Below are 112647 nucleotides of genomic sequence, written 5' to 3'. Positions count from 1 at the left end.
CGTTTCTTTCAGCCGGCGCCGACCGCGCCGTGCGGCTCAGCGATGCCCTGCGGCCCACCCTGCCCGTCGCCGAGGCCGCGGCGCGGATCGATGCCTGGGTTACGCCGCCGACCTACACCGGCCAGCCGCCGATCTTCCTCACCGGCGATGCGGCCCGCGCCCCCAATGAGGGCAGCGCTATCCGCGTACCGTTCGGATCGGTCGTAACCGTGCGCATCTCGGACGACGCAGATCTCTCGGTCACCGCCGAAAACGCGACGGGCGGTTCGGTGCCGTTCGAAGCGGCTGCGCCGCTGGCGACCAAGGACGGCACCGCCGCCATGACGCTGGGCGAGCACCGCGTCGTTCTCCGATCCGATAGCAAGGTCGCGGTGAACCGCCGAGGCGGACCGCTGCTCGCCTGGAATTTCGCGGTCACGCCCGACCAGCCACCGAAAATCGAGTTGACGCGCGAGCCCGGCGCGACGCTGTCAGGCGCCCTGCAGCTTTCCTATACCGTCAGCGATGATTATGGCGTCCTCTCCGCCAAGGCCGTCATCGCGAAGGCGGAAGGTCCGGGGAATGACGCGGCGCGTCCGCTCGTGGCACCGCCGGAACTGCCGCTGAACCTGCCGCGCCTCCGCATGCGCGAGGGAACCGGCGAGACCATCCGCGATCTCTCCGCCCATCCCTGGGCCGGCGCCAAGGTTCGCATGAGCCTGGAAGCGACCGACGAGGCCGGCCAGACCGGCAGCAGCGCGCCGGTCGATTTCACCCTGCCCGTCCGCCAGTTCACCAACCCGCTCGCCAAGGCCGTCGTCGAACAGCGCCGCAATCTGGCCCTCGACGCCAATCGGGCCGGCTATGTCGCGACCGCCCTCGACGCGATCACGATGGATCCCTCCAAATTCGACAGCGACGGCGTCTATCTCTCGCTGCGCGCCGCCTATCACCGCATCACCGGAGCACGTGACGACGATGATTTGCGCTCCGTCGTCGATTTCCTCTGGGAGATCGCGCTCGGCATCGAAGACGGCGATCTGTCGCTGGCCGCGCAGGATCTCCGCGCCGCGCAGGAGGCGCTGAAGCAGGCGATCGAGAACGGCGCTTCCGACGCAGAACTCGACAAGGCGATGAAGGATCTTCGCGCCGCGATGGACAAATATCTGCAGGCGCTGGCCGAGAATGCGCAGAAGAACCCGTCGGCGAGCCCCCAGCCGATGGACAAGAATGCGCGGGTGATGAGCCAGCAGGACCTCGAAAAGATGCTGGACCAGATCGAGAATCTCGCCAAGACCGGCTCGCGCGAGGCGGCACAGCAGATGCTGAGCGAGTTGCAGCAGATGATGGAGAACATGGAGGCCGGCCGCCAGCAGGCCCAGCAAGGCGATGGCGGCGAGATGAGCCAGGCGCTGGACAAGCTCGGCCAGATGATCCGCCGCCAGCAGCAGCTCATGGACCAGACCTTCAAGATGGACCCCGACACCGATGGCAGCGGACCGCCTCCGCCCGAAATGACCCCCGAGGAGCGCCAGAAGCAGATGGACGCGCTGCGGCAAGGCCAGCAGGACCTCTCGAAGATGCTGGAAGATCTGCAGAAGCAGATGCAGGGCCAGGGCATGCAGCCGGACGGCAAGCTCGGCCAGGCGGGACGCGCCATGGGCGAGGCGACGGACCAGCTCGGCCGGGGACAGCCCGGCCAGGCGGTCGGCCCGCAAGGCCAGGCCCTGCAGGCGCTGCGCGACGGCGCCAAGGGCCTTGCCGAGCGCATGGCCCGCCAAGGCAGCACCGGAACACGGCAGGGCGGCACCATGCCCGGACAGGATCCGCTCGGCCGCCAGCAGGTCGGCCGCGGCAACGACCTCGGCTCAAGCGTGAAGGTGCCGGACGCGATCGATACCCAGCGCGCCCGCGAGATTCTCGACGCGATCCGCCGCCGGCTGGGCGATGCCGCCCGGCCGCTGATCGAACGCGACTATCTCGAAAGGCTGCTGCAGCGCTATTGAGCGAAGGCCGCGGCGGGCGAAGCCGGCTCGCAGGCGGCGATCGCCGCGCGGAGAGCCACCTGGACCGCGTGGCGGATCTCGGCCAAGGAGAACGGCTTCTGGACCACGTCATGGACGATGCGATCGAGCCCCTCGGCCCGCTCGCGCTGATCGGCGTAGCCGGTCATGAGCAGAATGGTGAGATCGGGGAATTCCGGCGCCGCCTCCTTGGCGAGCGCGATGCCATCCATCATCGGCATGCGGATATCGGAAAGCAGCAGGTCGAACGCGCCCTCCTCCCGGCGGAGCGTCTCCAGCGCATCGGCGCCGTCCTCTGCCGTGACGATACGGTGGCCGTCGAGCGTCAGCGCCCGCGCCACGAAGCTGCGGACCGAATCGTCGTCTTCCGTGACCAGAATTCGCGCCATTACCGATCTTCCCCCGAAAACCCTTGAAAACTCAGTCCTCGACCACGCCAACAAAGGGCAGTTCGCGGAAAGCGTGAGCCGCATCCATGCCATAGCCGACGACAAACAGATCCGGGCAGACGAAGCCGACATGATCGGCCTCCATCTCGATCGCGCGCTTGCCCGGCTTTTCAAGCAGCACGGCGACACCGACGCGGCGTGCGCCGCGCTCGACCATCAGCTGGCGCGCAAAGGCGAGCGTGCGCCCCGATTCGAGAATGTCGTCGATCAGCAGCACGTCACGCCCGGCGACGTCACTTTCGATATCCTTGACGACGCGGACCTGGCCGCTCGACGCCGATCCCGCGCCATAGCTGGAAAGAGAGATGAACTCGACCTCTGGCTCCAGCCCCGAATCGTGCAGCGCGCGGATGAGATCCGCGGCAAAGACGAAGCTGCCCTTCAGGATCGAGATGACAAGTAGGTTCTCATAGCCGCTGGCGGCGATCTCCGCCGAGAGTTCGCGATTGCGGGCGTCGATATCGGCGATGTCATAAAGGACGCGAATGTTCCGGCCGCGGACTACGGGCATCAGGATTTCCCTTCGGCCGCGCCTTCGAAGCGCAGCTTGACTGTCTTGGCCGAATCCGGTGGATCGGCCAGTCTCGACCGGAACGACGCGGTCTCGCCGGCAGCTAGCGGGCGGTGGTCGATCGGCGCCGACCACCCCCCGACCTCGCGGCCGCGATCGTCGTACAGCGTGAAGGCAAGCGCCGGAAGGCCCCGATTGCCGCCGGCCTGGGCAAGGATCTCGCCCGTCACCACCAGCCCCGGCGCGCCGGAGACATTGTCGCGCATCGTCGCGACGTTACGGAATTCGAGCCCGCGCAGATTGACCGGCAGGCCAAGGCGCGTATAGAGGCTTGCCAGTCCCGGCGCCGCGGCGACGATCGGCGTTCGCAGGACGACGAAGCCCAGGACCAGGAGGACGAGCAGGACCAGCGAGGCCGAATCGCGCCAGTCGCGTCTGCCAATCCCTGCCCCGCGCGCTGGAACCGCTCCCGCCAAGACTGCCGAACCTCCCCGATCGACGCCAGGCGCCGGAAAACAACGATATCAAACCGATTCGCGATCCGTGGGAAGGCACAGTGTCGGCGGCGCCGCGTCTTTGCCTTGATCGGATGACATTTCCAAGTCATGAACCATCGGGGATTGGAAAGTCGTTAACGCTGCTCCGGACATGTTGCCACGAGCCTACCGTCGACGACGGCTCATGACAGCGTCTGGCGGCACAGGGGCGGAACGGGGAATCTCTATTGATCCGCTTTGAGAATGTCGGCCTTCGCTACGGAATGGGTGCCGAGATCCTGCGCGATCTGTCGTTTCAGATCGCGCCGAAATCGTTCCAGTTCCTGACCGGCCCCTCGGGCGCCGGCAAGTCGACGTTGCTCAAGCTGCTCTTCCTGTCGCTGAAGCCGACTCGCGGCCTCGTCACCGTCTTCGACCGTGACGTCGGGACGATCCGCAAGACCGAGCTGCCTGCGCTCCGCCGGCGCATTGGCGTGGTGTTCCAGGATTTCCGCCTGCTCGACCATCTGACCACCTTCGAAAACGTCGCCATGCCGCTGCGCGTGCTTGGCCGCGAGGAGATAAGCTACCGCGCCGACGTCATCGAACTCCTGAAATGGGTCGGGCTCGGCGACCGCGTCCACGCCCTGCCACCCATTCTCTCCGGCGGCGAAAAGCAGCGCGCCGCGATCGCCCGTGCCCTCATCGGCCAGCCCGAAATCCTGCTTGCCGACGAGCCCACGGGCAATGTCGATCCCCCGCTCGCCAAGCGGCTGCTGCGCCTCTTCGTCGAATTGAACCGGCTCGGAACCTCGGTCGTGATCGCGACCCATGATATCGGGCTCATGAACCAGTTCGATGCGCGCCGCATGGTGCTGCATGAAGGGCGGCTTTCGATCTATGAGTGATCCCCGCCAAACGCGCCTCGATCCCTTCCCTCTCAAGGACCGCAGCGGCTTGTTCGGCCGCCTGCTGAAGCGCGGCCGGCGCGGCGCCGCCTCGCAAGTGGCGGGTCCGATCGTCCCGGCCGGATCGATCGCCGGCCGCTCGCTGACCATCGTCGTCGCGATCATGAGCTTCCTCGCCTGCCTGACGCTCGGTGCGGTGACGCTGGTGCGCGATGCCTCGCTCGACTGGCAGTCCGACATCACGCGCGAAATCACCATTCAGGTCCGCCCGGTCGAAGGCGTCGATACGGCGGGGGAGGCCCAGAAGGCGATCGATATCGCTACCGCCGCGCCGGGCGTCGCCTCGGCCCGGGCGCTCGCCGATTGGGAAAACGCCAAGCTGCTGGAACCCTGGCTCGGCAGCGGCCTCGACATGAGCGACCTGCCGATCCCGCATCTGATCGTCGTCGAACTCTCCGATCCGGAGGCCGTCAATCTGCCGGCGCTGTCGGCGCGCCTGTCGCAGGAGGTGAAGGGGGCGAGCCTCGATGACCACAGGACCTGGACCGACCGACTGAAGGCGATGGCGAATGCAACCGTCATCATCGGCTTCTCGATCCTGGCGCTGGTCTTCGTCGCGACCGTGCTGTCGGTCGTGTTCGCGACGCGCGGCGCCATGTCCTCCAATCGCGACATCGTCTCGGTGCTGTACTATGTCGGCGCGGAGGCCGGCTTCATCGCGCGCGAATTCCAGCGCCACTTCCTGCTCCTCGGCCTGAAGGGAGGCCTGCTGGGCGCGGCTTCCGCCTGCGTGCTCTTCGCGGTGCTTTCCTTCTTCATCGGCCGCTCGATCGCGACGCCGGAGGGCGACCAAGTCTCCGCTCTCTTCGGCCGTTTCGCCATTGGGCCGACCGGTTATCTTGGCGCCTTGTTCATTGCCGTGCTGATCGCGCTGATGACGGCCGTGACGTCACGCCTCACCGTCTACCGGCATCTCGCCTCGATCGAATAAGCCGGCTGATAGAGGCGAGGGGCGGCCCTCGCGCGCCATCTTGCCAAGTCCCCGCCCCAATCTGCTACCATCTTGGTGCGATGACCGATGCGATTCCGTCCGAACTTCACGGATCCCGGCCCGTTCACGGAGCGGGACGGGCGGGGATTTTGCGCCGACGCGGAACCCGGCGACGGTCGCCGCTCCGCCGTATCATCTCCGGGCTTCTGCTCATCCTGGTGCTGGCCGCGATTGGCATCGGCATCGATTTCGTCCGCTTCGTCGATCAGGTCGGCGATAGCTACCACCCGCTGGCGCCCAAGGCCGAAGGCATCGTCGCCTTGACCGGCGGCGCCGCGCGGATCGACGGCGCCCTGGCACTGCTCGCCGAAAACCGGGCCGAGCGACTGCTGATCTCCGGCGTCAATCCATCGGTCGGGCGGCGCGAGATCGCCTCGGCACTGGAGACGAAATTGGCCGGCGCGCTCGATCCGCGCGTCGATCTCGGCCATCTGGCTCGCGACACGATCGGCAATGCCGACGAGGCGAAGATCTGGGCCGAGGACCATAATTTCCGCTCGCTGATCGTCGTGACGTCCGACTACCACATGCCGCGCAGCATGGTCGAACTGGCGAGCGCCATGCCGAAGATTGAACTGATCCCTTATGCGGTTTCCAACCCCCAGCTCGAAATGGACCACTGGTGGCGGCATGCGGCGTCGGTCAGGCTTCTCTTGGCGGAGTACCTGAAGTATACGCTCGCAAGGGCGCGGCTTGTCTTCGAGTCGCCACGGGGGCTGCTCGGTTCCGGGCCGTCGGAAACGGCGAGCGCCACCGCGGCGACATCCGAGGTTCTGCGCTGACGCCGATCCATCGACGCCTCCGCAGAGCCCGGCCATGCTGATCTTCCGCTCGATCCTGTTCCAGATCGCATTTTACGCCATCATGGCGGCGATCATCCTCGTCACGCTGCCCTTCTATTTCTTTCTCCCGCACCGGGCCGCGATCGCGGTGGTGAAGTTCTGGACCGCGTCGACCATGTGGGCGCTCGGCGTCCTCGCCGGCACGCATATCGAAGTGCGCGGCCTCGACAAGCTGCCGAAGGGCGGCGCGCTTTTGGCGCCGAAGCACCAATCCGCCTTCGAGACGATGGCGCTGTTTCCGATGCTGAACGACCCGACCTTCGTCATGAAGCGGCAGCTCATGCTGATCCCGCTTTTCGGCTGGTACACCTGGAAGGCCGGGATGATCGCGGTCGACCGTGCCGGCGGATCGAAGGCATTGCGGAAGCTCGCGGCCGATTCCAAGGTGGCGATCGCCGCCGGCCAGCAGATCATCCTCTTTCCCGAAGGCACGCGGCGCCCTGTCGGCGCCGAGCCGGACTACAAATTCGGCATCATCCATCTCTATCGTGAGCTGAAAGTGCCGGTTTATCCGATCGCGCTCAATGCCGGGCTCTATTGGCCGCGGCGCAGCTTCCTGCGCTATCCCGGCACGATCATCATCGAGGTGCTCGATCCGATTCCGCCAGGGCTCGATTCCAAAACCTTCCTCGCCCGCCTCATCGGCACGATCGAACCGGCGAGCGACCGATTGCTGCAGGAAGCGACGGCCAAAGCCGACCATCCCCCGCTGCCGCCGGAGGCCGCGACACGCCTCGCAGCCCTCAAGACGGGCTGACGGCGTCCTCTTCCAGCTCGCGGGCGAGCCAGGCGAGCAGCGGATCGCGCACACCTGCTTGCTCGAGATGGCGCGTCGTCGCGAGGACATAGTCGCGATTGTGCCCGGAAAGGCCCTCGGAATCGCGGACATGGGCGAGAACCGCCTCGGGTTCGAGCCGGCCCGCATATTGCGCATGGGCGCGGTCGACGACATAGGCGAGCGCCGTGACCGCTCTCGCGCTTCCATCCTCCAAGCGAACCGGCCGCCGAACCTCGCGATAGACATGCGTGACGAGTTCACGCTCGCGCAGATAATCGATCGTCGAAGCGGCGTCCGACGCCTCGACGCGAAAGGCGACGCCGCGGCAGGACCCGCCTTGGTCCAGCCCTAATACGAGGCCAGGCTTCTGCGGCGTCCCGCGATGAACGAAGGAATAAACGCAGAGCGCGCGGTGCTCGCCGAAAAGGCGTGCAGGCTGCGCCTCGGCAAAGGAAAAGCCAGGCCGCCACATCAGCGAGCCATAGCCAAAGACCCATAAATCGGACATTGAGTGTCGTCCCGCGGCAGGCGAGGATTGCCTAGCAGCCCGATCGGCCGAGTTCAACGGAGCCCCGCATCCATGACAGCCCCGGCGGCACCCGCGCCCCGCAAAAAGACCAAGCGGCGGTTCCAGATCCTGATCGGCATCGTCATCGCCATCGTGGTGCTATGGACCGGCGGCTGGTTCGCGGCCCGCCACTATGTCGCCGGCAAGATCGCCGCGATCGAAGCCCGCGCCGCCGACGAGGGCGCGACTCTATCCTGCGGCGACCAATCGCTCTCCGGCTTCCCCTTCCGGCTCGGCATCACCTGCACGCCGGTCGCCGCTAGTTGCCCCGCCGAGGATCTCTCCGTCGATCTGGCGGGCATCGAGGCGATGGGCCTCCTCTATAATCCCGGCCACGCCCTTTTCGCCGCCAAGGGGCCCTTGGCGCTGAAGGCGCGCCACGGCAATCAGGTCACCGCCAACTGGACTTCGCTCGAATCGAGCGTGCGGATCGGCTTTTCGGGACTGAAACGCTATTCGCTGGTCGCCGACGGTCTCGACGCCGCGCTGGACGCACCGTCGCGCGTTGCCGGCACGGTGACGCTGAAGGCGGACCACGCCGAACTGCATCTCGTTCCCGATCCCGACACGGCCGGAATGATCGACCTTTTCACAACCGTCCAGAACGGTCTCGCCAGCGTGCCCGGCCGACCGGAATTGCCGCCGGTTACCTCCAACGTCGCCATCGGCCTGCCGGAATCCGTCCTGAAGCAGCGCGACAACCCCGTCGCCGCCTGGATCGCTTCGGGCCAGCCGATCCGGATTTACCGAGCCGAGATCGATGTCGCCGGGCTTTCGACGGCGCTGGCAGGCGATGCCACCATCGATGGGAACGGCATGCTCTCGGGCGATTTCACGGTACGCCTCTCGGCGCTGGACCGCCTGCCAGACCTCGTCGAGCGCTTCCACCCCGGCAGCCGCGAGCGGTTGACACGGCTGATCGGGCCGGTCTCGGCTTTCCTGCGGCCTGTGAATGCCGACGGCAAGGATTGGCGCGAGGCGCGCATCACCGTCAGAGCGGGACGCGCGACGCTCGGCTTCATCCCGCTTGGCCAGATTCCGTCGCTGCTGCGCGGGCAGCCCGTTGCCTTGCCGGGAGCGCCTGCACCGTCTTCGGACCAGGTAGCAGAGGTTCCGGCGCCCGCGATCCAGCCGGCCACTCCTGCCGCGGAAGCCGCGCCGCCGGCGGCAGACACGTCACCCGCGCCGGCGCCGTCCGGCCCATCGGCCAACAAGGCAGCGCTGGATGCGGTCCAGGAAATCGCCGCCGCCGTTCCGCGCGTGAAGCGTTGCGCGGTCAACTGACGAAGGCCGCTCCACCCTACCCGCGGAACGGCACCAGCGGCAGGCCCTTGACGCCGACATCGAGAGCGAAGAGGCCGCCGGCGAGCGGCTGGTCCTTCAATGCCTCCGCCGAGCGTCGCAAGGTCGCCGTGGTCACATAGAGGATGTCGAGATTGGGGCCGCCGAACTCGCAGCAGGTCGGCAGATCGGTCGGCAGTTCGATCGTTCGCATCAGCTTGCCGGCCGGATCGAAGCGCATCACCTTGCCCTTGAACGGCACGGTCAGCCAGTAGCAGCCCTCCGCGTCCACGGTCGAGCCGTCGACGATACCGTCCATGAAGGAGAGGTCGACATAGGGACGGCGGTTCTCGGCCTCGCCCGAGACGGCATCGAAATCGAACGCCCAGACCACCGGCCCGTGGCTGTCCGTATAATACATCGTCCGGCTGTCCGGGCTCCAGGCGAGCCCGTTGGAACAGCCAACGCCGTCGACGACCTTGTGGCAGGTGAGATCGAGATCGAGCCGGTACAGCGCGCCGACCTTGCGCACCGGCTTGCCCGGCGCCTCGAACATCGAACCCGACCAGAAGCGGCCTTGCCGGTCGGTCTTGCCATCATTGAAGCGGGTGTCCGGCTCGTTCGCCTCCGGATCGACGATCGCCTCCAGCTTGCCGGTCGCCGTATCGAGAAAATGGAAGCCATTGACGTCGGAGATGACGAGGCCGCCGATCTCGCGGACGGCGAGGCAGCCCGGATATTCCGGCAGAGTGATCGTCTCGTCGGTGCTAGTCTCCGGATCGTAGCAATGGACGGTCTTGCCATAGATGTCGATCCACCACAGCACTTCGTCATCCGGGTCCCAATAGGTGCTCTCGCCGAGCAGCGCCTTGGCGTCGACCACGCATTCGATGTCGGTCATGGAAATATCCTCAGGAAGCCTGCCGCGCGCGGCGGCGCGGGAAAAGATCGGTGATCGCCTCGCTCGCCAGCGCCACGGTGACGAGGATGACGACGCCATAGACGATGAGCAGCGCGCCATTGGAGAGGTTCAACGCCGGCAGCAGGCCCGTCAAGACAGTGAGCACCATCGCCCCAGCGATCGTGCCGACATAATGGCCGCTGCCGCCGAGGATGGACGCGCCGCCGATGGCGACCGCCGCGATCGAGGTGAAGAGATAGGGATCGCCCATGCCGAGATAGGCCTGGCCCGTATAGCCGGTGAGCAGCATGCCGGCGAGCGCCGCGGTGAAGCCGGACAGCGCATAGGCGGCGACACCGGTGCGCAACGTCGGTACGCCGGAAAATTCGGCGACCGTGGCGCTCGATCCAACCGCGTAGAGATGACGCCCGAACGCGGTCTTGGACAGCAACACGGTCGCGACGATGGCGAGCACGATCCAGAGAATGACGATCATCGGGAACCCGCCGACCCTGCCGACGGCCAGGAACTGGATCATCGGCGGGGCCGAGGCCGGCGGTGCGCCGCCCGTATAGACGAGGATGCCGCCCTGCAGGATGACGTTGACCGCGAGCGTCATGATGATCGGCGGAACGCCGAACAGGGCGACGCCGAGGCCGTTGACGACGCCGACCAGCGCCCCGGCGAGGAGCAACAGCGGCACGATCCAGACGAGGGGTGCGTCCTGGCCATGAGCGACCAGCGTCATCAGCACGGCCGCGCAGTTGAGCACCCATGGCACCGAGAGGTCGATGCCGCCGCCGATGACGACGAAGGTCTGCCCGAGCGCGACGATGCCGATGAAGGCGGCGAGCACCACGAGGCTGCGCAAATGGATCGGCGACAGGAAGCCCGGCGCGACCACGCTCGTCAGCATGAGCAGCACGATCAGGCCGAGATAGGCGAAGAGGATCGAGCGGTGGCGGCGCAGATTCATGAGAGGTTCCGCCTCGATGATTTCTCGGCCAGCGAACTCGCCAGTACGGCAACGAGCAGGATCACGCCCGACGCGATCGGCTGCCAATAGCTGGAAATCGACAGGACGAAGACGAGATTGCCGATGATGGTCAGGATGAAGGCGCCGACGATCGTCCCGACCAGGCCGCCGCGGCCGCCGAACAGGCTGATGCCGCCGATCACCGCGGCCGCCACCGAGGGCAGGATGTAGTCCTTGCCGATCGTCGGCGAGCCGGCGCCTGTCTGCGTCGTCAGATAGAGGGCGGCCAGCGCCGCGAAGGCGCCGGAGAGCGCATAGGTCGCGACATTGATGCCGAGCGGCGAGACGCCCGAGAGGAAGGCGGAGCGCTCATTGGAGCCGGTGGCGCGGATGGTGATCCCGGTCCGGGTGCGCCTGAACCAGACCCAGAAGAGAATCAGCGCGACAAGCAGCCAGACCGAGCTGGAAAGGCCCAGGAAGGACGAGGAGCCGAACGCCATCCAGGCCGAAGGCAAGCTGCCGCCATCGGTCGGCAGGATGAGAAGCGCGGCGCCAGACAGGATCGACCAGGTGGCGAGGGTCACCAGGAAGGGCTGCAGGCGGAGCACGGTGATGAGCACGCCATTGACGAGGCCGACCAGCGCGCCGATCGCGACGATCGCAAGGCTCCAGACGAGCACCGAGAGGCCGCTGTCGCCGAACCGGGTCGCAGCGATCACGGTGCCGAGGCTGATCATGCCGCCGATCGACAGATCGATGCCGCCGCGCAGCAGCACGATGGTCTGGCCGGTGGCAGCCAGCATCAGCGTCATCGCCGCGGCAGTGTCGAGATTGAGCTCGTCGAGCGTGAATACGCCCTCGCGCAGCGATCCATAGACGGCCAGCAGCGCCAGCAGCATCAGGCAGGGAATGAGCAGCGAGGCATGGCCGAGCAGGCGGGCCTTCCATTCGCCGGCCGGGTCGGTCCTTGAAGGAGCGCGCTCGCCGGGTTCGCTGGCGGTCATCGTCATGCGGCCCTCTCGATCATCGTGGCCCGCAGGATCTGGCGCTCGGAATTGTCCTCGCCTTCGAGGATGGCCGCGAGCCGACCATAGCGCAGCACCGCGACGCGGTCGGCGACATGAACGAGTTCGGCCAGGTCGCTTGAATAGAACAGGATCGCATAGCCCTTCGCCGCCAGGTCGCGCATCAGCGCGAAAATCTCGCCCTTGGTGCCGACATCGATGCCGCGCGTCGGGTCATAGAGCAGCAGGATGCGCGCCTCCGTCAGCAGCATCTTGCCGAAGATCACCTTCTGCTGATTGCCGCCGGAGAGCGTTCCCGCCGCCTGCTCGGGCGTTCCGGCCTTGATGCGAAGCTGCGCGATCATCTCGTCGACGAGTTTGGCCTCGCGCTTCGGATCGGTGAGGCCGAAGCGGGTGAAGCGCGAGATGACGGAAAGCGTCAGATTCTCGCGCACGCTCTTCGCCAGCAGCAGGCCATGATTGCGCCGATCCTCGGGGACGAGGGCGAGGCCGTCGCGGCCGGATAGGGCATCGCGCGGGTTCTTGATCGTTCGCGGCTTGCCCCAGACCTCCAGCGATCCCGAAGCCTTGGCAGCGCCGAACAGCGCCTGGAACAATTCGCGCTGGCCATGGCCCTGCAATCCGGCGACGCCGAGTACCTCGCCCTCGCGAAGGTCGAGATCGAGATCGGCGAGGCGGTTCTGGACGGTGAGACCACGGATCTGGAGGGCAACGCGGCCGGTCGATGTATCCCGCCGCTCCGGATAGAGCCGGTCCATCTGCCGGCCGAGCATGTCGGCGATGATCGTGTCGTCATCGACGGCGGCGGTATCATAGGCCGCCACCGTCGCGCCGTTGCGGAAAACGGTGATGCGGTCGGCGATCTTCCGAACCTCGCCGAGGCGATGGGAAATATAGATGACCAGCTTGCCGGCGCTGGCGAGGCCCTGCGCAAGATCGAGCAGCCATTCCGTCTCGCGGGGCGCCAGGGCCGAGGTCGCCTCATCGAGGATCAGCACGCGTGGATCGCGCGACAACGCCTTGGCGATCTCCACCACCTGCCGCTCGGCCAATGTCAGGCGGCGCAGTTCCTGATCCGGCCGGATCGAAGGAAAGCGATAGCGATCGAAAAGCTCGGCCGTCGCCTCGCGCATCGCGGCGGCACGGGCCGTGCGCAGCGGCGTCAGGGGCTCGCGGCGGAACCAGACATTCTCGGCGACGGTCAGGTCGGGGATCAGCGACAATTCCTGAAAGACGGCCGAGATGCCGGCCTTCTGTGCCTCTTCGGGATTGCGCACGCCGAAGGGCTGCCCGCCCAGATGGATCGAGCCGCCATCCGGCCGGACCGCCCCGGCGAGGATCTGGATGAAGGTGCTCTTGCCCGCGCCGTTCTCGCCGAGCAGCGCATGGACTTCGCCGGCGCGGGCGCGAAGCGTCGCATCGGCGAGCGCGACGATGCCGCCATAGCGTTTCGATACGGAAACGGCCTCGAGAAAATCGTTCATCGGCACCGCGGCTGTCATGGATCATGAGAAAGGAGCGGGACGAGAGTCGTCCCGCTCAGGTGCCGGCGGCCCCCAGGCCCGCCGGCTTTTCCCTCCGCCGTTCAGCCGGCGGCCTCTTCAGCCGTGATCTCGACCCAGTCGGGCGTGATCGGCAGCGTCAGTCCCGGCGGGCGATCCGGCCAGGCATTCTTGCCGATCTCGATCTTCTGGATCGTGGCGGTCGGGTAGAGTTCCGACTTCCAATCCCCGCCATTGGTGGCGAGGAAATCGCCATTCACGAGGATGTGCCGATCCGCCGGCTTCGGCTTGCCGTCGAGAATATCGACGGCGAGCTTGATCGCCTCGGACGAGAGAAAGGCCGGGTTGGAGCCGAGGATACAGGCGGCGCCTTCCGTCTGGGCGCAGGTCGTCGCAGCGACATTATAGGAGAATGCCGTGACGGGAACGACCTTGCGGCCAGCGTCCTGCAGCGCCTTGATGGCGCCGGAGCCATAACCCTGCGTCAGGATGCCATCGACTTCGGGATGGGCGGCGAGCAGGCTGGCGACGCCCGCCTGCTCCGGTCCCAGCGCGTATTCGCCGTTGTAATTGCCGATGACCTCGATATCCGGATATTTCTTCAAGACGTCGAGATAGCCCTTCTCGAGCTGGGCCGAGATCGGCGCGCCGGCGAGGCCGCGGTCGACGAAGACCTTGCCCTTGCCGTTCAACTGCTTCGCCATCCATTCCGCCAGCACGGCGGGGATGCGGGTCCAGTCGGATTCCAGCGCATAGGCGCAGGGCTCGCTCACCACCTGGTCGAAGGAGATGACGACGATGCCGGCATCGCAGGCCTTCTTGATGGTCGGATTGAGCGCCTCCGCCGAGGCCGCGTCGATCAGGATCGCGTCGGGCTTGGAGCGGATGATGTTATTCAGCGAATTGATCTGCGCCTGGACCGTGCCTTCCGCATTCTCGATCTTGAGATCGACGCGGCCGGCAAGCGGACCCTTCTTCACCGACACCTCGGCGACGCGCTCCATCTGCTGGCGCCAGTCATTGCCGATGAAATTGTTGGAGAGATAGATCTTGTAGGTCTTGCCCTCGGCCGACGCCGGCGGCGCCGCGGAGAGCGCCATAGCCGCAACGGCCATGACGGAGAGAATGGCTCCTCGCTTCAATTTTTCCTCCCTTGAAGCTGTCCTAAAGGCGTTCATCCGACGCTCATTGGGTGGCGACGGTGTATGGTAACGCTATCATGACTCCCAGCAGGCGCCTACGGCAATCTGCCAAGCGCCAAACATCATCATGCTATTATAATCTTATGGTCGAGTCGATAGCGCTTAGACGAGGTCGTTCGGCGCATCGTAAGAGAGGCTGAACAGATCGGCGCGGTTGCGGTTGATGGTGAGTTCGACCGGCTCGCCATCGGCGGAGCGGTACAGCATCTCGATCACCAGGATCGGCCCGCCAACCTCATAATCAAGCGCCTCGGCCAGCTTCTCGTCGGCGACGTCGGCCCGGACCGTGATCTTCGCCCCGGAGAGCTTGATGCCGAGATGGCGCTGCACCGCGCGGAAGACGACGACATCGTCGAAATCGGTGCGCTTCAGACGGGCACCCACGGCCGGCGGAAAATAGAACGTCGTCTGGCCGGTCGGCACGTCCTTCATGTAGAGCGTGGCGCGGAGGCAGGGCAGCGCCTCCTCGACCGGCAAGCCGAAGGCCTTGCTGGCCGTCGCCGAGCGCTCCTTGCGATAGGAGTGAATCTCGAGCCGGCGATCCTTTGTCGACGCGGCGATCTCAGCGAAGCTCTTGAACGCGAAACTCCCCCCGTCACCAGCCTCGGGCGCGGTGACGACAGCTGGCTTCGCCGCGCGCTTCTTGATCAGCCCCTCGCTCTCCAGGTCGCGCAGCGCCTGGCGGACGGTGATCAGGCTGACGCCGAACCGGATGGCGAGATCCGCCTCCCGCGGCAACGAAGCGCCGGCTTCGAGCTCTCCGGCAGCGATCGGAGCGCGCAGGATCGCGAGCAACTGACGGTAAAGCGGCCCGTCGTCGCGCGACAGGATGCGCGGCGGAAAGACATCGGCGAGATCCGAAGCCTCGACGATATCCTCGACCACCTCTTGCTTTCGACTGCCAGACCTCAAGCCGCCTCCAGAATCGCTGTTTCCTCCGGGAACTTACCGGAATTGGCGCGCGGGACCAAACCGCCGGATCGCGCTATCGGCGATTGCCCAGGCGTACCCATCGATTATAGTATCATAATAGAAAGAAAATCGACTCCGCGCCGGCGGAGCGGGTGGAGGTACCATGCAGTGCGATCTTTCCGGGCGCGTCGCCTTCGTTACCGGCGCTGCGGGCGGCATCGGCCGGGCCATCGTCGACAGGCTGGCGGCCAATGGGGCATCGATCGTCGTCGCTGACGTCAATGCCGAAGGCGCCGAGGCCGTCGCCGCTTCGCTGCCGCGCGCCATGGCCGCCGTCGTCGACATTCGCGACGAGACGGCAATCGACCGTGCCGTCGAGCGAACGATCGAACGGTTCGGCCGCCTCGATATCCTGATCAACAATGCCGGTGTCAACACGCTCGCCCACCGCGTCGACATCGACGCCTTCCCGACCGAGGAATGGCATCGCATCATCGGCATCGACCTCGACGGGCTTTTCCTGATGAGCCGCGGCGCGCTGAGGCCGATGCTGGCGGGCGGGCGCGGCGGCCGCATCGTCAATATCGGCTCCGTGGTCGGGCTCGCGGCGATGCGCCTGCAAAGCCCCTTCGTCGCCGCCAAGGCCGGCATCATTCATCTGACGCGGTCCATGGCGCTCGAACTCGGGCCCAAGGGCGTGCTGACCAATTGCGTGGCGCCCGGCTCGGTGATGACCGAGGGCACCAAGCAGCTCTTCTATGGCGAGAGCGGCAAGTTCCATGACAAGGCGGCCGCCTTCATGCGCCACGTCCCGCTCGGCCGCCCCGGCACGCCCGCCGAGATCGCCGAGGCGGTGCTGTTCCTGTCATCGCCCGAGTCGAGCTATGTGAACGGCCAGGTCCTGACCGTCGATGGCGGCTGGACCGCCGGCTACATGATATAACAGCAGGGAGCGGCTTGCTTCACCTCCCCCTCGGGGAGAGGTGAAAGTCCGGCCTACACCAGCAATCGCAGCGGATTCTCCAGCGCCGCGCGGAAGGCTGACAGAATCCGTGCGGCTTCCGCTTCCGGGATCGTCGCGCTGTCGTGCACGAGCATCGCCTCGGCGATCTCCGTGTCGTTGGCTGCAATGACCAGGATGCGCAGGTCGCAATCGGCCGGAAGCGGGCCCGCCACCGGACGTACCCCGGACAGGTGCAGCCGTGACAGGACGAGCGGATGGCCGGAAGGCGTTCCGTTCCCGGCGGCGGCGAGACGCGCGATCTCGGACGGCGCCAGACGCGCCGGGGCGGTGATGAGCGTAGCGGTCCCGTCTTCCGCCACCAGCCGCAAGCTCTCGCCATAGCTGCCGGCGGCGCTCGCCGCCGCCTTGGCCAGAAACGCGTCGAGCGGGACATCGGTACCAGAAGCGGCGATCAGATCGCGCAGCGGCGTCAGCACGATGCTGGCCGAGAACGCGCCCAAGGCCCTTGGCATTGCAGAGGACGGGACACGATCGGCGACAATCGCCGGGGCGGGAACCGGCCCCGGCCGCGAAACCGCGACGGCCTGCAAAGGCACATCGGCGGCCACGATGCGCCCGTTGGGTCCGCTGCCGGAAAGCTCGGCGAGCGCGATGCCACGTTCGCGGGCGAGGCGCCGCGCATAGGGCGAGGCAGCCTTGCGGGAGGCCGGAGAACTCATGCCGACGCTCCCGGAACAACGCTGCCGATGCGCCCGCCCATCGGAACGACGGCGCCTTTTGGCTGTTCGATCGGCCCAAGCTTGCCGGCGACCGGCGCCTCGATCTCGACCACCGCCTTGTCGGTCTCGATTTCCGCGACGATCTCGCCGGCCTTGACGAGATCGCCCTCAGCCTTCAGCCAGCCGACGATTGTGCCTTCGCTGATGGTGAGATCGCCAAAGGGCATGGTGATCGGCTCTCCGCCCAAAGCAGCGGCGGGCGCCGCAGCAGGGAGAGGGGCACTGGCGGCCGGCGCCGGGGCGACGGGCGTCGCGACCGGAGGAGGAGGAGCGGAGGACGCCGCCGCGCGGCTGCCGAGGTGCCGCCAGTGCCTGGGTACCGGCGAGGTGCCGGAGAGGACGCTTCTGGCCCCGGCGACGATCTTGTCGGCGTCGACCAGCATGGCGCGTTCGAGCGCAGGAGCGAGCGGATGGGGCTGCGCCTCGGTATGCAGGCGGCCGACCGGGCCGTCGAGCTCGTCGAAAGCCAGTTCGTTCATCGCCTGCGCCACCTCGGCGCCGACGCCGAACGCGCCCCAGCCTTCATCGACGACCAGCAGGCGATGCGTCTTGGCGACGCTCGCCGCGACCGTGCCGACATCGAGCGGCATGATGGTGCGAAGGTCGATCACTTCGGCCTCGATGCCTTCGGCCGCAAGCTTTTCAGCCGCCTCCAGCGAACGGTGCACGAGCTGTCCGGCCGATACGATGGTGATGTCGCGGCCCGACCGGGCAATGCGCGCCAGGCCGAACGGCACAAAATGCTCGCCCGTCGGCACCTCGCCCTTGGTGGCGAACAGCGCCTTCGGCTCCAGCATCAGCACCGGGTCACCGGCGCGGAGCGCCGACTTCATCAGCCCCTTGGCATCGGCCGGGGTCGAGGGCATGCAGACGATGAGGCCGGGAATGTGGGCCCAGGACGGATGATAGGTGCCGCTGTGATGCGGCCCGGCCGAGCGCACGGCGCCGGAGCCGACGCGCACCACGACCGGCGCATTCATCTGCCCGTTCGACATGTAGCGAAGCTTCGAGGCCTGCAGGACGATCTGCCCGGCCGCCTCGAACAGGAAATCGGCGAACATCAGATCGGCGATCGTCCGTGCGCCCGTAGCCGAGGCGCCGATGGCGGCGCCGGTAAAGCCCTGTTCCGAGATCGGCGTATCGACCATGCGCTTGCCGCCGAACTCGGCATAGAGGTTCTTGGTATGCGCGAAGGTGCCGCCGCGCTCGCCCGTACCCTCGCCGAGATAGAGCAGATGCGGATTGCGGCGCATCTCCTCGGCGATACCGTCGCGCACCGCATCCAGCCAGCTCTGGGTCTGTGTTGCGGTCGGGACCGACTGGATCAACGCCTCCGGCGGATTGATCGGCTCGGCGAAGACATGCAGGCCGGACGTGGCCGCGTCGGGCTCCGGCGAATTGCGGGCAAATTCGAGCGAGGTCTGCACGACAGCGTCGATCCGCGCATCGATCGCGTCCAGCTCATCCGCAGACGCAATCCCGAAATCGTCGGTCAGACGAGCGCGGAACGTCGTCACCGGATCGCGCGCGGCCCAGGCGTCGACCTCGGCCTGGGTGCGATAGGTGCCGGTGACGGGATCGCCCTCATGGTGGCCGACCGTCCGGTAGGTCTTCGCTTCGATCAGCGTCGGCCCATCACCGGCGCGCGCACGGGCCGTGGCGGTCGCCATGACCTGCCAGACGGCGATGACGTCGTTGCCATCGACCGCGACGCCGGGAATGCCATAAGCGGCGGCCTTGGAAGCGATTTCGGGGTTCAGCGTCGCCGAGGCGAGCGGCGTCGCCGTCGCATAGAGATTGTTCTCGCAGACGAGGACGGCCGGCGCCTTTTGTATGCCGGCAAAATTCAACGATTCATGGAAGCCGCCATGATTGGTGGCGCCGTCGCCGAAAAAGGCGACGCCGATGCCATCCAGGCCCCTGGCGCGGCTGGACATGCCGACCCCGACGGCATGGCTGATGCCGGCCGCGACGATGCCGTTGGTGCCGAACAGGCCGACCGAGCGGTCATAAAGATGCATGGTACCGCCGCGCCCGCCGCAGCAGCCGTCGCGCTTGCCGAAGAGCTCGGCCATCAGGATGTTCGGATCCATTCCCTTGGCAAGCGCGTGGCCATGGCCGCGATGAGTCGAGGTGATCCAGTCGGTCGGGCGTAGATGGGCGCACACGCCAACCGCGGTCGCTTCCTCACCGATATACAGATGTAGGAATCCGGGCGTCTCGCCCTTGCGGCAGGCTGTCTGCGCGACACTTTCGAAGCGACGCAACAGCACCATGCGCTCATAGAGATCCAGGAGGGCGGTTCGCGAAAGCTCCGCGGGCAGCGAGCCCGCCTTGTCGGCCTTGGCCTTGCGGCCCGATGCGGCTGCGCTCATCATTCCTCCCTTATCTCCGCGTTGCCGCGGCGGCGCGTGACCCATGAACGACATGGACACGCACTCAATAATTATAATAGCATGATGTTATGTTATCGACCGGCGGCTTGCCAAGCGCAAATCTTGGTGAGCCAGGATCTCGCAAGCGAAATTGCGGAGGCGGTCGCGGGAGGAATGAGATGAAGATCGACCTCGCCGGCCGAACGGCCGTGCTCGCGGGCGCATGCCACGCGATCGCCGATGCCGCGGCCACCGGGCTGGCTGCCAACGGCGCCAGCCTGTCGGTCCATGGCGAGGGCCGGCCGGCGGGCGTGCCCGATATCCTGCTGCTGTCGCATCCGCTGGATCTCGGCTCGCATGACCCTGAGCCGCTGGCGACGCTCGCCCGCGATACTGCCGCCGAAATGGGCCGGCGCGGCGCGGGCCGGATCATCCATATCGTTTCCGCCATCGGCCTCGTCCCGATGCGCCGGTACGAGGCCGCATCCGCGTCGATGGCCGCCGCGATCGCCGGCTTGCGCGCCCTGGCCATGCAGGCAGCACCCAAAGTGCTGGTCAATGCGGTGGCGGCTGGCTTCGTCGATGCGTCGGATGGCGCCGCCGATCCGGCGATGCTGAGCCATATTCCGCTCGGGCGGGGCGGCGCGGTCGATGAGGTCGTGAATGCGATCCTCTTCCTTAGCGATCCCATGAACAGCTATACGACGGGGCAGGTGCTCGCCGTCGATGGCGGCTGGACGACAGGCTATGGCCGGAACTTCTGAGCCCATGATGATCGAACTTCGCGCCGGCGACCTCCAACTCGGTCTCGTCCCGGAAATCGGCGGGTCCATCGCCTATCTCCGCTGGCGCGGCATCGACCTGATGCGCCCGCTGACGGCAGAAGCCGAAGCCGCTGGCGACGTCCTCGGCGTCGCGAGCTTCCCGATGATTCCCTATGCCAATCGCATCGACGGCAACCGCTTCGTCTTTGAAGGCCGCGAATACCGCGTCGAATCGAACAACCATCCGGAGCGCTTCAACGTCCATGGATCGGGGTGGAAATCGGCCTGGACCGTTCTCGATCACACGGAAAACTCCGCCCGCCTGACGCTCGATCATGGCAGCACGAACGATCCTTACGACTATCGCGCCAGCCAGATCTTCCGCCTCTCGCCCGAGGGGCTCGAACTCGAGACGGCGATCGAGAATACCGGCACCCGCGCCATGCCCTTCGGCTTCGGCCATCATCCCTGGTTCATCCGCGACGACGACGTGACGCTGACCTTCCGGGCCCGCGATTTCTGGCTGGAGGCCCCGGACGGCGTCGCCGGCGACCGCATCAGCCTGCCGCCCGAGCTCGATTTTTCACGCGGCGCGCCACTGCCCGGAAGCTGGCGCAACAATAATTACGGCGGCTGGGACGGCGTTGCCGAACTCCGCTGGCCGTCACGCGGCGCCGGCCTGCGCATCGAGGCCGACCCCGTCTTCGGCAATCTGATGCTCTATGCCGATCCGAAGAAGAACTTCTTCTGCCTGGAACCGCAGACCAACGTTCCCTGCGCGTTCAACAAGGCGGAGGCCGGCGAGACGGGTCTCGGCACGATCGTGCTGGCGACGGGCGACCGCGCAGGTGGGACGATCCGGTTGACGCCGTTCGCGGTGTAGGGGCGGCGCGAACGCGCCCCTACAACAAGAGCGCCGTCAGCCCGCCGTCGACAACAAACCCGCTGCCCGTGACGAAGGACGCGTCCTCCGAGATAAGAAACCCGATCGCCTTGGCGAGTTCGGCCGGATCGGCGACGCGGGGCACCTTCCGCTCGTCGAAATAGAGACCGGCGGCCTCGACCTTTTCGCGCGCGTCCGGCGCCTCGCCGAGCGTCATGCGGGTCGCGACCGAGCCGACGATCACCGCGTTGACGCGGATGCGGTCCACCGCATAGTCGAGCGCCATCTGCCGGGAGAGGCCGAGCACCGCCGCCTTGGTCGCGGCATAGGCCGGGACACCGGGGACGGTGGCGAGCGCATGCACCGAGGCGAGGTTGACCACGGACCCGCCGCCTGAGGCGCGGATATGCGGAAGGGCCGCGCGGCAGACGCGGAATATCGCGGTGAGATTAACGGCGAGTGTCAGGTCCCACTCCGCATCGGTAACGTCTTCGAGACGCTTGCCGGTCGCATAGATGCCGGCGCAATTGACGACGGCGTCGAGCCGCCCAAAAGCCTTGACGGCAGATCCCACGGCCGCGCGCACCGCCGCATCGTTGGTGACATCGCCTTCCTCGAAGATGAAGGCGCAGCCTTCCGCCGAGATGGAGCGATCGAGCTCCCGGCCCTCGGCGCCATCGAGCCCGAATCCATAGATGCAGGCGCCTTCACGCGCGAGATATTCCGCCGTGGCGCGGCCAATGCCGGTCGCCGCGCCGGTAATGAAGATGCTCTTGCCGGCGAACTTTCCGCTCATGCCCGCGCCCCGGCGCCGGCGGTAGCCCGGCTCGTCGCCGCCTGAGCCGCCGCGACGGCGCGCAGCACGCGGTCCTCGCTGCCCTCGGCCCGGCCGAACTCATCGACGATCCGGCCATCGGCAACGACGAGGCAGCGATCGGCCAGCCCGATCACCTCCTCCAGTTCCGAGGCAACGACGATCAGCGCCACGCCCGTCTCGGCCAGATCGACGATCAGGCGATAGATCTCGTGCCGCGTGCCGGCATCGACGCCCTTGGTCGGCTCGTCGAGCAGGAGGACGCGCGGCGCGCTCATCAGCACGCGGGCAAAGAGCAGTTTCTGCTGGTTGCCACCGGAGAGATGCGCGACGGAGGCCTGCGGCGAGCGCGCCTTGACGTTGAGCGCCCGCATCGCCGCCAGGACGGCGCTTTTTTCCTTGTCGCCGCGCACCATGCCATGGGCCGAGAGCGGACCGAGATTGCCGATGGTGATGTTGGCGCCAACCGGCAGGTTGAAGAGAAGGCCATCCTGCTTGCGATCCTCGGTCAGGAGCGCGATGCCAGCCCGCCTTGCATCGCGCGCGGCTCGGATCGGCACGCTCTGGCCGGCGAGACGGATCTGGCCGGTGAACGGGATGCGGCCATAGATGGCATGGAGAATTTCGGTGCGTCCCGAGCCGAGCAGGCCGGCGAGCCCGAGAATCTCGCCGGGGCGCACATCGAACGAAACGCCGGAGACGCCCCGATTGACGCCGAACCGCCCGGCGACGGCCAGATCGCGAACCGAAAGCAGCGGCGCGGCGCCCCCCGGCGGCGCCTCGTGATGCGGATAGAGCCGTTGGAGCCGCTGGCCGGACATCGCGAAGATGAAGCGGTCGGCGTCGAATTCGGATCGCTCGATTTCCGCCGCGACGCGTCCATCGCGTAGCACCGTGGCGCGGTCGCAGAGCGCCAGCACTTCCGGCAAGCGATGGGTGATGAAGATCATGGTGCGGCCCTGCGCGCGGAGCCGCCTCAGCACAGCAAAAAGCCGGTCGACTTCAGCGCCGGAGAGCGATGCAGTCGGCTCGTCGAGCATCAGCACCCGCGGTGAGAAAGAAAGGGCCCGGGCGATCATCACGAGATGGCGCTGGGCCGAGGTCAGGCTGGCGACCAGCGCGCGCGGATCGATCGACAGGCCTAGATCGCGGAAAAGTTCCCGCGTCCGCGCTTCGAGCGCCCGTTGGCGAACAAGCGGCCCCTTGCCGAGCCCCGTCTGGCCGGCAAAGACATTTTCCGCCACGCTCAGTTGTTCGAGGACCTCGATTTCCTGCGGCACATAGCCGACGCCATGGGCGCGCGCGTCCGAAGTCGAGCCGAAGCGCACCGGCTTGCCCTCGATGGCGATATCGCCGGAGAAGGACCCATCGGCATGGACGCCGTTCAGAATCTTGACCAGCGTCGACTTCCCCGCGCCGTTCTGGCCGAGCAGTGCATGGATCTCGCCCGCATGAACCGTGACATCGACGCCCCGCAGCGCCTGGACGCCGGAGAAGCTCTTGACGATGTTGCGGCACTCGATGACGGGATGAAGCCCGGTCACGTCCACCATTTTCGGTCCTGCCTCGCTCCCCATGGACGCCCAAGCCTCCGCTTCCCCGCCGTCATCCCCGGGCTTCCCCGAGGATGACGGACGAGGGTTAGCGTCTTACTGCCCGGCGCTGTCGAGCATTTTGTAGTAGGGATCGAGGTCGGCGGCGGTCAGGACGGAAGCCGGCAGCGGGTTCAGATACGGAACCGTCTTGCCCTCGGCCAGATCATTGGCGAGTTCCGCCGTCTTGGCGCTTTCCTCATAGAGCGGCTGTGCCACGACGCCGAACGCCGCGCCCGACTTAACGATATCGAGGTTCTGGCGGATATAGTCCATGCCGATGATGACGAGGCCTTCGCGGCCGGCCTTGCGCGCCGCGCCCGACCAGGTCTGGATACCATTGCCCGTCGTCGAGAAGGCGGCGTTGACGTCCGGATTGCCTTGCAGCAGCGCGACGGCCTTGCCCTCGGCGGCAGACGGCTCGAAGCCTTCCATCTGCGTATCGAGGATCTTGATGTCCGGGAACTTCGCGGCCATCGTCTTGCGGAACGAGTCCGACATGACGTTCTCGGTGTCGTTGGACGAGCCCTGCGTCAGGGCGATCGTGCCTTTGCCACCAAGCTTCTCGCCCATGGCGATCGCGGCGGCGTTGCCGGCGCTAGGAATATCCTCGCCCGTCGCGGCCTTGAGACCCGGAACGCTGCCTTCGGCCGGCAGCACGTGCCAGGTCACGACCGGAAAGCCTTCCTGTCCGAGCTTGCCGATGAAGGGATAGATTTCCGGGCCGGGGCCATAGACGGCGATCGCATCGAACTTGGTGCGGGCCATGGCGGCTTCCGCCAGAGGGATCGAGGCAGGGACATCGTAATTCGTGGCGCTCGGATTGCCGACCACCTCGCAGGTGTCGCCGAGTTCCTTGCACTTGGCGAGGAAGCCCGCCTGCATCAGCCGGTGCACCGGGTGATCGCGCATCGGCTGGACCCAGAGAATGTTCTTGCCGGCAGCGTTGCTGATCGCCGTGCCGCCGGCGAGTGCCGCCGTGGCGGTGAGTGCGATGAGCAGCGCCTTGCCGAGCGCCGTCTTGTGGTTCGTCATGTCAGTTCCTCCCTCTTCGATTGCCGGCATTTGCCGGTCTCTCATGCCGGTCCTGGACCGGAGTCGATGGCCTGCCGAGGCGCTTTCACCTTCGGTTCCTGTCAGGCCGGATTGCCGCCCGATGGCTCGCTCGCCGGCTGCGCGCTGGAGCCGGCGATGAAGTAGCGGCGGCGCAGCACGTCGAGCCCGACCGCGATCACCATGATCAGGCCGACCGCGATCTGCTGCCAGTTGGCATTGACGCCGATGACGACGAGACCGGAGGTGACGACCTGCAGCAGCAGGATGCCGATAAGACCGCCCGCCATCGTGCCCGCGCCGCCGAACAGGCTGACGCCGCCGACGACAACGCCGGCAATGACGGTCAGCTCCCAACCGGAGCCGATCGACGTCGTGCCCGACGCCAAGTCGGCCATGACAAACATGCCGGCGACCGCGGCGAGCATGCCGACGACGATGAAGGCGCCGATCTTGTAGCGGGCGGTATCGATGCCGACGAGGCGCGCGACCTCGGGATTTCCGCCGGTCGCATACATGTTGCGGCCGAGCACGGTGCGGCGCAGGACGAAATCGGCGGTCACTGCGGCGACGACGAAGAAGACGAAGCTCCAGCCAAGGCCGAAGACGAAATCGGCCATGCCGATCTCGCTGATCACTTTCGGCAGCGGATAGACCGGATAGCCATTGGTCACGACCTGGATGAGTCCCTGGCCGATGAACAGCATGCCGAGCGTCTGGATGAAAGCCGGGATCTTCAGCTTGACGACCGCGAGGCCGTTGACGAGACCGACGCCGCCGCCGACTAGAACGCCGCCGAGAAGCGCAAGCGGAACGGGAAGCGCAAGCGCCGTCATCAGCTTGGCACTCGCCACGGCGGAGAGGCCGGCAACCGCGCCGACGGAAAGATCGAATTCGCCACCGACCAGCAGGATCGTCTGGCCGATCGCGATGATGCCGACGAAGGAGACGACCCGCAGAATGGCGCGCACGTTGCGCTCGGAGAGGAAGGCCGGCTCCATCGCATAGAAGAAGATGACGATGAGAATGAGCGCCAGCAGGACCCCCACCTCGCCGACCGCGACAAACCTCGTCAACCGGTCGCGCAGCGCACGCCCCGACCCTTCCGGCGCGGCTTCCCGCGCGGCGGCTCTATCCATCTTTTCCTCCTCCGCCACAGTCACCCCTCCTCGGATGATCCGGACGACACCCTTCTTACCGGGCTTATTCACATAACATCATGCTATTATATTTTTATCAACAACGAACCGCTGCGGCGCCGTCGTGACGCACCCACAGGCGCCGCCGGTACGCCCTCGCGAGGTGACCCGCGACGGCAGCCCGCCCTCGGACTATGCTTCCGCGAGGATTCACAAACGAGGAACGGGACGCGATGACCAAGCCGGCGGGGGGCAAGAGCGGAAGCGGAGGTCCGCGCCTTGGCATGAAGGAGATCGCCCGGCGCGCCGGGGTGGCGCCGATGACGGTTTCGCGGGCGCTGGCCAATCCGGAAAAGGTCTCGCCCGAGACGCGGGCGCGGATCATGGAGGTGATCGAGCGCGAGGGCTTTATCCGCAACCAGCTCGCCTCTTCCATGTCCTCGCTGCGCAGCCGCCGCAGCATCATCGGCACGATGGTGCCGCCGCTGATCAATTCCGGCATCGCCGAGCAGGTGCAGGGCATGACCGACGCCTGCCACGAGGCAGGCTACCAGTTGCTGCTGATCCAGGGCGATTTCGACGAGCAGGCCGAGGACCGGGCGATCCGCTCCCTGCTCGGCTGGCAGCCGGCGGGGCTCATTCTCCAGGCTTTCGTGCAGTCTCCAGCGGCGCGGCACTTGCTGGCAGCAGGCGACTATGCCGTCGTCGAGATCAGCGAAATCCAAGGCCGCGAGCCGATCGACATGGCCGTCGGCGTCTCCAATTTCGACACCGCCTATGCGATGACCGTCCATCTCGTCGACCGGGGCTATCGGCGGATCGGTTTTGTATCCACGCCGATGCACGGCAATGACCGCCTGCAGCAGCGGCGCATCGGCTATCAGGCGGCGCTCGCCGATCGCGGCCACCTCTATCCGCAAAGCCTCGAGATCGAGGTGCCGATCACGCCGCAGGGCGGCGCCGAGGCACTGACCGCCCTCGTCGAGCGCGATACGGCGCTGGATGTCGTCTTCTGCTCCAGCGACACGCTGGCCATCGGCGCCGTGCAGGAATGCCATCGTCGGGGCTGGAAGATCCCGGAGCGCCTCGCCATCGCCGGCTATGGCGACATGGACCTCGCCGCGCAGCTTTTCCCCCGCCTCACCACCGTTCGCGTCCCGCGCTACGACATGGGCCGCCAGGCGGTCGAGCAATTGCTGCGACGCCTCAAAGGCGAGACGGACGTCCCGAGGATCACGCCGATCGGCTTTGAGATCATCGACCGCGAAAGTACCTGAATACGTCACAGGGCGACGCGCCGTTCGCGCCCCGTGATCAGACGGCGTTCCAGATATTGGCCGAGCAGCGACAGTGGCCAGCAGAGCGCGAAGTAGATGGCGGCCACGGTGCCGAACACGAGCACAGGCTGGAACGTCACCGTGTTGATCATCGTTCCCGTGCGCGACAGTTCGACGAGGCCGATCAACGAGGCGACTGACGTCGTCTTCACGATCTGCACCATGAAGCCGACCGTCGGCGGCAGGCTGAGCAGCGCGGCCTGCGGAAGGATGACAAGGCGCAGCGTTGCGAGATAGCGCAGGCCCAGCGAGGTCGATGCCTCCCACTGACCCTTGGACACGGCTTCGATCGATCCGCGGAAGATCTCGCCGAAGAAGGCAGCACTGTTAAGGCAGAAGGTGATGGCCGCGGCCGGCCATGGATCGGGCCGGAGGCCGATGAAGGACGAGCCGTAATAGACCATGAAGAGCTGGATCAGGATCGGCGTCGACTGCATGAAGCTGACATAGCCGGCCGCCAGATGCCGCAGCCACGGCCACGGCCCGACGCGGAGCGCCGCGATCAGGAGGCCGAGCGCACCGCCGCCGGCAAAAGCGACGACCGAAAGCAGCAGTGTCCACCGGGCGGAAAGCAGCAGAAAATAAATCTCGGAAGGACCGAATTCTCGCAGGCTCATGTCTTCCACCGGAACAGGAATCGGGAAGCGAGGCGAAAGACAAGATCGCAGACGCGCACCAGTACGAAGTAGATCACCGCGATGACGATATAGATCTCGAAATTGCGGAACGTCTGCATCGCCATGTTGTTGGCAATGGCTGTCAGTTCCTCTGCCGCGATCGCCGAGACGATCGAGGTGCCGAGAAGTTGCAGGATGAACTGGCTGGTCAGGGCCGGATAGACGGCGCGCACTGCCGGAACCATGATCACATGGCGGATGATCTGGCGGCGCGACAGGCCGAGCGACTTCGCCGCCTCGATCTGGCCGCCCGGTATTGACTGGATGCCGGCGCGAAGAATTTCGGTAGCATAGGCGCCGAGATGGATCGAAAGGGCGAGGATCGCCGCCTGATCGCTCGAAAGGCGCAAGCCCAGCAGCGGCAACGAGAAGAAGACGAAATAGAGCTGCACCAGCAGCGGCGTATTGCGGATGATCTCGACATAGGCCCCGATCAGAGCGCGAAGCCAGAGCGGACCGAAGCTGCGCCCGAGCGCGCCGAGAACGCCGATGACGAAGCCGACCGCGACCGAGGCCGCGGTCAGTTCCATCGTTCGCCAGACGCCGTAAAGAAACTCCGGCCAGCGAGCCAGGATCGGGCCGAACTGAAAGACGTAGTTCATTCCGGCTCCCGCTGCGTAGGAGGAGGAGCGATAAGGCCGTAGGCGGCCCTGTCGCGGCTAGCTAGGGCGTCAGAACGTCGGCAGGGTCGGCAGCGGTGTCTTGCGGTATTTCTGCGACAGACGATCGAGCGTGCCGTCCTGGCGCAGCGTGAAGATGAAGGTGTTCAGCCATTGCAGCAGCTGCGGGCTGTCCTTGCGCACGCCGATGCCGAAGTAGAACGTCTTCAGGACGTATTTCAGCTCGAAATCATCGCCCTTGGCGCTCTTCTTCAGATAGATGTCGCCATAGTCGCCTCCGCCCATCGCGTCGATCTGACCGGAGAGCATGGCCTGCGAGATCGAGGCATAATCGTCGAAACGCAGGATCTCAATGCCGGGATTATCCTTCGCCGCGGCGGTCAGCAGACCATCCTCGCCGGTGCCGCGCGTCACGCCGACCTTGAGCCCAACCAGATCCTTCGCCGACTTGATATTGACGCTCTTCGGCGCCAGCACGACGGAGGATTGCGACGCATAGGGGATGGTGAAAGCCACCTGCAGCGCCCGCTCCGCCGTGATCGAGAAGATCGACACGACGAGATCGGCCCGGTTGGTGAGCAGCGCCGGAATGCGCCCGGGCGAGGTCACCGTGACGAATTCGACCGGAACACCGAGAGCCTTGCCGATGAGCTGGGCGAGTTCGATGTCGAAGCCGGTCGGCTGCATCTGGTCGTCGATCATGCCATAGGGGGGCGTGGTCGTATCGACGGCGATCACCACCTTGCCATTCGAGATGATGCTGTCGGTGGTGGTCTCGGCAAAGCCGGCGGCGGGCAGAGCGGCCAGGGCGGCGAGCCCGACAAAGGCCATCATGGCGCCGCGCAGCACGGCCCGGCGGGGTCGGTTCAGCATGGATAATCCTCCCTTGGGTCCCGGCCCGCGTCTGGCGGAGTCCGGGCTCGGCGTTTCCTCGTGGTGCGGTATCGGATGCTGGTCCGGCAAAGCCGCCGCATCTCTTCTTGCTCAACTCCCGGTACGCAACAGGCCGGGCGTTCTTCATAAGACGAACATACTATTATAAAGATATCAAGCGACTTGCGCCCCGCCGGCGTCAGCCGCGCTTGCGCGAACCAAGGCGCTTCTCCCAGCCCTCGGCATGGACGTTCAGATAGGCGGCCGGATCATAGGGATGGGCGAGCGCCACGGCGTCGTTGAGTTCGAGCCCGAGGCCCGGCGCATCGGGGAGCGACAGATGGCCGGTCTCCGGGTCGATCACCGGATGCCAGGTCACGAGTTCTTGCGTCCAGGGCTCGTTGAACGCGTCGAAATGTTCCTGGATCAGGAAATTGGGGACACAGGCGGCGAGTTGCAGGCATACAGCGGTGGCCACGGGGCCACCGCTCTGATGCGGGGCGATATAGCTGCCGTGGGCGAGCGCCAGATTGGCGACGGCCATCGTATTGCCGATGCCGCCAAGCGACATGGGCTCGGGCTGGAAGATGTTGACGCCGCCTCGCTCGGCCAGCGTGTAGAACTGGCCGACGGTGTCATACATTTCACCGGTCGCGACCGGGATCGGGCTCGCCCTGCCGACGGAATGCACCGTTTCCTGCCGGTCGCGGCTGGTCGGCTCCTCCCACCAATAGAGTCCGAGCGGCGCAAGACGATGCGCCGCGCGGATCGCCTCGATCTCGGTGAAGCGGGCATGGACGTCGATCAGGATGCGGGTGTCGGCCGGGAGATTGTCGCGCAGCGCCTTCAATATCTCGTAGGAAAGATCGAGCTCGGCTTCGGAAATGAACCCTTGCGCCGTCCCGAACGGATCGAGCTTCATCGCGTGGAAACCCTTGGCGATCACGCCCTCGGCCGCTTTCAGGAAGGCCTCCGGCGAGCGCTCGGTGCGGTACCAGCCATTGGCATAGCCGAGCACACTGTCGCGCACCCTTCCGCCGAGAAGCTGGTGGATCGGCACGCCGAGCGACTTGCCGAGAATGTCCCAGCAGGCGACTTCGACCGCCGCGATCGCCGTGCGGTGGATATGGCCGCCGTCAAGCGAAACGCTGTCGAGCATCTTCTTCGCCAGAGCCGTGATGCGTCTCGGATCTTCGCCGATCACGAGATGCTCCAGTTCGCGCACAGCCGCTTCGGTGGTGCGGATGAAGCCGTTCAACGTGCCCTCGCCGAGGCCGGTAATGCCGGCATCGGTATGGAGGCGAACAAAGAGCCAATTCTTCCAGCCAGCGCCGACGAGGAAGGTCTCGATCTCCGTGATCTTCATGCCCTGCCCTCCCCGGCGGCGACCAGATCTTCCGTGGTGATGCGATAGCGCTTCTGCAGCGTGGGCACGGCACCGCATTCGATATAGCGATCCGGCAGGCCGATCCGCGTCAGCCTTTTCGAGACACCGCCCTCGAATAGAGCCTCGGCGACCAGCGAGGCGAGCCCGCCGGAGACGACGTGGTTCTCCGCCGTGACGACACGTTTTACTTTGCCGGCAAAATCGACCGCTGCTTCGGCATCGAAGGGCTTCAGGCTCGGCACGTGCAGCACGCCCGCGGAAATGCCCTTGGCTTCCAGCGCCGCCGCCGCGTCGATCGCCCGCTCGGTCATGAAGCCGGTCGAGATGAAGCCGACATCGCCGCCCTCCCGCACCAGCCGCGCCTTGCCGATCTCGAATTCGAAACCCTCCGGCTCGAACACGACCGGCACCTTGCCACGCAACAGCCGCATATAGACGGGCCCCGGATGGGCGGCAGCGGCGCGGGTCGCAGCCTGGATCTCGGTCGCATCGCACGGGTCGATGACGGCGAGCCCGGGGATGAGCCGCATCAGCCCGGTATCCTCGATCGCCTGATGCGTGCCGCCATAGCCGGTGGTGAGGCCCGGAAGACCGGCGACGATCTTCACCGGCAGATTCGAATGGGCACAGGCGATGGCGACGAAATCATAGGCCCGCCGCGACGCGAACACGCCATAGGTGGTCGCGAAGGGCGTGAAGCCGGTGCGCGCCAGCCCCGCCGCCGCCGCGATCAGATTCTGCTCGGCCATGCCCATATTGAAGAATCGATCCGGGAAGGCGTCGCGAAACGGCAATATGTCGGTATATTTGCCGAGATCCGCCGTCAGCCCGACGATATCAGACCGTTCGGCGCCCAGCGCGGCGAGCGCCAGGCCGAAGGGGGCATCGACGGTTGGACGGCTGCCCGTCGCCTCGTCGCGGCCCATCGCCCGCGTGAAGACGCGCTCCGGATGTCGTGCTGCCTCAGCCATGCTTGGCCGCCTCCGTCTCGAGTTCGACCATCAGCTGATCCCATTCGCCGCCATCGACGCGGATGAAATGTGCCTTCTCGCGCGCCATCAGGGTCGGAATGCCAAAGCCGGGCTTGGTCCGCAGCACGATCGCATGCGGCTTGCCCGCTCGTGCCCGCGCGCGATGCAGCGCCTCGACGACCGCCGCCATGTCGTTGCCGTCGATTTCCTGCGTCGCCCAGCCGAAGGCGCGCCATTTATCAGCGACCGGCTCCATGTCGAGCACCAGGGCGCCATCGGCCTGGATGCCGTTGCAATCGATGAGGGCGACGAGATTGTCGAGGCCGAAATGGCTGCCCGACATCGCCGCCTCCCACGTCGAGCCCTCCTGCATCTCGCCATCGGAAAGCTCGCAGAAGATGCGCGCCGTCGAGCCCTTGGTGCGAAGGCCGAGCGCCATGCCGATCGCCTGGCCGAGGCCATGGCCGAGCGAGCCGCCGATCATCTCGACGCCCGGCGTCGTATCGATCGTCGACATGTCGAGCCGGCTGTCATCGGCGCCGTAACTGGTCAATTCCTCAGGCGCGAAGATCCCGGCCTCGGCGAGTGCTGCCCAGAGCGCGATCGAATAATGCCCGGTCGAGAGCAGGAAGCGGTCGCGGTCCTCGGCATGGAGGTCGGCCGGATCCCAGCGCAATTCGTGGAAATAGATCGCCGCCAGCGTATCGGCGATGCCGAGGCCCTGGCCGACATAGCCCTGCCCCGGCCCGCGCGCCATCACCAGCATGTGCCGGCGCATCGCCTGCGCATGGGCCTTGAGCGCCGCTAAATCCGCCGTTTCCGGCGGATGGTTGGTCGAAAGAGCCATGCTTCAGTCCCTGTCCATGCCGCCGGAGGCATTGAGCCGTTCGGCCGTGATGTAGTCGGGGGCATCGAGCGCCAGCCACAGGACGGTGGCGGCGACCTCGTCGATCCGGGCACGCCGGCCGAGCGGCGCGCGGCGCGTGCGCTCGGCAATGAAGGCGTCGAAATCCTCGCGACCCTCGGCGCGCGCCAGATCACGCTCGGTGGAGCGCTGCATTTCCGTATCCATCATGCCGGGCGCGACGGAATTGACCGTGATACCGAACGGCGCCAGCGCGATAGCGCTCGACCGCGTGATCGAATCGACGCCGGCCTTCGACGCCGCATAGGCCGCGTAGTTCGGCAGCGCCATGCGCGAACCGGGCGAGGTGATGTTGACGATCCGGCCGCCGCCCTGCCGTTTCAACACCAGAGCGGCGACCTTGGTCATCATCGCCAGCGCCGTCACGTTGATCGCCAGCGTCTTCTGCCAGAGCGCCGCGCTCATCTCGAAAAACGGCTCGATCGCGCCGAAGCCGGCATTGTTGACGAGGACGTCGAGCCCGCCCCATTCGGCCTCGATCCGGCCGATCACGGCCTCGGCCGCGCCATCCGCGGTGAGGTCCTGCGCGATGGAAAGGCTGCGGGCACTGGCCGGCAGCCCCAATCGCGTCGCCTCGATTCCGGCCGCGTCGCGGTCGACCAGCGCCACGGCGACGCCCCGCGCCGCGAAGCCCATGGCCAGTTCCCGTCCAAGCCCGGCACCGGCCCCCGTAATGACCGCCCTCTTCTGGTCCTCCGACACGCTTCTTCCTCCCGTTTTGCCGCATGGTAGCGTTATCATGTTCCGCGAGTCAACGACGCTAGGCGACCGCAAGCGATAATGCAGCAGCCAGGCCGAAGCCCTTCCCGATCGAATCTACGTGACTTATGCAATCTTTGGTTGTATATCAGAGTTGTACGCGTCATCCTCAGATGGACGCCCCTCCCCCAGAGATCATGATGCCGATCCGAACCGATATCTCGCTGTGGCGCGGCAATAATGCGCCCGACCTCATCTGGACGCTGCCGGACACCATACCCTCCGGCGCCAGCTATTCCCTCACCGTCGCCGCGGGCGGGCAGATCCTCTTCTCGCGCGAAACACCCTCGGGCTCGCTCGGACTCGATACCGAGGCGAAGGAGCTTCGCTGGACGCCGACCCTCGCCGAATCCCGCCTCGTTCCCGCCGGCCGCGTCGCGACCTACGAGATCGAACAGCGCGTCGGCGACATCGAGACAACCCTGGTCTTCGGCTCGATCACGGGCCTTGGCGGCGGCAATTCCGATGCCGGCTCGCCGGCCGGCGCGACGATGCTCGACGCGGCCGATCCCGACAACATTCCCCTCTTCCTGCTTGGATGGCTTGCATGAGTACAGCGCTCTCCACCCGGCCGATCCGCGACGGCGTCGGCAATCCCTTCCTCCAGCGCGTGCTCGACGCCTCGGGCACCGGCGCCGGCCCCTTCCTGCCGGTGCAGGCGATCGCAGGGCCGGAGGATGGCCTGCCGATCGACCTCGCCGCCCTGTTCGAGGCACTGTCGGGAGCAGTTGAGGCCGCCGCCGACCGGGTCGTTGCCTCGCTGGCGGCACTGCCGGCGCCTGACGCCGCCTTCGTGCCGCATGGCCATCAGTCGGTCATCGTGACCAGCACCGCACAGACTTTGGCGGCGCTACTGACAGCTGCCGGCGGCGCAATCGCGGCCATTCCCGCCGGCACGAAGCTCGTCTATCTCCAGCCCCGCGCTGATGGCATCCGCTATGCCCATGGCGGTACGGTGCCGACTCTGGCGACCGACGCCACCGGCATCGGCACGGTCTTGTTCGAAGGGGCGCAATATCCGCTCCGCCTCGGGGATTTCGCGACGTTGCGGCTGATCGCGCCGTCAAACACGGTCCTCTCAATCGAATTCCGGGGTTGATCATGGACGCCATCCTGACCCCGCCGACCCGCCTTGCCGAAACGCTCGGCACGAAGCTTCGCCGCCTTGCGCAAGGGGCCGATCGCGGCAATCCGACGGCGAACCTGCCGTGGAAAGCGCCCGGGGCCTATGTCCAGGGCACGGCTTACAAGCCCGGCAATGTCGTCGCCTCCGGCGGCAACTGGTATGTCGCCGCCAATACCTCGACCAGTGTCGGCGCTGCGGGGCCGACCCACGCGACCGCCGATCCGGTCTTTGACGGATCCGGCTCGACCGGCACGCTCTGGTCCTATTGCGGACCGGCGCAGATGGCGACCGACGACGCGGCCGCGCCGACCCTTTCGATCGCGGCGAGCCCGACACTCCCCAATCTCTACCGGCCGAACGCCCATCCCGACCGCTTTCGCGTCCTCGGCGCCAGCCCCTCGGCCTATCTGACGTCGCGCTGGCAATTCGATGTGTTTCAGTCGAAGGCGGGAACGACGGTGCAGGGCCTCTCCACCAGCGTCGAATTCATGATCGACGAGGGCCAGTTCGAGATCGAGCAGATCGCCGCCACCAACGGAATCGCGATTCTGGTGGACGGCCGCTTCCTGTCGGCGGATGCGATCGTCTCCGCCGCTACCGACCAATGGATCAAGGTGACCATACCGGGCGGCCGGCGGACGCACAGGATCGAGATCCGGGGCGACCGACGCGGGTGGTATTTCGGCGGCGTGCGCCTCTCCGCCACCGGCCAGGTCTACGCCCCGCCAGCCGACGACATCGTCCGCGCTGTCTTTATCGAGGATTCGATCGGCGCGGGATCAAGCTATGGTCCCTGGCTCGCCGGCCGGACGCTGCATCGCCAGATCGCCGACCTCCTCGGCATCCGGGACGCCTGGTCGCTCTCCAAGGGCGGCACCGGCTATCTCGCCAAGGACACGGACGGACTTTCCTATTCCTATGGCGAACGCCTTGCCCAGGTCGCCGCGCTGAAGCCGGACATCGCGTTCTTCGCCGGCTCGTCGAATGATCGCGGCACGGTGCTCGGCAATGCCGCGACGGCCGGCGACATCACTGCCGCCGCGCTGGCATCGTTCCGTTCGCTGCGTAATTTGGGATTCGCGGGCCCGATCGTCGTCTTCGGACTCGTCTCGATCGACGACAGCGCCGCCGTCTCGACGCAGAAGATCGCCTATGTCGAGCAGGCCGTCGCCGACGCGGTCACCGCTTTCGGCGATGCGAGCTGCTGGTTCGTGCCCGTGCGCAACGATCCGGTCGGCGCCTGGGTGACGGGGGCGTGGAATTACGGCACGCAGACGACATCGGCAAATTCCGGTGCCTTCACCAACACTAGCGGCTCCGACAAGACCCACCCCTCCGATCTCGGCAGCGCCTATTACGCCGCGAGGCGCGCGGCGGCGTTTCGGAGGAACGTGCTGACGCGGATGCGGTAGGATACGTCAGCTATCCTGAGAAACGAGGCGCGGCTCGATCGCGCCGAGATCGGGACCTTGGGAGCGCGGCACGGCCACCACCGCGCCGGACCATTGCGACGGCTCGATGCCTGCCGGGTCGCCCCATGGCATGGACAGCCCGATTTCGGGGCTCGGATATCGGCCATGGACGAGGCGCCGTGTCGGCGCTCCGGCACGGCTTGCCAGCGCGAGCCCGCCGGAGAGGACGGTCGCCCAGAAGATGGCCTCGATGAAGAACAGGCTGTGGAACGCCGACCAGATGCAGATCAGCCGCAGCATGGTCACGAAGGACGCCTTGGCCGCCGTCGGCCGTCTCCGCATCGAATCGGAAGCCGCCTGCACTAGGGCACCGAAGAGAAACAGGAAGAGGATCGTCCCGGCGTAGCCGAAATCCGCATAGAGATCCCGTAGGAGCGTGGTCCAGACATTCCCATGATGCCCCTGCGAAATCAGCGGCGCGAACAGCTCATACCGGATATCGGCAAACGACTGCGAGCCGCCGAATATCTTGCCAAGGACCAGGAACGGCTGGGCGAAATTGTAGGATCCATAATAGGGACCCGGAAAATAGGAGCCGAGCGGAACATAGAAGTTCAGCAACTGCGACGAACTGGTGAGATAGCTGAACTGCAGAAGATAGAAGGCCAGGAAGCGGTCATTGACGGCAGCGTCAAGGACCAGATCCGACGGCTTCGCGGCATGCACGATATAGAGCAGGCTAAAGGGATCGCTCCCCGCGCCGTCGCGCTGGACCTGGAACCAGGCGGACGCAATCGAAAGCGGTAGGGCGAGAACGAGGATCGCGATGATGGTGAGCCGCCGCTCCGCCGCCCTACGGGCCGAAGATATGCGTGCCGCCGGCACCAGGCTCCGGCCAAGAAAGAAGGCCACTGCAGCGATGATCAGGACGAAAAGCAGTCCGCCCCGCCCGCCGAGCAGAAGAAGCTGGTACACGCCAATCATGCCGAACGCCATGATGGGCAAGGCCCATGCCTTGAGGCCCACGGTCCAGCGCGACGCAAGCCCCCGATTGTAGAAGAACATCGCGAGCCCGACATAGCTGCAGGACGCCCCGATCGCCGCGACGAGATAGAGCGGCCCGAGATTCGAGGTGGCGGCGGCGAAATTGGCGGCCCGTACCTCGCTGATGTTCGAGACGTCGAGGGCGTCGGAAAACGACATGCCGTTGATGGCGAGCCGGTCCAGGGCTAGCAGCATCTGACAGGCAAGGCCGACCCAGAGCATGATGCCCGTCAGCTTCCGCTGGTCATTCGGCGCGCCCGAGCGCTTCACCGCGACAACAGGCGCCGGAACGGGCGTGAGGATCATCACCATCATGGCGCCGACGGCAAAGGCGGCATGGCACGAGACGATGAAGATCGCCGTCTCACCCTGCATCTCGACGAAATAGTCGAGCAATCCGAATTGCAGCAGCGTGAACTGCACCAGCCAGAACAGGGCGAACCAGCAGTAGGCGGACGCCCAGGCCGACCGTCCGCGCCCGGTAGGGCGAGCGACCGCGGCCGTGCCCACCCATAGCAGCCCGATCGACAGCCAGATCGCGAAGTTCATTCCAGATGCCCGAGAAGAGCTGGATCGATCCCGCGCGACCTCGTCGCGCGGGCACAGGCGGGAAGACGAATCCGACCGCAATCCAGACTTGCACATTGTCAGCGCATAACTCAATAGTTGTATCTCCACGGAGAACAACTCATGCGACAAGCGCTTTCGAAACTCCCGCTGCTCGCCATGAAAAAGCTGCCGGCGACGCCGGCCTATGGTCCGGCGCTATGGGCGTTCGGGCGTATCCGCTCCGGCGGGTCGATGGGCGAACCGATCGTCTTTCTTGGTGACAGCCTGACCTCCGGCGCCGGCCTGCCCTTCCCGGCCGCCTACCCGGCGCTCGTGTCCGAACGGCTGGGCCATCGACGCTTCGTCAATCTCGGCGTCGGCGGCGAGACGTCGAGAGATATCCGGCAGCGCTTCCTGCGCATGCCGGAATTCTTCGGCCATCCGATCGTCATCTGGGCGGGACGCAATAATTATTCGGATGGTTGGTCGGTGGCCTGGGATATCGAGGCTGTGCTGGAGGCAGCCGAAACGCAGCGCTATCTGGTGCTCGCCGTGCCCGCCGGCGATTATCCCAGCGAGCAGCCGGGGGAGCCGGCGCGCCAGGACCTCGCGGAACTCAATGCCGTGCTCGAGTTTCGGTTCGGCCGGCACTTCCTCAATCCGAATAGTGATATCGGCAGGAGTGACCGGCTTGATGCGATTCACCTGAACCGGGACGGCCATCGCAAGATCGCCGCCCGCGTGGCGGACGCGATCCGCGCCGCGGGTTGGTGAGCCTAAGCTGGCCGATCAGGCCTTCGGATCTTCCGTCGCCCGACGCCCAAAATCCGGTGCCGCCGTATCCTGGCCGATCGCGACGATCGAGCGGCGGATGGCGCGGGTGCGAGTGAACAGTTCGAACAGAGTATCGCCGTCGCCGGTGCGGATGGCTCGCGTCAGTTGCGCCAGATCCTCGTTGAACCGGCCGAGCATCTCCAGAACGGCATCCTTGTTGGCAAGGAAGATGTCGCGCCACATGGTCGGGTCGGATGCGGCGATGCGGGTGAAGTCGCGAAAGCCCGAGGCCGAGAACTTCAACACCTCGGAGCGAATGCCGGATTCAAGGTCCGACGCGGTACCGACGATGTTGTAGGCGATAAGATGCGGCAGGTGGCTGGTGATGGCGAGCACCAGATCGTGATGCTCCGCCGACATGGTCTCGACATTGGCGCCGAGCGCCCGCCAGAAAGCCATGAGCTTGTCGACGGCGGCGCGATCCACCGACTCGGCCGGCGTCAGCACGCACCAGCGATTTTGGAACAGATCCACCAGCCCAGCATCGGGGCCGGAATGCTCGGTGCCAGCCAAGGGGTGGCCGGGAATGAAACGGACCGCCGATGGCAGATGCGGCGCCATCGCCTTCATCACCGATACCTTGACCGAGCCGACATCCGAGACGATCGCGCCGGCCTTCAAATGCGGTCCGATGAGCTTGGCGACATCGCCCGATGCGCCCACGGGAACGCAGACGATGACGAGATCGGCATCGCGAACGGCATCGGCCGCTTCGGCGAAATAGCGGTCGCCCAGGCCGAGCTCCTCGGCCCGCCGCAGCGTTGCCGGACTGCGCGTCGAGACCATGATCTCGCCGACAACTCCAGCCCGGCGCGCGGCAAGCGCGATCGAAGCGCCGATATGACCGATGCCGATCAGTGCCAGCCGTTGAAAGAGTGGATCCGCCATCAGGAGGCCGCCCCGTGCAGGAAGGCCTTCAGCCCGGCGATCACCGCCTCATTGGCTTCTGCCGAGCCGATCGTCATCCGGAGCGCGTCCGGCAGATGATAGGAGGTGACGCGGCGCAGGATGATGCCCCGCCCCATCAGGAACGCGTCGGCCTCGGCGGCTGTCCGACCCGGCGTCGCCGGAAAATGGATCAGCACGAAATTGCCGACGCTCGGCGTCACTTCGAGGCCAAGCCCTTCGATCGCCTGCGTCACGCGCGGCAGCCATTCCTCATTATGCGCAACCGCCGCCTCGATATGCGCCTTGTCCTTGACGGCGGCCACACCGGCGGCGGCGGCGGGGATCGACACGTTGAACGGACTGCGCACGCGGTTCAGAGCATCGATCACCTCCGCCGGACCATAGCCCCAGCCGAGGCGCAGGCCCGCAAGCCCGAAGATCTTCGAGAAGGTGCGCGTCATGATGACGTTGGGCGCCGCGCCGGCCAGCTCAATGCCGCTCTCATAATCATTGCGGCGGACATAGTCGGCATAGGCCGCGTCGAGCACGAGCAGGACATGCGGCGGCAACGCAGCGTGCAGGCGGCGGATCTCGCTGAAGGGCAGATAGGTGCCGGTCGGGTTGTTGGGATTGGCGACGAAGACGACGCGCGTCTTCTCGCTGACACGATCGAGGATCGCGTCGACATAGGTAGTGAAACCCTTCTCGGGCGCCGCGACCGGCGTCGCCCCCGCGGCCTGGATGATGATCGGATAGACGTTGAAGCCGTGTAGCGAGTGGATCGCCTCGTCGCCGGGGCCCAGATAGGTATGGCCGATCATATAGAGCACGTCGTCGGAGCCGGCGCCGGCGATGATCCGGGCCGGGTTGATGCCATAGGCCTCGCCGATCGCCTCGCGCAGCGCCGTCGCCGCACCGTCGGGATAGATTTCGAGCGACGACGCTGCGTCCTGAAACGCGGCGATCGCGGCTGGGCTCGGCCCGAGCGGGGTCTCGTTCGAGGAGAGCTTGAACACCTTGGTGCCGCCCGTCGCCTTCGACTTGCCAGGCACATAGGGCGCGATCTCAAGGATGCCGGCGCGTGGGCTCGGCCGATCGGTCGGCCGCGCCGCAGGGGGTAGGCCCGTCGAATTCTTGGTCATGGAAGAACTCCCGCCTCGTCGAGGCGCTGATAGAGAACCGGATCGGCCGCCTCGTCGCCAAGGCTGATGCCGCGAAACAGAGCGCCGACCCGCGCTAGATCCTCAAGGCCGGCGCGCGAGGCGATCGCCGCCACCGGCGCACCCGCCGGGAAGGCGACCAGCCGCTCGCGCCCGGAACTCGCCAACACCGTGCCGCCCGCCGCGCGAACCGCCGCATCCGGATCGGACCCGACGGCTGCCGCCGCAAACAGGATGAGATCGGGCGGCGTCGGATCAGCAAGCTCGGGCGAGATCACCAGCGCCGGATGCTCCGCCGGACGGCCGCCGACACGGATGAACGGCGAGAGCGCCATGATCCGCGGCGCGGACGGACGTCCGAGCGCGCGCCACCAGGCGCCGGCGGAGGCAGGCTGGTGAAGCGAGACGACGCCGAGATCAGTGCCGCTTTCCTTGATGTGGTTGATGGTCGAGAGCGCGTCGCCCTGCCGGTGCAGCGCAACGGTGAAGCCGAACAGAAACCGCGCTACGTCGCGCGTCTGGTCCGGATGCACGCCGCCATCATAGGCGACGTCGAACGAGGCCTGCATGCGCGTGAACGTCGTGATGATCTCGCGCCAGATATGCTCGGCCGTCCAGAGCGGCAGCGCGCCCTCGTGGCGGGCAACGAGCCGGCGCATCATGTCGGCCTCGCGCCCCGGGCGGAACGCGGCGCCCGGCCGACTGGTGCCCTTGACGCGGATGAGCGAAGAAATCGCCGTTCCGCGCTCCATCAGGCAGGCATGCATCTCGCCATCCAGCCGGTCGATGGTCGCCCGGATTTCGGCGAGCTTCATGGCGTCGGGTTCGCTCGCAGGGCCTGGATCGCGGGGGGGCATGGCTCGTCATCTGCAGCTAGGTGGAAGGGATCGCACAGGCGACCGGCGGGGGCCGATTCATAGGCAAGCGCCGGAGCGAAATCAAAGAAAACATTGACAGTGCCGAACCCCCGACCCTAGCTAATCGCCCCTTTCCTAGCGGTCCAGAACCGAACCATGGCCACTCCCCGGCAACCGGCGCCGCCCTCCGGCGCGAGCCAGGCGCGAAGCGAAGCCGATACCCCCTCCAGTCGCATCATGCGATTCGGCGAAGCGCAGCCGCTGATCCTCGAATCCGGCAGCCGGATCGAGCAGCTCCAGATCGCCTACCAGACTTATGGATCGCTCAACGCCGATCGTTCCAACGCCATCCTCGTCTGCCACGCCTTGACCGGCGACCAGCATGTCGCGAGCGAGAACCCGGTCACCGGCAAGCCCGGCTGGTGGGAGACGATGGTAGGTCCGGGAAAGCCGATCGACACCGATCGCTTCTTCGTCGTCTGCTCCAATGTCGTCGGCGGCTGCATGGGCACGACCGGTCCGGCCTCGACCAATCCGGCCACCGGCCAACCCTATGGTCTCGACCTGCCGCTCATCACCATCCCCGACATGGTGCGCGCCCAGGCGATGCTGATCGACGCGCTCGGCATCGAGCGTCTCTTCTGCGTCGCCGGCGGCTCGATGGGCGGCATGCAGGTGCTGCAATGGGCGGCGCGCTATCCGGACCGCGTGCGCAACGCGCTGCCGATCGCCGCCGGACCACGCCATTCCTCGCAGAACATCGCCTTCCACGAGGTTGGCCGGCAGGCGATCATGGCCGATCCCGATTGGCGTGGCGGACATTATCTCGCCGAGGAGACGAGCCCGAGAAAGGGCCTCGCCGTCGCCCGCATGGCCGCTCATATCACCTATATGTCCGACGAAGGCCTGCACCGGAAATTCGGCCGCAAGCTGCAGGATCGCGACCACATTGCCTTCGGCTTCGACGCGGATTTCCAGATCGAATCCTATCTTCGCCACCAGGGCCTTTCCTTCGTCGAGCGCTTCGACGCCAATTCCTATCTCTATGTGACGCGCGCGATGGACTATTTCGACCTCGCCGCCGACTATGGCGGCCGGCTCGCCAACGCCTTCCTCGGGACGAAGACGCGCTTCTGCGTCGTCTCCTTCACCTCCGACTGGCTGTTTCCCACCATCGAGAGCAAATCGGTCGTGCGGGCGCTGAATGCGGCCGGCGCCGAAGTGTCCTTTGTCGAGATCGAGACCGACCGCGGCCACGACGCCTTCCTGCTCGACGAGCCGGTCCTATTCGCGACGGTGCGCGGCTTTCTCTCCACGGCAGCGAACGGAGACGGATCGCCATGACGAGCGGATCCAATCCTCGCGGCCACTCGCCACGCGTCGACCTTCTGGTCATTGCCGAACTCGTCGAGCGCGGCAGCCGCGTCCTCGATGTCGGCTGCGGCGACGGGGAGCTTCTGAAGCTGCTGATCGATACGCGCGGCGTTCATGGCCGCGGCATCGAAATATCGCAGGACGGGGTCAATGAAAGCCTCGCCCGCGGCCTTTCCGTGATCCAGGGCGACGCCGACACCGACCTGATCGACTATCCCGACGATGCGTTCGACTATGTCGTGCTGAGTCAGACGATCCAGGCAACGCAGAATCCGCGCCGCGTGCTTGGCGAGATGCTGCGCATCGGCGGCAAGGCCATCGTGTCCTTCCCGAATTTCGGCCATTGGAGCGTGCGCACCTCGCTCGGCTTCAAGGGCCGGATGCCGGTGACCGAGAACCTGCCCTATAGCTGGTACGACACGCCCAACATCCATTTCTGCACCATCCGCGATTTCGTCGATCTTTGCCGCGACATCGATGCGCATATCGAGAAGGCCGTGGCGCTCGGGGCCGGCGGCCAGCGCATGACGCTGAACGCGCCATGGTGGTTCTGGAACCTTTTCGGCCAGCAAGCGGTGTTCCTGCTGTCGCGCTGAAGGCCGCGCGCTATATAGTCCGCATCCCTTATCGATGGGTGGCGTTCGGCTTGTCGATCGGCAAGCCAGGACGCCTGGCAGGAGGAAGACCACGTGAAGAAGCGCGCGCTTGGACGGACCGGCATCGACATCGCCCCGCTGGTCCTGGGAACCAATGTTTTCGGGTGGACCGCCGACGAGCCGACCGCCTTCCGCCTGCTCGACGCCTTCATCGATCATGGCTTCAATGCGATCGACACGGCCGATGTCTATTCGTCCTGGGCGCCCGGCAACAAGGGCGGTGAATCCGAGACCATCATCGGCAATTGGCTCAAGGCGAGGCCAGGCATCCGCGACAAGGTTGTGGTCATGACCAAAGTCGGCTCCGACCTTGGTCAACCCGGCAAGAAGGGCCTCTCGGAGCGATGGATTCTGCAGGCTGCCGAGGAATCGCTCGCCCGGTTCGGCATCGACCGGATCGACGTCTATTTCTCCCATTGGCCGGACGCCGCGACGCCCTATGAGGAAACGCTCCGCGCCTATGAGAAGCTGATCGCGGCCGGCAAGGTCCGGTCGATCGGCGCTTCGAACCTCGACGCGGCGCAACTTGCCGAAGCGCTCGACGTCGCCGGGCGCAACGGCTTGCCGCGCTACGACGTGCTGCAGCCGGAATATAATCTCTTCGCCCGCTCGGGCTTCGAAGGCACGCTGCAGGACCTCTGCCTTTCCGCGGAAATCGGCGTCGTCACGTACTACAGCCTCGCCTCCGGCTTCCTGACCGGCAAATACCGATCGGAAGCCGATCTCGGCCAGAGCCCACGCGGCGGCGGCATAGCGTCCTACATGAACGATCGAGGCTTCGCGATTCTGGCCACTCTCGACGAGGTCGCCGCCGCACATCATGCGAACGCCACGGAGATCGCCCTCGCATGGTTGATGGCCAGGCCCGGCGTCACGGCTCCGATCGCCAGCGCCACGAGCGTGGCGCAATTGCAGAATTTTGCCAAAGCCGCAGAATTGACGCTGACCAGCGAGCAGATCGCCCGCCTCGACGCCACGGGCCCGTAGGGATCACCGCGTCCGCCGCAATTGTCCGGCGCCGCTTCCCGCCGGGATCAGCGCCGGCTTCAGCGCGACCTTGCGGCTGGTGCGGCGCGCCGGCAGCCCCTGATAGACGAGCTTGGTCGCCTCGACGATGAGGACACCGGGAAAAGCCGGCCAAAGCAGGCGGCCGACCCGGTCCCAATTGCGGCCGCTGCGCAGGAAGAGGCGGCTCTTCAGCGGCGGCCCGAACAGCGCGCCCGACCAGGCGATCTCGCTGAACAGGGTCTCGCGCAGCAGGCTGGAAATCTGGCTGCGGCTGAACGGGCGGCCATAGCCGAAGGGAGTACGCTCGACGCGGGCCCATATGCCGCGCCGGTTCGGCACGACGATGATCAGCCGGCCGCCAGGGCACAGGACGCGCCAGAGCTCTTTCAATAGATCCCGCACATTCGCCGTCGTCTCCAGGCAATGTACGGCGAGGATGCGATCGACCGAAGCGTCGCTGAGCGGAAGCGTATCCTCATGCACCAGGGCTGCGAGATTGCCGCCGTCCGCGGACCAGTTCATCACACCCTGCGCTGCCGGCATGAAGGCGAGGACGCGCTCGGACCCTCCCGCAAAGGCAGAGAGGAACGGCGTCGCATAGCCGATGCCGACGACGCGGTCGCTATTGGTCGACGGCCACAGCGCGCCGATCCGCGCCGCGATCAGGCCCTGCGCCACCGTGCCGATCCGCTCGGCATAGAAGCTGCGCAGATCCACCACGTCGGGCGAGATCGTATGCCCTTCCTCCAAAGCTGAAGCCTCCCCTGTCGATCCGTCGCCGCTGATGGTAGGAAACGCCAGCGGGAAGCGCCAGCGTCGGTCGCACATTCCCGAAACGACATTCCAATGCCGGAGCTGGCCATGGCCCTCGACATCTTCCTGTTCCCCTGCCTGTCCGACAATTACGGCGTGCTGGTCCATGATCCGGTCAGCGGCAGGACCGCTTCCATCGACGTGCCGGACGCCAAGGCAGTTCTGGACGCCCTGCAGGCGAAGGGCTGGCGGCTGACCGACATCTTCACCACCCATCACCATGTCGATCATGTGCAGGGCAATCTGGAGCTGAAGGCCGCGACCGGCGCGGTCATCACCGGCCCGGCGCGCGAGGCCGACAAGATCCCCGGCATCGACCGCACCGTGCGCGAGGGCGACGTCATCGATTTCGCCGGTCACCCTGTAGAGATCTTCGAGACGCCCGGCCATACGCTCGGCCATATCGTCTATTACTTCCCGCAGGACGAGGTTGCCTTCGTCGCCGACACGCTGTTCGCGCTCGGCTGCGGCCGCGTCTTCGAGGGCACGCTTGAGGAAATGTGGCGCTCGGTCGAGAAGGTCGGCGCGCTGCCTGCCGACACGAAGCTCTATGTTGGTCACGAATATACCGAATCGAACTGGCGCTTCGCGATGACCGTCGATCCGACCAACCAGGCTCTGATCGCGCGCGGCGAGGTAATCCGCCAGCTCAGGGCCGAGAGCAAGCCGACGGTACCGACCAATGTCGCGATCGAGCGGGCGACCAACCCCTATCTGCGCGCCGCGACGGCGGAATTGCGCCAGTCGATGAACCTTCCGAACGGAACGCCGGCCGAGGTCTTCGCCGCGATCCGGACGGCCAAGGACAATTTCAAGGGATGAGCGAAACGCCCACCGCCGAGGCGATCATCGCCCTGCTCGGCCTCGAACCACATCCCGAAGGCGGGTTCTATCGTCAGACTTTCGCGGATGGGGCACAGGCCGGACGGCCGGCTTCCACCGCGATCTATTTCCTTCTGAAGGCCGGAACGCGGTCGCACTGGCATCGGATCGATGCCGTCGAAATCTGGCACTTCTATGCAGGCGCGCCGCTGCGCCTCGACATCGCGCCGGATGGCGGGCCGATCGAGACGATCCGCCTCGGACCCGATCTTTTCGCCGGCGAGCGGCCGCAGGGCGTCGTGCCGCCGTTCCGCTGGCAATCGGCCGAAAGCCTCGGCGACTGGACGCTGGTCGGCTGCACGGTCGCGCCCGGGTTCCGCTTCGAGAATTTCGAGCTCGCCCCGCCGGATTGGTCCCCGGCCTGAACCCGGACCATGGACTTTCGGCGGCATATCCTCTATATGCGCGCCACCACGCGGCACCAGATCGCGGGAAACAACTGAAAACAGCGCACCGAAACGCTGGCGTCGCAAGGCGCCGATCGGCAGGAGTTTGAGATCATGACCAATATCATCGACCAGCTCAACAAAGAGCAGATCGACAAGATTACCGCCCTTCGCGCCGTTCCGGCCTTCGCGCCGGGCGACACCGTCAAGGTGAACGTCAAGGTCGTCGAAGGTACCCGCACCCGCGTGCAGGCCTATGAGGGCGTGGTGATCGCCCGTTCCGGCGGTGGCCTGAACGAGAATTTCACCGTCCGCAAGATTTCCTATGGCGAGGGCGTCGAGCGCGTCTTCCCGGTCTACTCGCCGCTGATCGACTCGATCGACGTCGTGCGCCGCGGCAAGGTCCGTCGCGCCAAGCTCTATTACCTGCGCGATCGCCGCGGCAAGTCCGCCCGCATCGTCGAGAAGACAGAGCCGCGCAAGGAAAAGGCCAAGGTCTGAGCCCAGCGGGCCATGGCCTGAGGCATCCGCCTTCGGCACTTCGCGACGAATGGAAGGCGGGTCTGCGATCCGCCTTTTTCTTTGGGGGACCCGATGGACGCCTTCAAGCGAAGCAATCGCGAGAACTGGAACGAGCGCGCCGATGTCCACGTGCTCGACCGCACGGGCTTCTATGCCGTCGATGCCTTTCTCGCCGGAAGCGATGTTCTCTATCCAATCGAGAGCCGCGAGATCGGCGACATTTCCGGCCTGAAGCTCGCCCATTTCCAGTGCCATATTGGCATCGACACGCTCTGCCTTGCCCGCCGCGGCGCCATCGCGACCGGCCTCGACTTCTCGCCGCGCGCGATCGAGCATGCACGGGAATTGTCGCAGCGCTCCGGCATCGCGGCCGATTTCGTCGAGGGCGAGGTCTATGACGCACCCGAGCATATCGGCACCGGCTTCGACATGGTGTTCACCAGTTGGGGCACCATCACCTGGCTCGACGACATCAACGCCTGGGCCCGCGCCATTGCCGGCGTCCTGAAGCCCGGCGGCCGGCTCTATTTCGCCGATAGCCATCCCGGCATCATGAATCACGAGCAGATCGGCGACGTCATCCGCCCGCATTATGACTGGCGCTCGCTTCGCGAGCGGCCGGAACGCTTCGACGCGCCGACGACCTATACAGGCGACGACACGCCTCTCAAGGTCGCCCATACCTTTGAATGGATGCGCGGCGTCTCGGACGTCGTCGGCTCGCTGCTCAAGGCTGGCATGCGGCTCGATTTCCTGCGCGAGCACGAGCAACTGCCCTTCAAGCTCTTTCCGATGATGATCGATGCGGGCGAGCGCATGTTCGCCCTGCCGGCTGGTATTCCGCGCATGCCGCTGGCGTTGTCGCTGCAGGCGACCCGCAAGGATTGAGGATATCGCGATCGCGTGAGGCGTGATCGCAGAGCATTGTTCTGCGCTTGGCGGACTGCTATTTAGAACCGTTATGAAGCTGATCGCGCAACCAGCCGAGATCTGTCCGACCACCGCCAACTTCGCGGCGCTGGATGATCATGCGCGCCTGCCGTGGCGGTTCTTCGCGCGCCTGCAGGCGACGGAAGATCGTGGATCCGGCCGACTTTGACGGGGCGCTGGCCCCTCGAACTCCGCCTTTTCGCTCCCTTATCTTCTGGAATGACATCATGACCAACCCGGCCAAACCGCGCACCGTCTACGACAAGATCTGGGATGACCACGTCATCGAGCAGACGCCCGATGGCACCGCCATCCTCTATGTCGACCGCCATCTCGTGCATGAAGTGACCAGCCCGCAGGCCTTCGAGGGCCTCCGCGTCGCGGGCCGCAGGGTGCACCAGCCGGGCAAGACGCTCGCCGTGGTCGACCACAACGTGCCGACGACCGATCGCTCGCACGGCATTGAAAATCCGGAATCGGCGCTGCAGGTCGCGACCTTGGCCGAGAACGCCGCCGATTTCGGCGTCGAATATTACTCAGAGCTCGATCACCGCCAAGGCATCGTCCACATCGTCGGCCCCGAGCAGGGTTTCACCCTCCCCGGCATGACGATCGTCTGCGGCGACAGCCATACCTCGACGCATGGCGCCTTCGGTGCGCTCGCCCATGGCATCGGCACCTCGGAGGTCGAGCATGTGCTCGCCACGCAGACGCTGATCCAGAAGAAGGCGAAGAACATGCGGATCACCGTCGACGGCAAGCGGCCGGACGGCGTCACCGCCAAGGATATCATCCTCGCCATCATCGGCGAGATCGGCACGGCCGGCGGCACCGGCCATGTCATGGAATATGCCGGCGAGGCGATCCGCGACCTTTCCATGGAAGGCCGCATGACGGTCTGCAACATGTCGATCGAGGGTGGCGCCAGAGCCGGCCTGATCGCGCCGGACGAGAAGACCTTCGCCTATATCAAGGGCCGGCCGAAGGCGCCGACGGGCGCGACCTGGGATGCCGCGCTGCGCTATTGGGAGAAGCTCGTTTCCGACGAGGGCGCCCATTTCGACACCGAGATCCGCCTCGACGCGGCCAAGCTGCCCCCCATCGTTACCTGGGGCTCCTCGCCGGAGGACGTCGTCTCGATCACCGGCGTCGTGCCGAACCCGGACGAGATCGCCGACGAGAACAAGCGCTCTTCGAAGTGGCGTGCGCTTGACTATATGGGCCTGAAGCCGGGAACCCGCATGGTCGATATCCCGATCGAGCGGGTCTTCATCGGTTCCTGCACCAATGGCCGTATCGAAGATCTGCGCGCGGCTGCCTCCATGATCGGCGACAAGCGGGTGCGCGAGGGCGTCAGCGCCATGGTGGTGCCGGGCTCCGGTCTCGTGAAGGAACAGGCAGAAGCCGAAGGTCTCGACGCAATCTTCAAGGCGGCCGGCTTCGAATGGCGCGAGCCGGGCTGCTCGATGTGCCTGGCCATGAATGACGACCGGCTGAAACCGCATGAACGCTGCGCCTCGACCTCGAACCGCAATTTCGAGGGCCGGCAGGGCTTCAAGGGCCGCACCCATCTCGTCTCGCCGCAAATGGCGGCGGCGGCGGCGATCGCCGGCCATTTCGTCGACATTCGCGACTGGCGCTGACCCAGTCCGGCGGCCGGGCCAGCATTAAGCCGACCCGGCCGGTGGGCTTACCAGTGGCGCGGCGGCGCGACGAAGCAACGCTCGCCGACAGCGACGGTCTTCCAGCGGAAGCCATAGGGTCCATGGACCTTGATCTTGCGGAAGATCGGCTTGCAGATCTTGCGCGGATGATGCCAGCCGGGACCGCGCGGGCCGTCGTGCCAGCCGCCATTATAGCCGGGGCCGCCATGATAGGGCTGCGCCGAGGCGGTTCCGGTGGTGACGCCGAAGGTGCCTGCAGTGATCGCGAGGGTGGCGGCGAGAGCAAGGAGGGTCGGTTTCATCATGGTTTCGTTTCCTTCTTTCACGCCGAAGCCAATCGGCTTCGTCTGGGAGCCATATGATCACCCAACGCATGAACCCCGCCTGAGGTTCACGTTCATCGACCGTTCAACTTCAAGCGACAGGCGGAGGCTGGGATGAAGGGCGACGATCTGCGCTCACTGAAGGCCCCCTCGCTCGATGATTTCGAGCGGCTCGGCCGCGAAGCGCTCGCCTCGCTGCCGGAGGCATTTCGCCGCCTCATCGGCGACATCGAGATTCGCGTCGACGAATTCCCGACCGAGGAAGTCCTCGAAAGCCTCGGTATCGAATCCGAGTTCGACCTGATGGGCCTCTTCCACGGCGTCGGCCTCGCCCACGCCTCGGCGGTTGGCTACACCGGCTCGATGCCGAACCGGATCTGGCTCTATCGCCGCCCGATCCTGGACTATTGGGCCGAACACGACGAAACGCTCGACGCGGTGATCAGCCATGTGCTGATCCACGAAATCGGCCACCATTTCGGCCTCTCCGACGACGACATGGAAGCCATCGAAGAAGCCACGGACTGACCGCGCGGACCGCAACGCGCGGGATCATTGAACGATACCGGGTTTCGGCGCATCAATCGGCGTCCGGCCCGCCAGCTGAAGAGGCAAGTTTCATGGAAAAGTTTACGACAATGACCGGGATCGCGGCGCCGTTGCCCCTGATCAATATCGACACGGACATGATCATCCCGAAGGACTATCTGAAGACGATCAAGCGCACCGGCCTCGGCAAGGGCCTCTTCGCCGAAATGCGCTATCTCGACGATGGCAGCGAGAACCCGGATTTTGTGCTCAACAAGCCGGCCTATCGCGACGCGACCATTCTCGTTGCCGGCGACAATTTCGGCTGCGGCTCCTCACGCGAACATGCGCCCTGGGCGCTGCTGGACCACGGCATACGCTGCGTGATCTCCACGTCCTTCGCGGACATCTTTTATAATAACTGCTTCAACAACGGCATCCTGCCGATCCGCGTATCGAAGGAAGACCTCGACAATCTGTTCGACGACGCCGATCGCGGCGCCAATTCGCGCATCACGGTCGATCTGGCGGCGCAGGAAATCCGCGGGCCGGATGGAGGCGTGGTCCATTTCGACATCGATTCCGAGCGCAAGGAGAAGCTCCTCAGCGGTCTCGACGATATCGGCACCACGATGGTCAAGGCGCCGGAAATCGCCCGTTTCGAGGAAGCCACCACGGCGGCGCGTCCCTGGGCCTGATCCGGGGTCGCGACATCCGGCTGTCGGACACAGAAAAACGCCGCTCGGCGGGGCATCCGGGCGGCGTTTTCGTTGATCGGCCTCAAAAAAACGGCCGATCCGCAGTGGCTTAGTTGGCGTCGCTGTTGTCAGCGCTGGCCGGATGCGGGTTGAAGGCGCCGACGCCCTGCGTGCCATTATAGGTCACGCCGACGGGCTGACCCGGAAGCAGGCCATAGAGAACCGAGCCATTGGCGAACTGGAAGCTCTGGCCCGACTGAAGAACGAGCGTGCCGGAGGCCGGGTCGGCCTTCTGGACGGTGCCTTCGATCTGGTCAGCGGCAAAGGCCGAGACGCCCGAAGCGAGGAAAGCGACCGAAGCCGCGGCGAGGATGAGCTTGCGCATGATAAAATTCCTTGAAGTCTTGTGACTGCCGGGACGGCGCGGATGGGACCGTTTGTGTCCGCGCGCCTGTCCCGCTTGACGAAGTCCCGGACGGACCTGCCGGCCGGTCAGCGGCTGCTAGTAAGCGTCGCTGTTATCGGCGCTGGCCGGATGCGGGTTGAAGGCACCGACGCCCTGCGTACCGTTATAGGATACGCCGACGGGCTGGCCCGGAAGCAGGCCATAGAGAACCGAGCCATTGGCGAACTGGAAGCTCTGGCCCGACTGAAGAACCAGCGTGCCGGAGGCCGGGTCGGCCTTCTGGACGGTGCCTTCGATCTGGTCAGCGGCAAAGGCCGAGACGCCCGAAGCGAGGAAAGCGACCGAGGCCGCGGCGAAGATGAGCTTGCGCATAGTTGAATTCCTTGAATGTAGGTGACTTGGGGACGACGTCGTGCGGATCGACGGTTCGGTTCCGCGCGCCGTCCCATGGGTGCGGGCCTGAAGGGCCCGCCGGATGGCAGCGGCTTAGTTGGCGTCGCTGTTGTCGGCGCTGGCCGGATGCGGATTGAAAGCGCCAACGCCCTGCGTGCCATTATAGGTCACGCCGACCGGCTGACCGGGAAGCAGGCCGTAGAGCACCGAGCCATTGGCGAACTGGAAGCTCTGGCCCGACTGAAGAACGAGCGTGCCGGAGGCCGGGTCGGCCTTCTGAACGGTGCCTTCGATCTGGTCAGCGGCGAAAGCCGAGGCGCCCGAAGCGAGGAAGGCGAGCGAGGCGGCGGCGAGAATGAGCTTGCGCATAATGCAACTCCTAGATTTCAGCGACCGGGACGACGTCGGCTCGGACCGATTGTTTTGCATCCGAGTGTCCGTCTCCGGTGACGCTGATATGGAACCCTGCAGCCGCCAGCTCAATTCACAGAAATGTCAAAGCACCGCCTATTGAAACATGTGACTGATTGGTAATTGCGTCAGAATGAGTTAAGTTAGTACTTTATACCTAAAAATGGCTATATATAGGAATGAAATTCCGAATTGAGTGCCTACTGTTCACCAAACCGCATGGCTGCGTTCACAAAATAGCGATCCTCATTATAAGCTGATACAATAATTATCCTGCCTTTCGATCTTGCGCATGCTGGTCCTCAGGACTTGCGACGCGCTTTTGTCCGCGAATCGATCACGGCGGCGAACGAGAGGGTCCTCGCGGCGAGTTCGCCATGCAGCCTCTCGACCATCTTGCCACCCACCGTGAGCACGCCGCGACCGGCATTCTCCGGATCCGCGAAGGCATCGACGATCTGCCGGGCATCAGAAATTTCAGAAGCCGTCGGCGAGAAGGCGTCATTCGCCGGGGCGATCTGGGAAGGATGGATCACCGTCTTGCCGTCAAAGCCGCAATCGCGCGCCATGGCGCACTCCTCGGTAAAGCCGGCCATATCGGCCAGATCCGTATAGACCCCGTCGAGTATGGCGAGACCCGCGACCCGCGCCGCGGCCAGCGTGCTCATCATCCAGGGCAGCATCGGCCCCCGGCCCCGGATCTGGCGCGTGCCCGTCTCCTGCGACAGATCGTTGAGCCCGAGCACCAGCGCCTCTAGCCGCGGTTCGCCGGCGGCGGCCGCCACGATCGCCAGCGGATCGAGCACGGCGCGCGGCGTCTCGATCATCGCCCAGAGGCGCGTCCGCTCGGGGACGCCGCCCAGATCGACGATGCAAGCGCGCAGCCGCTCGATATCCGCGGCGACGGAGACCTTCGGCAGCAGGATGGCGTCGGGCGCTGCGCGGACGATCGCTGCCAGATCGTCGCGGCCGAAAGGCGTGCTCAGCCCGTTGATCCGCACCACCCATTCCGGCGCCCCCGGCTGGCCGACCCACTCACCGAGCCGCGAGGCAACGCGCGCCCGCGCCTCGGACTTCGCCTCCGGCGCGACCGCATCTTCAAGATCGAGGATCACGACATCGGCGTCGAGTCCCGTGGCCTTGTCCAGCGCGCGCGGGTTCGATCCGGGAACATAGAGCGCAGTACGACGCGGAATGGCGGACTTCATGGGATACTCCGGCATCTGGGAACTGCGATCATAAGGGCTGCGGCGGATGTCATGCGAATCGGCTAGCTTCGCCTCGCCCTCCGGAGCCGACCATGCCGCTTTCCTCGAAGCCCGCCATCCTCGTCGCCACCAGCACGGTCGTCCGTGGCTCGGTCGGTGGCCGCGCCGCCGTCTTCGCCTTGGAGCGGCTCGGCTTCCCGGTCTGGTCGATCCAGACCGTCACCCTCCCCTGGCATCCCGGCCAGGGCCGCGCCAGTCGTGTCATCCCGGATGAGGCCGCGTTCGCGACGCTGATCGACGATCTTGTCGCCTCGCCCCGCCTCGGCGAGATCGGCGGTATCCTGACCGGATATCTGGGCGCGGCGAGCCAGGCCGCCGCCCTCGTGCGGCTGATCGATGCGGTCAAGGCCGCACGGCCCGACGCCCTCTACCTTTGTGATCCGGTGATGGGCGACAATGGCGCGCTCTATGTGCCGCAGGCGACGGCGGAGGCCATCCGCGACCAGCTGGCTCCCCGCGCCGACATCCTGACGCCGAACCGGACGGAGCTCGCCTTTTTGACCGGACGATCGCTGGAACAGCGGGAGGCGCTGATCGAAGCGGCCCGCGCGCTCCACCGTCCCACGATTGCCGTGACCTCGGCGGCGTCCGAGGCCGATGCGACGGAGACGCTGCTGATCTCGGACCAGGCGCTGGTCGCCGCCCATCACGCGCGGATCGAAGGCGCCGTCCCGAAAGGTGCCGGCGACCTCTTCGCCGCCCTGCTGCTGGGCCGACTCCTCGGAGGCAATAGCGACAGGGAGGCGCTTCGCCTGGCGACGGGTGGCGTGCTGGCGGCGCTGGAAGCCGCGCAGAGGCTCGGCACCGACGAATTGCCGCTCGCGGCGATGCAGGATGAACTGGTGACGCCTCGCGGCACTGTGACGATCCATGGCTGAGACCGGCCATGTGGCCGGCGTCGATGGCTGCAAGGGCGGCTGGATCGCCGTCATCGTGCCCGAGACTGGCCCGCCGGAGGCGATCGTCCTCGTCACGGCGCGCTTCGCCGATATTCTCGACCACTGGCTGCGACCACAGATCGTCGCCGTCGATATGCCGATCGGCCTGCCCGACTTCATTGGCCCGAACGGACGCGGCCCGGAGAAGGCGGTGCGCAGGCACCTCGGCGCGCGGCAATCTTCCGTCTTCGCGGTCCCATCGCGAGCATCGGTGTTCACGTCCGACTACCGCGAGGCCTGCTCGGTCGCGGCGGCGAGTTCAAGCCCGCCCCGCAAGGTTTCCCGCCAATGCTACGGCCTCTTCCCGAAAATTCGCGAGATCGACGCCCTGATGACGCCGGCGCTCGAGCAGCGCGTCTTCGAGGTCCATCCCGAACTTGCCTTCTGGCGCCTGAACGGCGAGCAGCCGATGAGCCTGCCGAAGACCATACGGAGCGAAACGTCCTGGCCCGGCGTCGAGCAACGGCGCCGCCTGCTGGAAGCCCGCGGCTTCGATCCCGCGTTCCTGGCCGCCATCCCGCGCGGCGCGGCCCCTGACGATCTGGTGGATGCGGCGGCGAGCGCCTGGATCGCCCGTCGGATCCGCTCCGGCGAGGCCCGCTCCTTCCCCGAGGAGCCTGAGCGTGACGGACGCGGCCTGCGAATGGCCATCTGGGCCTGATGGAGCCTTGACCTCGCAGCGCCGGCCCAACAATGTGCCGATATCGAGATCCCCCCGCGCCCGACAGGACAAGCGACACGCAATGAGCAAGCTGAAGATCACCGCCGGCCCTTTCACCTTCTACGGCAAGTTCGAGGAAGAGGCGGCGCCGAAGACGGTGGCGAAGTTCAAGACGCTTTTGCCCTACAAGGAGAAGCTGATCCATGTGCGGTGGAGCGGCGAAGGCTGCTGGATCCCGCTGGGCGAGCTCGATCTCGGCCTGTCTTATGAGAACCACACCAGCCACCCGGCCCCCGGCGAGTTCATTCTCTATCCGGGCGGCATCAGCGAGACGGAGATCCTGCTCGCCTATGGTGGCGTCGATTTCGCCTCCAAGGTCGGCCAGCTCGCCGGGAACCATTTCATTACGATCACCGAAGGCCGCGAGAATCTGGCGGCGCTCGGCAAGATGACGCTGTGGCAGGGTGCGCAGGACATCGTGATCGAATGGGCCTGAGGCGCGTAGCGATCCGGCAATCCGATTGGGGGATGCGATGAGCGACGACGAAGCCTTGCTGCAGGACTTGCTCGACCAGGAAAAGCGGTTCGTCTTCGACCGCTTCGACAATGACATGGCGATCGCGCTCGGGACGAAGATCATCGCGCGGGCGCGCCAGGACGGGCTCGCCGTCGCCGTCGATGTCTCGCGCGGCGAACAGCGCCTTTTCTACGCCGCGCTCGCCGGTACCTCGGCTGACAATGAGTTCTGGGTGGCCGGCAAGAACGCCGTGGTACGGCGCTTCGGCCATTCGTCCTTCTATGTCGGCCAACGCGCCCGCGTCCGCGGCGTCGACTTTGCCACGAGCCAGTTGGTGGATGGACGCGACTTCCGCGCCCATGGCGGAGCCTTCCCGATCATCGTCCGCGGGGTCGGCGTCGTCGGTACCGCCACCGTCTCCGGACTGCCGCAGGCCGAGGATCACAAGCTGGTCGTGACCGTGATCGAGGAATTCCTCGCCGAACTCGGCACCGGCGAGGCCCGCGCCGAAGTCTGGACTGCGTAATACTGCCAAGAGCTTCCGCGTTTCGCAGAAACGCGGAAGCTGGGACTGCCCTCGGGCTGCGGCTCAAGCGTTCGGGCGCTGCTCGGGATGATCGCGCATCAGCGCGACCTTGAGCTTCTCCATCGCCCGGTTCTCGATCTGGCGCACCCGCTCCTTGGAGATGCCAAGCTGCTCGCCGAGCGCCTCCAGCGTCGCGCCCTCGTCCTGCAGCCGCCGTTCCTTGAGAATGCGAGCCTCGCGCGGCGACAGCGTCGCCATGGCCTCCCGCAGCCAGCCCGACCAGCGCGCCGTATCGATCTCGTCGCTGACGATCTCGTCCTGGAGCGGCCCATTGTCGACCAGGAAATCCTGCCGGTCGGACGAACTCGACTCGCCGTCCTGCACCGGCGCGTTCAGCGAAAGATCTGATCCGGAGAGCCGCGCATCCATGAAGGCAACATCATCCGTGCTGACACCGATGGTCACCGCGATCTGCTGGTAGAGTTGGCGCGTTCCCAATCCCTCGCCATTGCGGGAGAGCTTGGCGCGCAGCCGGCGCAAATTGAAGAACAGCGCCTTCTGCGTCGAACTCGTGCCGCCACGCACGATCGACCAGTTGCGCAAGATGTAGTCCTGGATCGATGCGCGGATCCACCAGGTCGCGTAGGTCGAAAAGCGGATGTCACGCTCCGGCTCGAACCGCGCGGCGGCTTCGAGCAGCCCGACATTGCCTTCCTGGATCAGGTCGGGCATTGGCAAGCCGTAATGGCGAAAGCGTGCCGCCATGGCGATCACCAGCCGCATATGCGACGCCGCGAGCTGATGCAGCGCCCCGGAGTCACGCTCGGCGCGCCAGCGCGTCGCGAGATCCTTCTCCTCGTCCCGTTCCAGATAAGGCGCCTGCATCGCCGTTCTGACGAAGCTGCGTCCCGATATTGCCGCTGTACCCATGATGGCCACTCCCCGTTCGTCGATGCGATCTAGACGCCCCGGATACGAACGAGCCTATGCTTCCGTTTCAGAAACGGGACACAAATTGCCGTGATAGTAAGGCGAGCGAATTGTGAATGAAGCTCATCGACGGAAAAGATGGGTTTCACCATGCACATCGTCGGGACCGCCGTTCAGGGTGACGGCGACAGCAAAACGCCCGAACCAGAGGTCCGGGCGTTGATCACTATGGGCGCAGCAGGAGGGGCTGCGTCAAAATTGCACAGGAGAGGCTAGGCTGCCTCGTCATGCGTCTCGTCGTCCTCGGCGGTCTCGCCCTCGACGACAGCGACCGACTCTTCCTCGCCCTTGGCGCCACGGCGGGGGCTCTTGGCGAGGTTCTGCTCGATCTGGCGAATGGCCTCGGTTTCCGAGATCTCGCTGACTGCAGCGATCTCACGCGACATGCGGTCGAGTGCCGCCTCGTAAAGCTGGCGCTCGGAATAGGACTGCTCGGGTTGCGAATCCGAACGGAAGAGGTCACGAACAACTTCGGAGATCGCGATCAGATCGCCCGAATTGATCTTCGCCTCATATTCCTGGGCGCGGCGGCTCCACATGGTGCGCTTGACGCGCGCGCGGCCACGGATCGTCTCCAGCGCCTTCTTCACGATCGTCTCATCCGAAAGCTTGCGCATGCCGACGGCATTTGCTTTCGCGACAGGAACGCGAAGCTTCATCTTGTCCTTTTCGAACGCGATGACGAAGAGTTCGAGCTTGATGCCGGCCACTTCCTGTTCCTCGAGACCGACAATCTCGCCGACGCCATGCGCCGGATAGACGATTCTTTCGCCGGTCTTGAAATCGGAACGATGGGTGGTCTTCTTGATTACGGCCATACGCGTATAGACTCCCTTGCGGTTACGGTCCCGGTCGCCAAGCCGGAGGCCGGAATTCGGTAAAAACCCGTCCAAAGCATCGCTTTCGCGTTCCTGGCCGATGCCGAGGCAAAAAACCCCGGCGGCGAACCGGCCGGCCCGCGCATTTGCAACTTCAGCCGATGGGAAGACCGCTGCAGCCCGCAGAGATGGGGATGATCTGCCGAAAATCAATCAAACGCAGGACGACGGCGAACCCGAGGGTTGCACCGACACGTCAATCGTCTGAAAAAAGGGGGCTGATCACGAACCAAACACCAACACGGTGCGGCGATGCCGTAGAGCTTTTACCGACTGTGTTCGGTATATATCACAAAATACCCAAAAATCAAAGTCTTACCGCAGCCGCGCGTGGCGGCACGTCCATATGCGGTCTGCCGGAAGCGTTGATCAGTCGCCTTCGCCCGGCTTTTCCGAAAAGAGCGTCTCGAGTTTGTTGGCGACGCCGTCGAACTCGGCCGCATCGGCAGGCGGCTCCTTGCGGACGGTGATGTTGGGCCACTTCTCGGAATATTCGGCGTTGAGCTTCAGCCATTTCTCGAGCCCCGGCTCGGTATCCGGCTTGATGGCTTCGGCTGGGCATTCGGGCTCGCAGACGCCGCAGTCGATGCACTCGTCGGGATGAATGACGAGCATGTTGTCGCCCTCATAGAAGCAGTCCACCGGACATACTTCCACGCAATCCGTATACTTGCAGCGGATGCAGTTATCGGTCACGACATAGGGCAAATCAGCCTCCTGGAGCGGGGATTGCAGGTTCCCGGGCCGTGCGATGGGGTAAACGGTTTGGCCGTGGCGCGCAAGGATTCGAAGTTCGCCCGCGACGACCTGTCCGACATCGCCGTTCAATCTTCCTCGTCATCGCGAAAAGCTGTTTCGCGTAGCGACGACACGGCACGAAAGGCGTCGATTTCACGCCGATCGCGCTTGGTCGGACGCGGGCCGCCGCTGAGCGGAAAGCCGGCCGGAACACCGCCCTCCGAGCCCGGCTCGACGGGCGGTGTCATGTCCTCATAGAGGGCCTGAGCCTCCGGAGCGGGACCGCGCCGCGTCCCCGGATCCAGCACCTTCAGCACCTTGATCTGCCGCTCCAGCCTCAGGGTGAGCACGTCGCCGGGCTTCACCTGCCGGCTCGCCGCGTCGATCTTGTCGCGATTGACGCGCACGCGCCCATCCTCGACCAGCCGCTGCGCCGCCGTGCGGGTCTTGGCGAAGCGCGCGAACCAGAGCCATTTGTCGATGCGCTGGCGGCCCGGTTCGCTCATGCTCGCTTTCCCGATACGGCGCGGCGTCGCTGTCAGCCGCCCCGCTTCTTGGCTTCGAGATCCGCCTTCAGCGCTGCGAGCGCCGCGAAAGGCGAAGTCGGATCGATCGGACGCTCACGCCGCGGCGGCTCATCGCGACGCGGCGGCGGCGCGCCCTTGCGGGCATCGGCACCACGCTCGCCGGAGCGTTCACCGTTCCGATCGCCACGAGGACGATCATCATGGCGCTCACCACCGGAGCGACCGCCGCCATGCGGACGATCGGGACGCAGCCCGCGCTTTTCCTGTCGCTCGCCATCGCGATGCGGGCGGCCGGGGCGACGGTTCTCCTCACGCGGCGCAGCGACGGCCTCGCCGGCCGCTGCCGCTTCCGGCGCCGCGCCCTGGCGCGGACGGTTGCCATGATGGCGATCGCCGCGATCCGGACGCTCATGCCGCTCGCGCGGACGACGGTCGGGACGGCCGGGCCGCCAGACATCGATCATTTCCGGCTCGGCAGGAACGGCCGGCACGGCGCTGTCGTCGGACCCAGCCTCAACACCCGCCTCGGCGGCAACGGTCGCTTCCGGCTCGGCGGCGTCCGGTTCGGTGGCCTCCGCTTCCAAAGCATCGGACTCTAGGGCCTCGGGCTCCGAACCCTCCAGCCCGGCATCTGCCGCATCGGCGACTGCCTCCGCTGCCGGTTCGGTCGCCGCGGTCTCTACATCCGGCTGCGCCGGCGAATCGGCAATTTCGACCTCTGTGAGGGGCGCCTCGACCATCGCCTCGGAAACGACGACTGGCTCCGCACCCTCGGCTTCCGCAACATCGCTCTCGGCGGCAACCGGATCGACGACGATAGCCTCGGCGGCCGGAGCGACGGCGGCAACCGGCTTCGGCGGCGCGGGCCGGCGGTCAAGACGATAGCCGAGCGACTTCAGCACGCCAGCGAAATCCTCGCCCGAGCAGCCGAGCAGCGACGTCATCGACACCGTCACGGTGAAGCCGTTGCCATCGACCGCGCCCTCCGGCGGGACCAGATTGTCGGAGGTGGGCTTCCAGGCGATGAGCGGGCGGATGATGTCGGCGAGCCGCTCCAATATGTCGAGGCGCACGGCGCGATTGCCCGCGATGCGATAGCCGACGACACGGTAAAGCGGCTTGGCGAAGGTCGGATCGACCAAGATCGTCGTGCGTCCGCTCGCCGAGAGCAGCGGCAGCTCGGCAAGGCCGGGCATGTCGAGCCCGCCATGCTTCAGCGCATAAAGCAGGGCGTTGAGCGCGCTCGGCGCCGGCTTCAGCAGCGCGGGGACATAGAGATGATAAGCGCCGAACCGGACGCCCAGCTTGCGGAGGCCGGCGCGCGACTCCTGATCGAGCGCCTTCAACTCCGCCGCAAGCTCCGAGCGGTCGAGCACGCCCTGCCCTTCGGCGAGGCGGAAGGCGATGCCGCGCGCTTCGGCGGTGAGCTCGGGTGCGGACAGAAGATCGAAGAGCGGCTTCAGCAAGGTCTCGATATGGCTCTTCAGCCAGAGGTCGACCCGGTCCTGCACCCGTTCACGCGACGGCCCCGTGAGGCTGTCGTCAGCGAGCAGGATCAGCCGAGGCTTCAGCCTTTCCTCGGTCGAGACGATGCGCGCGACCGGAGCACCGAGCCAGCGCATCGTCCCGTCAGCCGCAAGGACGAGTTCGGGATTGGGCGCACGGCCGATCTTCTCGGCCCGCCGTTCGATCTCGCCAGCCAACGCCTTATGGGCCACGGCGGCGATCGCCTTGGCGTCCGGCCCATCGGCCTTGGGATCGGGCGTGAAGCGGAACCCCTGCAGGCTTCCGACATGCTGTCCCTCGACCAGCACATCGCCGGAGGTCGTGATATCTGCTTCGAGCATCGCGTTTTCTCTGAGCCGCTTCATCAGCACACTAGTCCGCCGGTCCACGAAACGCTGGGTCAGCCTTTCGTGGAGCGCATCGGACAGCCGATCCTCTATCGCGCGCGTCCGCTCCTGCCAATGGCGGGGATCGGACAACCAATTCGGCCGGTTGGCCGCAAAGGTCCAGGTTCGGATGTGAGCGATCCGGTTTGCGAGCGTGTCAATATCACCATCTGTGCGATCAGCGAAGGCCACTTGCCGTGCAAACCAGTCGTCGGGCACCGCTCCCTGCCGCACGACGAAGGAGAAGATCTCGCCAACCAGTTCGGCATGACTGGCCGGCGCGATGCGACGATAATCGGGAATCTGGCAAATGTCCCAGAGAAGCTGCACCCGGTCGATGCCTTTGGCGAGTTCCCGCGTCTCGATATTGCGTTTCAGGATTTCCAGGACGTTCACATCCACCGAGGGCGGAGCCTTGCTGAGGCCGTCCACGCCGGGGGGGCGGTCAAGCGACAGGCGCAGCGCATCCAGCGTGCGGAAATCGAGCGCACGGTTGCGCCATTGCAGCGTGCGCACTGGTCCGAACTGGTGATTCTCCAGCGCATCGACGAGATCGTCCTCGAAGGGATCGACCTGACCGGTGACCCCGAACGTGCCGTCGCGGGTATGCCGGCCGGCGCGTCCGGCAATCTGGCCGAGTTCCGGCGCCGTCAGGCGGCGGTACTGAAATCCGTCGAATTTGCGCTCCTGCGCGAAGGCGACATGGTCGACATCGAGATTGAGCCCCATGCCGATCGCGTCGGTAGCGACCAGGAAATCAACATCCCCCGACTGGAACAGTTCGACCTGGGCGTTGCGCGTGCGGGGGCTGAGCGAGCCCAGCACAACCGCCGCGCCGCCGCGCTGGCGGCGGATGAGTTCGGCAACCGCATAGACCTCGTCGGACGAAAAAGCGACGATCGCCGAACGGCGCGGCAGGCGCGTGATCTTTTTCGAGCCGGCATAGGTCAGCATCGACATGCGCGGCCGCGTTACGATGGTGATGCCGGGCAGAAGCTTCTCGAGGATGCCGCGCATCGTACCTGCGCCGAGGAAAAGCGTCTCGTCACGTCCACGCAGATTGAGGATGCGGTCGGTGAAGACATGCCCGCGCTCGAAATCCCCGGCGAGCTGGACTTCGTCGATGGCCAGGAAGGAAGCATCGGTCTCGGAGGGCAGCGCTTCCACCGTGCAGACGCGGAAGCGCGGATGCGGCGGGACGATCTTTTCCTCGCCCGTGATCAGCGCGACCGCATCCGTTCCCACGCGGGCCGCGACCCGTCCATAGACCTCGCGCGCCAGCAGGCGCAGCGGCAGCCCGATGATGCCGCTCGAATGCGCGAGCATGCGCTCGATCGCATAATGCGTCTTGCCGGTATTGGTCGGCCCCAGCACCGCGAACACCTTGTGTCCGTCGGCGGGACCGCGCGGGCGCTTCGAAAATTCGTTCATCAGGGAAGACAGCTCGCTCGGGCCCGATCCGCTCTGCGTTCTGTACCATGCCGGCACAGGAAGGAAGGGTCATGCTGCATTCCGACGCCCCTCCTTAACAACCGGAACGAGTCCGGAACAAACAAGGCCCGAATCGCTGACTCGAGCGAGTCCGCGTTCTGTTCACGGCGATATATGGGGTCGTTGCAGCGAATATGCACCAGAGGCTCGCATGGATCCTTCCCGCGGGCGCCCATTGTCGCGCAACCGTTAACGCCTCCCATGGGACGGACGCGCAGGAACACAGTAAACATTGGGTAAATCGGATCGTTCGAGTTTTCTGTACCAGGCTTAAGGAACGGGCCGAACGCGGAACGAATCGGCGACGAATCAGACGAATGCCAACGTTCCTGGTTCGTACACGCTACGGCTTGCGTCCAATGCTCGCCGAGCCGCAAGACCCGCGCTCCTTATCACGCCGCATGCAGGCCCCGCCGCTCAGCGGTTTGTCGGAGCGTTAGGCTTTGGCTCGGTGAAATGTAGCAGATCGGGATTGAAGCGTGGCGCGCGGAGCCCCGCACCGAAACGCGCTTTCGCGCCCGTCCGGCATCCGGGGAGATCAGTGTCCATCGATGTGCCGCGAAGCCGAAAAACGCATAACGCTCCGCACTCTCCCCGCGTGGGGGGAAAGTCGAAGCGATTTGGGAGGCTCTCAATCGGAACGCGGGTTCAGCAGCCCGCCGCCAGCATCAACCTCGGCGACGAGACTTATTCCAGCGAGGCGCGCACGCTGGCGGATTGGCCGACGAAGCGCGAGGCATGGATCGTGAGCACGCCGATTTCGGTGCCGATCTGCATGCGATAGGGCATCATGATACCGAGGTCGCCAACGGGGGCGAACCAGACTTCGAGCTGTTTGTTGTTTTCCATAAACTGCACGGCCTCGCGCGAAGGGCGATGGCCGGCAACCGGCACATAGCGCGCGCCGCAGACGACGACCTGGCCGGAATAGGAACCGCCCTCGCCCTGCACTTGCGCCGTAGACTTGTAGAAGAGCTTGACGTCGAAACGCTGCCAGCCATCGAAGACGGGGATCGAGCGGTTGCAGACCGCGCCCATGTTCTGGCGCGACAGCGGCACCATCATCGCACTCAGCGGGTCGACGATATTGTGCTTGTGCGCGGCCAGAAGCGGCACGCGGTCGGCCTTGATCGGCAGCGGCGGGAGCGCGGCGACGGTGACGATCGTCCCCAGCTTCATCCGCATGGAGACATTGCTGCTCATGCGGCCGTTCTCGGTGGTGTCGAGATAGTAGTCGCCCGGCAACACCTTGGATCCGGCAATCTGTCCGCTGCTCTTCAGCAGTCCCGTTCCATCGGAAACCACCGCGCTGACACCCGCCGTTTTGCCACGGATGGTCATGGTGTAGCTCGATCGATCCAGCGTCGCATCGAGGTTGAAACGTCCGATGGTGACGCCGTTCAGCAGCATCGTATAGCTCGCCTCAAGCGAGCCGTTCCGCGTCGCGGCCGGGCCGGCAAGCGCCGGCTCGCCCGCCATGATAGCCATGGCGAGAAAAGCGGATGTCAGCGTGGCGGCACGCCGCAGGGAGAAAAACAGAGATCCGGTCATCGGCCTCTTCCGTCGCAGGGGTACAGAGGGCGTCGTCATTTGTTAACCATAATGACGCGGGGTTCTGACTAAAGTGTTACCCTTCAACGCGCCGAGTTTAGCACGGGGCGACCGAAGGGCGTATCCGGGGGCCCCCGGCGCATGGGGCACCGGATTGCTACCGTGATCGCGGCGGCGTTTCGAGCCCCGCCCGCCACGGATGAGACGCTTCGCTCCGCTTCGGCTTGACGGCGGTGTCTTCGGTGACTAAGAGAAGGCCCACTTTTCCATGCCCCCGCCGTACCGATGTCGGATGCCGACCGAGCGCGGCGGAACAGAAGGACTTTTGCCATGTCGCGTGTCTGCGAGCTGACCGGCAAGGCGGTGATGACCGGCAACACCGTCAGCCATGCCAACAACAAGAGCCGTCGGCGCTACCTGCCGAATCTCGTCAACGTGACGCTGATCAGCGACGCGCTTGGCCAGAGCTACAAGCTGCGCGTTTCGGCCTATGGCCTGCGCTCGGTCGAGCATCGCGGCGGCCTCGACGCCTTCCTCGCCAAGGCCGACGCCAGCGAGCTTTCGGCGAAGGCGCAGCTCTTGAAGCGCCAGATCGCCAAGAAGCTGGTCGCTGCGGCCGCCTGAAACGTCTGACTGCGAATTTTCAAATCGCCCGGCCGCGCAGCAGCGTCGCCGGGCGATTTCGTCTGCGCATTCGGCGTGTCGGCCGGGCGGTTCGGCCTGACTGCCTATTCGCTGAGCACAGCGAGGAACTGATCGACGTCCTCGGCGCGCGTGCGGAAATTCGTTGCAAGGCGGACCAGCACGGTGCCGTCTATCGGCGCCAGCGAAAGCGTCTCCGCCGGCCATTCATAATAGAGAGCACCCGCCGCCTTCAGCCGAAGGTCCATATCGAGGGGAAGGACGGCAAAAACCTCGTTGCCGTCCGGACGCAACGCCAGCCGCGCCTGGCTTGAGCCTTCGATGCCAGCGGCAAGGCGCGCCGCCATGGCATTGGCGTGCTTAGCCAGTTCCAGCCAATGCCCATCCGTCAGATAGGCCGCGAACTGGGCCGAGACGAAACGGCTCTTGGAAAAGAGATGGCCGGCGCGTTTGCGTTGAAAGGCGAAGCCATCCGCCAGCGCCGCATCGAAGAACACGACCCCCTCGGCGGCGAAGCAGCCATTCTTGGTGCCGCCGAAGGAGAGCATGTCGACCCCGGCTCGCCAGGTGAGATCGGCCGCGCTCGTTCCGGATCCGGCCAGCGCATTGGCGAAGCGCGATCCGTCCATATGCAGCGCCACCCCCGCCTCACGCGCGATCGTCGCGAGCGCGGCGATTTCCGCCGGGGAATAGGCCGTGCCCGCTTCCGTCAGCTGGCTGATCGAAACCCCCATGGGCCGTCCGTGATGGATGGCCGTCGCCGGATAGCGGCCGATCGCCGCGGCCAGCGCATCCGGCTTCAGCTTGCCGCCCTCGCCATCGATCGGATGCAGTCGGCAGCCGGCGAGAAATTCCGGCGCGCCGCCCTCGTCGACGAAGATATGTGCGCCGCGATGACAGAACACCACGCCGCCCGCCATGCCGACCTGCGCCAGCGCCAGCGAATTCGCGGCCGTGCCGGTCGCGACGAAGAAGACGAAGACCTCGCGCTCGAAAACCTCGGCAAACAGCCTTTCGGCCTCGCGGGTGAGCGAATCGCCGCCATAGGCCGGCAAATCGCCGGAAGCCGCGTCGGTGAGCGCCGCCACCACGCGGTCGGAGGCGCCGGCCCAATTGTCGCTGGTGAAGATCATAGTCGTCCTATGCTATGCGAGGGGCGGGATCAGCAAGGGCTCGCCGACACGCAGGTGCGTGAGACGAAAGATTGTTGCGTGGGCGGGGCGCGCCTATCGCAGTAACGACGATTGCCACGGGTCGCCCGAAACAAACATAATGCCGGCGCCTGCGGGAACGCTTGCACCGCCGGGCGAAGTCTGGCATTTTGGCGCGCTTTTGATAGGACAGTATTGCTGTCCCATTTTAAGCACCCCGAGGGTTGGCGAACGGACATAGCGCAGTTCGCCCGATGCGGGAACGGAACTTGCTTGGCGAGAGACGCGGGGGAGGCCGCGACCTGGCCTTGTATGGGAGGAACGGGTCGTCGGGCGAATCACGAGAGTTCGCCGAGGGCCACGAAATGGATTTCTGTAGAGCGAGGGCAATCCTATGCCGAAGGTCATGAGCGAAGCGCAGATGCGGTTGGCGGGAGCGGCGGCGGGCCGCACGGCCAAAGACGCGTCCGCGCGCGCCAACGACATATCGGCAAGGAACCTTGCGGCCAAGGATACATCGGCAATGACCCTCAGCCCCGGCCGCGTCGGCCTCTACGATCCGAAGAACGAACATGACGCCTGCGGCGTCGGCTTCATCGTCAATCTGAAGAACGAGAAGTCGCATCGCATCGTCGAGAGCGGCCTTGAGATCGTGCGCAACCTGACGCATCGCGGCGCCGTGGGCGCCGATCCGCTGATGGGCGACGGCGCCGGCATGCTGGTGCAGATCCCGCACCGCTTCTTCTCCGAGGAAGCCCAGCGGCTGGGCTTTGCTCTGCCGGAGCCGGGTCACTATGCCGCCGGCTTCCTGTTCCTGCCGCGGGACCCGGAAATCCGCGCCGGCATGGAGCGGATCGTCGAGGAAGTCGTTGCCGAGGAGGGCCAGGTCCTCATCGGCTGGCGCACCGTGCCCGTCGACAACTCGACCCTTTCCAAGGCGCCGGCCATCGCCGCGACCGAGCCCTTCCACCGCCAGGTCTTTATCGGCCGCGGCAAGCTGATCGAGAACGAGGCCGATTTCGAGCGGCGGCTCTTCATCATCCGCAAGGTGATCTCGAGCCGCATCTATGCGACCTATTCCGGGCTCGACAATGACTTCTACGTCGTGTCGCTCTCGGCGCGGACCATCGTCTACAAGGGCATGTTCCTCGCCTACCAGCTCGAAGCCTATTATCTCGACTTCAAGGATCCGCGCTTCGAAAGCGCGCTGGCCCTCGTGCATCAGCGCTTTTCGACCAACACCTTCCCGTCCTGGCGCCTCGCCCATCCCTACCGGATGGTGGCGCATAATGGCGAGATCAACACCGTCCGCGGCAACGTCAACTGGATGGCGGCGCGGCAGGCCTCGGTCGATTCGGAGCTCTATGGCAACGATATCTCGAAGCTGTGGCCGATCTCCTATGAGGGGCAGTCGGACACGGCCTGCTTCGACAACGCGCTCGAATTCCTGGTGCAGGGCGGCTACTCGCTGCCGCATGCCGCGATGATGCTGATCCCCGAAGCCTGGGCGGGCAACCCGCTCATGGATGAGCAGCGGCGCGCCTTCTACGAATATCACGCCGCGCTCATGGAGCCATGGGACGGGCCGGCCGCGGTCGCCTTCACGGATGGCGTCCGGATCGGCGCAACGCTCGACCGCAACGGCCTGCGGCCGGCGCGCTATCTCGTCACCGACGATGGCGACGTCGTGCTCGCTTCGGAGGCCGGCGTGCTGCCGATCCCGGAAGAGAAGATCGTCACCAAGTGGCGCCTGCAGCCGGGCCGCATGCTGCTGATCGACCTCGAACAAGGCCGCATCGTCTCCGACGAGGAGATCAAGCACCAGCTCGCCACCAGCCTGCCCTATCAGAGCTGGCTGTCGCGCACCCAGATCGTACTGGAGGACCTGCCGCCCGTGCCGCCGCGCGCGCCGCGCACGGATGTGAGTCTGCTCGATCGCCAGCAGGCCTTCGGCTACACAATCGAAGACCTGAAGCTGCTGATGGCACCGATGGCCATCACCGGCCAGGAAGGCGTCGGCTCCATGGGCACGGATACGCCGATCTCGGTGCTCTCCGACAAGTCGAAGCTGCTCTACACCTATTTCAAGCAGAACTTCGCGCAGGTCACCAACCCGCCGATCGACCCGATCCGCGAGGAACTGGTCATGAGCCTCGTCTCGTTCATCGGGCCGCGGCCGAACCTGTTCGACCTGCAGGGAGCCGGTCACCGCAAGCGCCTCGAGGTTCGTCAGCCGATCCTCGAGAACCAGGATCTCGAAAAGATCCGCGCCATCGGCGATCTCGACGACAACCCATTCCAGTCGAAGACGCTCGACATCACCTTCGCCGCCACCAAGGGCGCCGACGGGATGGCGGACGCGCTCGAACGCCTGTGCGAGCGGGCCGAGGCGGCGGTGCATGGCGGCTACAATATCATCATCCTCTCGGACCGGATGGTCGGCCCGGAGCGGGTCCCGATTCCCGCCCTGCTCGCCACCGCGGGCGTGCATCATCATCTGATCCGCAAGGGCCTCAGGACCTCGGTCGGGCTCGTCATCGAGACGGGCGAGGCGCGCGAAGTGCATCATTTCTGCGCGCTCGCCGGCTATGGCGCGGAGGCGATCAACCCCTATCTCGCCTTCGAGACGCTCACCGACATGAAGAAGGACTTCCCGGAGGAGGTCGACGAAGACGAACTCGTCCACCGCTACGTGAAGTCGATCGACAAGGGCATTCTGAAGGTCATGTCCAAGATGGGCATCTCGACCTACCAGTCCTATTGCGGCGCGCAGATCTTCGACGCGATCGGCCTCTCGTCGGCATTCGTCGACCGTTACTTCTTCGGCACCGCGACGACCATCGAGGGCGTCGGCCTCAAGGAGATCGCCGAGGAGACGGTGCGCCGTCATGCCGAGGCGTTCGGCAATGTCGCAATCCTCAAGACCGCCCTCGATATTGGCGGCGAATATAACTATCGCATGCGCGGCGAGCACCACGCCTGGACACCGGACTCGGTCGCGAACCTGCAGCACGCGGTGCGTATCGGCTCGTTCGAGCGCTATGAGGATTTCGCGCGCGAGATGAACGAGCAGTCGAAGAAGCTGCTCACGATCCGCGGCCTGTTCGACATCAAGCTCGCCGGCGATGTCGGCCTTGAGCCGGTGCCGCTCGACGAGGTGGAGCCGGCCTCAGCGATCGTCCACCGCTTCGTCACCGGCGCCATGTCCTTCGGCTCGATCTCTCGCGAGGCGCATACGACGCTCGCCATCGCCATGAACCGGATCGGCGGCAAGTCGAACACCGGCGAGGGCGGCGAGGAGGCGGAACGCTTCGTGCCGCTCGCCAATGGCGATTCCATGCGCTCGGCGATCAAGCAGGTAGCCTCGGGCCGCTTCGGCGTGACGACGGAATATCTCGTCAACTCCGACGTGATGCAGATCAAGGTCGCGCAGGGCGCCAAGCCCGGCGAGGGCGGGCAATTGCCCGGCCACAAGGTCGACGCGACCATCGCCAAGGTGCGCCATTCCACGCCGGGCGTCGGCCTGATCTCGCCGCCGCCCCATCACGACATCTATTCGATCGAGGATCTGGCGCAACTGATCTTCGATCTGAAGAACGTCAACCCGGCGGCGGATGTCTCGGTCAAGCTCGTCTCCGAAGTCGGAGTCGGCACGGTCGCGGCCGGCGTCGCCAAGGCGCGCGCCGATCACATCACCGTCTCGGGCTTCGAAGGCGGCACCGGCGCTTCGCCGCTGACCTCGCTGAAGCACGCTGGCAGCCCCTGGGAAATCGGCCTCGCCGAGACCCAGCAGACGCTCGTCCTGAACGGGCTCCGCTCGCGCATCACGCTGCAGGTCGATGGCGGCTTCCGTACTGGCCGCGACGTGGTCATCGGCACGCTGCTCGGCGCGGATGAATTCGCCTTCTCGACGGCGCCGTTGATCGCCACCGGCTGCGTGATGATGCGCAAGTGCCATTTGAACACCTGCCCGGTCGGCATCGCGACGCAGGACCCGGTGCTGCGCAAGCGCTTCAAGGGCACGCCCGAGGACGTCATCAACTATTTCTTCTTCGTCGCCGAGGAGGTGCGCCAGATCCTGGCCGCCATGGGCGCCCGCAAGCTCGAAGAGCTGATCGGCCAGTCGGACCGGCTGGAGAAGAAGCACGCCATCCACCATTGGAAGGCGAATGGCGTCGACTTCACCAAGCTGTTCTTCAAGCCCGATGCCGGACCCGACGAAATCCGCCAGACCCAGCGGCAGAAGCATCCGATCGACGACGTGCTCGATCGGAAGCTGATCGCCGAGGCCCGGCCGGCGCTGGAGACCGGCACGCCGGTCAAGATCGAGGCGACGATTCACAACACCGACCGCACGGCCGGCGCCATGCTGTCGGGCGAGGTGGCCAAGCGCTACGGCAATGACGGCCTGCCTGAGGATACGATCTCGATCACGCTCACCGGCACGGCGGGACAGAGCTTCGGCGCCTTCCTCGCCCGCGGCGTGTCGATCGACCTGATCGGCGAAGGCAACGACTATGTCGGCAAGGGCCTTTCCGGCGGCCGCATCGTCGTGCGCCCCTCGGAGAAGAGCCGCATCGTCGCTGAAGATTCGATCATCGTCGGCAACACCGTTCTCTACGGGGCGACCGAGGGCGAGGCCTATTTCCGCGGCGTCGCCGGCGAGCGCTTCTCGGTGCGCAACTCCGGCGCCATCGCGGTCGTCGAAGGCTGCGGCGATCATGGCTGCGAATACATGACCGGCGGCATCGTCGTCGTCATCGGCCAGACCGGGCGCAACTTCGCGGCCGGCATGTCCGGCGGCATCGCCTACGTGCTCGACGAGGACGGAACCTTCGCGCAGCGCTGCAATCTTTCCATGGTCGAGATTCAGCCGGTGCAGGAAGAGGACGATCTGCTTGAGCGGCTGCACCATCATGGCGGCGACATCGAGCACAAGGGCCGGATCGACATCTCGTCGAACATGAACCGTTTCGACGACGAGCGGCTGCATCGCCTGATCTCGCAACACCTGCACTATACGGGTTCCGAGCGGGCCCGGGCGATCCTGGAGAACTGGGCCCAGTATCGGCCGAAGTTCAGGAAGGTCATGCCGGTCGAATACCGCAAGGCCCTGATCGAGATGGAACGCGCCCGCTATGGCGTGGCGGCCGAGTGAGGAATGACAAATGGGTAAGGTAACGGGCTTCCTCGAGATCGACCGCCAGGACCAGAAGTACCAGCCGGCTTCCGACCGGATTCGGCACTTCCGGGAATTCACGCTGCGCCTTTCCGACGATGAAGTCGGCAAGCAGGCGGCGCGCTGCATGGATTGCGGCATCCCCTATTGCCATGGCGGCACGGGATGTCCGGTCCATAACCAGATTCCGGACTGGAACGACCTCGTCTATTCCGGCGACTGGCAGGAGGCTTCGCGCAACCTGCATTCGACCAATAATTTCCCGGAATTCACCGGCCGCGTCTGTCCCGCGCCCTGCGAGGAGGCCTGCACGCTCAACCTTGAGAACGTGCCGGTCGCGATCAAGTCGATCGAGCAGACCATCGCCGACAAGAGCTGGGAAAACGGCTGGATCAAGCCGGAAATCGCCGCGGTGAAGACCGGCCGGAAGGTCGCTGTCGTCGGCGCAGGCCCTGCCGGCCTCGCCGCCGCGCAGCAGCTCGCCCGCGCCGGGCATGACGTCCATGTCTATGAGCGCGAGCCGAAGGCCGGCGGCCTGCTCCGCTATGGCATTCCCGACTTCAAGATGGAGAAGCACTTCATCGACCGCCGCGTCGCGCAGATCGAAGCGGAGGGCGCGACTTTCCATTACGGCGTCCATGTCGGTGTCAATAAGCCGATGGCCGAACTGATCGACGGGCATGAAGCCGTGCTGCTGACCGGCGGTGCCGAGGATCCGCGCGATCCGAAGCTCCCCGGCTCCGAACTCGACGGCGTCCACTACGCGATGCCGTTCCTGGTGCAGCAGAACCGCCGCGTCGGCCGCGAGGATGTCAGCCACGAGGAGCCGATCATCGCCACCGGCCGCCGCGTCGTTGTCATCGGCGGCGGCGATACGGCATCGGACTGCGTCGGCACGGCCTTCCGCCAGGGTGCGCTTGCCGTGACCCAGCTCGACATCCGCCCGATGCCGCCGATGCGCGAGGACAAGCTGACGGTCTGGCCCTATTGGCCGACCAAGTTCCGCACCTCCTCCTCGCAGGCCGAAGGCGCCGATCGCGAATTCGCCTGCGCGACGCTGCGTGTCGTCGGCAAGAACGGCAAGGCGACCGGCGTCGAATGCGCCCGAGTCGACGAGAAGCGCCGCCCGATCGAGGGCACGGAATTCATCATCCGCGCCGACCTCGTCTTCCTCGCCATCGGCTTCGCTGGCCCGCTCAAGGACGGCATGCTGACGGAACTCGGCGCCGAGCTGGATCGTCGCGGCAATCTGAAGGCGGACACCGAGCGTTACGCCACCTCGGTCGACAAGGTCTTCGCCGCCGGCGACATGCGCCGTGGCCAGTCACTGGTCGTCTGGGCGATCCGCGAAGGCCGTCAGGCGGCCCACGCGATCGACAAGCAGCTGATGGGCGAGACGAGCCTGCCCTGGTAGGCGGCCCATCCCGGATGAAAGACCCTGAGCCCGACGCGATTGGGCTCAGGCTCGCTCGCCTTAGTTCGCGGGCGTAGCCTGCACTGCCGGCAAGATGACGATCCCGTCGATCACGCTCTTGCGGCTGCCTTCGGCAGCCTCGTCGCCATGCGGCGGCTTCCAGGCGAAATCATCGGCGCGACCGGGCGGGGCAGGCGGCGCCTCGCCATTGACGGTGAGCTTGTAGGTGAAGCTTTCGGTAGCAGGCGCGGCCGCCACCTCTCCCGCGGCCGGCGGCGCACCAGCCAGCGCAACATCGGCGGCACCCGGTGCCGGATCGGTCAGCGAAACGATCGGGCCGACGACCCGTGCCTTGCCATCCGGGCCGATCTCGGTCGTCTCATTCGGGTTGAGCAGCGCCTTGGCGCTCGCCGCCGGGCCGAAGCCACCATCCTGGCGGATCTCGCGCTCGACATAGAAAGCGAGCTTGCGCCGGCCCGACTTGGTGAAATTGATGCCGTCGCCGGAACGAAGCTGCCGGGTCTGGCCATCGACATCCGGTCCGCGCGAAACGAACTGTCCATCCTCGTTGGCAAAGCCGTCCCAAATGTCGACGAAATTGGCGCCGACGGCCTCCGCCCTTCCCTTGAAGATCGTATTGAAGAAGGCCATGTCGGCCGAGCTGTCCGCCGACTGGATCGGCGGCTCGCCCACCCAATAAACCGGCTTGCCATAGGTCTGGAGCGCCAGCAGGAAGCGCTCGACGCGCTGCTGGTACAATTTCTGCCATTCCTCCGAACGCGGGGCAAACTTGCCGTCGGCCGTGCGGATGGATTGCCGATCATTACTGCCGATCATGACGACGATCATGTCCGGCTTTTCGGCGGAAAGCAGCTCCGGCAGGGTCGCCGACCAGTCATAGCGATCATCGCGCACGAAGCCGGACGCGCCCTCGCTCCGGTCGACGATCGCGAGCCTCGGCTCCTCCGCGAAGGCCTGGTCGAGCCCCCAGGCGAGGCCGCTGGCCATGAAGTCGCCGACGACGAGGACCTTCTTGGCATCCGGGTTCTTCGGCTGCACGTCGAGCACCGCATAGGGCGGCTCGCTCGGCTGCGCCGGTTGCTTCTTGCGCGTCGGGGACGCGGGTTGGCCCGCCTGCGGCCGGTTGGTGCCGCGCTGCGGCGCGGAAGGAATGTCGGCGGGCGGGGCTACCTCGCGATCGCGCCCGAACAGGCGGTCGAGAAAGTTGGTCGGCCCGCGAAACTGGGCCATGGCCGGCGCGCTGTCCGCCACAAGCAGGGCGGCGGCCATGGAGACCGCCAGCCACATTCCGGATCGCGCGAACCGCATCACTCTGTCACCCGGCGAGTTCCGCCCCTTTGCCGGGCGGCATATTACCCGCCCGAGCGGAGCCGCTGCAACAGTTCGCTCGACGCATAGCCATCGGCGACGATTTGCGCCTGGTGCTGATAGGCCCGGATCGCCTTCTTCGTTCCCTCGCCGATCTTGCCGTCGACGGTGCCCTGGTAGAGGCCTCTGCGTGCCAGAAGCTGCTGCACCTCGGCGCGCTCCGCCGTCGAAAGCGGCCGCGCGTCGCGCGCCCAGCCAGAGACAAAGGCCCCTCCGCCTCGCAGCCGATCCGAAAGATGCCCCACACCCAGCGCATAGGCGTCGGCATTGTTGTAGCGCTTGATCACCCGGAAATTCGGCAGCAGCAGGAAGGCGGGCCCGCCGGCACCCGCCGGAGCATAGAGCCTCGCCACGACGTCCGACGGCGGGAAAGGCCGGCCGGCGACACGGGCGATGCCGATCTTGTGCCATTGGCTGAGCGGTGCCGATTTCGACCCGTCGGCGAGGCGCCAGTCGAAGCCCGCTGGAATCTCGACCTCGTAACCCCAGGTCTCGCCGCTGCGCCAGCCCATCTTGGCGAGATAATTGGCCGTCGAGGCCAGAGCGTCAACTTCTGAATTCCATATATCGCGCCGGCCATCGCCATCGAAATCGACGGCATAGGCTTGGTAAGTGGTTGGTATGAATTGGGTATGCCCCATTGCGCCAGCCCAGGACCCTGTCATTCCGCGCGCGCTGATGTCGCCACGTTGCAGGATCTTCAGCGCCGCGACCAATTGCTGGCGGCCATATTTGGCGCGCGAGCCGCCCATATAGGCCAGCGTCGCCAGCGAGCGGATCGCATTCTTGACGATCTTTTCGTTCTGAAGCACCTGCCCGTAAGACGATTCCATGCCCCAGATCGCCACGATAACATAGCGATCGACGCCGTAAGCCGCCTCGATGCGCGCCAGCTGCCGGCCATATTGCGCGAGAGCCTGCTTGCCGTTCTCCAGGCGCTTGGCCGATACGGCGCCGTCCAGATATTCGAAGATCGGCTTTACGAATTCAGCCTGACGGCTGGCCTTCTCCAGGACATCGGGATCCGGCGTGAAGTTGGCGAGCGCCCGGTCATAGACGCTGCGCGAGATGCCGGCCTTCTTCGCCGTCGGCCAAAAGGCATCGACAAAACGTTGCCCCGCCGCATCAGCCATCGCCAGTCCCGCGCCACTTGTCACGAGGATGAGCGTCAGGAGACAGGCGGCAAGGCCGCACCCAAGCTGCCGGACGAAGCAGGCCATCCGCCCTTGTTGGAAATTCGCCAGCTCGGCCATGGGCTTCTCCTCCCTTGTCGGTTCAGTCTCGTCGATTGCGCAGCGAGAGCGCCTTTTCCCAGGCCAGCGCTGTCGAGACACATTCATCGAGGTCGTCATGCTCGGGCCGCCAGCCGAAACGCTCACGGGCGATGGTCGCGTCGGCGACGACCGCCGGGACGTCGCCGGCCCGGCGCGGCCCCTCGACGACCTTGAATGGCACACCCGAGACACGCAGCACCGCGTCGACCACTTCGCGGACGGAATAACCATGTCCGTAGCCGCAATTGGCGATCAGGCTGGCCCCGCCGGCCCGCAGATAGGCGAGCGCATCGGCATGGGCGTTGGCGAGATCGCTGACATGGATATAGTCGCGCACGCAGGTGCCATCCGGCGTCTCGTAGTCGGTGCCGAGAATCTCGATTCTGTCGCGCTTGCCGAGTGCCGTTTCGCAGGCAACCTTGATCAGATGGGTCGCGCCGCGCGTCGATTGTCCCGTCCGCCCCCTGGGATCGGCGCCGGCAACGTTGAAATAGCGCAGCGCGGCAAAGCGGAAATCGTGGGCACGCGCGGCGTCGTCCAGCATCCATTCCGTCATCAGCTTCGAGCGGCCATAGGGCGATAGCGGCGCCGTTGCGGCCGTCTCGACGACCGGACGCGTGCCGGCATCCCCATAGACAGCCGCGGTCGAGGAAAAGATGAAATGCTTGACGCCCGACCGGATCGCCGCCGCGATGAGCGCGCGCGATTGCACGGTATTGTTCTGGTAATAGCCGAGCGGATCGGCAACCGATTCCGGAACAACGATCGAGCCGGCGAAGTGAATGATGGCATCGACGCCATGCTCGCCGATCAGCCGCTCGACCAGCGCCTCGTCGCCCACCTCGCCGACGACGAGTTTCGCTTCCGGTGCGACCGCCCATTCGAAGCCCGTGGAGAGGCGATCGAGCACGACGACGCTCTCGCCGGCGTCGACGAGGCGCCACACCATATGGCTGCCGATATAGCCCGCACCACCTGTGACCAGTACCGTCATCCTGTCCTCTTGCGGTTGATATCGTTAATGAACTCTGAAGATATGAAAGAAGTCTTGAAACCCCGTCGGATCAGAACGATTGCGTTAGCGTTGTTGTCAGAATCCGCCGTTAGAGTGCGGTCGCGTTCAACATAAGAGGCATCCATGACTGCTCCGATCCGCAAGGCCGTGTTCCCCGTGGCCGGCCTCGGTACCCGCTTCCTGCCGGCTACCAAGGCCATGCCGAAGGAAATGCTCACCGTCGTCGACCGACCGCTGATCCAGTATGCGGTCGACGAAGCTCGGGAAGCCGGGATCGAGCACCTGATCTTCGTTACCGGACGCAACAAGGCCGTCATAGAGGATCATTTCGACGTCCAGTATGAACTGGAGGCTACTTTGTCGGGCCGCGGCAAGCAGGAAGCGCTCGCGCTCCTCGCCAAGGACCTGCCGAAGCCCGGTTCGACCAGCTTCACCCGCCAGCAGGTGCCGCTCGGCCTCGGTCATGCCGTCTGGTGCGCCCGCGAACTCGTCGGCAACGAGCCTTTCGCGGTTCTGCTGCCCGACATGGTGATGAAGGGCGAACCCGGCTGCCTGAAGCAGATGGTCGAGGTCTACAAGGAGACCGGCGGCAACATCCTCGCGGTCGGCGAATGCGACCCGGCAGAAACCTACCAGTACGGTATCGTCGGAATCGGCGCCGAAATCGACGGCTCGGCCTTCCGCATCAACGCCATGGTCGAAAAGCCGAAGCCGGAGGTCGCTCCCTCCAACCTCTACATCAATGGCCGCTACATCCTGCAGCCGCAGATCTTCGACCTGCTCTCCAAGCAGGAGAAGGGTGCCGGCAACGAAATCCAGCTCACCGATGCGATGCTGCGGCTCATGGACCGGCAATATTTCTATGGCTGCCGCTTCGCCGGCGATACCTATGATTGCGGCAACAAGGTCGGCTTCCTGACCGCCAACGTCGCCTTCGCGCTCGATCGCCCCGACATTGCCGGCGAATTCCTTCCCGCACTGAAGGCGATGGTTGAAGGGAAGTAGGCTTGGCCGATGCGCGCTCACGCGGGTACCGCGGCGGGGCACAAACTGCGATTCGATAAGTAGCGGCGGCTCGAGGTCGGTTGGGTCTTATCGGCCCATACCGATCCTGAGTCAGCTCTCGTCGCTCAGCGGAAGCTGTTAGTCGTCGGAAGCGATGGCCCGCTGTAAATCAGGGTCGATCCCAGACCACAATGTGGTTGGCCCAAGCTTCAGCTCGACGCCGTGCTCACGCGCGGCAACTCTGATCTGCTTGAACCAAGCGACATATGGCCATTCCCTTGGCTTTGGACCGTAGAGGCGAAGGCGGTCAGCGTCCCAACGCACCTCCATTGCTTCGCGATAGATGAATGGGAATGTCGCCGTCGTGGGCTTCACCCATAGCGAACCCCGATCATCAATACCGACCGCTTCGATCGTATCCGTTCGCATCGCGCCTCTCAGTGCGTGACGTAGGTGGCTCAAAGGATGGCAACGCTGATAAGTTCACAACCTAGTCAAAGCCGCCCGATTCGCGCCCGCACCTTGGCGAGATATTTCGCCCGGCTCTCCGGGGTCGAGCTGTCCATCTTGTAGTGCGCCATGTAGCTCGTCCGGCACAGCGGATGGCAGAGCGTGCGGATGCCGCGCAGCAAGGTGCGTCGTCCCGGCTCGCCAACCCATTTCGTTAGCCACCAGTTCGCGCCGCAGGTCGTGACCGCGACGATGTGGCGAATGTGCTGCATGTTCGGCCGGATGTTCTCCCCCTCCGCCTCCGGCAGGATGAAGGCGACATGCGCCACCCAGACCCGGTCGAGCCACCCTTTCAAAATTGCGGGAAGCCCATACCACCAGGTTGGATAGACGAAGACGAGCATCTCGCACCATTTGATGTGCTCGATCTGGTCGGCGACGGGAAGCTCGTTGACGCCACGCTCGAAATGATGGCGCCGCTCATCGGCACTCATGACCGGATTGAAGCCGATGGCGTACAAATCGACCAGCCGGACGTCATGCCCCTTCTCGCGCAGGGCAGCGACGACCGTATCGCGCACGGCGGCACCGAAGCTCTCCGGCACCGGGTGCGCGAAAACGACAAGCGCCTTCATGATTTCAGAACCGCTCCATGGCGCTCTGGACGCGTCCGAGGAATGCCGCCCTCGTCGCGTCGGTCGAGCGATTCATATCATAATGTGCAAGATAATCGAGCGGCGCCAGTGGCTTGATCTGGGCCCGCAGCACCCGCGTCGCGATCTTGCGCGGCGGATCGCCGACCAGAAGCGCGCGAAGGCGCGAACCGCCATAGGTCACCACAGCAGCGAACTTCGTGATGTTATGGAGTTGCGGCCGCACCTTGCCGTCCACCATCGCAAAGGAGACGCCAGGGAGATAGACGCGGTCGAAGAAGCCCTTCAGGATCGCCGGCGTGCCGAAATTCCATACCGGATGGACCAGCACAAGAGCCTCGGCCGCCAATAGCCGTTTCACATAGGGATCGACATTGGCGCGATTCTTTTCGAGGTCGTGATAGTCGAGCCGCTCCTGGCGCGACAGGACCGGATTGAATCCCTCGGCATAGAGGTCGCAATCGTCGACATCGTGGCCAGCCTTCTCCAGCGTCTCGACCACGGTTTTGTGCAGGGCGGCCTGATAGCTGGTCTCGACCGGATGCGCGAAGACGACAAGGACGCGCATGCGAGGCTCACCCGGCTCGCTGCAGGCCGGGGAACAGAAATGTCTTCTTGGCGTGGAAATCGAAGCTCGGATCCTCGAAGGCGATCATCTTGCCGGGGTTGAGGAGCCCCTTCGGATCCGCTTCATGCTTGAAGGCGAGCTGGATCTCGTCCGTCTGCTTCATGCCGCCCTCTTCCAGCGTGTAGCGGTGTGGATTGAAGATCGGGCAGCCATTGTCCTCATGCAGGCGGACAATCTCGTCGAGGCGGGCCTCGGTCGTGTAGCGCACGAGGGACAACCCCATCGCCGTGATCTTGCCATCGAAGCGGACGAATTCCAGATGGCCGGGAACTTCGTCGCCGAGCAGCCGGGTCATCGTCTCGATCTTCTCGATATGCGTCGGCGGCGCGAACATGGTCTGCAGATAGGTGATCGCTGGATCGACCCGGAGCGCGCGTAGCGTCGTGTGGTTCCACGCCAGCTCATAAGCCGGCGGAATGCCCTTCAGATCCGCCGCCTTGTCGGAGCGGAACAGGATCTCGCCCTTCTCGCGCTGCGTGAACGCCTCGAACGCATCCAGCGAATGCGGGGCGACCATGAGGATAGCGACCGACTGGCCTTCGCGGATGAACTTCTGGTGGCGTAGGAAATAGGTATGCGGCACTGGCGCCGCGACGACAGCGATTTCCTTCAGCAGCAGCCCGTCCGCATTGCCGAGCGCATCGCCATAGCGCGCCGCGGCGAGGAAATCGTCGAACCCGACCAGCACGTCGACCCAGTCATAGGCGGCGGTCAGCGGCATCTCGACTTCGGTGATGATGCCATTGGTGCCATAGGCATGCATCACCTTGTGGAGTTCCCAGCCGGTCAGCTCCAGGATGCGCGGCTCGGCCTCCATGGTGACGACGCGAAGGCGCAGCACATTGCCGATATCGCGCAGGCCACCCCAGCGGATCGAACCGACGCCGCCGGAGCCGCCGGCGACGAAGCCGCCGATACTCGCCGTCGCATAGGTCGAGGGATGCAGGCGCAATTCCTGGCCGGAATGGGCGCGCGTCTCCTTGTCGATCTGCGCCATGATCGCGCCGGGCTCGCAGATGACGCGGCCGGGATGGATCGACTTGACCTTGTTCAGCTCGGCGAGGTTGAGGATCAGCCCGCCGGAGAGCGGCATCGCCTGGCCATAATTGCCGGTGCCGCCGCCGCGCGGCGTCACCGGGACATCATGGGCATAGGCCGCCTTCAGAATGCGGATCACCTCCGCCTCGTTTTTTGGCGTCGCGACCAGATCGGCCGTGATGTGGTCGAGCTGGCCCTTCAGCACCGGCGAATACCAGAAGAAATCCCGGCTCTTCTGCTTGACCAGCGCCGGATTGTCCTCGATCTCGATGCCGCCCAGATCGGCGCGGAGAGCATGGATGTCGAAGGTGAAAGTCCGTGTCATGCTCAGCGTCCCGTAGCGTCAGCGTTCGAAGAGAAAATCAAGTTCGCGGTAGTCGGGCAACGTCCCGTCGATCGCGACGCCGCCGCGCAGCACGATGCGATCGGATTGCGGGCGGGACAAAAGTTCCGCCCAGCTGCGGGCCCGGAACAGCACCAGATCGGCCTTGCCGCCAATGGTGATGCGGCCGATATCCGGCCGGCGCAGCACGTCGGCGGGCGTCGTCGTCACGACATGCGGCGCGGAATCGAGCGGATGGTCGAGCTGCAGGATGCGCACGGCCTCGCGGAAGACCTCGACAGCGTCGAGATCACCATAGGCGTAGAACGGGTCGCGGGTATTGTCCGAGGCAACAGCGACCGGAATGCCGCGCGCCCGCATCTCATGCAGCAGCGTGACCCCGCGCCAGCGCGGCGTGCGGCCGCGATGGCGATCCTGCAGATACATGTTGCACATGGGCAGCGACACGACGGCGATGCCGGCCTTCGCGACGAAATCCATCGTCCGGTCGGCTTCGTCTTCCTCCTGCCGTGCCAGCGAACAGCAATGGCCGACGACGACCTGGCCTTCATAGCCGACCTCGATCGCCGTCTCGGCTATGGCCCGGAGCGAGCGAGCGTCCGGGTCGGCGGTCTCGTCGACATGAAGATCGATGTCGAGCCCATGCTCCGAGGCCTCGAAGAACAGCCGCTTCAACCCGGCCCGAAGCTCAGGGATCATGTAGGTGACGCCGCCGAGCACGCCGCCATGTTCGATCACGGTCTCGACCAGATGCTTTGCAAAGGCGTCGTCGAGATAGCGATCGATCGGCGTCAGTCCGACGCCCTGCAATTCGACCTTGCCGGCCCACTTGTCCCGCATTTCGGCGAAGACCGGCCAGGAGATGGGGAACTGCGGCGGGACGCTGTCGATATGGGTGCGGATCAGGCTCGTGCCATGCGCATAGGCCGTGCGCAGCGCGAAATCCATGCGCGCGCGCACATCCGCCGCCGACCAATTCTCGTCACGGTCGAGCTCAACGGACGCAAGAGCACCTGGAAACGTACCGTCCGGATTATGCGCCCGCGGCAGGATGTGGCCCTTGTCGAGATGCGTATGCATGTCGACGAAGGTAGGCCAGACCTGGCCGCGGTCCATGTCGAAGGCCGGCAGTTCGGCGACGCTTCCCGCCGGGCGCAGCGCCTCGATCATCCCATCGGCGATGACGATGTCGGCGCGGATCAGGCCCTCGCCGGCATCCTCACCATTGGGGTCGGCGACCGTCGCCTGCGGCAGCGTCGCATTGGAAAGAACATAGCGGGAAGCTGCGGGAAGCGCGGCGAAACCCTTGGTCATCTTAATTCTCCCGCCGGATGGCGCTTTCATGCCATCGCCGCAGCAGGAGATGCGACAGCAGGCTGGTCGCACCATAGATCGCGACGCCGGTCATGCAGAGCAGCAGCAGCGCGGCGAAGAGACGCGGAATGTTGAGGCGATATTGCGATTCGAGCAGGCGGAAGGCCAGGCCAGACCCGGCCCCGGCCGATCCGGCCGCGAACTCGGCGACCACGGCGGCGATCAACGCGAGGCCGCCCGCGATCCGAAGGCCGGCGAGGAAAAACGGCAGCGCGGCCGGCAGGCGCAACAGGAACAGCGTCTGGAACGGCGAGGCGCCATAAAGCTCGAACAGATTGAGCAGATTGTGGTCGGTGCTCTTCAGTCCCTGCGTGGTGTTGGACAGAACCGGAAAAAACGCGACGATCCAGGCGCAGGTCAGCAGCGCCACTTGCGTCGACGGCGCATAGATCAGGATCAGCGGGGCGATGGCGACGACCGGCGTTACCTGCAGGATCACCATATAGGGCGACAGCGCCAGCTCGATCCACTTCGACTGCGTCAGCAAGATCGCCAGCAACACGCCGCCGACCAGCGCGATGGCGAGCGCGGCGAAGGTGATCTTCAGCGTGACCAGCAGGGCGGCACCGAGGATCGGCCAGTCGTTCACCATCGACTTCGCGACCAAGGTCGGGCTTGGCAGGATGTATTTCGGAATATTGTAGGCTTGGACATACCACGCCCAGAGGCCGACCAGCGCCGCCAGCATCGCCACAGGAATGACGACCCGGAGCAGCTTTTCGGACGAAGACATGCCACCAGGCAGTGGGGCGTCGATCGAGATAGGCGCAGCTGGCGGCGCCCCGGTCTGTTCCATCTGGCTCATAGGTGGTCGTTGGCTCCGATAGCGGAGAGCAGCGATTGCGAGGCGCGGCGGCAGAACTCGCCATATTCGGGCGACGTGCGGAAGGCGACCCCGCGCGGATGCGGCGCGTCGATCGCCACCTCGTCGATGACGCGGCCGGGCCGGGCCGCCATGATGACGATGCGGCTCGACAGATAGACGGACTCGAACACCGAATGGGTGACGAAGACGATCGTCCAGCCGAACTGCTCCCAAAGGCGCAGGAGATCGTCATTGAGCTTCTGCCGGGTGATCTCGTCGAGCGCGGCGAAGGGTTCGTCCATCAGCAGCACGCGCGGCCGCGTCACCAGCGCGCGGGCGATCGAGACGCGCATCTTCATGCCACCCGAGAGTTCGCGCGGATAGGATTCGGCGAACTTGTCGAGCCCGACCATTTCGAGCGCCGCCATGACGCGCTCGCGCGCGGCAGCCTTGGAGATGTGATGCAGCCGCAGTGGCAGCCAGACATTCTTGAAGACGCTGGCCCAGGGCATCAGCGTCGGTTCCTGGAACACGAAGCCGATCTCGCGCTCCGGCTTGCCGGCAACGTCATGCGCGGTGGTCGGCCACTCGACCCGCCCCGTCGACGCGTCGCCGAGGCCGGCAATGATCCGGAGCGCCGTCGATTTGCCGCAGCCGGAAGGGCCGAGCAGGCTGACGAACTCCCCTTCGTGGATCGTCAGCGACATGTCCTTGAGAGCGATCGTGCCGTTCGAGAACGTCTTCGAGACATGGTCGAGCTGCACGACCGGCTTGCCGGCGGACGGGGTCGGCGGAGTGTGGAGCGCAAGCGACACGGACGGGGCCTTCAAACGGCGCGGCCCGGCGGCCGGCCGGTCCTTGCCTGATCATGGGAAAGCCTGCCGGACGAAGGCCCGGCAGGCGGCATCGATCGAAGCGAGACTACTTCTTGAGTTCCTTGCCGACGCCCTTGCAGCTGAAATCGGTCGAGTAGACCGTCCCGATATCGAGGCCGGCCTTGACGACGCCGGCCGTGACCATCTTGTCGTAGAACGACTTGACGTGCTCGCCGGTCAGGCAGCCGATGCCCTTCTCGACGGCATCGCCGGAATCGACGATGCCATAATCCTTCATCGTCTGGATCGAGAAGGCGATCTGCTCATCCGTGATCTCGGGATTGTCGGTCTTGATCAGGGCGTTGGCAGCCTTGTTGTCGCCGTAGAGATAATTGTACCAGCCGATGATCGAGGCTTCGACGAAGCGCTTCACAACGTCGGGATTGGCCTTCAGATAGTCCTGCGTCGTTTCGATCAGCGTCGAATAGGTGTTGAAGCCGCTATCGGCGAGCAGGAAGAGCTTCGGCTTGAAGCCGCCCTGCTTCTCGATCTCGAACGGCTCGGACGTAATGTAGCCCTGCTGTGCCGAATTCTTGTCGGCGAGGAACGGCGCCGGATTGAAGGTATAGGGCTTGTACTGCTCGTCCTTGAAACCCGGGAAGGCCGATTTCATCCACTGGAAATAGGAGGCGAAGCCGTCCTTGCCCATGAAGATGGTCGGCAGCTTGGCGAGATCCTCGAACTTGTCGATGCCCGTATCCGGATGGGCGATGATGACCTGCGGTTCCTTCTGGAAGATCGCGGCAACCTCGACCAGCGGAACGCCCTCGGCGGCGGCCGAGAATGGCTCCAGCAGATTGCCGGCCATGAAGAACTGCGTCTTGCCGGCGAGCATCAAAGCGCGATTGGCCGCCTGCGGTCCGCCCTGCACGATGGTGACCTTAAGACCGTACTTCTCATACGTGCCGTCGGCGACGGCTTGATAGAAGCCGCCATGTTCCGCCTGGGCGAGCCAGTTCGTGCCGAAGCTGACCTCGTCCAGCGCGAAGGCCTGCCCCGCGCCGAACAGCGCCATCGCGCCAGCCGCCGCGCCCAGTATGCCGTTCCTCATCGGTCCCATCCCACTTCCCTCTCTTCGACGCCGTCTTCCGATCTCTCGGATTGCGCGGGCCCCGGCAAAAGCCGACGGCCGCCTCTCAATCGCAAGACGCATGCCACGCAGCCGCCGCATCCATCTGCCGCGACCCTCGCCGATGGCGGCGGCCGCGGGCCTTCGACAGTCAATTTAGGGGATGAATTCTGCCCAGCATAGAGGCATCCGCATCATCATCTGGACACGTGTGCGGCCATTTGCCCAATGCATGTGCGATCCGGTCGGGGCCCGCCTTGCGAAGGCGCCACGTCGCTTCTAGCCTTAATCCCCAGCATCCATTCTCAGGACCGAGGCTCCATGTCCAACCGCGCCGTGACGCCATCCGACATTCGTCCGCCCTTCGGCCGCTACAGCCACGGCGTCGAAGTGCCGGCCGTAAGCCGCTTCGTCTACACCTCCGGCCAGCTCGGCGTCCGGTCCGACGACAGCGTTCCCGAAACGATCGAGGAGCAGGCCGAGATATGTTTTGAAGCGATCCGCAGCATTCTCGCCGCAGGCGGCATGGATCTTTCCGACATTGTCCGCCTCTCCGCCTTCGTGACGAAGCGCGAGGACATGCGACGCTATATGGCCGTTCGCGATCGCTATGTGAGCGATCCGCCGCCGGCTTCGACTCTCTTCATCGTGTCCGGCTTCACCCGGCCGGAGTTTCTCGTCGAGGTCGAGGCCGTGGCGGCGAAGGCGGACTGATCGCGGCGAACGCATCCTCGGCCAGCACGAGTGTTTCGAAGGCCTGCACGGCGGCCGTCGCATGCCGCTCGCGATGGCGGATGAGGCTGAGCGCCCGCCGCGTCAGCGTGAGATCCGCCCGCACCACGCGCCCGGCGGCCAGCGCCGAAGCCGCGGCGGCGATCGAGACCGCCGCGACGGACGATCCGCCCTCGACCGCCGACAGCACCGCTTCGTTCGACGGCAGACCGAGCGCGATCTCAAGCCCCGCCGGATCGATGCCTTCAATCCGCAGGAATGCCTCGAAGGAAGATCGCGTGCCGGAGCCGGCCTCGCGCAGCACCCAGCGCGCCTTGCCGATGTCATGGGTTCCGAGCCGCCGTCCGTCCGCCCAGGGATGGGTCGGCGCGACGACGGCAATCAATTCATCCTCGGCAAGGTCGCGGCGCAGCAGAAGCGGCGACGCGAAGGCTCCCTCGATGAAGCCAAGTTCCACCCGGCCCTCGACCACGGCATGGCCGATGGTCTCGGTATTGCCGGTGACGAGACGAATGCCGATGCCCGGATGGGCATCATGGAACCGCATCAGCAGGCGCGGCAGATAATAGCTCGCCATGGTCTGGCTGGCGCCGAGCAGCAGCGCCCCGCTGGCCAGCCCGCCAAGATCGGACAGCATGGCTTCCGCCGCCGCCGCTCTTTCGAGAATGGCCTTCGCCTCGCTCAGAAAGAGCCGCCCGGCGCCGGTCAGCACGATGCCGCGTCCCACGCGGTCGAACAACGCCACCTGATAGCGCCCCTCCAGCGTGCGAATGGCGGAACTGACAGCCGAAGGCGTCAGATGCAGCGCCTCGGCGGCCCGCGTCAGATGCTGCCGCTCGGCAACGGCCAGGAAGATCCGGAGCTGTTCGAAGGTCATGAGGGGATCATTCGATTTAACCGAATGAACACTACGATCTTTCGCGATGGATTGCACGGATATCCTGTGCGATCACCCCCTCGACACAGCGTTCGCCATGCCAAGCGAGCCGGGATCCGCAAACGAACCCGACAATCTCGGCAGACGCGCGGAACGGTTCGGGAGTAAGGCCGATGGCCCAATTGACGATCATCGCAACGCGGGACGCGGCGCTGGCCGAGCCGCCGCGCATCAACAGCCTTCGCGAGCGCGTGCGGCAGTTCACGCCGAACTGGTTCGCCGCAACGATGGGCACGGGCGGCCTGGCGCTGGCGCTACATCAGTTTCCGCTGGCGATGCCCGGTCTCGACGCGCTAGGCCGCACGCTCTGGATGGCCAATATCGCCCTCTTCGTCCTGTTCGCAGCGCTTTATGCCGCGCGCTGGGTCCTCTTCTTCGACGAGGCACGGCTGATATTCCGCCATCCCGTGATGTCGATGTTCCTCGGCACCATCCCGATGGGTCTTGCGACCGTTATCAACGGCTTCCTTGCCTATGGAGTCCCGCTCTGGGGCGACGCGGCGATCGGCATCGCCCGGAACCTCTGGTGGCTGGATGTCGGCCTCTCCGTCGCTTGCGGCGCGCTCGTGCCCTTCCTGATGTTCACGCGCCAGGACCACAGCCTCGAAAAGATGACAGCCATCTGGCTGCTGCCGATCGTGGCGGCGGAGGTGGCGGCGACGAGCGGCGGCCTGCTGGCGCCGCATCTCGGACCGGCGGAGGGGTACGGCGTCCTGATTCTGAGCTATGTCCTCTGGGCCTATTCCGTGCCGCTCGCCATGAGCATCCTCGTGCTGCTGCTTCTGCGCCTCTATCTTCACAAGCTGCCGCCGCGCGCGATGGCCGCCTCGGGCTGGCTCGCTCTCGGTCCAATCGGCACCGGCGCACTGGGACTGCTCGTTCTGGGTGGCAACGCACCGGCGCTCTTCGCTGCCCATGGCCTCGGCGAAGTCGGGCAGATGGCGTTCGGCATCGGCATCATCGGCGGCCTGATGCTCTGGGGCTATGGCGCCTGGTGGCTGCTGCTGGCGCTGCTGAAGACGGCGCAATATCTGCGCGAGGGACTGCCGTTCAATCTCGGCTGGTGGGCCTTCACCTTCCCGCTCGCCGTCTATGCCCTGGCAACGCTGGCACTGGCCAACGCCACCGGCTTCGACTTCTTCACGGTCGTCGGCGCCTGCCTCGTTGTCGCGCTTGCGGCGGCATGGGCGATCGTTGCCACGCGGACGGCGATCGGCGCCTGGCGCGGCGATCTGTTCATCGCGCCCTGCCTCGCCGCGGTTACAGAGGCACAGGCGGCCCGGATCGCAGCCTGAAGCCGCGCGTGTTGCGTCGCAGCAGCCGCCGTGATGGTATCGGCCAAACAGGCGGCGATATCGGAGCGGACAGGATGGCTGACAGAGTTTGGGTGAAGGATCCGATCGCGGTGCTGGGCGAAGGCGCCGAACGCGGCGTGGTCGTCGAGGACGGCAGAATAGCCGAACTCGTCGGCAAGGGCGCGGAACCGTCCCACCCGGTCCATTCTGTCTTCGACGCTTCCCGCCACGTGGTGACGCCGGGCCTGGTCAACACGCACCATCATATGTTCCAGACGCTGACGCGGGCTCACCCGAGCGCGATCAACAAGGAACTGTTCCCCTGGCTGGAAGCGCTGTTCCCGATCTGGTCGAAGAATGTCGATCCCGAGAATTTCCGCCTCGCCACCCGCCTCGCGCTCACCGAACTGCTGATCTCGGGCTGCACCACCGCCTCGGACCATCAATATCTCTATCCGCGCGGCCTAGAATCCGCGATGGACATCCAGGCGGAGGAGGCGGCCAGGCTCGGCATCCGCATGACGCTGAACCGCGGCTCCCTCAATCTGACCGTCGAGGAAGGCGGCAATGCCGACCAGAACGCCGTGCAGGACACCGACGTCATCCTGGCCGATTGCGAGCGGGTCATCGGCCGCTATCACGACGCGTCGGAAGGCTCGATGCTACAGGTGGCGCTCGCGCCCTGCGCGCCCTTCAACGTCACCAAGCGGCTGATGATCGAGACGGCCGAACTGGCGGCCAAATGCAATTGCCACATGCACACCCATCTCGCCGAGACGCGCGACGAGAATGTCTACTGCATGGAGCATTTCGGCTATCGCCCGGTCGATTATCTCGAAGAAGTCGGCTGGCTCAACGACCGCGTCTGGCTGGCGCACGGCATCCATTTCAACGACGAGGAAGTCATCCGCCTCGGCAAGAACGGCGTCGGCGTCTCGCATTGCCCGACCTCGAACATGGTGCTCGCCTCCGGCCAGTGCCGCACCAAGGAACTGGAAGCTGCCGGCTCGCCGGTCGGCCTCGGCGTCGACGGCTCGGCCTCGAACGACAATTCCAACCTGATGGAGGCGGTGCGCCACGCGCTGATGATCGGCCGGCTTACCTACAACGCCGAACAGGTAACGCATCTCGACGCCTTCCGCTGGGCGACCGAGGGCTCGGCCAATTGCCTCGGCCGCCAGGACATCGGCTCGATCGCCGTCGGCAAGCAGGCCGACATGGCCTTCTACACGCTCGACGAACTGCGCTTCTCTGGCGCCGGCGACCCGATCGCGGCGCTGGTGCTGTGCGGCGCCTACAAGGCCGATCGTGTCATGGTCAAGGGCGACTGGAAGATCGAGGACGGCGTGCCTCCGGGCATGGATCTCGCCGAGCTGCGCTATGAGCACGGCCGGGTGGCGAAGAAGTTTTTGGAGGCGGTGTGAAGGTGAGTCGCCCTTCTTCTTCCCCTCTCCCGCTTGCGGGAGAGGTTGGGTGAGGGACTTGCTTGCTGCGACGGAGCTTAGCGGACGATAGACCGAGAAAGGCCCTCACCCCGGCCCTCTCCCGCAAGCGGGAGAGGGAGAAGGAAGAAAGCGGTAGCGCTCCATCCGCACGAACTTCCCGTCCCGCCCGGCACATCTCCCTGCCCTTTGCCGCACATATGATCTTGCCCGACGGCTAGCGACGATATCTTGTCGCTTGCCGGGCATGCATGAGGACGGAGATGACCGAGCGGCGCTGGATCAAGGACCCGATCGCGACTCTGGCCGAGGGCGCCGAGCGCGGCGTCGTCGTCGAGGGCGGGCGGATCGTCGAACTGGTGGCGACCGGCGCCGAGCCGGCTCATCCCGTTCATTCGGTGTTCGATGCGTCGCGCCATGTCGTGACGCCCGGCCTCGTCAACACGCATCACCACTTCTTCCAGACGATGACGCGGGCGCACCCCAAGGCGATGAACCGCTCGCTCTGGCCGTGGATCACCTCGATCTATCCGGTGTGGACCCGCCATGTGAACGCGCAGAATTTCCGGCTCGCAGCGCGGCTCTCCATGACCGAGCTCTTGATGTCGGGCTGCACCTGCGCCTCGGACCATCACTATCTCTTCCCCTCCGGCCTCGAAAACGCGATGGACATCGAGGCGGAGGAAGCGGCGGCGCTCGGCCTGCGCATGACGCTGACGCGCGGCGCGCTCGACCTCTCCGGCGGCGAGGACAGCCAGGCCGTGGCGCCGGGTGGTGCGATCCAGGTTGATGATGTGATCCTCGCCGATTGCGAGCGGGTGATCGCGCGCTATCACGACCGATCGGACGGCGCGATGACCCGCGTTGCGCTCGCGCCGAACGCGCCCTTCGACGTGACGAAGCATTTGATGCGCGAAACCGCGGCGCTGGCCGAAAAGCACGATTGCCGCCTGCACACCCATCTGGTCGAAACCGCCCAGGAAGCCGCCTTCGCCCGCGAAAAACATGGCATGACGGCAGCTGACTATCTGGAGGATTGCGGCTGGCTGACCAACCGCACCTGGCTCGCCCACGGCATCTATTTCGACGACGCAGAGATTGCGAAGCTGGGATGGCACGGCGTCGGCATCTGCCACTGTCCCACTTCGAACATGGTGCTCTCGTCCGGCTTCTGTCGGACGAAAGAGCTGGAGGCAGCCGGCGTTCCGGTCGGCCTCGGCGTCGACGGCTCGGCCTCGAATGACAATTCCAACCTGATGGAAGCCGTCCGTCACGCGCTGATGCTGGGTCGCCTGAAATACAATGCCGAGACCGTCACCCATCTCGATGCGCTGCGCTGGGGAACGGAAGGCTCGGCGCGTTGCCTCGGCCGCGACGACATCGGCACGATCGCCGTCGGCAAGCAGGCCGACCTCGCCTTCTGGTCCCTCGACGAACTGCGCTTCTCCGGCGCCGGCGATCCGATCGCCGCCCTCGTACTCTGCGGCGCCCATGCGGCGGATCGCGTCATGGTCAAGGGCGAGTGGCGGGTCGAGGATGGCATGCCGGTCGGAATCGACCTCGCCAGGCTGCGCTATGAGCATGGCGAGGCGGCGAAGGCGTTTCTGGAGGCGCTGTAAGCTATGACGGAACAGGTTAGAATATCGTCGGCTCACGGTTCATCGTGGATTGAGTTCGGCGTTCCCAATGTCAAAGGAGAAGTCACGTACTTCGAGGTCACTGCGAGATTCGGGGTGTTCTCGGGGGCTAACAAAGTAAGCGCAGACCCTTACGACTCCCCGGCTTACCTCTTTGAGGCCGCTGCCGAAGATTGGACGGGTTACAAATTCTGGAATTCGGACGGCGGCGAACTTTCTCTTCGCCTTTCTAAGGATTCAGTTGGCCACTGTGGTCTCGAAGTTCGACTACATGAAGGACCGTTGCTTGATGTTGAGTTGAAGGGAGGACTGCTTCTCGAGCTAGGCTCCCTGGATACGATCGCCGGCCAACTTCGGCGCCTGTTCGCAGGAACACCTGCGGGAGCGCCTCGCGAAACGCTTATGAATTTCGGACCGATAGAGATTTCTCAATCATGACTCTCCCCCGTCCCTACTGGCACGAAATGCAGGCGCCGGACTTCCTCGATCCGTCGACGAAGGACTGGATCGCTGTGCTCCCCGTCTGCGCCATCGAGCAGCACGGGCCGCATCTGCCGGTCTATACCGATCATTGCATCGGCGAGGGCATGGTGAAGCGGACGGTGGAATTGTTGCCGGAAGGGCTGCCGGTGACGTTCCTGCCGCTGCAGCCGATCGGCAAATCGAACGAACACATCTCGTCGCCCGGCACGATCACCTTCTCTTGGGAGACGGCGATCCGGATCTGGATGGAGATCGGCGATTCGATCGCCAGGGCCGGGGTGAAGAAGCTCGTCATCGTCACCTCGCATGGCGGCAATGTCGCCATCGCCGACATCCTCGCCCGCGAGCTTCGGATCAAATACGACATGCTCGTGGTCTCGACCGGCTGGGCCGGCGTCGGCGAACCGGAAGGGCTCGTGGAAGCGCGGGAGAACCTCTACGGCATCCATGGCGGCGATGTCGAAACCTCGATCATGCTGCATCTGCGACCCGATCTGGTGAGGATGGACATGGCCGAGGATTTCCTTTCCGCGCAGCTCGATCTCATTAAGGAATTCAAGCATTTGCGCTTCCATCAGGCGGCGGCGCGGATCGGCTGGAAGGCGCAGGACCTGAACCCCGCCGGCGCCGTCGGCAATGCCGCGCGAGCCACCGCCGAGCGTGGCCGGCTGATTGTCGATCACCAGGCCAGGCTCTTCGTCGAGCTGCTGGAGGAGGTGGCGCGCTTCGATCTTTCGCGGCTCTGGCGCCCCAGCCCCTGAATGAGGGGCGCGACACGTCGATTCGCTTGAGGGTTTCGCCGAAGCCCCGATAGAGTGAGCGCAGGGAAGGGCTTCCGCCCAGGCCGCGCAGCCCCGGGGGCGGGTGTTGGTCGACATCGTCATTACCGAGTTCATGCACAAGCAGGCGGTCGCCGACCTCTCGCGCGACTTCGACGTGCATTACGAGCCGACGCTCGGCATGGACCCGGCGGCGCTCGGTCCCTTCCTGCGCCGCGCGGTCGCGCTCATCATCCGCGACCGCACGCTGGTCGATATTCCGTTGATCGCGCAGGCCTATCAGCTTCGGGTCATCGGCCAGGTCGGGCTTCCCTCCGATAATATCGACATGCAGAGCTGCGAAGCGCATGGGATCGCCATCCTGCGTGCGCCCGACGCCATGGCCGACGCCATCGGCGAATATGTGATCGCCGCCGCCCTCGTCCTGACGCGCGGCGGCTTTTATTCGAGCCGCGATGTCATGGCCGGCAAATGGCCGCGCGGGCTGCTCATGGGCCGCGAGATCGGGGGACGCACGCTCGGTCTCGTCGGGCTCGATTTCGGCGCCCGCAGCACTGCCGTCCGGGCTCGTGCGCTCGGAATGACGATCGTCGGCTGGGATCCACTGCTGAAGGCCAGCCATCCGGCCTGGAGCGACATCGAGCGCCTTGAATTCCCGGACCTGCTTGGCCGAGCCGATGTCATCAGCGTCCATCTGCCGCCCCGGCCGGAGTTTCGCGGCCGTTTCGATTCCGCCGCGCTCAACCGCATGAAAGCCGGGGCGGTGCTGATCTCGGTAGGCGCCGCGGGTGTCGTTGACGAGGCGGCGGTCGCCAACATGCTCGCAATCGGCAAACTGCGGGGCGCCGCGCTCGACGGCTTCGAGACAGAGCCGCTGACGATCGAGGCCGGTGCCGTTTTCGCCGCGGTCCCCAATCTGATCCTGACGCCGCGCATCGCCGACCTGACGCTGGAATCGCACCTGCGCTCTTCCGAGGCGATCGTCGAAAAGGTCCGGGGCGCCCTGGCGCGCTGACCATCTGGACAAAATTGCACTTGCTTTCGTGTCCGCCCTCGGCTCGACTGAGTACTTGTCGTCGCCCATGAGCCAGCCCGGAAGAGGCTGGCCGGCGACAGCCTGCAGGAACGCGCATCATATTGCGATGAAGGGGAATTCAGCGATGAAGAGGTTCACCGGCCTTCTAGCGGCCACTATGCTCATCGGCGGTCTGGCGACGGCCGCCGAGGCCAAGACACTCGTCTATTGCGCCGAGGGCAGTCCCGAAAACTTCAATCCGCAGATCAATACGACCGGAACATCGCTGGACGCGGCGCGGCCGGCCTTCAACCAGCTCGTCCAGTTCGAGCCGGGCACGACCAATGTCATTCCGGGCCTCGCCGAGAAATGGGATGTCTCTCCCGACGGCACGGTGATCACCTTCCACCTGCGCAAGGGCGTCAAGTTCCATTCGGTCAAAGGCTTCACGCCGACCCGCGACTTCAACGCCGACGATGTGATCTTCTCGTTCGACCGCCAGTGGAAGAAAGACAACCCGTATCACGACGTTTCGGGTGGCGCTTATGACTACTTCAACGACATGGGCATGCCCGATCTGTTGAAGTCGATCGAGAAGATCGATGACTATACGGTCAAGTTCACGCTGACCCGCCCGGAAGCGCCCTTCCTCGCCAATCTTGCGATGGATTTCGCGACCATCCTGTCGGCCGAATATGCCGATGCGATGCTGAAGGCCGGCACGCCCGAGCAGGTCGACCAGGTGCCGGTCGGCACCGGCCCGTTCGAATTCGTCGCCTACCAGAAGGACGCGGTCATCCGCTACAAGGCGTTCCCGGAATATTGGGGCGGCGCACCGAAGATCGATCTAGTCTTCGCGATCACCAAGGATCCAACCGCACGCTGGGCCAAGGTGCAGAATGGCGAATGCCATGTCATGCCCTACCCGAACCCGGCCGATCTCACGGCGATCGGCAAGGATCCGAATGTCGACCTGATGCAGCAGCCGGGCCTCAATATCGGCTATCTCGCCTTCAACGTCACCAAGAAGCCCTTCGACGACAAGCGCGTGCGCCTCGCCGTCACCTATGCGATCGACAAGGATGCGATCCTGAAGGACGTTTATCTCGGCGCGGGCCAGCCGGCGAAGAACTTCATCCCGCCGACCATCTGGGGCTATAACGACGCCATCGTCGACTATCCGCACGACGTCGAGAAGGCGAAGGAACTGCTCAAGGAAGCCGGCCTCGAAAACGGCTTCGAGACGGATCTGTGGTGGATGCCCGTGCAGCGCCCCTACAATCCGAACGCCAAGCGCGTTGCCGAGATCATCCAGTCGGATCTCGAGAAGCTCAACATCAAGTCGACGCTCGTCTCCTATGAATGGGGCGAATATCGCAAGCGCCTGCAGGCCGGCGAGCACCAGATGGGCCAGCTTGGCTGGACCGGCGATAATGGTGATCCGGACAATTTCTTCTTCCTGCTCGGCTGCGACGCGGCCCGTGAAGGCGGCCAGAACCTCTCCAAATGGTGCAACAAGGATTTCGACGACAAGTTGAAGAAGGCCAAGGGCACCTTCGACAAGGCGGAGCGCACCAAGCTCTATGAGGAGATGCAGGTCATCGCCCATGACGAGGTGCCGGTGTTCACCATCGCCCATTCCGTCGTGTTCGAGCCCGTGCGCAAGGAAGTCGTCGGCTACAAGGTCAGCCCGCTGGGCCGGCATGAATTCCAGGATGTCGACCTGAAATAGGCCGCCTCTAACTCATGACGGCCGCGCGGCATCGTTCGCGCGCCGTCTCTCCGACTGGACCAGGCGGCTCGATGCGTCGGACCGCCCACCACGGGTCCCAGCATGATCGGTTTCATCGTCCGGCGCGTATTGCTGGTCATTCCGACCTTTGTCGCGATCGCCTTCCTGACCTTCGTCGCGATCCGCCTCGTTCCGGGCGATCCGATCGAGGTCAGAACCGGCGAGCGCGGCATCTCGCCGGAACGGCTCGCCTATTTCCGCCATGAGCTCGGGCTCGACCAGCCGGTCTGGAAGCAATTCCTCGACTATCTCTGGCAGCTCGCGCACGGCAATTTCGGCACGTCGCTATCAACGCATGCGCCGGTGCTGACCGAATTCGCGACGCTCTTTCCCGCGACGCTGGAACTGGCCCTCTGCGCCATGATCTTCGCCGTCGTTCTCGGCGTGCCGGCGGGTGTTATCGCGGCGACCCGACGCGGCAGCTTCATCGACTATTCGCTGATGGGCGTGGCGCTTACCGGCTTCTCGATGCCGATATTCTGGTGGGGCCTGCTGCTGATCCTGTTCTTCTCGGTGACGCTCGGCTGGACGCCGGTCTCGGGCCGCATCGACCTGCTCTATTATTTCGAGCCCGTCACCGGCTTCATGCTGATCGACAGCCTGCTTTCCGATCAGGACGGCGCCTTCCTCTCGGCGCTTTCGCATCTGATCCTGCCGACCATCGTGCTCGGCACGATCCCGCTGGCGACCATCGCCAGGATGACCCGCTCGGCCATGCTGGAGGTGCTGGGCGAGGATTATGTCCGCACGGCGCGCGCCAAGGGCCTTTCGCCCTTCCGCATCGTCGGCATCCATGCGTTGCGCAACGCGCTGATTCCGGTCGTCACCGTGATCGGCCTGCAGGTCGGCATGCTGATGGCCGGCGCCGTGCTCACCGAATATATCTTCTCCTGGCCGGGCATCGGCACCTGGCTGATCGAATCGATCCAGCGCCGGGACTATCCGGTCCTACAGGGCGGCATCCTGCTGGTCTCCGCCATCGTCATCTTGATCAACATCCTCGTCGACCTGCTCTACGGCGTGCTCAACCCGAGGATCCGCCATGCCCGCTGACAGGACTGCCGTGCCGACCGCCTCCGCGCCGCCCGGGGTGATCGCGGCTTTCTTCCGGGCCTTCTCGGAGAACCGGGCCGCGGTGGCAGGCCTCATCCTGCTGACACTGCTGGTCCTCGTCGCCATCTTCGCGAATCTCATCGCACCCTATGATCCGACCGAGCAATTCCGGGAGTTCGTCCGCATCCCGCCCGCCTGGATGGAGGGCGGCAATGCCGCCTTCCCGCTGGGTACCGACGAGATCGGCCGCGACATGCTCTCCCGCCTCATCTTCGGCGCGCGGCTGTCCCTGTTCATCGGCCTTTCCGTCGTCGTCGCCTCCATGATCGTCGGCATCGCGCTCGGCCTCATCGCCGCCTTCTTCCCCGGCTGGCCGTCGATCGTGATCATGCGGGCGATGGACGTGATCCTGTCCGTGCCCAGCCTGCTGCTCGCCATCGTCATCGTCGCCATCATCGGCCCAAGCCTCACCAACACGATCGTGGCGATCACCGTCGTCTATCTGCCGAACTATGTACGCCTCGTCCGCGCCTCAGCCCTGTCGGAGAAGTCGCGCGACTATGTGACGGCGGCGCGCGTTGCCGGCGCCGGAACGCTCTACATCATGTTCCGGACGGTGCTGCCCAATTGCATGGCGCCGATCATCGTGCAGGCCGCGCTGACCATCTCGAACGCCATATTGGAGGCGGCGGCGCTGGGCTTCCTCGGCCTCGGCGCGCAGCCGCCCTCGCCGGAATGGGGCGCCATGCTGGCCTCGGCCCGCGAATTCCTGCAGAGCGCCTCCTGGATCGTCACCGAACCGGGCCTCGCCATCCTGATCACGGTGATCTCGATCAATTTGGTCGGCGACGGCCTGCGCGACGCCCTCGACCCGAAGATGCGGAGGAGTTGAGCCATGGCGCTTCTCGAAATCTCCGATCTCACCGTCGAGTTCCGGACCGCTTCCGGGCTCTTCCGCGCGGTCGACAATGTCTCGCTCAGGCTCGATGCCGGCGAGATCCTCGCGATCGTCGGCGAATCCGGCTCGGGCAAATCCGTCGCCATGCTGGCCGTGATGGGGCTTCTCCCCTGGTCGGCCAAGGTGACCGCGAAACGCCTCGCCTTCGATGGCCGCGATCTGATGGGGCTCACGCCGCGCGAGCGCCGCAAGATCGTCGGCAAGGACATGGCGATGATCTTCCAGGAGCCGATGTCGAGCCTCAATCCCTGCTTCACCGTGGGCTACCAGATCGGCGAGAGCCTCAAGGCGCATCTCGGCCTTTCGCGGGCCGAGCGGCGGGAACGTTCGATTCAACTGCTGAATGCCGTCGGCATTCCGGACCCCGAACGCCGTCTGTCAGCCTTCCCGCACCAGCTTTCCGGCGGCATGAGCCAGCGCGTCATGATCGCGATGGCGCTTGCCTGCCATCCGAAGCTCGTTATCGCCGACGAACCGACCACGGCCCTCGACGTCACCATCCAGGCCCAGATCCTGGAATTGCTCGTCTCGCTGCAGAAGGAGACGGGGATGGGCCTCGTCCTCATCACCCATGACATGGGCGTCGTCGCGGAGACGGCGGAGCGCGTCTCGGTTCATTATGCCGGGCAGAAGATCGAGGAGCAGCCCGTCGGCCCGCTCTTCTCCGATCCGCATCATCCCTATACGGCGGCACTGCTGGCGGCCCTGCCCGAGCGATCCAGCGGACGATATCTGCCCTCTATCCCCGGCGTCGTGCCGGGTCAGTTCGACCGCCCGCCCGCCTGCCTGTTCGAGCCGCGCTGCCGCTTCGCCACCGAGCGCTGCCGGGAAAAAGTCCCACCGCGCCAGGGCGCCATCGCCGGCTTCGCGCTCTGCCACTATCCCCTGACCCATGGCCGTCCGGTCGGCCATCCCCATCCCGAAGGCCGGGAGGTAGCGGCTTGAACGCGCCGGTCGTCCTCGAAGCGAGCCATCTCGCCCGCCATTACCGGGTCAGCCGCGGCGCGTTCGCGCCGACCGCCACGATCAAGGGCCTCGCCGATGCGAGCTTCACGCTCCACGCCGGCCAAACGCTCGCCATCGTTGGCGAATCAGGCTGCGGCAAGTCGACACTCGCCCGTCTCGTCACCATGATCGAGCCGCCATCCGCCGGCAGCCTGCGCATCGGCGATGTCGACATCGCCACCGCCGACCGCGCCAGTCTCCGGGCCCTTCGCTCGGACGTGCAGATCATCTTCCAGAACCCCTATGGCTCGCTCAATCCACGCCAGACCATCCTCGACGCGCTGATCGAGCCGCTGGCCCTCAACCAGCGCGGCGCCAACGCGAAGGCTCGCCGCGAGGCGGCGCTCGCCATGCTGGAGCGCGTCGGCCTGCGACCCGAGCACGCCGATCGCTATCCACACATGTTCTCCGGCGGCCAGCGCCAGCGCATCGCCATCGCCCGCGCGCTGATGCTCCAGCCCAAGATCCTCGTGCTCGACGAGCCGGTTTCGGCGCTCGATCTCTCCGTGCAGGCCCAAGTGTTGAACCTGCTCGTCGATCTGCAGCAGAGCTTCGGCCTCTCCTATCTCTTCATCAGCCATTCGCTCTCGGTCGTGCGCCATATGGCCGACGAGGTCGCCGTCATGTATCTCGGCCGCATCGTCGAGCACGCGCCGCGCGAGACCCTGTTCGAGCGGCCGCTGCATCCCTATACGCAGGCCCTGCTCTCGGCGACGCCGGTAGCCGACCCGGAGCGTCCGCGCGAGCGCGTGCGCCTCAAGGGCGAACTGCCCTCCCCGTTCAATCCGCCAGCCGGCTGCGCCTTCAACCCCCGCTGCCCGCTCGCCTTCGACAAATGCCGCATCGACCGGCCGGAACTCGAATGGCGGGGGGAAAGCGAAGTGGCATGCTGGGCGGTCTGACGGGCGGCGCGCCGCTCGCCTGAACATTGTAACGCCCCCCGTGCAAAACGCTCCCCGATCGCCTATATCACCCTACCTCGACTTCCCTCATTCGCCCGGCGCTGGTCGCCGGGCCGGAGATTGACCGATGGCGGAAACGCAGATTCCGGTGACCGTGCTCACGGGCTACCTCGGAGCCGGCAAGACGACGCTCCTGAACCGCATTCTCTCGGAGAACCACGGCAAGAAATATGCGGTCGTGGTCAATGAGTTCGGCGAGATCGGCATCGATAACGACCTCATCGTCGAGAGCGACGAAGAGATCTACGAGATGAACAATGGCTGTGTCTGCTGCACGGTGCGCGGCGACCTCATTCGTGTCGTCGAAGGCTTGATGAAGCGGCCCGGCGGCTTCGATGGCATCCTCGTCGAGACCACGGGCCTCGCCAATCCGGCCCCGGTCGCGCAGACCTTCTTCATGGACGAGGATGTGCGCGCCAAGTCGCGGCTCGACGCGGTCGTCACCGTCGCCGACGCCTTGAACCTCTTGAAGCGGCTCGACGATTCGCCCGAGGCCGAGGAGCAGATCGCGTTCGCCGACGTGGTGCTGCTGAACAAGATCGACCTTGTCGGCCCCGAGCAGCTCGCGGCCGTCGAGCGCCGCATCCGCGAGATCAACCCGCACGCCACCATCCACCGGACGGAACGCTCGGCGATCGACCTCGACAAGGTGCTCGACCGCGGCGCCTTCGACCTGGAGCGCATCCTGACCCTCGATCCGGAATTCCTTGAGGGCGAGGATCACGATCATGGGGACCACGACCATGATCATGAATGCGGCCCGAACTGCGATCACGACCACCACCATCACGGCCATGATCATGATCATGCCCACGACCACCATCATCACCATCCTCGCCACGACGCATCGGTCTTCTCGATCTCGCTGCGCGGCGGCGAACTCGATCCGGGCAAGTTCTTCCCGTGGATCCAGGAAGTGACGCAGGTCGAGGGCGCCAACATATTGCGCCTCAAGGGCATTCTTGCCATGGAGCGCGACCCGGACCGCTATGTGATCCAGGGCGTGCATATGATCATCGAGGGCACGCATCAGCGCCCCTGGGGCAAGGACGAACACCGCGAAAGCCGGCTCGTCTTCATCGGCCGCAAGCTGAACGAGCAGGCGATCCGCAAGAGCTTCGAAGCCTGCCTCGTCAAGCCAAACTGACCCGCTTGACGGCCGTCGTCCCAGACCACGGCCGTCGCTTTCCTTCCTCATTCCGACAGCCCAAGACTTCATGCCGACGCTGCAGACCTTTCCCTTCGGTGCCTATGTCGTTGGCGCCGCCTTTCTTCGCGGCGTTCCCGCCTTCGCGCTTGGCGATGGCCGCCTCGCCCGTGTCGATGGTGCCGCGGCCGAGACGGCTATCGGCCATGGCGGCGGGTTGATGGCGGCAGCGGCGAGTCTCGACGGCGAGCAGCTTCTGACCTCCGGCGATGATGGCCGCGTCGTCGCCTTCGATGCCGCTGGCGGGGTTGTCGAACTGGCCTCGCGGCCGAGGAAATGGATCGACCAGCTCGCCACCGGCCCGAACGGCGCCTTCGCTTTCGGATTCGGGCGCGAAGCCGTCGTGCATCTGCCCGACGGCAAGGAGCGTGCCTTGACCCATGAGCGCGCGGTAGGCGGTCTCGCCTTCGCGCCGAAGGGGCTGCGTCTCGCCGTGGCCCGCTACAATGGCGCGACGCTATGGTGGCCGGCCACCGACGCCAAGCCGACCGAGTTCGAATGGAAGGGCTCGCATATCGGCGTGTCCTTCTCGCCGGATGGCAAGTTCCTGGTGACGTCGATGCAGGAAAGCGCCCTCCATGGCTGGCGCGTCGCCGATGGCGGCGGCCATATGCGCATGTCGGGCTATCCCGGCAAGGTGAAGTCGATGTCGTGGTCAGCGAAGGGCCGTTTCCTCGCCACCTCCGGCGCCGAAATGGCGGTACTCTGGCCGTTCCACTACAAGGACGGGCCGACGGGACGCCAGCCCCTGCAACTCGGAACCCGTCCCGACAGCCTCGTCACTTTCGTCGCCTGCCATCCGAGCGAGGAAGTAGTGGCGATCGGCTACAAGGACGGCACGGTCATTGCCGCCCGCTTCACCGATTCCGGCGAGGCGGTGCTACGCAAGGCCGGCGAAGGCGGGCCGATCAGCACGCTCGCCTGGGACAAGGACGGCGTCCGCATCGCCTTCGGCACCGAGGAAGGCACCGCCGGGATCATCGATCTGCGCGACTGATCACCGGCGGCTATCGCCGGTAGACGTTCACCGCGAACAGCACCATGCCGATGAGCGTGATCAGCGATCCGACGATCACCAGCGGCTCGCCCGCCGGGACGACCAGCAAGGTCAGTATCAGGCCGGGGATCATCACCCAGACGCCGACCGTCGAGATCCAGAACTGGGCATAGGCCGCGCGCCATTCCGCCTTGGCCGGCACGGCGTTATAATAGAAGCCCATCAGAGCGAGAGAGACCCAGCCGATCAGATTGAGATGGGCGTGCGCAGGTGCCAAGGTGAAGTCCTGTTTCATTCCCATGGTGATGCCCATCAACATGCCCAGGATGACGTAGATCACCGCGGATTTGATGAACCATTGGCTGAGCTTCGGCATGATGTCTCTCCCTCCAGCGACGCGCGACAGATATCGGCGCTCCTCCGACTACCGATTCTTCTGGAACAAGTCCAAGCTATTGAGACGGCAAAGCATAGCCATCATCATGATGTTGGGAGGGTTTCTGTTTACCGGGGCAGCGGAGGCCGTCGCGACGCCTGAGGCGGGAGAAAGCACCGAGCAGACGATCTGCCGGCTGATCGAAGCTTCCGCGAAAGCCGAGAACCTGCCGGTCGACTATTTCACGCGCCTGATCTGGCGCGAGAGTTCGTTCCGGCCCGGCGTCACGAGCCCCGCCGGGGCGCAGGGCATCGCCCAGTTCATGCCCGGAACGGCGGAGGAGCGCGGCCTTATCGATCCGTTCGATCCCGAAACGGCCATTCCCGCCTCGGCCGGCTATCTCGCAACGCTTCGTGCCCGCTTCGGCAATCTCGGACTCGCGGCGGCGGCCTATAATGCCGGACCGACGCGGCTGGCGCGATGGCTCACCAATGGCGGCAATCTGCCGATCGAGACCGAAGACTATGTGCTGTTCATAACCGGCCGTACCGTCGCCGACTGGGCCGCCCATGGCGCGAGCGAGCCGGACGATCCGCTCAAGGGGCAGATCTTCGCCGACCGCGCCCGGAAGGCGCCGAAAAAGCCCGCTGACTGCGCGACCATTGTCGCGGCCGTGCGAAAATCGGCGCCGTCGATCTATGACGGTGTCTATGCACGCTACGGCGTGCAGCTATCGGGCAATTTTTCCAAGGCGCGTGCCATCGCGACGTATGAGCGTCAGGTCCGGCGGTTTCCGACCCTCCTCGCCGGCAAGCCCACGCTGATCCTGGGCTCGCGCGCGCCCGGCCGTGGCCGTCGGGCTTTCTACCGCGTCCGGCTCCCGGCCGCGACGCTGAAGCAGGCTGGCATCCTCTGCCGCGACCTGCAACGAGCCGGAGGCAGTTGCGTCGTGTTGCGCAACTGACCCCGATCCTCGTCGCGATTCACCCGATATTGTGGACGAGCACGTTGCGGAACTGCCAGGGATCGCTCTCGTCGATATCTTCCGGGAAGAAGCCCGGCCGACCCGAAAGCGGTGTCCAGTCCGTGTAGACGCCCTCGACGGTCCCGAGATAGGGGCGCTGGATGCGCAGGCAGAAATGGTAGTCCATCTCGTCCGCCTCGACGATGCCGGCATTGGGATGCTCCAGCGCCCAGACCATGCCGGCGACGACCGCTGATGTGACCTGCATGCCGGTCGCGTTCTGGTAGGGCGCGTTCTGCCGCGCCTCGTCGATCGTGAGCCGCGAGCCATACCAATAGGCGTTGTTGGCGTGACCATAGAGCAGCACGCCGAGTTCGTCGCGGCCGGCGATAATCTCTTCCTCGCTCAGGATGTGCTGTTTGGTCTGGCGCTGCCCGGCACGGCCGAACAACTCATGCAGCGAGAGCACGGCGTCGTTGGAGGGGTGGTAGGCATAGTGGCAGGTCGGACGGTAGACGACGCTGCCCTCCTCCCGAACGGTGAAATGGTCCGCGATCGAGATCGCCTCGTTATGGGTGACGAGGAACCCAAGCTGCGGGCCCGGCGTCGGGCACCAGGAGCGCACGCGCGTGTCGGCGCCGGGCCCGAGCAGGAAGATCGCGGCGCCGCTGCCCGTATCATGGGTGCGGGCATGCTCAGGGATCCATTTCTCATGCGTGCCCCAGCCCATTTCGGCCGGCTGCAGCCCTTCGGACACGAAGCCATCAACTGACCAAGTGTTGACGAAGGTGTCCAGCGGCTTCGGATTGCGCGAGCGCTGCGTATCGCGCTCGGCGATGTGGATGCCCTTGACGCCGGTCGCGCGCATCAGTGAGGCCCATTCGCGCCGCGTCTTCGGCTCCTCGAATTCGATCCCGAGGTCGCGCGCCACGTCGACCAGTGCATGCTTCACGAACCAGGACACCATGCCGGGATTGGCACCGCAGCAGGAGACAGCCGTCGGACCGCCGGGATTGGCGCGCTTCTCGGTCAGCAGTTCCTCTCGGAGCGCGTAGTTGGAGCGCGAAGCCGGGTCGGCCTTATGGTCGTAATAGAAGCCGGGCCAAGGCTCGATCACCGTGTCGATATAGAGGCTGCCGAGCTCCCGGGTCAGCTTCATGATGTCGAGCGACGAGGTATCGACCGAAAGATTGATGCAGAAGGCCTGGCCGGGGCTGGCGGTCAGCAGCGGCGTCAGCACCTCGCGATAGTTTTCGCGGGTCAGCGCCATGCGCACATGCCGGGCGCCGAAAGTGGCGAGGAGCCCCGAATTTTCGTCGCTCGGCTCGACGACGACGAACTGCGAGCGGTCGATAGCAAAATGCCGGCGGATGAGCGGAAGTATCCCTCGGCCGATCGAACCGAAACCAATGATCACCACGGGGCCATCGATGCGACCATAAACAGGCCAATTGGTCATATCGGTGTTCTCCTCAACTTCAAACACGACGAACGCGGATGAACGCAAACCGCTTCGTACCTAAAAAACGCGACAGAAACGTAACCCCGCCCCGGCACGTTTTGCGAACGCAGCGGGCGACGGGGACAGATCTTCCATCACGATAGCAGAATGGCAGCCGCGCGGCTCCCCCGCCGGCCAATCCGGCAGGGACATGCAATCAGCGGACGGAATGCTGGCCGTCAGGCGGCCAGACGTACCGGCTCGAACGCCGCGTAATCGGGAACGAACGCCGGAGCAGCGAATTCGCCCGTCGGCTGCAGGAGGCCGACGGCTCCCGCGAGCGCTCCTTCACGCATTTCCAGCGCGAGGAAGCGGTTCCGGTCCACCGGGCCGGGCATCAGAAGCCGGGCGGTCGGCGCGTTGGAGAAGCCGAACCGGCTATAGTAGGGCGCGTCGCCGACGAGGATGACCGCGCCATGGCCGAAGGCAGCGGCGCGGTTCAGCGCCATCCGCATCAGCTTCGCGCCGACGCCTTCGCCCTGGCATTCCGGCGCCACGGCGAGCGGGCCGAGCAGCAGCGCGCCGCGGCCACCGGCCGAGACATTCCAAAGACGGACCGTGCCCACGAGTTCGTCGCCATCACGCGCGACGAGCGCCAGTCCGGCGGCCGGCAGACGGCCCTCGCGGATCCGTTCCGAGGATTTGAGGAAACGGCCCTCGCCCATGGTGCGGTCGAGCAGCATTTCACGGGCGCCGGCTTCCGCCGGCGCCTCGACGCCAAGATGGATCATTTTTGGACGCCTTCAGATCACGTAGGAGGCGAGCGGCTCGAAGCCGTTGAAGGCGACGGCCGAATAGGTCGTCGTGTAGGCGCCGGTGCCCTCGATCAGCACCTCGTCGCCGATCGACAGCGTGACCGGCAGTTCGTACGGCGTCTTCTCATAGAGGACGTCGGCCGAATCGCAGGTCGGGCCAGCGAGGACGCAAGGCGCCTTGCTGTCGCCGTCATGCAGCGTGCGGATCGGATAGCGGATCGACTCATCCATCGTCTCGGCGAGGCCGCCGAACTTGCCGATGTCGAGATAGACCCAGCGCACCTGGTCCTCGTCGCTCTTCTTCGAGATCAGGACGACTTCCGACTTGATGATGCCGGCATTGCCGACCATGCCGCGGCCCGGCTCGATGATCGTCTCCGGGATGCGATTGCCGAAATGCTTCTTCAGGGCGCCGTCGATCGACGAGCCATAGCTCTCGACGCCGGGAACGTCCTTCAGATAGCGGGTCGGGAAACCGCCGCCGAGATTGACCATCGAGAGCTGGATGCCTCGCTCGCCGAGCACGCGGAAGATCTCCGCCGCCGAAGCGAGCGCACCGTCCCAGGCATCGACATTGCCCTGCTGCGAGCCGACATGGAACGACACGCCATAGGCGCGCAGGCCCAGCCGATGTGCATGCTCCAGCACGCCGACCGCCATCTCGGGCTCACAGCCGAACTTGCGCGAAAGCGGCCATTCGGCGCCGGCGCCGTCGCAGAGGATGCGGCAGAAGACGCGCATGCCGGGAGCGGCGCGCGAAACCTTCTCGACCTCGGCTTCGCAGTCGACCGAATAGAGCGAGATGCCACGAGCGAAGGCGGCAGCGATGTCGCGCTCCTTCTTGATCGTGTTGCCATAGGAAATGCGGTCAGGCGTCGCGCCGGCGGCCAGCGCCATGTCGATCTCGGCGACCGAGGCGCAGTCGAAATTCGAGCCCAGCGAGGCGAGCAGCTTCAGCACTTCCGGCGCAGGATTGGCCTTGACCGCGTAGAAGATCCGCGTGTCCGGCAGCGCATGCGCGAAATTCAGATAGTTCTCCCGAACGACGTCGAGGTCGACGACAAGGCAGGGGCCTTCCGGACGTCGGGTGTTCAGGAAGTCGATGATGCGAGCGGTCATCTGCGTATCCCCGAGAGCCTAGCGACAGGCTCAAAAGCGTTGCGAAACAAGCGGACGGAACGAAACCGTCGTGCCAATCGCTATGGACGCGATCGAAACGCAGGCAGCGGAGCCGTTTTGCCGGCAAAGCCGGCAGATTTCGCGGGTGACAGTCGCAGCGAAAACGGGATGCGTTTTCGTGAGCGCTGCCTTCGCTTGGAACGGGGGAACCGATCCGCACGCCCGGCAAGGATGTAGTGCCTCTTCAGTGACCACGGCCGATGGAGAGCCGGTAGAGACTAAAAAAGCCCGCTACGTCGTTGCTTCAAGTCGCGTCCTCCGCGGAGACGGAGTTCACCGGTTCGCTTTCCGGCTGCCGACCTTCCCGGGAAATTCCCGGACTCCTCGTGGTCCTTTCGGGGTCCACATGGGCGTCGCTTCGGCCTCTTGTCCGAAGCCCCACCGGTCGGCACGCAACCACAGGCACGTGCGATAATTGGGCAAGGCGTAGGTAGGACGAACCACCCCTCGATACAAGCGGTTTTTGCGTCGGAGGCCATAAAATTCGGCCCTCGGGCACCGCGAGCCTCGCAGGGTCGCCGAAACGCGTTCGGAACCGTCCGAATGTGACAAATCCTTGTCGAATTCACGACATCCAGCCACCGCCTCACCTCTCATCACCCTCTGCCGCGATCGAAGGCAGGGGGCGATTCGCCCTTCCGGCGTCGCGGCGATTCGCCTAAGGATTCGCGCGGCATAAAGGAGCGTTTCATGAGCGAGACCGTCGTCGGCGAAAAGGGCATGGTGGTGGCGCCGCACTGGGCTGCGGCGGAGGCGGGAGCCGAGATCCTGCGGGCCGGCGGCAACGCGCTCGAAGCCATGATCGCCACCGCGGCGACGATCGCCGTCGTCTATCCGCACATGAACGGCATCGGCGGCGACGGCTTCTGGCTGGTCCGCGAGCCGGGCCGCCCGCCGCGCTATATCAAGGGCTGCGGCTCGGCCGGCTCCAAGGCGACCATCGCCGCCTATCGCGCGAAGGGTTATGACCATATTCCGACGCGCGGCCCCGACGCGGCACTGACGGTGGCCGGAGCCGTCTCCGGCTGGGAACTGGCCTTCGAGTTGTCGAAGAGCCTCGGCGGGCGGATCGAGCGGACGACCCTGCTCGAGAACGCGATCGGCCATGCCCGTGCCGGCACCGCCGTGACGCGCTCGCAGACGCGCCTAACCCGCGAACATCTCGCCGCGCTCAAGGCGGCGCCCGGCTTTGCCGACTTCTTCCTGGTCGATGGAGAGGTTCCTGAAGTCGGCACGATCCTGCGTCAGGAGCGATTCGCCGATACGCTCGACCAGCTCGCGCATGCCGGCTTCGACGATTTCTATCGCGGCGACATCGCGGTGACGATCGCCGACGATCTCGAACGGATCGGCAGCCCGGTGACCCGCGACGACCTGGCCAAGCACCAGGCGCGCTTCCGCCCGCCGCTCTCGGTGCGCCTTACCGATGTCGAACTGTTCAACGCGCCGCCGCCCACACAGGGCGTCGCCTCGCTGATTATTCTGGGTGTATTCGAGCGCCTCGGCGTCCAGCGCGGCGAGAGCTTCGAGCATGTGCACGGTCTCGTCGAGGCTACCAAGCGCGCCTTCCTGATCCGCGATGCCCATGTGACCGACCCCGAGATCGCCGGCGATCTCTCCATGCATCTGTCCAACGCCGTGCTCGACCGCGAGGCGGGACATGTCGACATGCGCCGGGCGGCGCCCTGGCCGCAGGTCGCCAAGAAGGGTGACACCGTCTGGCTCGGCGCGATCGACGCGAACGGCATGGCCGTCTCCTATATCCAGTCGATCTTCTGGGAGTTCGGCTCGGGCGTCGTGCTGCCGCGCACGGGCATCACCTGGCAGAACCGCGGATCGAGCTTCTCGCTCGACCATCGGGCCCGCAATCCGCTGCATCCCGGCCGCAAGCCATTCCATACGCTCAACCCGGCCATGGCCTCGTTCGACGATGGCCGCTTCATGAGCTATGGCACGATGGGCGGCGAGGGCCAGCCGCAGACGCAGGCGGCCGTGTTCACGCGCTATGCCCGCTTCGGCATGGACCTCGCCGAGGCGATCGCCGCGCCGCGCTGGCTCTTGGGGCGAAGCTGGGGCTCGGACCATACTAATCTGCGCCTCGAAAACCGCTTCGATCCGGATGTCGTGAACGCGCTCCAGCGTGCCGGCCATGATGTCGAGGTCCTCGACGCCTCGCATGCGGACCTGATGGGCCATGCCGGCGCCCTGGTCCGCCGCAAGGACGGGCGCATCTTCGGGGCCTCCGACCCACGCTCGGACGGTGCCGCGGTTCCCGCCTGAGGCGCCAAATTTTTTCGCATTCGCGGAAAGAACGGGCTATGTATCGCGGGAACCCATCCCACGCCTGAACGGCGCCAGCCGCTCCGGCCGGCCGAAGCCCCAGCGAAAGCCCCATGCTTCTGACCAGCGATCCCGTCCATGCCTTCGTCGACTATCCAGCCGTCGAAGTACCGTCCGCGGCGTCCGGGCCGCTCGCCGGCCTGACCTTTGCCGTCAAGGATCTCTACGATGTCGCCGGCTATCCGACCGGCGGCGGCCATCCGCTGGTCCGCCAGCAAAGCGGCATCAAGACGGCCAGTGCACCGGCGGTGCAAATGCTGCTCGACGCCGGCGCCCGCTTTGTCGGCAAGACGCATACCGACGAATTCGCCTATTCGATGAATGGCGAGAATTTTCACTACGGCACGCCGATCAACGTCCGCGCGCCGGGCCGCATACCGGGTGGCTCCTCGTCCGGCTCGGCAGCGGCGACCTCGGCCGGACTGGTCGATTTCGCCCTCGGCTCCGACACCGGCGGATCGGTTCGTGCGCCGGCTTCCTATAACGGCCTGATCGGCCTCCGCCCGACCTTCGGCCGCATCGACATCTCGTCCGTGATGCCGCTCGCCGAGACCTTTGACGTCGTCGGCTGGTTCGCGCGCGACATGGATACGTTCGCCCGCGTCGGCGATGTCCTGCTCGGTGATGATGTCGCTGGGCCGCCGCTCACGCGCTTCATCGTCGGCGACGACATCCACGCCCTGCTGCTTGGCGAACTCGAGGAGGCCGCGGTCCGCAGTGCGAGCCCGCGCATCGCCGCCCATCTCCAGCCCGCCGGCGCGGTCATCGTTTCCGAGGATGGTCTCGCCGCCTGGCGCATGATCTTCCGCACGATGCAGGCCTATGAAGCCTGGCAGGCGAACGGTGCCTGGATCACGGCCAACAACCCAACCTTCGGACCGGGCGTGCGCGAGCGCTTCGAATGGGCAAGCCGCGTCACCGTCGAGGACTACGAGGCGGCTGCCGTCCGTCGCCGCCATGTGCGCGAGCGCATCACTGGGCTTCTCGGCGACGATACCATCCTCGCCATTCCCACGACGCCCGGCATCGCTCCGCTGCGCGGCCTCGATGGCGACACGCTCGAATCCTACCGCAATCGGGCGCTGTCGATGCTGTGCACGGCGGGACTGGCCGGACTGCCGCAGATCAGCCTGCCGCTCGCCGAGCATGATGGCTGCCCGCTCGGCGTATCGCTGGTCGCGCCGCACGGCCGTGACCGCGCGCTGATCGATCTCGCCCGCCGCATCATGGCCGGCTAGGGGAAAAGCACGCTTCGCCCTGCGCATGCGCGGCGAGGCCCTTCCATAGTTGCCGCCAGTGTCTAGTATCCGCGCGATGGACACACTCACTCGCATGCGGACTTTCGTCGAGGTGGTCGAGGCCGGTGGCTTCTCGGCTGCCGCGCGCAAGATGGGCCGCTCCAAGGCGCTGATCTCGAAATATGTTCGTGAGCTCGAGGATGAGCTCGGCGCCCGCCTGCTCAACCGCACGACGCGGACCCTGTCGCTGACCGAGGTCGGCCAGGTCTATGCCCGCGATGCCACCGAGATCCTGCAGCGGATCGACGATCTGCAGACGTCGGTCGGCGACGCCCATGCCGCCGCGCGCGGCCGGCTCAAGGTGAGCGCGCCGCGCACGTTCGGTGATGGCGAACTCGGCCGGGCGATCATGGATTTCGTCGTGCAGGAACCCGGCATCACGCTGGAACTGCATCTGGAAGACCGTTTCGTCGACCTCGTTGACGAAGGATTCGACGTCGCCATCCGCATCACCTCGCTGACCGATTCCAGCCTGATCGCGCGGCGGCTCGCCTCGTTCCGCATCATCATCTGCGCCAGTCCGGAAGTGCTGGAGCGCCACGGGAGGCCGGAAGTGCCGTCCGACCTCGCCGGCAAGCCCTGCATTATCGACACCAATGTCGGCTACCGCTCCAACTGGCCGTTCGTGATCGACGGCGAGCGCGTAACGGTCGGCGTGAAGGGCCGCGTCGAGGTCAACAGCCCCAATGCAGCCCGTCTCGGCGCCCTTGCCGGGCTCGGCTTCACCATCGTGCCGTTCCTGGTGGTGCGCGAGGATATTGCCAATGGCCGGCTCATTCCCGTGCTGGAGAGTTTCGAGCCGGCCGGCGTTGCGATCCACGCCGTCTATCCACACCGGCGGCACCTCTCCGGCAAGGTACGGGCCTTCATCGATTCGCTGGTCCACTGGTTCGAGAAGTACAGCCCGCCCGGAGGCAGCTGCTGAACTTCGACACGATCCGGCCGCAGTTCCGCGCGATGCAGGATCGGCATTCTGGATAGGCAAACGCTCATGCTTCGAATCGGCTTCGCGCTCTTCCTCCTGATCGCCGCGACCGGCCTTGCCTCCGCCCATCCGCATGTCTTCGTCGATGCCAAGGAGGAGATCGTCTTTGACGCCGAAGGGCGCATGACGGCAGTCCGCCATATCTGGCAGTTCGACGAGGCCTTCACGGCCTTCGCGATCCAGGGACTTGACGCCAATGGCGACGGCAAGCTCTCGGATGAAGAGTTACAGCCGCTCGCCAAGGTCAACGTCGAATCCTTAAAGGACTACAACTACTTCACACTGCTGAAAGTCGGCGACAAACATGTACCCGTGACCTTTCCGAGCGAATATTGGCTGGACTTCCGAGCGGGGCGGCTGACGCTGTTCTATACCTTGCCGCTCAAGACTCCGGTTGCGCCCGGAAAATATACGACGCTCGAAGTGTTCGATCCCGAATATTTCGTCGCGTTCAATTTCGTCAAGGACCAGACCATCCACCTCGCCGACGCGCCAGCCAACTGCAAGGCAAGCTACCGGCCGCCGCACGAACTCGACGACGCCACCATGGCGAAGCTCGCGGCCATTCCGATGGACGAGCGCGATCTGCCGGCCGACCTCGCGGACGCGGCATCGAGCCTTGCCAGCCTGATCATCGTGAGCTGCTCATGAAGCCGATCGCAGGACGCATCGGGGCGCTCGCCGCCCTCTTCAGTGCCCTCCTCGCCGCACCTGGAATCGCGCTGGCCGCCAGCAGCCCCTTCGGCATCGCGACGCCGGACGGATCAGGTTCCGTTGCCTGGGCGGGTCCGTTCAAGGGCTTCTTCATCTGGGTGGCGGCGCAGCAGGCGAGTTTCTACAAGGAACTCACCGCCGCGCTGCATCAGGTCTCGGACAGCGGCCACGCCGCCTGGTTCCTGGTCGCCATCTCCTTCGCCTATGGCGTCTTCCACGCCGTCGGGCCGGGACATGGCAAGGCGGTCATCTCCTCCTATCTGCTGGCGAGCGGCGACACATTGAAGCGCGGCGTGGCGATCTCCTTCGCCTCCGCCTTCGTCCAGGCGGTGACGGCGATCGTCGTCGTTTCGGTCGGCACGCTGCTACTCAATGTCACGGCCGTGACCATGACGCGGGCGACCGACGCGCTCGAAGTGGCAAGCTATGCGCTCATCGCGCTTTGCGGCGTCTGGCTGCTCTGGTCGCGCCTGCGCCCGGCCGGAGCTGGCGCAAGAGCAGCCATGGCGGCGCCGCATGTCCACGACGCCCACTGCGTCCACAACCTCGCCTTCTCGGTCGGCAATGGCGGAGCGGCCATGGCGCGGGCCTCGTCGTTTTCCTGCGATTGCGGCCATTCGCATATGCCCGACCCGAGCCTGCTGACGGCGCCGCTGACGCTGCGCAATGCCGCGGCGGCAGTGATGGCGGTCGGTATCCGGCCCTGCTCCGGCGCGATCATCGTCCTCGTCTTCGCGATCTCGCAGAAACTCTATTGGGGCGGCATCCTGTCGGTGCTGGCGATGGCAGTCGGCACCGGCCTGACAGTCGCCGCGCTCGCGACCCTCGCGGTGAAGGCGAAGGATGTGGCGCTGCGCTTTTCGGCCGAGGGTTCGACCGGCCGGCTCGCGGTACTGCGCGGCCTGGAGCTCGCGGCCTCGGCCGGCATCCTGCTGTTCGGCGTCATCATGCTCGGCGGCGCGCTCGCCGCCGGCTGATCATTCGGCGGCTGCCCTATCCGAGGAACGCGCCATGCGTTGGCGCATGGCATCGCCGAAGGCGCGGAACAGGCGCGCCGACGGCGCATCGCTCGCCACCCAGAATTCGGGATGCCACTGCACGCCGACGGCAAAGCCCGGCGCATCCGCGACGCTGACAGCCTCGATGGTCCCGTCCGGCGCCACGGCCTCGACGACGAGGCTGTCGGCAAGGCGGGAAACCGCCTGACGGTGCAGCGAGTTCACCCGGATCGATCCCTCGCCGACGATCCGGCCAAGACAGCCGCCCGCCGTGACCAGCACCTCCTGCCGAATGGCGAAGCGCTCGCTCTGGTCGTCGCTCACCGGCGAACGGTGGTCGTTGCGGCCGGGTACATTATGCACCTCCGGCACCAGCGAACCGCCCAGCGCGACATTCAGCTCCTGAAAGCCCCGGCATATGGCAAGCAGCGGAATACCACGGCGGATCGCGGCGCGGATGAGCGGCAACGTCGTCGAATCGCGGGCCATGTCATAGGGCTCAGCGACAGCGTCCGGCGTCTCGCCATAGAATTCGGGAAAGACGTTGGAGCGCGAGCCGGTCAGGAGCAAGCCGTCGACGCGCGCCAGAAGGCCCTCAATGTCGAGCGCCTCACCAAGCGCCGGCACGATGACCGGAATTCCCTGAAGGCCGATCAGCACCGCCTTCAGATAGGTGTCGGGGGCAGCGTGCCAGCGATAGCCATCGGCCTCGCGCAGATCGGCACTGACGGCGACCAGCGGCGACGCCTGTGAAAATGGGGAAGGCTTCGTTTCAGCGGACATGAAACCTCTCTATCGCGG

Annotated in this window: 108 protein-coding genes and 2 pseudogenes (1 of these 110 running past the window's edge); 53 read left to right on the top strand and 57 right to left on the bottom strand. The window is 65.4% G+C overall.

The window, feature by feature from the left end; all coding sequences use genetic code 11:
* Positions 1-1985, top strand: the 3' portion of a protein-coding gene (locus OSH05_RS12175) for a TIGR02302 family protein (protein ID WP_266352292.1). 493 nt of this gene lie to the left of the window's left edge; only the last 1985 of its 2478 coding nucleotides appear in the window; its start codon lies off the left edge, out of view; it ends in the stop codon at positions 1983-1985.
* Here OSH05_RS12175 and OSH05_RS12170 read toward each other — a convergent pair.
* Genes OSH05_RS12170 through OSH05_RS12160 form a run of 3 tightly spaced genes read right to left on the bottom strand, consistent with a single transcriptional unit; the run spans position 1979 to position 3439 of the window.
* Positions 1979-2392 (bottom strand): response regulator, encoded by a 414-nt coding sequence (locus tag OSH05_RS12170; protein ID WP_104219620.1) that lies wholly within the window; start codon positions 2390-2392, stop codon positions 1979-1981. The genes OSH05_RS12175 and OSH05_RS12170 overlap by 7 nt on opposite strands.
* Before the next feature lie 31 nt (positions 2393-2423).
* Positions 2424-2963, bottom strand: a complete 540-nt coding sequence (hpt, locus tag OSH05_RS12165; protein WP_104219619.1) for a hypoxanthine phosphoribosyltransferase — start codon at positions 2961-2963, stop codon at positions 2424-2426.
* The gene (locus tag OSH05_RS12160) at positions 2963-3439 is read right to left on the bottom strand and encodes an FxLYD domain-containing protein (protein ID WP_104219618.1); all 477 of its coding nucleotides are present in this window, start codon (positions 3437-3439) and stop codon (positions 2963-2965) included. The genes hpt and OSH05_RS12160 overlap by 1 nt, the downstream gene beginning before the upstream one ends.
* Before the next feature lie 248 nt (positions 3440-3687).
* Between OSH05_RS12160 and ftsE the strand changes: the two genes are divergently transcribed.
* From ftsE to OSH05_RS12140, 4 genes are all read left to right on the top strand, one after another.
* Positions 3688-4347, top strand: a complete 660-nt coding sequence (ftsE, locus tag OSH05_RS12155; protein ID WP_104219617.1) for a cell division ATP-binding protein FtsE — start codon at positions 3688-3690, stop codon at positions 4345-4347.
* Positions 4340-5338, top strand: a complete 999-nt coding sequence (locus OSH05_RS12150; RefSeq protein WP_266352291.1) for a cell division protein FtsX — start codon at positions 4340-4342, stop codon at positions 5336-5338. The genes ftsE and OSH05_RS12150 overlap by 8 nt, the downstream gene beginning before the upstream one ends.
* A 149-nt stretch (positions 5339-5487) precedes the next feature.
* Positions 5488-6180: a YdcF family protein gene (locus OSH05_RS12145; RefSeq protein ID WP_165801613.1), complete on the top strand. Its 693-nt coding sequence runs from the start codon at positions 5488-5490 to the stop codon at positions 6178-6180.
* Positions 6181-6214: 34 nt separating this feature from the next.
* Positions 6215-6997: a lysophospholipid acyltransferase family protein gene (locus OSH05_RS12140; RefSeq protein ID WP_104219615.1), complete on the top strand. Its 783-nt coding sequence runs from the start codon at positions 6215-6217 to the stop codon at positions 6995-6997.
* Here OSH05_RS12140 and OSH05_RS12135 read toward each other — a convergent pair.
* The gene (locus tag OSH05_RS12135; RefSeq protein ID WP_104219614.1) at positions 6984-7526 is read right to left on the bottom strand and encodes a gamma-glutamylcyclotransferase; all 543 of its coding nucleotides are present in this window, start codon (positions 7524-7526) and stop codon (positions 6984-6986) included. The two genes, OSH05_RS12140 and OSH05_RS12135, sit on opposite strands and share 14 nt — an antisense overlap.
* 72 nt (positions 7527-7598) lie before the next feature.
* Here OSH05_RS12135 and OSH05_RS12130 point away from each other — a divergent pair, with 72 nt between their 5' ends.
* Positions 7599-8870: a DUF2125 domain-containing protein gene (locus OSH05_RS12130; RefSeq protein ID WP_104219613.1), complete on the top strand. Its 1272-nt coding sequence runs from the start codon at positions 7599-7601 to the stop codon at positions 8868-8870.
* 16 nt (positions 8871-8886) lie between these two features.
* On the opposite strand, the gene OSH05_RS12125 is transcribed toward OSH05_RS12130, so the two are convergent.
* The 6 genes from OSH05_RS12125 to OSH05_RS12100 all read right to left on the bottom strand — a co-directional run bounded on the left by OSH05_RS12125 (position 8887) and on the right by OSH05_RS12100 (position 15358).
* Positions 8887-9768, bottom strand: a complete 882-nt coding sequence (locus OSH05_RS12125) for an SMP-30/gluconolactonase/LRE family protein (protein ID WP_104219612.1) — start codon at positions 9766-9768, stop codon at positions 8887-8889.
* 10 nt (positions 9769-9778) lie between these two features.
* Positions 9779-10744 (bottom strand): ABC transporter permease, encoded by a 966-nt coding sequence (locus tag OSH05_RS12120; protein ID WP_104219611.1) that lies wholly within the window; start codon positions 10742-10744, stop codon positions 9779-9781.
* Positions 10741-11754 carry an ABC transporter permease gene (locus OSH05_RS12115; protein ID WP_104219610.1) on the bottom strand — a complete coding sequence of 338 codons (1014 nt, stop codon included), beginning with the start codon at positions 11752-11754 and terminating at the stop codon, positions 10741-10743. The genes OSH05_RS12120 and OSH05_RS12115 overlap by 4 nt, the downstream gene beginning before the upstream one ends.
* Positions 11751-13253, bottom strand: coding sequence for a sugar ABC transporter ATP-binding protein (locus tag OSH05_RS12110; RefSeq protein WP_104219814.1), 1503 nt, complete (start codon positions 13251-13253; stop codon positions 11751-11753). Before OSH05_RS12110 ends, OSH05_RS12115 begins: the two co-directional genes overlap by 4 nt.
* A gap of 101 nt (positions 13254-13354) precedes the next feature.
* A complete protein-coding gene (locus OSH05_RS12105) occupies positions 13355-14413 on the bottom strand; it encodes a substrate-binding domain-containing protein (RefSeq protein ID WP_266352290.1) in 1059 nt (352 codons plus the stop codon).
* 162 nt (positions 14414-14575) lie between these two features.
* The gene (locus OSH05_RS12100) at positions 14576-15358 is read right to left on the bottom strand and encodes a GntR family transcriptional regulator (RefSeq protein ID WP_266352289.1); all 783 of its coding nucleotides are present in this window, start codon (positions 15356-15358) and stop codon (positions 14576-14578) included.
* Between the two features lie 190 nt (positions 15359-15548).
* Here OSH05_RS12100 and OSH05_RS12095 point away from each other — a divergent pair, with 190 nt between their 5' ends.
* Positions 15549-16328 (top strand): SDR family NAD(P)-dependent oxidoreductase, encoded by a 780-nt coding sequence (locus tag OSH05_RS12095; protein ID WP_104219608.1) that lies wholly within the window; start codon positions 15549-15551, stop codon positions 16326-16328.
* A gap of 53 nt (positions 16329-16381) precedes the next feature.
* Here OSH05_RS12095 and OSH05_RS12090 read toward each other — a convergent pair whose 3' ends face one another.
* Both OSH05_RS12090 and OSH05_RS12085 read right to left on the bottom strand, forming a co-directional pair.
* Positions 16382-17068, bottom strand: a complete 687-nt coding sequence (locus OSH05_RS12090) for an E3 binding domain-containing protein (protein ID WP_104219607.1) — start codon at positions 17066-17068, stop codon at positions 16382-16384.
* Positions 17065-19506 carry a thiamine pyrophosphate-dependent enzyme gene (locus tag OSH05_RS12085; RefSeq protein WP_266352288.1) on the bottom strand — a complete coding sequence of 814 codons (2442 nt, stop codon included), beginning with the start codon at positions 19504-19506 and terminating at the stop codon, positions 17065-17067. Before OSH05_RS12085 ends, OSH05_RS12090 begins: the two co-directional genes overlap by 4 nt.
* A gap of 176 nt (positions 19507-19682) precedes the next feature.
* On the opposite strand from OSH05_RS12085, the gene OSH05_RS12080 reads away from it, so the two are divergent.
* Together OSH05_RS12080 and OSH05_RS12075 are read left to right on the top strand one after the other, a co-directional pair.
* Positions 19683-20267, top strand: a complete 585-nt coding sequence (locus OSH05_RS12080) for an SDR family oxidoreductase (protein WP_165801611.1) — start codon at positions 19683-19685, stop codon at positions 20265-20267.
* A 4-nt stretch (positions 20268-20271) separates the two neighbouring features.
* Positions 20272-21150 carry an aldose 1-epimerase gene (locus OSH05_RS12075; RefSeq protein ID WP_266352286.1) on the top strand — a complete coding sequence of 293 codons (879 nt, stop codon included), beginning with the start codon at positions 20272-20274 and terminating at the stop codon, positions 21148-21150.
* Positions 21151-21169: 19 nt separating this feature from the next.
* On the opposite strand, the gene OSH05_RS12070 is transcribed toward OSH05_RS12075, so the two are convergent.
* The 4 genes from OSH05_RS12070 to OSH05_RS12055 all read right to left on the bottom strand — a co-directional run bounded on the left by OSH05_RS12070 (position 21170) and on the right by OSH05_RS12055 (position 25748).
* A complete protein-coding gene (locus OSH05_RS12070; RefSeq protein WP_104219604.1) occupies positions 21170-21946 on the bottom strand; it encodes an SDR family NAD(P)-dependent oxidoreductase in 777 nt (258 codons plus the stop codon).
* A complete protein-coding gene (locus tag OSH05_RS12065) occupies positions 21943-23517 on the bottom strand; it encodes a sugar ABC transporter ATP-binding protein (protein WP_104219603.1) in 1575 nt (524 codons plus the stop codon). Before OSH05_RS12065 ends, OSH05_RS12070 begins: the two co-directional genes overlap by 4 nt.
* A 96-nt stretch (positions 23518-23613) precedes the next feature.
* Positions 23614-24591: a sugar ABC transporter substrate-binding protein gene (locus OSH05_RS12060; protein ID WP_104219602.1), complete on the bottom strand. Its 978-nt coding sequence runs from the start codon at positions 24589-24591 to the stop codon at positions 23614-23616.
* Between the two features lie 101 nt (positions 24592-24692).
* Positions 24693-25748, bottom strand: a complete 1056-nt coding sequence (locus OSH05_RS12055) for an ABC transporter permease (protein ID WP_104219601.1) — start codon at positions 25746-25748, stop codon at positions 24693-24695.
* Positions 25749-25981: 233 nt separating this feature from the next.
* On the opposite strand from OSH05_RS12055, the gene OSH05_RS12050 reads away from it, so the two are divergent.
* Positions 25982-27025: a substrate-binding domain-containing protein gene (locus tag OSH05_RS12050; RefSeq protein WP_104219600.1), complete on the top strand. Its 1044-nt coding sequence runs from the start codon at positions 25982-25984 to the stop codon at positions 27023-27025.
* 5 nt (positions 27026-27030) lie between these two features.
* On the opposite strand, the gene OSH05_RS12045 is transcribed toward OSH05_RS12050, so the two are convergent.
* The 7 genes from OSH05_RS12045 to OSH05_RS12015 form a co-directional block, all read right to left on the bottom strand.
* Positions 27031-27702 (bottom strand): amino acid ABC transporter permease, encoded by a 672-nt coding sequence (locus OSH05_RS12045; protein WP_104219599.1) that lies wholly within the window; start codon positions 27700-27702, stop codon positions 27031-27033.
* Positions 27699-28364 (bottom strand): amino acid ABC transporter permease, encoded by a 666-nt coding sequence (locus OSH05_RS12040; RefSeq protein ID WP_104219598.1) that lies wholly within the window; start codon positions 28362-28364, stop codon positions 27699-27701. The genes OSH05_RS12045 and OSH05_RS12040 overlap by 4 nt, the downstream gene beginning before the upstream one ends.
* 69 nt (positions 28365-28433) lie before the next feature.
* Entirely contained in the window at positions 28434-29255 is an 822-nt protein-coding gene (locus tag OSH05_RS12035) for a transporter substrate-binding domain-containing protein (RefSeq protein ID WP_266352282.1), read from the bottom strand.
* A gap of 199 nt (positions 29256-29454) precedes the next feature.
* Positions 29455-30621, bottom strand: coding sequence for a mandelate racemase/muconate lactonizing enzyme family protein (locus tag OSH05_RS12030; RefSeq protein ID WP_104221462.1), 1167 nt, complete (start codon positions 30619-30621; stop codon positions 29455-29457).
* On the bottom strand, positions 30618-31613 hold the full coding sequence (locus OSH05_RS12025; RefSeq protein ID WP_104221463.1) for a transketolase family protein: 996 nt from the start codon (positions 31611-31613) through the stop codon (positions 30618-30620). The genes OSH05_RS12030 and OSH05_RS12025 overlap by 4 nt, the downstream gene beginning before the upstream one ends.
* Positions 31606-32460, bottom strand: a complete 855-nt coding sequence (locus tag OSH05_RS12020; protein WP_104221464.1) for a transketolase — start codon at positions 32458-32460, stop codon at positions 31606-31608. Before OSH05_RS12020 ends, OSH05_RS12025 begins: the two co-directional genes overlap by 8 nt.
* A gap of 3 nt (positions 32461-32463) precedes the next feature.
* Entirely contained in the window at positions 32464-33240 is a 777-nt protein-coding gene (locus tag OSH05_RS12015; RefSeq protein WP_104221465.1) for an SDR family NAD(P)-dependent oxidoreductase, read from the bottom strand.
* Positions 33241-33437: 197 nt separating this feature from the next.
* On the opposite strand from OSH05_RS12015, the gene OSH05_RS12010 reads away from it, so the two are divergent.
* From OSH05_RS12010 to OSH05_RS12000, 3 genes are read left to right on the top strand one after another with little or no spacing between them, the layout of a single operon-like run.
* Positions 33438-33848 (top strand): hypothetical protein, encoded by a 411-nt coding sequence (locus tag OSH05_RS12010; RefSeq protein WP_165801745.1) that lies wholly within the window; start codon positions 33438-33440, stop codon positions 33846-33848.
* Complete coding sequence (locus tag OSH05_RS12005) at positions 33845-34396, top strand: hypothetical protein (protein ID WP_104221467.1); 552 nt, start codon at positions 33845-33847, stop codon at positions 34394-34396. The genes OSH05_RS12010 and OSH05_RS12005 overlap by 4 nt, the downstream gene beginning before the upstream one ends.
* Positions 34397-34398: 2 nt before the next feature.
* Positions 34399-35835: an SGNH/GDSL hydrolase family protein gene (locus OSH05_RS12000; protein WP_104221468.1), complete on the top strand. Its 1437-nt coding sequence runs from the start codon at positions 34399-34401 to the stop codon at positions 35833-35835.
* 6 nt (positions 35836-35841) lie between these two features.
* Here the strand turns inward: OSH05_RS12000 and OSH05_RS11995 are convergent, their stop codons facing one another.
* A complete protein-coding gene (locus OSH05_RS11995; RefSeq protein ID WP_104221469.1) occupies positions 35842-37428 on the bottom strand; it encodes an O-antigen polymerase in 1587 nt (528 codons plus the stop codon).
* A gap of 141 nt (positions 37429-37569) precedes the next feature.
* On the opposite strand from OSH05_RS11995, the gene OSH05_RS11990 reads away from it, so the two are divergent.
* Entirely contained in the window at positions 37570-38202 is a 633-nt protein-coding gene (locus tag OSH05_RS11990; RefSeq protein WP_104221470.1) for an SGNH/GDSL hydrolase family protein, read from the top strand.
* 15 nt (positions 38203-38217) lie between these two features.
* Here OSH05_RS11990 and OSH05_RS11985 read toward each other — a convergent pair whose 3' ends face one another.
* The 3 genes from OSH05_RS11985 to OSH05_RS11975 are packed head-to-tail and all read right to left on the bottom strand — an operon-like array spanning position 38218 to position 41125.
* Positions 38218-39150 (bottom strand): prephenate/arogenate dehydrogenase family protein, encoded by a 933-nt coding sequence (locus tag OSH05_RS11985; RefSeq protein ID WP_104221471.1) that lies wholly within the window; start codon positions 39148-39150, stop codon positions 38218-38220.
* The gene (gene hisC / locus OSH05_RS11980; RefSeq protein ID WP_104221472.1) at positions 39150-40292 is read right to left on the bottom strand and encodes a histidinol-phosphate transaminase; all 1143 of its coding nucleotides are present in this window, start codon (positions 40290-40292) and stop codon (positions 39150-39152) included. The genes OSH05_RS11985 and hisC overlap by 1 nt, the downstream gene beginning before the upstream one ends.
* Complete coding sequence (locus tag OSH05_RS11975) at positions 40289-41125, bottom strand: chorismate mutase (RefSeq protein ID WP_104221473.1); 837 nt, start codon at positions 41123-41125, stop codon at positions 40289-40291. The genes hisC and OSH05_RS11975 overlap by 4 nt, the downstream gene beginning before the upstream one ends.
* A 198-nt stretch (positions 41126-41323) precedes the next feature.
* Between OSH05_RS11975 and metX the strand changes: the two genes are divergently transcribed.
* The 3 genes from metX to OSH05_RS11960 all read left to right on the top strand — a co-directional run bounded on the left by metX (position 41324) and on the right by OSH05_RS11960 (position 44184).
* The gene (gene metX / locus OSH05_RS11970; protein WP_104221474.1) at positions 41324-42511 is read left to right on the top strand and encodes a homoserine O-acetyltransferase MetX; all 1188 of its coding nucleotides are present in this window, start codon (positions 41324-41326) and stop codon (positions 42509-42511) included.
* Positions 42508-43137 carry a methionine biosynthesis protein MetW gene (gene metW, locus OSH05_RS11965; RefSeq protein WP_104221475.1) on the top strand — a complete coding sequence of 210 codons (630 nt, stop codon included), beginning with the start codon at positions 42508-42510 and terminating at the stop codon, positions 43135-43137. The genes metX and metW overlap by 4 nt, the downstream gene beginning before the upstream one ends.
* Positions 43138-43230: 93 nt before the next feature.
* Positions 43231-44184, top strand: a complete 954-nt coding sequence (locus tag OSH05_RS11960) for an aldo/keto reductase (RefSeq protein ID WP_104221476.1) — start codon at positions 43231-43233, stop codon at positions 44182-44184.
* A 3-nt stretch (positions 44185-44187) separates the two neighbouring features.
* Here OSH05_RS11960 and OSH05_RS11955 read toward each other — a convergent pair whose 3' ends face one another.
* Positions 44188-44955: a class I SAM-dependent methyltransferase gene (locus tag OSH05_RS11955; protein ID WP_266352275.1), complete on the bottom strand. Its 768-nt coding sequence runs from the start codon at positions 44953-44955 to the stop codon at positions 44188-44190.
* Between the two features lie 111 nt (positions 44956-45066).
* Between OSH05_RS11955 and gloB the strand changes: the two genes are divergently transcribed.
* From gloB to leuC, 6 genes and pseudogenes are all read left to right on the top strand, one after another.
* Positions 45067-45840, top strand: a complete 774-nt coding sequence (gene gloB, locus OSH05_RS11950; protein ID WP_104221485.1) for a hydroxyacylglutathione hydrolase — start codon at positions 45067-45069, stop codon at positions 45838-45840.
* On the top strand, positions 45837-46265 hold the full coding sequence (locus OSH05_RS11945; RefSeq protein WP_104221478.1) for a cupin domain-containing protein: 429 nt from the start codon (positions 45837-45839) through the stop codon (positions 46263-46265). Before gloB ends, OSH05_RS11945 begins: the two co-directional genes overlap by 4 nt.
* 135 nt (positions 46266-46400) lie before the next feature.
* Positions 46401-46775: pseudogene (gene rplS / locus OSH05_RS11940) on the top strand (50S ribosomal protein L19); the annotation flags it as partial.
* A 105-nt stretch (positions 46776-46880) separates the two neighbouring features.
* Positions 46881-47696 carry a class I SAM-dependent methyltransferase gene (locus OSH05_RS11935; RefSeq protein WP_104221480.1) on the top strand — a complete coding sequence of 272 codons (816 nt, stop codon included), beginning with the start codon at positions 46881-46883 and terminating at the stop codon, positions 47694-47696.
* A 73-nt stretch (positions 47697-47769) separates the two neighbouring features.
* Positions 47770-47907, top strand: coding sequence for a hypothetical protein (locus tag OSH05_RS11930; protein ID WP_165801746.1), 138 nt, complete (start codon positions 47770-47772; stop codon positions 47905-47907).
* 58 nt (positions 47908-47965) lie between these two features.
* A complete protein-coding gene (gene leuC, locus OSH05_RS11925) occupies positions 47966-49381 on the top strand; it encodes a 3-isopropylmalate dehydratase large subunit (RefSeq protein WP_104221481.1) in 1416 nt (471 codons plus the stop codon).
* 47 nt (positions 49382-49428) lie between these two features.
* Here leuC and OSH05_RS11920 read toward each other — a convergent pair whose 3' ends face one another.
* On the bottom strand, positions 49429-49707 hold the full coding sequence (locus tag OSH05_RS11920) for a hypothetical protein (RefSeq protein ID WP_104221482.1): 279 nt from the start codon (positions 49705-49707) through the stop codon (positions 49429-49431).
* Between the two features lie 132 nt (positions 49708-49839).
* Between OSH05_RS11920 and OSH05_RS11915 the strand changes: the two genes are divergently transcribed.
* Together OSH05_RS11915 and leuD are read left to right on the top strand one after the other, a co-directional pair.
* Positions 49840-50253 carry a metallopeptidase family protein gene (locus OSH05_RS11915; RefSeq protein ID WP_104221483.1) on the top strand — a complete coding sequence of 138 codons (414 nt, stop codon included), beginning with the start codon at positions 49840-49842 and terminating at the stop codon, positions 50251-50253.
* Between the two features lie 92 nt (positions 50254-50345).
* Complete coding sequence (gene leuD, locus OSH05_RS11910; RefSeq protein WP_104221484.1) at positions 50346-50951, top strand: 3-isopropylmalate dehydratase small subunit; 606 nt, start codon at positions 50346-50348, stop codon at positions 50949-50951.
* 109 nt (positions 50952-51060) lie between these two features.
* Here leuD and OSH05_RS11905 read toward each other — a convergent pair whose 3' ends face one another.
* The 4 genes from OSH05_RS11905 to OSH05_RS11890 form a co-directional block, all read right to left on the bottom strand.
* Positions 51061-51336, bottom strand: coding sequence for a hypothetical protein (locus tag OSH05_RS11905; protein ID WP_266352271.1), 276 nt, complete (start codon positions 51334-51336; stop codon positions 51061-51063).
* A 117-nt stretch (positions 51337-51453) separates the two neighbouring features.
* Entirely contained in the window at positions 51454-51729 is a 276-nt protein-coding gene (locus tag OSH05_RS11900; protein ID WP_266352268.1) for a DUF2147 domain-containing protein, read from the bottom strand.
* Between the two features lie 114 nt (positions 51730-51843).
* The gene (locus OSH05_RS11895; protein ID WP_266352266.1) at positions 51844-52119 is read right to left on the bottom strand and encodes a hypothetical protein; all 276 of its coding nucleotides are present in this window, start codon (positions 52117-52119) and stop codon (positions 51844-51846) included.
* A gap of 344 nt (positions 52120-52463) precedes the next feature.
* Positions 52464-53369: an HpcH/HpaI aldolase/citrate lyase family protein gene (locus OSH05_RS11890; RefSeq protein ID WP_104221608.1), complete on the bottom strand. Its 906-nt coding sequence runs from the start codon at positions 53367-53369 to the stop codon at positions 52464-52466.
* Positions 53370-53461: 92 nt separating this feature from the next.
* On the opposite strand from OSH05_RS11890, the gene pdxY reads away from it, so the two are divergent.
* The 4 genes from pdxY (at position 53462) to OSH05_RS11870 (ending at position 56071) form a co-directional block, all read left to right on the top strand.
* Positions 53462-54307 carry a pyridoxal kinase gene (gene pdxY / locus OSH05_RS11885; protein WP_104221609.1) on the top strand — a complete coding sequence of 282 codons (846 nt, stop codon included), beginning with the start codon at positions 53462-53464 and terminating at the stop codon, positions 54305-54307.
* On the top strand, positions 54300-55028 hold the full coding sequence (locus OSH05_RS11880; RefSeq protein WP_104221610.1) for a DUF429 domain-containing protein: 729 nt from the start codon (positions 54300-54302) through the stop codon (positions 55026-55028). Before pdxY ends, OSH05_RS11880 begins: the two co-directional genes overlap by 8 nt.
* 82 nt (positions 55029-55110) lie before the next feature.
* Positions 55111-55524, top strand: a complete 414-nt coding sequence (locus tag OSH05_RS11875; protein ID WP_104221611.1) for a DUF3830 family protein — start codon at positions 55111-55113, stop codon at positions 55522-55524.
* Positions 55525-55561: 37 nt separating this feature from the next.
* Positions 55562-56071, top strand: a complete 510-nt coding sequence (locus OSH05_RS11870; protein ID WP_104221612.1) for a heme-degrading domain-containing protein — start codon at positions 55562-55564, stop codon at positions 56069-56071.
* A gap of 63 nt (positions 56072-56134) precedes the next feature.
* On the opposite strand, the gene OSH05_RS11865 is transcribed toward OSH05_RS11870, so the two are convergent.
* The 6 genes from OSH05_RS11865 to OSH05_RS11840 form a co-directional block, all read right to left on the bottom strand.
* A complete protein-coding gene (locus OSH05_RS11865) occupies positions 56135-57001 on the bottom strand; it encodes an RNA polymerase factor sigma-32 (protein ID WP_104221613.1) in 867 nt (288 codons plus the stop codon).
* Positions 57002-57273: 272 nt separating this feature from the next.
* The gene (locus OSH05_RS11860; RefSeq protein WP_104221614.1) at positions 57274-57879 is read right to left on the bottom strand and encodes a CarD family transcriptional regulator; all 606 of its coding nucleotides are present in this window, start codon (positions 57877-57879) and stop codon (positions 57274-57276) included.
* A gap of 429 nt (positions 57880-58308) precedes the next feature.
* Complete coding sequence (gene fdxA / locus OSH05_RS11855) at positions 58309-58647, bottom strand: ferredoxin FdxA (protein WP_104221617.1); 339 nt, start codon at positions 58645-58647, stop codon at positions 58309-58311.
* A 116-nt stretch (positions 58648-58763) separates the two neighbouring features.
* Positions 58764-59183, bottom strand: coding sequence for an RNA-binding S4 domain-containing protein (locus OSH05_RS11850; RefSeq protein WP_104221615.1), 420 nt, complete (start codon positions 59181-59183; stop codon positions 58764-58766).
* A gap of 32 nt (positions 59184-59215) precedes the next feature.
* Positions 59216-62527 carry a DEAD/DEAH box helicase gene (locus OSH05_RS11845; protein WP_104221616.1) on the bottom strand — a complete coding sequence of 1104 codons (3312 nt, stop codon included), beginning with the start codon at positions 62525-62527 and terminating at the stop codon, positions 59216-59218.
* 747 nt (positions 62528-63274) lie between these two features.
* Positions 63275-64138: a DUF3108 domain-containing protein gene (locus OSH05_RS11840; RefSeq protein WP_266352262.1), complete on the bottom strand. Its 864-nt coding sequence runs from the start codon at positions 64136-64138 to the stop codon at positions 63275-63277.
* A 330-nt stretch (positions 64139-64468) separates the two neighbouring features.
* Here OSH05_RS11840 and rpmB point away from each other — a divergent pair, with 330 nt between their 5' ends.
* A complete protein-coding gene (gene rpmB / locus OSH05_RS11835) occupies positions 64469-64762 on the top strand; it encodes a 50S ribosomal protein L28 (protein WP_104221593.1) in 294 nt (97 codons plus the stop codon).
* A 104-nt stretch (positions 64763-64866) separates the two neighbouring features.
* Here rpmB and OSH05_RS11830 read toward each other — a convergent pair whose 3' ends face one another.
* On the bottom strand, positions 64867-65913 hold the full coding sequence (locus tag OSH05_RS11830; RefSeq protein ID WP_104221592.1) for a threonine aldolase family protein: 1047 nt from the start codon (positions 65911-65913) through the stop codon (positions 64867-64869).
* A 565-nt stretch (positions 65914-66478) separates the two neighbouring features.
* Here OSH05_RS11830 and gltB point away from each other — a divergent pair.
* Both gltB and OSH05_RS11820 read left to right on the top strand, forming a co-directional pair.
* Positions 66479-71089: pseudogene (gene gltB / locus OSH05_RS11825) on the top strand (glutamate synthase large subunit); the annotation flags it as partial.
* A gap of 10 nt (positions 71090-71099) precedes the next feature.
* The gene (locus OSH05_RS11820; protein ID WP_104221591.1) at positions 71100-72524 is read left to right on the top strand and encodes a glutamate synthase subunit beta; all 1425 of its coding nucleotides are present in this window, start codon (positions 71100-71102) and stop codon (positions 72522-72524) included.
* A gap of 60 nt (positions 72525-72584) precedes the next feature.
* On the opposite strand, the gene OSH05_RS11815 is transcribed toward OSH05_RS11820, so the two are convergent.
* The 3 genes from OSH05_RS11815 to galE form a co-directional block, all read right to left on the bottom strand.
* Positions 72585-73814 carry an SGNH/GDSL hydrolase family protein gene (locus tag OSH05_RS11815; protein WP_165801756.1) on the bottom strand — a complete coding sequence of 410 codons (1230 nt, stop codon included), beginning with the start codon at positions 73812-73814 and terminating at the stop codon, positions 72585-72587.
* Between the two features lie 83 nt (positions 73815-73897).
* Positions 73898-75166: a lytic murein transglycosylase gene (locus tag OSH05_RS11810; RefSeq protein WP_266352257.1), complete on the bottom strand. Its 1269-nt coding sequence runs from the start codon at positions 75164-75166 to the stop codon at positions 73898-73900.
* 22 nt (positions 75167-75188) lie between these two features.
* The gene (gene galE / locus OSH05_RS11805; RefSeq protein ID WP_104221589.1) at positions 75189-76181 is read right to left on the bottom strand and encodes a UDP-glucose 4-epimerase GalE; all 993 of its coding nucleotides are present in this window, start codon (positions 76179-76181) and stop codon (positions 75189-75191) included.
* 144 nt (positions 76182-76325) lie between these two features.
* Between galE and galU the strand changes: the two genes are divergently transcribed.
* Complete coding sequence (gene galU / locus OSH05_RS11800; RefSeq protein ID WP_266352256.1) at positions 76326-77207, top strand: UTP--glucose-1-phosphate uridylyltransferase GalU; 882 nt, start codon at positions 76326-76328, stop codon at positions 77205-77207.
* Positions 77208-77345: 138 nt separating this feature from the next.
* On the opposite strand, the gene OSH05_RS11795 is transcribed toward galU, so the two are convergent.
* The 8 genes from OSH05_RS11795 to OSH05_RS11760 form a co-directional block, all read right to left on the bottom strand.
* Positions 77346-77636, bottom strand: coding sequence for a hypothetical protein (locus tag OSH05_RS11795; protein WP_104221605.1), 291 nt, complete (start codon positions 77634-77636; stop codon positions 77346-77348).
* Between the two features lie 65 nt (positions 77637-77701).
* A complete protein-coding gene (locus tag OSH05_RS11790; protein ID WP_104221604.1) occupies positions 77702-78292 on the bottom strand; it encodes an NAD(P)H-dependent oxidoreductase in 591 nt (196 codons plus the stop codon).
* 4 nt (positions 78293-78296) lie between these two features.
* Positions 78297-78878, bottom strand: coding sequence for an NAD(P)H-dependent oxidoreductase (locus OSH05_RS11785; RefSeq protein ID WP_104221603.1), 582 nt, complete (start codon positions 78876-78878; stop codon positions 78297-78299).
* A 7-nt stretch (positions 78879-78885) separates the two neighbouring features.
* Entirely contained in the window at positions 78886-80301 is a 1416-nt protein-coding gene (locus OSH05_RS11780; RefSeq protein ID WP_104221602.1) for an FAD-binding oxidoreductase, read from the bottom strand.
* An 18-nt stretch (positions 80302-80319) separates the two neighbouring features.
* Positions 80320-81633, bottom strand: a complete 1314-nt coding sequence (locus OSH05_RS11775) for a cytosine deaminase (protein ID WP_104221601.1) — start codon at positions 81631-81633, stop codon at positions 80320-80322.
* Position 81634: 1 nt separating this feature from the next.
* Positions 81635-82498, bottom strand: coding sequence for an ABC transporter permease (locus tag OSH05_RS11770; protein WP_407660366.1), 864 nt, complete (start codon positions 82496-82498; stop codon positions 81635-81637).
* On the bottom strand, positions 82495-83313 hold the full coding sequence (locus tag OSH05_RS11765; protein WP_104221606.1) for an ABC transporter ATP-binding protein: 819 nt from the start codon (positions 83311-83313) through the stop codon (positions 82495-82497). The genes OSH05_RS11770 and OSH05_RS11765 overlap by 4 nt, the downstream gene beginning before the upstream one ends.
* Before the next feature lie 106 nt (positions 83314-83419).
* Positions 83420-84424, bottom strand: a complete 1005-nt coding sequence (locus OSH05_RS11760; protein ID WP_407660365.1) for an ABC transporter substrate-binding protein — start codon at positions 84422-84424, stop codon at positions 83420-83422.
* A 339-nt stretch (positions 84425-84763) separates the two neighbouring features.
* Here OSH05_RS11760 and OSH05_RS11755 point away from each other — a divergent pair, with 339 nt between their 5' ends.
* Complete coding sequence (locus OSH05_RS11755) at positions 84764-85156, top strand: RidA family protein (RefSeq protein WP_104221599.1); 393 nt, start codon at positions 84764-84766, stop codon at positions 85154-85156.
* Here the strand turns inward: OSH05_RS11755 and OSH05_RS11750 are convergent.
* A complete protein-coding gene (locus OSH05_RS11750) occupies positions 85101-86051 on the bottom strand; it encodes a LysR family transcriptional regulator (protein ID WP_104221598.1) in 951 nt (316 codons plus the stop codon). The two genes, OSH05_RS11755 and OSH05_RS11750, sit on opposite strands and share 56 nt — an antisense overlap.
* A 173-nt stretch (positions 86052-86224) precedes the next feature.
* On the opposite strand from OSH05_RS11750, the gene OSH05_RS11745 reads away from it, so the two are divergent.
* The 13 genes from OSH05_RS11745 to OSH05_RS11685 all read left to right on the top strand — a co-directional run bounded on the left by OSH05_RS11745 (position 86225) and on the right by OSH05_RS11685 (position 100736).
* A complete protein-coding gene (locus tag OSH05_RS11745; RefSeq protein WP_104221597.1) occupies positions 86225-87406 on the top strand; it encodes a TDT family transporter in 1182 nt (393 codons plus the stop codon).
* 74 nt (positions 87407-87480) lie between these two features.
* The gene (locus tag OSH05_RS11740; protein WP_104221596.1) at positions 87481-88830 is read left to right on the top strand and encodes an 8-oxoguanine deaminase; all 1350 of its coding nucleotides are present in this window, start codon (positions 87481-87483) and stop codon (positions 88828-88830) included.
* Positions 88831-89111: 281 nt separating this feature from the next.
* Positions 89112-90467, top strand: coding sequence for an 8-oxoguanine deaminase (locus OSH05_RS11735; RefSeq protein WP_104221706.1), 1356 nt, complete (start codon positions 89112-89114; stop codon positions 90465-90467).
* A gap of 3 nt (positions 90468-90470) precedes the next feature.
* Entirely contained in the window at positions 90471-90923 is a 453-nt protein-coding gene (locus OSH05_RS11730) for a DUF6228 family protein (protein ID WP_104221705.1), read from the top strand.
* Positions 90920-91729: a creatininase family protein gene (locus tag OSH05_RS11725; protein WP_266352251.1), complete on the top strand. Its 810-nt coding sequence runs from the start codon at positions 90920-90922 to the stop codon at positions 91727-91729. Before OSH05_RS11730 ends, OSH05_RS11725 begins: the two co-directional genes overlap by 4 nt.
* A gap of 106 nt (positions 91730-91835) precedes the next feature.
* Positions 91836-92762, top strand: a complete 927-nt coding sequence (locus tag OSH05_RS11720) for an NAD(P)-dependent oxidoreductase (RefSeq protein ID WP_104221703.1) — start codon at positions 91836-91838, stop codon at positions 92760-92762.
* Between the two features lie 145 nt (positions 92763-92907).
* Entirely contained in the window at positions 92908-94494 is a 1587-nt protein-coding gene (locus OSH05_RS11715; RefSeq protein WP_266352249.1) for an ABC transporter substrate-binding protein, read from the top strand.
* A gap of 102 nt (positions 94495-94596) precedes the next feature.
* Complete coding sequence (locus tag OSH05_RS11710) at positions 94597-95607, top strand: ABC transporter permease subunit (RefSeq protein WP_104220954.1); 1011 nt, start codon at positions 94597-94599, stop codon at positions 95605-95607.
* Complete coding sequence (locus OSH05_RS11705; protein ID WP_104220953.1) at positions 95597-96499, top strand: ABC transporter permease subunit; 903 nt, start codon at positions 95597-95599, stop codon at positions 96497-96499. Before OSH05_RS11710 ends, OSH05_RS11705 begins: the two co-directional genes overlap by 11 nt.
* Before the next feature lie 3 nt (positions 96500-96502).
* Entirely contained in the window at positions 96503-97510 is a 1008-nt protein-coding gene (locus OSH05_RS11700; protein ID WP_104220952.1) for an ABC transporter ATP-binding protein, read from the top strand.
* Positions 97507-98472, top strand: coding sequence for a dipeptide ABC transporter ATP-binding protein (locus OSH05_RS11695; RefSeq protein WP_104220951.1), 966 nt, complete (start codon positions 97507-97509; stop codon positions 98470-98472). The genes OSH05_RS11700 and OSH05_RS11695 overlap by 4 nt, the downstream gene beginning before the upstream one ends.
* A 127-nt stretch (positions 98473-98599) precedes the next feature.
* Entirely contained in the window at positions 98600-99679 is a 1080-nt protein-coding gene (locus tag OSH05_RS11690) for a CobW family GTP-binding protein (protein WP_104220950.1), read from the top strand.
* 70 nt (positions 99680-99749) lie between these two features.
* Positions 99750-100736 (top strand): WD40 repeat domain-containing protein, encoded by a 987-nt coding sequence (locus OSH05_RS11685; protein WP_104220949.1) that lies wholly within the window; start codon positions 99750-99752, stop codon positions 100734-100736.
* Positions 100737-100746: 10 nt separating this feature from the next.
* Here OSH05_RS11685 and OSH05_RS11680 read toward each other — a convergent pair whose 3' ends face one another.
* Positions 100747-101112: a hypothetical protein gene (locus tag OSH05_RS11680; RefSeq protein WP_104220948.1), complete on the bottom strand. Its 366-nt coding sequence runs from the start codon at positions 101110-101112 to the stop codon at positions 100747-100749.
* Positions 101113-101218: 106 nt separating this feature from the next.
* On the opposite strand from OSH05_RS11680, the gene OSH05_RS11675 reads away from it, so the two are divergent.
* Positions 101219-102076 carry a lytic transglycosylase domain-containing protein gene (locus tag OSH05_RS11675; protein WP_104220947.1) on the top strand — a complete coding sequence of 286 codons (858 nt, stop codon included), beginning with the start codon at positions 101219-101221 and terminating at the stop codon, positions 102074-102076.
* 19 nt (positions 102077-102095) lie between these two features.
* Here the strand turns inward: OSH05_RS11675 and OSH05_RS11670 are convergent, their stop codons facing one another.
* The 3 genes from OSH05_RS11670 to OSH05_RS11660 all read right to left on the bottom strand — a co-directional run bounded on the left by OSH05_RS11670 (position 102096) and on the right by OSH05_RS11660 (position 105451).
* Positions 102096-103535 (bottom strand): homospermidine synthase, encoded by a 1440-nt coding sequence (locus OSH05_RS11670; protein WP_104220946.1) that lies wholly within the window; start codon positions 103533-103535, stop codon positions 102096-102098.
* Positions 103536-103756: 221 nt separating this feature from the next.
* Complete coding sequence (locus OSH05_RS11665; protein ID WP_104220945.1) at positions 103757-104308, bottom strand: GNAT family N-acetyltransferase; 552 nt, start codon at positions 104306-104308, stop codon at positions 103757-103759.
* Between the two features lie 12 nt (positions 104309-104320).
* A complete protein-coding gene (locus OSH05_RS11660) occupies positions 104321-105451 on the bottom strand; it encodes a type III PLP-dependent enzyme (RefSeq protein WP_104220944.1) in 1131 nt (376 codons plus the stop codon).
* A 750-nt stretch (positions 105452-106201) separates the two neighbouring features.
* Here OSH05_RS11660 and OSH05_RS11655 point away from each other — a divergent pair.
* The 5 genes from OSH05_RS11655 to OSH05_RS11635 all read left to right on the top strand — a co-directional run bounded on the left by OSH05_RS11655 (position 106202) and on the right by OSH05_RS11635 (position 111825).
* On the top strand, positions 106202-107791 hold the full coding sequence (locus OSH05_RS11655) for a gamma-glutamyltransferase family protein (protein ID WP_104220943.1): 1590 nt from the start codon (positions 106202-106204) through the stop codon (positions 107789-107791).
* A gap of 113 nt (positions 107792-107904) precedes the next feature.
* Positions 107905-109089: an amidase gene (locus OSH05_RS11650; RefSeq protein ID WP_104220942.1), complete on the top strand. Its 1185-nt coding sequence runs from the start codon at positions 107905-107907 to the stop codon at positions 109087-109089.
* Positions 109090-109165: 76 nt separating this feature from the next.
* Positions 109166-110074, top strand: a complete 909-nt coding sequence (locus OSH05_RS11645; protein ID WP_165801707.1) for a LysR family transcriptional regulator — start codon at positions 109166-109168, stop codon at positions 110072-110074.
* A 66-nt stretch (positions 110075-110140) separates the two neighbouring features.
* The gene (locus tag OSH05_RS11640; protein ID WP_104220940.1) at positions 110141-110785 is read left to right on the top strand and encodes a DUF1007 family protein; all 645 of its coding nucleotides are present in this window, start codon (positions 110141-110143) and stop codon (positions 110783-110785) included.
* Positions 110782-111825: a nickel/cobalt transporter gene (locus tag OSH05_RS11635; protein ID WP_104220939.1), complete on the top strand. Its 1044-nt coding sequence runs from the start codon at positions 110782-110784 to the stop codon at positions 111823-111825. The genes OSH05_RS11640 and OSH05_RS11635 overlap by 4 nt, the downstream gene beginning before the upstream one ends.
* On the opposite strand, the gene OSH05_RS11630 is transcribed toward OSH05_RS11635, so the two are convergent.
* A complete protein-coding gene (locus tag OSH05_RS11630; RefSeq protein ID WP_104220938.1) occupies positions 111826-112629 on the bottom strand; it encodes a gamma-glutamyl-gamma-aminobutyrate hydrolase family protein in 804 nt (267 codons plus the stop codon).
* Between the last annotated feature and the right edge of the window lie 18 nt (positions 112630-112647).

This window comes from Kaistia algarum (assembly GCF_026343945.1).
GTDB lineage: Bacteria > Pseudomonadota > Alphaproteobacteria > Rhizobiales > Kaistiaceae > Kaistia > Kaistia algarum.
The sequence above is the reverse complement of the archived record's forward strand: the minus strand, read 5'-3'. Positions and strand labels throughout refer to the sequence as shown.

What these genes read in the sequence shown, in the direction of transcription:
- OSH05_RS11890 (WP_104221608.1), bottom strand. Translation starts at nt 53,369, where the DNA reads ATGAAGTCCGCCATTCCGCGTCGTACTGCGCTCTATGTTCCCGGATCG.
- OSH05_RS11740 (WP_104221596.1), top strand. Translation starts at nt 87,481, where the DNA reads ATGGCTGACAGAGTTTGGGTGAAGGATCCGATCGCGGTGCTGGGCGAA.
- OSH05_RS12080 (WP_165801611.1), top strand. Translation starts at nt 19,683, where the DNA reads ATGAAGATCGACCTCGCCGGCCGAACGGCCGTGCTCGCGGGCGCATGC.
- OSH05_RS12065 (WP_104219603.1), bottom strand. Translation starts at nt 23,517, where the DNA reads ATGGTGGACGTGACCGGGCTTCATCCCGTCATCGAGTGCCGCAACATC.
- galU (WP_266352256.1), top strand. Translation starts at nt 76,326, where the DNA reads ATGACTGCTCCGATCCGCAAGGCCGTGTTCCCCGTGGCCGGCCTCGGT.
- pdxY (WP_104221609.1), top strand. Translation starts at nt 53,462, where the DNA reads ATGCCGCTTTCCTCGAAGCCCGCCATCCTCGTCGCCACCAGCACGGTC.
- OSH05_RS12045 (WP_104219599.1), bottom strand. Translation starts at nt 27,702, where the DNA reads ATGAGCCTGCGAGAATTCGGTCCTTCCGAGATTTATTTTCTGCTGCTT.
- OSH05_RS11945 (WP_104221478.1), top strand. Translation starts at nt 45,837, where the DNA reads ATGAGCGAAACGCCCACCGCCGAGGCGATCATCGCCCTGCTCGGCCTC.
- OSH05_RS11880 (WP_104221610.1), top strand. Translation starts at nt 54,300, where the DNA reads ATGGCTGAGACCGGCCATGTGGCCGGCGTCGATGGCTGCAAGGGCGGC.
- OSH05_RS11730 (WP_104221705.1), top strand. Translation starts at nt 90,471, where the DNA reads ATGACGGAACAGGTTAGAATATCGTCGGCTCACGGTTCATCGTGGATT.
- OSH05_RS11685 (WP_104220949.1), top strand. Translation starts at nt 99,750, where the DNA reads ATGCCGACGCTGCAGACCTTTCCCTTCGGTGCCTATGTCGTTGGCGCC.
- OSH05_RS11815 (WP_165801756.1), bottom strand. Translation starts at nt 73,814, where the DNA reads ATGGCCGCCGCCCTGCTTGTGGCGGACAGCGCGCCGGCCATGGCCCAG.
- OSH05_RS11975 (WP_104221473.1), bottom strand. Translation starts at nt 41,125, where the DNA reads ATGAAGCTCGCCGAAATCCGGGCGACCATCGACCGGCTGGATGGCGAG.
- rpmB (WP_104221593.1), top strand. Translation starts at nt 64,469, where the DNA reads ATGTCGCGTGTCTGCGAGCTGACCGGCAAGGCGGTGATGACCGGCAAC.
- OSH05_RS11930 (WP_165801746.1), top strand. Translation starts at nt 47,770, where the DNA reads ATGAAGCTGATCGCGCAACCAGCCGAGATCTGTCCGACCACCGCCAAC.
- leuD (WP_104221484.1), top strand. Translation starts at nt 50,346, where the DNA reads ATGGAAAAGTTTACGACAATGACCGGGATCGCGGCGCCGTTGCCCCTG.
- OSH05_RS12135 (WP_104219614.1), bottom strand. Translation starts at nt 7,526, where the DNA reads ATGTCCGATTTATGGGTCTTTGGCTATGGCTCGCTGATGTGGCGGCCT.
- OSH05_RS11830 (WP_104221592.1), bottom strand. Translation starts at nt 65,913, where the DNA reads ATGATCTTCACCAGCGACAATTGGGCCGGCGCCTCCGACCGCGTGGTG.
- galE (WP_104221589.1), bottom strand. Translation starts at nt 76,181, where the DNA reads ATGACGGTACTGGTCACAGGTGGTGCGGGCTATATCGGCAGCCATATG.
- OSH05_RS12010 (WP_165801745.1), top strand. Translation starts at nt 33,438, where the DNA reads ATGCCGATCCGAACCGATATCTCGCTGTGGCGCGGCAATAATGCGCCC.
- OSH05_RS12130 (WP_104219613.1), top strand. Translation starts at nt 7,599, where the DNA reads ATGACAGCCCCGGCGGCACCCGCGCCCCGCAAAAAGACCAAGCGGCGG.
- OSH05_RS11845 (WP_104221616.1), bottom strand. Translation starts at nt 62,527, where the DNA reads ATGAACGAATTTTCGAAGCGCCCGCGCGGTCCCGCCGACGGACACAAG.
- OSH05_RS11870 (WP_104221612.1), top strand. Translation starts at nt 55,562, where the DNA reads ATGAGCGACGACGAAGCCTTGCTGCAGGACTTGCTCGACCAGGAAAAG.
- OSH05_RS11760 (WP_407660365.1), bottom strand. Translation starts at nt 84,424, where the DNA reads ATGAGGAACGGCATACTGGGCGCGGCGGCTGGCGCGATGGCGCTGTTC.
- OSH05_RS12085 (WP_266352288.1), bottom strand. Translation starts at nt 19,506, where the DNA reads ATGATGAGCGCAGCCGCATCGGGCCGCAAGGCCAAGGCCGACAAGGCG.
- OSH05_RS12060 (WP_104219602.1), bottom strand. Translation starts at nt 24,591, where the DNA reads ATGACGAACCACAAGACGGCGCTCGGCAAGGCGCTGCTCATCGCACTC.
- OSH05_RS11745 (WP_104221597.1), top strand. Translation starts at nt 86,225, where the DNA reads ATGGCCCAATTGACGATCATCGCAACGCGGGACGCGGCGCTGGCCGAG.
- leuC (WP_104221481.1), top strand. Translation starts at nt 47,966, where the DNA reads ATGACCAACCCGGCCAAACCGCGCACCGTCTACGACAAGATCTGGGAT.
- OSH05_RS12050 (WP_104219600.1), top strand. Translation starts at nt 25,982, where the DNA reads ATGACCAAGCCGGCGGGGGGCAAGAGCGGAAGCGGAGGTCCGCGCCTT.
- OSH05_RS11755 (WP_104221599.1), top strand. Translation starts at nt 84,764, where the DNA reads ATGTCCAACCGCGCCGTGACGCCATCCGACATTCGTCCGCCCTTCGGC.
- OSH05_RS12110 (WP_104219814.1), bottom strand. Translation starts at nt 13,253, where the DNA reads ATGAACGATTTTCTCGAGGCCGTTTCCGTATCGAAACGCTATGGCGGC.
- OSH05_RS11735 (WP_104221706.1), top strand. Translation starts at nt 89,112, where the DNA reads ATGACCGAGCGGCGCTGGATCAAGGACCCGATCGCGACTCTGGCCGAG.
- OSH05_RS12035 (WP_266352282.1), bottom strand. Translation starts at nt 29,255, where the DNA reads ATGCTGAACCGACCCCGCCGGGCCGTGCTGCGCGGCGCCATGATGGCC.
- OSH05_RS11810 (WP_266352257.1), bottom strand. Translation starts at nt 75,166, where the DNA reads ATGGCCGAGCTGGCGAATTTCCAACAAGGGCGGATGGCCTGCTTCGTC.
- OSH05_RS11660 (WP_104220944.1), bottom strand. Translation starts at nt 105,451, where the DNA reads ATGACCGCTCGCATCATCGACTTCCTGAACACCCGACGTCCGGAAGGC.
- OSH05_RS11705 (WP_104220953.1), top strand. Translation starts at nt 95,597, where the DNA reads ATGCCCGCTGACAGGACTGCCGTGCCGACCGCCTCCGCGCCGCCCGGG.
- OSH05_RS11710 (WP_104220954.1), top strand. Translation starts at nt 94,597, where the DNA reads ATGATCGGTTTCATCGTCCGGCGCGTATTGCTGGTCATTCCGACCTTT.
- OSH05_RS12040 (WP_104219598.1), bottom strand. Translation starts at nt 28,364, where the DNA reads ATGAACTACGTCTTTCAGTTCGGCCCGATCCTGGCTCGCTGGCCGGAG.
- OSH05_RS11850 (WP_104221615.1), bottom strand. Translation starts at nt 59,183, where the DNA reads ATGAGCGAACCGGGCCGCCAGCGCATCGACAAATGGCTCTGGTTCGCG.
- hisC (WP_104221472.1), bottom strand. Translation starts at nt 40,292, where the DNA reads ATGACCAAGAATTCGACGGGCCTACCCCCTGCGGCGCGGCCGACCGAT.
- OSH05_RS11725 (WP_266352251.1), top strand. Translation starts at nt 90,920, where the DNA reads ATGACTCTCCCCCGTCCCTACTGGCACGAAATGCAGGCGCCGGACTTC.
- hpt (WP_104219619.1), bottom strand. Translation starts at nt 2,963, where the DNA reads ATGCCCGTAGTCCGCGGCCGGAACATTCGCGTCCTTTATGACATCGCC.
- OSH05_RS12125 (WP_104219612.1), bottom strand. Translation starts at nt 9,768, where the DNA reads ATGACCGACATCGAATGCGTGGTCGACGCCAAGGCGCTGCTCGGCGAG.
- OSH05_RS12120 (WP_104219611.1), bottom strand. Translation starts at nt 10,744, where the DNA reads ATGAATCTGCGCCGCCACCGCTCGATCCTCTTCGCCTATCTCGGCCTG.
- gloB (WP_104221485.1), top strand. Translation starts at nt 45,067, where the DNA reads ATGGCCCTCGACATCTTCCTGTTCCCCTGCCTGTCCGACAATTACGGC.
- OSH05_RS11715 (WP_266352249.1), top strand. Translation starts at nt 92,908, where the DNA reads ATGAAGAGGTTCACCGGCCTTCTAGCGGCCACTATGCTCATCGGCGGT.
- OSH05_RS12150 (WP_266352291.1), top strand. Translation starts at nt 4,340, where the DNA reads ATGAGTGATCCCCGCCAAACGCGCCTCGATCCCTTCCCTCTCAAGGAC.
- OSH05_RS12170 (WP_104219620.1), bottom strand. Translation starts at nt 2,392, where the DNA reads ATGGCGCGAATTCTGGTCACGGAAGACGACGATTCGGTCCGCAGCTTC.
- OSH05_RS12005 (WP_104221467.1), top strand. Translation starts at nt 33,845, where the DNA reads ATGAGTACAGCGCTCTCCACCCGGCCGATCCGCGACGGCGTCGGCAAT.
- OSH05_RS11680 (WP_104220948.1), bottom strand. Translation starts at nt 101,112, where the DNA reads ATGCCGAAGCTCAGCCAATGGTTCATCAAATCCGCGGTGATCTACGTC.
- OSH05_RS11650 (WP_104220942.1), top strand. Translation starts at nt 107,905, where the DNA reads ATGCTTCTGACCAGCGATCCCGTCCATGCCTTCGTCGACTATCCAGCC.
- OSH05_RS11920 (WP_104221482.1), bottom strand. Translation starts at nt 49,707, where the DNA reads ATGATGAAACCGACCCTCCTTGCTCTCGCCGCCACCCTCGCGATCACT.
- OSH05_RS11750 (WP_104221598.1), bottom strand. Translation starts at nt 86,051, where the DNA reads ATGACCTTCGAACAGCTCCGGATCTTCCTGGCCGTTGCCGAGCGGCAG.
- OSH05_RS11795 (WP_104221605.1), bottom strand. Translation starts at nt 77,636, where the DNA reads ATGCGAACGGATACGATCGAAGCGGTCGGTATTGATGATCGGGGTTCG.
- OSH05_RS11630 (WP_104220938.1), bottom strand. Translation starts at nt 112,629, where the DNA reads ATGTCCGCTGAAACGAAGCCTTCCCCATTTTCACAGGCGTCGCCGCTG.
- OSH05_RS11785 (WP_104221603.1), bottom strand. Translation starts at nt 78,878, where the DNA reads ATGCGCGTCCTTGTCGTCTTCGCGCATCCGGTCGAGACCAGCTATCAG.
- OSH05_RS11990 (WP_104221470.1), top strand. Translation starts at nt 37,570, where the DNA reads ATGCGACAAGCGCTTTCGAAACTCCCGCTGCTCGCCATGAAAAAGCTG.
- OSH05_RS11665 (WP_104220945.1), bottom strand. Translation starts at nt 104,308, where the DNA reads ATGATCCATCTTGGCGTCGAGGCGCCGGCGGAAGCCGGCGCCCGTGAA.
- OSH05_RS11865 (WP_104221613.1), bottom strand. Translation starts at nt 57,001, where the DNA reads ATGGGTACAGCGGCAATATCGGGACGCAGCTTCGTCAGAACGGCGATG.
- OSH05_RS12090 (WP_104219607.1), bottom strand. Translation starts at nt 17,068, where the DNA reads ATGAGTTCTCCGGCCTCCCGCAAGGCTGCCTCGCCCTATGCGCGGCGC.
- metW (WP_104221475.1), top strand. Translation starts at nt 42,508, where the DNA reads ATGACGAGCGGATCCAATCCTCGCGGCCACTCGCCACGCGTCGACCTT.
- OSH05_RS12070 (WP_104219604.1), bottom strand. Translation starts at nt 21,946, where the DNA reads ATGAGCGGAAAGTTCGCCGGCAAGAGCATCTTCATTACCGGCGCGGCG.
- OSH05_RS12140 (WP_104219615.1), top strand. Translation starts at nt 6,215, where the DNA reads ATGCTGATCTTCCGCTCGATCCTGTTCCAGATCGCATTTTACGCCATC.
- OSH05_RS11900 (WP_266352268.1), bottom strand. Translation starts at nt 51,729, where the DNA reads ATGCGCAAGCTCATCTTCGCCGCGGCCTCGGTCGCTTTCCTCGCTTCG.
- OSH05_RS11915 (WP_104221483.1), top strand. Translation starts at nt 49,840, where the DNA reads ATGAAGGGCGACGATCTGCGCTCACTGAAGGCCCCCTCGCTCGATGAT.
- OSH05_RS12095 (WP_104219608.1), top strand. Translation starts at nt 15,549, where the DNA reads ATGCAGTGCGATCTTTCCGGGCGCGTCGCCTTCGTTACCGGCGCTGCG.
- OSH05_RS12055 (WP_104219601.1), bottom strand. Translation starts at nt 25,748, where the DNA reads ATGGATAGAGCCGCCGCGCGGGAAGCCGCGCCGGAAGGGTCGGGGCGT.
- OSH05_RS11820 (WP_104221591.1), top strand. Translation starts at nt 71,100, where the DNA reads ATGGGTAAGGTAACGGGCTTCCTCGAGATCGACCGCCAGGACCAGAAG.
- OSH05_RS12030 (WP_104221462.1), bottom strand. Translation starts at nt 30,621, where the DNA reads ATGAAGATCACGGAGATCGAGACCTTCCTCGTCGGCGCTGGCTGGAAG.
- OSH05_RS11655 (WP_104220943.1), top strand. Translation starts at nt 106,202, where the DNA reads ATGAGCGAGACCGTCGTCGGCGAAAAGGGCATGGTGGTGGCGCCGCAC.
- OSH05_RS12020 (WP_104221464.1), bottom strand. Translation starts at nt 32,460, where the DNA reads ATGGCTCTTTCGACCAACCATCCGCCGGAAACGGCGGATTTAGCGGCG.
- OSH05_RS11780 (WP_104221602.1), bottom strand. Translation starts at nt 80,301, where the DNA reads ATGACACGGACTTTCACCTTCGACATCCATGCTCTCCGCGCCGATCTG.
- OSH05_RS11645 (WP_165801707.1), top strand. Translation starts at nt 109,166, where the DNA reads ATGGACACACTCACTCGCATGCGGACTTTCGTCGAGGTGGTCGAGGCC.
- OSH05_RS11670 (WP_104220946.1), bottom strand. Translation starts at nt 103,535, where the DNA reads ATGACCAATTGGCCTGTTTATGGTCGCATCGATGGCCCCGTGGTGATC.
- OSH05_RS11640 (WP_104220940.1), top strand. Translation starts at nt 110,141, where the DNA reads ATGCTTCGAATCGGCTTCGCGCTCTTCCTCCTGATCGCCGCGACCGGC.
- OSH05_RS11775 (WP_104221601.1), bottom strand. Translation starts at nt 81,633, where the DNA reads ATGACCAAGGGTTTCGCCGCGCTTCCCGCAGCTTCCCGCTATGTTCTT.
- OSH05_RS11995 (WP_104221469.1), bottom strand. Translation starts at nt 37,428, where the DNA reads ATGAACTTCGCGATCTGGCTGTCGATCGGGCTGCTATGGGTGGGCACG.
- OSH05_RS12115 (WP_104219610.1), bottom strand. Translation starts at nt 11,754, where the DNA reads ATGACGATGACCGCCAGCGAACCCGGCGAGCGCGCTCCTTCAAGGACC.
- OSH05_RS11790 (WP_104221604.1), bottom strand. Translation starts at nt 78,292, where the DNA reads ATGAAGGCGCTTGTCGTTTTCGCGCACCCGGTGCCGGAGAGCTTCGGT.
- OSH05_RS11635 (WP_104220939.1), top strand. Translation starts at nt 110,782, where the DNA reads ATGAAGCCGATCGCAGGACGCATCGGGGCGCTCGCCGCCCTCTTCAGT.
- OSH05_RS11770 (WP_407660366.1), bottom strand. Translation starts at nt 82,498, where the DNA reads ATGAGCCAGATGGAACAGACCGGGGCGCCGCCAGCTGCGCCTATCTCG.
- OSH05_RS11840 (WP_266352262.1), bottom strand. Translation starts at nt 64,138, where the DNA reads ATGACCGGATCTCTGTTTTTCTCCCTGCGGCGTGCCGCCACGCTGACA.
- OSH05_RS11875 (WP_104221611.1), top strand. Translation starts at nt 55,111, where the DNA reads ATGAGCAAGCTGAAGATCACCGCCGGCCCTTTCACCTTCTACGGCAAG.
- OSH05_RS11700 (WP_104220952.1), top strand. Translation starts at nt 96,503, where the DNA reads ATGGCGCTTCTCGAAATCTCCGATCTCACCGTCGAGTTCCGGACCGCT.
- OSH05_RS11935 (WP_104221480.1), top strand. Translation starts at nt 46,881, where the DNA reads ATGGACGCCTTCAAGCGAAGCAATCGCGAGAACTGGAACGAGCGCGCC.
- OSH05_RS11905 (WP_266352271.1), bottom strand. Translation starts at nt 51,336, where the DNA reads ATGCGCAAGCTCATCCTCGCCGCGGCTTCGGTCGCTTTCCTCGCTTCG.
- OSH05_RS12075 (WP_266352286.1), top strand. Translation starts at nt 20,272, where the DNA reads ATGATGATCGAACTTCGCGCCGGCGACCTCCAACTCGGTCTCGTCCCG.
- OSH05_RS11985 (WP_104221471.1), bottom strand. Translation starts at nt 39,150, where the DNA reads ATGGCGGATCCACTCTTTCAACGGCTGGCACTGATCGGCATCGGTCAT.
- OSH05_RS11860 (WP_104221614.1), bottom strand. Translation starts at nt 57,879, where the DNA reads ATGGCCGTAATCAAGAAGACCACCCATCGTTCCGATTTCAAGACCGGC.
- OSH05_RS11675 (WP_104220947.1), top strand. Translation starts at nt 101,219, where the DNA reads ATGATGTTGGGAGGGTTTCTGTTTACCGGGGCAGCGGAGGCCGTCGCG.
- OSH05_RS11895 (WP_266352266.1), bottom strand. Translation starts at nt 52,119, where the DNA reads ATGCGCAAGCTCATTCTCGCCGCCGCCTCGCTCGCCTTCCTCGCTTCG.
- OSH05_RS12000 (WP_104221468.1), top strand. Translation starts at nt 34,399, where the DNA reads ATGGACGCCATCCTGACCCCGCCGACCCGCCTTGCCGAAACGCTCGGC.
- OSH05_RS11690 (WP_104220950.1), top strand. Translation starts at nt 98,600, where the DNA reads ATGGCGGAAACGCAGATTCCGGTGACCGTGCTCACGGGCTACCTCGGA.
- metX (WP_104221474.1), top strand. Translation starts at nt 41,324, where the DNA reads ATGGCCACTCCCCGGCAACCGGCGCCGCCCTCCGGCGCGAGCCAGGCG.
- OSH05_RS12025 (WP_104221463.1), bottom strand. Translation starts at nt 31,613, where the DNA reads ATGGCTGAGGCAGCACGACATCCGGAGCGCGTCTTCACGCGGGCGATG.